The 102,095-nt window shown below is 37.7% G+C and carries 89 protein-coding genes (1 of these 89 cut by a window edge); 33 read left to right on the top strand and 56 right to left on the bottom strand.

Features of this window, described 5'->3' with window-relative positions; genetic code table 11:
* Window positions 1-438 precede the first annotated feature (438 nt).
* The 3 genes from map to D0T08_RS21820 all read left to right on the top strand — a co-directional run bounded on the left by map (window position 439) and on the right by D0T08_RS21820 (window position 2,833).
* Window positions 439-1,200, top strand: a complete 762-nt coding sequence (gene map / locus D0T08_RS21830; protein ID WP_116984837.1) for a type I methionyl aminopeptidase — start codon at window positions 439-441, stop codon at window positions 1,198-1,200.
* Window positions 1,201-1,323: 123 nt separating this feature from the next.
* A complete protein-coding gene (locus D0T08_RS21825; RefSeq protein ID WP_116984836.1) occupies window positions 1,324-2,361 on the top strand; it encodes an aldo/keto reductase in 1,038 nt (345 codons plus the stop codon).
* A gap of 79 nt (window positions 2,362-2,440) precedes the next feature.
* Window positions 2,441-2,833: a DUF1398 domain-containing protein gene (locus tag D0T08_RS21820; protein ID WP_116984834.1), complete on the top strand. Its 393-nt coding sequence runs from the start codon at window positions 2,441-2,443 to the stop codon at window positions 2,831-2,833.
* Window positions 2,834-2,903: 70 nt separating this feature from the next.
* Here D0T08_RS21820 and infB read toward each other — a convergent pair whose 3' ends face one another.
* The 3 genes from infB to rimP form a co-directional block, all read right to left on the bottom strand.
* Window positions 2,904-6,182: a translation initiation factor IF-2 gene (gene infB, locus D0T08_RS21815; protein ID WP_229239022.1), complete on the bottom strand. Its 3,279-nt coding sequence runs from the start codon at window positions 6,180-6,182 to the stop codon at window positions 2,904-2,906.
* Between the two features lie 134 nt (window positions 6,183-6,316).
* A complete protein-coding gene (gene nusA / locus D0T08_RS21810; RefSeq protein WP_116984831.1) occupies window positions 6,317-7,561 on the bottom strand; it encodes a transcription termination factor NusA in 1,245 nt (414 codons plus the stop codon).
* Between the two features lie 91 nt (window positions 7,562-7,652).
* Complete coding sequence (gene rimP / locus D0T08_RS21805; protein WP_116984830.1) at window positions 7,653-8,129, bottom strand: ribosome maturation factor RimP; 477 nt, start codon at window positions 8,127-8,129, stop codon at window positions 7,653-7,655.
* Window positions 8,130-8,463: 334 nt separating this feature from the next.
* Between rimP and D0T08_RS21800 the strand changes: the two genes are divergently transcribed.
* The gene (locus D0T08_RS21800; protein ID WP_116984828.1) at window positions 8,464-9,783 is read left to right on the top strand and encodes a hypothetical protein; all 1,320 of its coding nucleotides are present in this window, start codon (window positions 8,464-8,466) and stop codon (window positions 9,781-9,783) included.
* Window positions 9,784-9,846: 63 nt separating this feature from the next.
* Here D0T08_RS21800 and D0T08_RS21795 read toward each other — a convergent pair whose 3' ends face one another.
* The 6 genes from D0T08_RS21795 to D0T08_RS21770 form a co-directional block, all read right to left on the bottom strand.
* Entirely contained in the window at window positions 9,847-11,913 is a 2,067-nt protein-coding gene (locus D0T08_RS21795; RefSeq protein ID WP_158561328.1) for an LruC domain-containing protein, read from the bottom strand.
* A 382-nt stretch (window positions 11,914-12,295) separates the two neighbouring features.
* A complete protein-coding gene (locus D0T08_RS21790) occupies window positions 12,296-13,822 on the bottom strand; it encodes an aldehyde dehydrogenase family protein (RefSeq protein WP_116984824.1) in 1,527 nt (508 codons plus the stop codon).
* 208 nt (window positions 13,823-14,030) lie between these two features.
* Complete coding sequence (locus tag D0T08_RS21785; RefSeq protein ID WP_116984823.1) at window positions 14,031-16,703, bottom strand: MGH1-like glycoside hydrolase domain-containing protein; 2,673 nt, start codon at window positions 16,701-16,703, stop codon at window positions 14,031-14,033.
* Between the two features lie 189 nt (window positions 16,704-16,892).
* Window positions 16,893-17,489 carry a tRNA-(ms[2]io[6]A)-hydroxylase gene (locus D0T08_RS21780; RefSeq protein WP_116984821.1) on the bottom strand — a complete coding sequence of 199 codons (597 nt, stop codon included), beginning with the start codon at window positions 17,487-17,489 and terminating at the stop codon, window positions 16,893-16,895.
* A 3-nt stretch (window positions 17,490-17,492) separates the two neighbouring features.
* Complete coding sequence (locus D0T08_RS21775; protein WP_116984819.1) at window positions 17,493-18,164, bottom strand: hypothetical protein; 672 nt, start codon at window positions 18,162-18,164, stop codon at window positions 17,493-17,495.
* A 75-nt stretch (window positions 18,165-18,239) separates the two neighbouring features.
* Complete coding sequence (locus tag D0T08_RS21770) at window positions 18,240-19,430, bottom strand: THUMP-like domain-containing protein (protein WP_116984818.1); 1,191 nt, start codon at window positions 19,428-19,430, stop codon at window positions 18,240-18,242.
* A 192-nt stretch (window positions 19,431-19,622) separates the two neighbouring features.
* On the opposite strand from D0T08_RS21770, the gene D0T08_RS21765 reads away from it, so the two are divergent.
* From D0T08_RS21765 to acs, 12 genes are all read left to right on the top strand, one after another.
* Window positions 19,623-21,113 (top strand): alpha/beta hydrolase, encoded by a 1,491-nt coding sequence (locus D0T08_RS21765; protein ID WP_116984816.1) that lies wholly within the window; start codon window positions 19,623-19,625, stop codon window positions 21,111-21,113.
* A gap of 465 nt (window positions 21,114-21,578) precedes the next feature.
* Window positions 21,579-21,884, top strand: coding sequence for a hypothetical protein (locus tag D0T08_RS21760; protein ID WP_116984815.1), 306 nt, complete (start codon window positions 21,579-21,581; stop codon window positions 21,882-21,884).
* Window positions 21,885-22,072: 188 nt separating this feature from the next.
* Window positions 22,073-23,656, top strand: a complete 1,584-nt coding sequence (locus tag D0T08_RS21755) for a SulP family inorganic anion transporter (protein ID WP_116984813.1) — start codon at window positions 22,073-22,075, stop codon at window positions 23,654-23,656.
* Entirely contained in the window at window positions 23,622-24,296 is a 675-nt protein-coding gene (locus D0T08_RS21750; protein WP_116984812.1) for a carbonic anhydrase, read from the top strand. The genes D0T08_RS21755 and D0T08_RS21750 overlap by 35 nt, the downstream gene beginning before the upstream one ends.
* 246 nt (window positions 24,297-24,542) lie before the next feature.
* On the top strand, window positions 24,543-25,808 hold the full coding sequence (locus tag D0T08_RS21745; RefSeq protein WP_229239021.1) for a hypothetical protein: 1,266 nt from the start codon (window positions 24,543-24,545) through the stop codon (window positions 25,806-25,808).
* A gap of 786 nt (window positions 25,809-26,594) precedes the next feature.
* A complete protein-coding gene (locus D0T08_RS21740; protein ID WP_116984810.1) occupies window positions 26,595-27,017 on the top strand; it encodes a terminase gpP N-terminus-related DNA-binding protein in 423 nt (140 codons plus the stop codon).
* Window positions 27,018-27,073: 56 nt separating this feature from the next.
* Window positions 27,074-28,636, top strand: a complete 1,563-nt coding sequence (locus D0T08_RS21735; protein ID WP_116984809.1) for an MFS transporter — start codon at window positions 27,074-27,076, stop codon at window positions 28,634-28,636.
* 18 nt (window positions 28,637-28,654) lie between these two features.
* On the top strand, window positions 28,655-28,888 hold the full coding sequence (locus D0T08_RS21730; protein ID WP_116984807.1) for a DUF6814 family protein: 234 nt from the start codon (window positions 28,655-28,657) through the stop codon (window positions 28,886-28,888).
* Complete coding sequence (locus D0T08_RS21725; protein ID WP_116984806.1) at window positions 28,885-29,937, top strand: acyltransferase; 1,053 nt, start codon at window positions 28,885-28,887, stop codon at window positions 29,935-29,937. The genes D0T08_RS21730 and D0T08_RS21725 overlap by 4 nt, the downstream gene beginning before the upstream one ends.
* Window positions 29,938-29,987: 50 nt before the next feature.
* On the top strand, window positions 29,988-30,164 hold the full coding sequence (locus D0T08_RS28270; protein WP_409012945.1) for a DUF6814 family protein: 177 nt from the start codon (window positions 29,988-29,990) through the stop codon (window positions 30,162-30,164).
* The gene (locus D0T08_RS21720; RefSeq protein WP_116984804.1) at window positions 30,161-31,225 is read left to right on the top strand and encodes an acyltransferase; all 1,065 of its coding nucleotides are present in this window, start codon (window positions 30,161-30,163) and stop codon (window positions 31,223-31,225) included. The genes D0T08_RS28270 and D0T08_RS21720 overlap by 4 nt, the downstream gene beginning before the upstream one ends.
* A gap of 132 nt (window positions 31,226-31,357) precedes the next feature.
* Entirely contained in the window at window positions 31,358-33,259 is a 1,902-nt protein-coding gene (gene acs / locus D0T08_RS21715; protein ID WP_116984803.1) for an acetate--CoA ligase, read from the top strand.
* Window positions 33,260-33,474: 215 nt separating this feature from the next.
* On the opposite strand, the gene rplS is transcribed toward acs, so the two are convergent.
* Together rplS and D0T08_RS21705 are read right to left on the bottom strand one after the other, a co-directional pair.
* Window positions 33,475-33,828, bottom strand: a complete 354-nt coding sequence (rplS, locus tag D0T08_RS21710; RefSeq protein WP_116984801.1) for a 50S ribosomal protein L19 — start codon at window positions 33,826-33,828, stop codon at window positions 33,475-33,477.
* A 256-nt stretch (window positions 33,829-34,084) separates the two neighbouring features.
* Window positions 34,085-35,134, bottom strand: a complete 1,050-nt coding sequence (locus D0T08_RS21705; protein ID WP_116984799.1) for a VOC family protein — start codon at window positions 35,132-35,134, stop codon at window positions 34,085-34,087.
* A gap of 200 nt (window positions 35,135-35,334) precedes the next feature.
* On the opposite strand from D0T08_RS21705, the gene D0T08_RS21700 reads away from it, so the two are divergent.
* Window positions 35,335-36,852 carry an NAD(P)H-hydrate dehydratase gene (locus tag D0T08_RS21700; RefSeq protein WP_116984798.1) on the top strand — a complete coding sequence of 506 codons (1,518 nt, stop codon included), beginning with the start codon at window positions 35,335-35,337 and terminating at the stop codon, window positions 36,850-36,852.
* A gap of 116 nt (window positions 36,853-36,968) precedes the next feature.
* Here the strand turns inward: D0T08_RS21700 and D0T08_RS21695 are convergent, their stop codons facing one another.
* Window positions 36,969-38,243 carry an OmpA family protein gene (locus tag D0T08_RS21695; RefSeq protein WP_158561327.1) on the bottom strand — a complete coding sequence of 425 codons (1,275 nt, stop codon included), beginning with the start codon at window positions 38,241-38,243 and terminating at the stop codon, window positions 36,969-36,971.
* Window positions 38,244-38,453: 210 nt separating this feature from the next.
* Here D0T08_RS21695 and D0T08_RS21690 point away from each other — a divergent pair, with 210 nt between their 5' ends.
* Both D0T08_RS21690 and D0T08_RS21685 read left to right on the top strand, forming a co-directional pair.
* Complete coding sequence (locus tag D0T08_RS21690; RefSeq protein WP_116984795.1) at window positions 38,454-38,945, top strand: peptide deformylase; 492 nt, start codon at window positions 38,454-38,456, stop codon at window positions 38,943-38,945.
* An 84-nt stretch (window positions 38,946-39,029) separates the two neighbouring features.
* Entirely contained in the window at window positions 39,030-39,209 is a 180-nt protein-coding gene (locus D0T08_RS21685; protein WP_116984793.1) for a hypothetical protein, read from the top strand.
* Window positions 39,210-39,314: 105 nt separating this feature from the next.
* Here D0T08_RS21685 and D0T08_RS21680 read toward each other — a convergent pair whose 3' ends face one another.
* From D0T08_RS21680 to D0T08_RS21650, 7 genes are all read right to left on the bottom strand, one after another.
* On the bottom strand, window positions 39,315-40,217 hold the full coding sequence (locus tag D0T08_RS21680; protein WP_116984791.1) for a flavin reductase family protein: 903 nt from the start codon (window positions 40,215-40,217) through the stop codon (window positions 39,315-39,317).
* 11 nt (window positions 40,218-40,228) lie between these two features.
* On the bottom strand, window positions 40,229-41,395 hold the full coding sequence (locus D0T08_RS21675) for a cation:proton antiporter (RefSeq protein WP_116984789.1): 1,167 nt from the start codon (window positions 41,393-41,395) through the stop codon (window positions 40,229-40,231).
* 60 nt (window positions 41,396-41,455) lie between these two features.
* On the bottom strand, window positions 41,456-42,682 hold the full coding sequence (fahA, locus tag D0T08_RS21670) for a fumarylacetoacetase (RefSeq protein ID WP_116984787.1): 1,227 nt from the start codon (window positions 42,680-42,682) through the stop codon (window positions 41,456-41,458).
* 35 nt (window positions 42,683-42,717) lie between these two features.
* Window positions 42,718-43,149 carry a MarR family winged helix-turn-helix transcriptional regulator gene (locus tag D0T08_RS21665; protein WP_116984786.1) on the bottom strand — a complete coding sequence of 144 codons (432 nt, stop codon included), beginning with the start codon at window positions 43,147-43,149 and terminating at the stop codon, window positions 42,718-42,720.
* 93 nt (window positions 43,150-43,242) lie between these two features.
* Window positions 43,243-43,974, bottom strand: a complete 732-nt coding sequence (gene phhA / locus D0T08_RS21660) for a phenylalanine 4-monooxygenase (protein ID WP_116984784.1) — start codon at window positions 43,972-43,974, stop codon at window positions 43,243-43,245.
* A gap of 16 nt (window positions 43,975-43,990) precedes the next feature.
* Window positions 43,991-45,121: a 4-hydroxyphenylpyruvate dioxygenase gene (gene hppD, locus D0T08_RS21655; protein ID WP_116984782.1), complete on the bottom strand. Its 1,131-nt coding sequence runs from the start codon at window positions 45,119-45,121 to the stop codon at window positions 43,991-43,993.
* Between the two features lie 27 nt (window positions 45,122-45,148).
* A complete protein-coding gene (locus D0T08_RS21650; protein WP_116984780.1) occupies window positions 45,149-46,309 on the bottom strand; it encodes a homogentisate 1,2-dioxygenase in 1,161 nt (386 codons plus the stop codon).
* A 191-nt stretch (window positions 46,310-46,500) separates the two neighbouring features.
* Here D0T08_RS21650 and dapF point away from each other — a divergent pair, with 191 nt between their 5' ends.
* The 5 genes from dapF (at window position 46,501) to D0T08_RS21625 (ending at window position 53,120) form a co-directional block, all read left to right on the top strand.
* Window positions 46,501-47,277 (top strand): diaminopimelate epimerase, encoded by a 777-nt coding sequence (dapF, locus tag D0T08_RS21645; protein ID WP_116984779.1) that lies wholly within the window; start codon window positions 46,501-46,503, stop codon window positions 47,275-47,277.
* A gap of 221 nt (window positions 47,278-47,498) precedes the next feature.
* The gene (locus tag D0T08_RS21640) at window positions 47,499-49,925 is read left to right on the top strand and encodes an ABC transporter permease (protein WP_116984778.1); all 2,427 of its coding nucleotides are present in this window, start codon (window positions 47,499-47,501) and stop codon (window positions 49,923-49,925) included.
* 232 nt (window positions 49,926-50,157) lie between these two features.
* Entirely contained in the window at window positions 50,158-51,705 is a 1,548-nt protein-coding gene (locus tag D0T08_RS21635) for a putative maltokinase (protein WP_116984776.1), read from the top strand.
* A gap of 1 nt (window position 51,706) precedes the next feature.
* Window positions 51,707-52,147 carry a DinB family protein gene (locus tag D0T08_RS21630; RefSeq protein WP_116984774.1) on the top strand — a complete coding sequence of 147 codons (441 nt, stop codon included), beginning with the start codon at window positions 51,707-51,709 and terminating at the stop codon, window positions 52,145-52,147.
* 25 nt (window positions 52,148-52,172) lie between these two features.
* Window positions 52,173-53,120, top strand: a complete 948-nt coding sequence (locus D0T08_RS21625; RefSeq protein WP_116984772.1) for a threonine/serine dehydratase — start codon at window positions 52,173-52,175, stop codon at window positions 53,118-53,120.
* Window positions 53,121-53,193: 73 nt separating this feature from the next.
* Here D0T08_RS21625 and ade read toward each other — a convergent pair whose 3' ends face one another.
* The gene (gene ade / locus D0T08_RS21620; RefSeq protein ID WP_116984771.1) at window positions 53,194-54,840 is read right to left on the bottom strand and encodes an adenine deaminase; all 1,647 of its coding nucleotides are present in this window, start codon (window positions 54,838-54,840) and stop codon (window positions 53,194-53,196) included.
* Window positions 54,841-55,071: 231 nt separating this feature from the next.
* On the opposite strand from ade, the gene D0T08_RS21615 reads away from it, so the two are divergent.
* The gene (locus D0T08_RS21615) at window positions 55,072-55,437 is read left to right on the top strand and encodes a hypothetical protein (protein WP_199538201.1); all 366 of its coding nucleotides are present in this window, start codon (window positions 55,072-55,074) and stop codon (window positions 55,435-55,437) included.
* Window positions 55,438-55,550: 113 nt separating this feature from the next.
* Here the strand turns inward: D0T08_RS21615 and D0T08_RS21610 are convergent, their stop codons facing one another.
* The 22 genes from D0T08_RS21610 to D0T08_RS21500 form a co-directional block, all read right to left on the bottom strand.
* Window positions 55,551-56,096: an NADH-quinone oxidoreductase subunit J gene (locus D0T08_RS21610; protein ID WP_116984769.1), complete on the bottom strand. Its 546-nt coding sequence runs from the start codon at window positions 56,094-56,096 to the stop codon at window positions 55,551-55,553.
* A 32-nt stretch (window positions 56,097-56,128) separates the two neighbouring features.
* Window positions 56,129-56,680, bottom strand: a complete 552-nt coding sequence (locus D0T08_RS21605; RefSeq protein WP_116984768.1) for a 4Fe-4S binding protein — start codon at window positions 56,678-56,680, stop codon at window positions 56,129-56,131.
* Between the two features lie 58 nt (window positions 56,681-56,738).
* The gene (nuoH, locus tag D0T08_RS21600) at window positions 56,739-57,914 is read right to left on the bottom strand and encodes an NADH-quinone oxidoreductase subunit NuoH (protein WP_116984767.1); all 1,176 of its coding nucleotides are present in this window, start codon (window positions 57,912-57,914) and stop codon (window positions 56,739-56,741) included.
* Between the two features lie 10 nt (window positions 57,915-57,924).
* A complete protein-coding gene (locus D0T08_RS21595) occupies window positions 57,925-59,019 on the bottom strand; it encodes a 2Fe-2S iron-sulfur cluster-binding protein (protein WP_116984766.1) in 1,095 nt (364 codons plus the stop codon).
* Window positions 59,020-59,055: 36 nt separating this feature from the next.
* The gene (nuoF, locus tag D0T08_RS21590) at window positions 59,056-60,390 is read right to left on the bottom strand and encodes an NADH-quinone oxidoreductase subunit NuoF (RefSeq protein WP_116984765.1); all 1,335 of its coding nucleotides are present in this window, start codon (window positions 60,388-60,390) and stop codon (window positions 59,056-59,058) included.
* A gap of 63 nt (window positions 60,391-60,453) precedes the next feature.
* A complete protein-coding gene (gene nuoE / locus D0T08_RS21585) occupies window positions 60,454-60,951 on the bottom strand; it encodes an NAD(P)H-dependent oxidoreductase subunit E (protein WP_116984764.1) in 498 nt (165 codons plus the stop codon).
* A 16-nt stretch (window positions 60,952-60,967) separates the two neighbouring features.
* Window positions 60,968-62,206: an NADH dehydrogenase (quinone) subunit D gene (gene nuoD, locus D0T08_RS21580; protein ID WP_116984763.1), complete on the bottom strand. Its 1,239-nt coding sequence runs from the start codon at window positions 62,204-62,206 to the stop codon at window positions 60,968-60,970.
* A gap of 63 nt (window positions 62,207-62,269) precedes the next feature.
* On the bottom strand, window positions 62,270-62,770 hold the full coding sequence (locus D0T08_RS21575; protein ID WP_116984762.1) for an NADH-quinone oxidoreductase subunit C: 501 nt from the start codon (window positions 62,768-62,770) through the stop codon (window positions 62,270-62,272).
* A 125-nt stretch (window positions 62,771-62,895) separates the two neighbouring features.
* A complete protein-coding gene (locus tag D0T08_RS21570; protein ID WP_101726045.1) occupies window positions 62,896-63,438 on the bottom strand; it encodes an NADH-quinone oxidoreductase subunit B in 543 nt (180 codons plus the stop codon).
* A gap of 243 nt (window positions 63,439-63,681) precedes the next feature.
* Window positions 63,682-64,059: an NADH-quinone oxidoreductase subunit A gene (locus tag D0T08_RS21565; protein WP_116984761.1), complete on the bottom strand. Its 378-nt coding sequence runs from the start codon at window positions 64,057-64,059 to the stop codon at window positions 63,682-63,684.
* 155 nt (window positions 64,060-64,214) lie between these two features.
* Entirely contained in the window at window positions 64,215-67,160 is a 2,946-nt protein-coding gene (locus tag D0T08_RS21560) for a T9SS type A sorting domain-containing protein (RefSeq protein ID WP_116984760.1), read from the bottom strand.
* Window positions 67,161-67,274: 114 nt separating this feature from the next.
* On the bottom strand, window positions 67,275-69,992 hold the full coding sequence (locus D0T08_RS21555) for a sialate O-acetylesterase (protein WP_116984759.1): 2,718 nt from the start codon (window positions 69,990-69,992) through the stop codon (window positions 67,275-67,277).
* A gap of 290 nt (window positions 69,993-70,282) precedes the next feature.
* The gene (obgE, locus tag D0T08_RS21550; RefSeq protein WP_116984758.1) at window positions 70,283-71,278 is read right to left on the bottom strand and encodes a GTPase ObgE; all 996 of its coding nucleotides are present in this window, start codon (window positions 71,276-71,278) and stop codon (window positions 70,283-70,285) included.
* Window positions 71,279-71,461: 183 nt separating this feature from the next.
* Entirely contained in the window at window positions 71,462-72,040 is a 579-nt protein-coding gene (locus D0T08_RS21545) for an adenylate kinase (protein ID WP_116984757.1), read from the bottom strand.
* A 175-nt stretch (window positions 72,041-72,215) separates the two neighbouring features.
* Window positions 72,216-73,943 carry a lipopolysaccharide assembly protein LapB gene (locus D0T08_RS21540; RefSeq protein ID WP_116984756.1) on the bottom strand — a complete coding sequence of 576 codons (1,728 nt, stop codon included), beginning with the start codon at window positions 73,941-73,943 and terminating at the stop codon, window positions 72,216-72,218.
* Between the two features lie 248 nt (window positions 73,944-74,191).
* Window positions 74,192-75,091, bottom strand: coding sequence for a PstS family phosphate ABC transporter substrate-binding protein (locus tag D0T08_RS21535; RefSeq protein ID WP_116984755.1), 900 nt, complete (start codon window positions 75,089-75,091; stop codon window positions 74,192-74,194).
* 160 nt (window positions 75,092-75,251) lie between these two features.
* The gene (locus D0T08_RS21530) at window positions 75,252-75,494 is read right to left on the bottom strand and encodes a hypothetical protein (RefSeq protein WP_199538200.1); all 243 of its coding nucleotides are present in this window, start codon (window positions 75,492-75,494) and stop codon (window positions 75,252-75,254) included.
* A gap of 5 nt (window positions 75,495-75,499) precedes the next feature.
* Window positions 75,500-76,327, bottom strand: a complete 828-nt coding sequence (locus tag D0T08_RS21525) for an energy transducer TonB (RefSeq protein ID WP_116984754.1) — start codon at window positions 76,325-76,327, stop codon at window positions 75,500-75,502.
* A 27-nt stretch (window positions 76,328-76,354) separates the two neighbouring features.
* Complete coding sequence (locus tag D0T08_RS21520) at window positions 76,355-76,906, bottom strand: biopolymer transporter ExbD (RefSeq protein WP_116984753.1); 552 nt, start codon at window positions 76,904-76,906, stop codon at window positions 76,355-76,357.
* A 33-nt stretch (window positions 76,907-76,939) separates the two neighbouring features.
* A complete protein-coding gene (locus D0T08_RS21515) occupies window positions 76,940-77,542 on the bottom strand; it encodes a biopolymer transporter ExbD (RefSeq protein ID WP_116984752.1) in 603 nt (200 codons plus the stop codon).
* 55 nt (window positions 77,543-77,597) lie between these two features.
* Window positions 77,598-78,425 (bottom strand): MotA/TolQ/ExbB proton channel family protein, encoded by an 828-nt coding sequence (locus D0T08_RS21510; protein WP_116984751.1) that lies wholly within the window; start codon window positions 78,423-78,425, stop codon window positions 77,598-77,600.
* Between the two features lie 371 nt (window positions 78,426-78,796).
* Window positions 78,797-80,413, bottom strand: coding sequence for a M28 family peptidase (locus tag D0T08_RS21500; protein WP_116984749.1), 1,617 nt, complete (start codon window positions 80,411-80,413; stop codon window positions 78,797-78,799).
* A gap of 127 nt (window positions 80,414-80,540) precedes the next feature.
* Here D0T08_RS21500 and recQ point away from each other — a divergent pair, with 127 nt between their 5' ends.
* A complete protein-coding gene (gene recQ / locus D0T08_RS21495) occupies window positions 80,541-82,682 on the top strand; it encodes a DNA helicase RecQ (protein WP_116984748.1) in 2,142 nt (713 codons plus the stop codon).
* 32 nt (window positions 82,683-82,714) lie between these two features.
* Here the strand turns inward: recQ and D0T08_RS21490 are convergent, their stop codons facing one another.
* From D0T08_RS21490 to D0T08_RS21465, 6 genes are all read right to left on the bottom strand, one after another.
* A complete protein-coding gene (locus D0T08_RS21490; RefSeq protein WP_147322826.1) occupies window positions 82,715-83,401 on the bottom strand; it encodes a hypothetical protein in 687 nt (228 codons plus the stop codon).
* 176 nt (window positions 83,402-83,577) lie between these two features.
* Window positions 83,578-84,255 carry a hypothetical protein gene (locus tag D0T08_RS21485; protein ID WP_116984746.1) on the bottom strand — a complete coding sequence of 226 codons (678 nt, stop codon included), beginning with the start codon at window positions 84,253-84,255 and terminating at the stop codon, window positions 83,578-83,580.
* A 162-nt stretch (window positions 84,256-84,417) separates the two neighbouring features.
* Window positions 84,418-84,732 (bottom strand): hypothetical protein, encoded by a 315-nt coding sequence (locus D0T08_RS21480; protein WP_116984745.1) that lies wholly within the window; start codon window positions 84,730-84,732, stop codon window positions 84,418-84,420.
* Window positions 84,719-85,075, bottom strand: a complete 357-nt coding sequence (locus D0T08_RS21475; protein WP_116984744.1) for a VOC family protein — start codon at window positions 85,073-85,075, stop codon at window positions 84,719-84,721. Before D0T08_RS21475 ends, D0T08_RS21480 begins: the two co-directional genes overlap by 14 nt.
* Window positions 85,076-85,088: 13 nt before the next feature.
* Complete coding sequence (locus D0T08_RS21470; protein ID WP_158561326.1) at window positions 85,089-85,562, bottom strand: YdeI/OmpD-associated family protein; 474 nt, start codon at window positions 85,560-85,562, stop codon at window positions 85,089-85,091.
* Between the two features lie 55 nt (window positions 85,563-85,617).
* Entirely contained in the window at window positions 85,618-87,450 is a 1,833-nt protein-coding gene (locus tag D0T08_RS21465) for an ABC transporter ATP-binding protein (protein WP_116984742.1), read from the bottom strand.
* 273 nt (window positions 87,451-87,723) lie between these two features.
* On the opposite strand from D0T08_RS21465, the gene D0T08_RS21460 reads away from it, so the two are divergent.
* From D0T08_RS21460 to D0T08_RS21450, 3 genes are all read left to right on the top strand, one after another.
* On the top strand, window positions 87,724-88,215 hold the full coding sequence (locus D0T08_RS21460; RefSeq protein WP_158561325.1) for a DUF4440 domain-containing protein: 492 nt from the start codon (window positions 87,724-87,726) through the stop codon (window positions 88,213-88,215).
* A gap of 10 nt (window positions 88,216-88,225) precedes the next feature.
* Window positions 88,226-89,536: a cation:dicarboxylate symporter family transporter gene (locus D0T08_RS21455; protein WP_116984740.1), complete on the top strand. Its 1,311-nt coding sequence runs from the start codon at window positions 88,226-88,228 to the stop codon at window positions 89,534-89,536.
* Window positions 89,537-89,666: 130 nt separating this feature from the next.
* A complete protein-coding gene (locus tag D0T08_RS21450) occupies window positions 89,667-91,937 on the top strand; it encodes an NADP-dependent malic enzyme (protein WP_116984739.1) in 2,271 nt (756 codons plus the stop codon).
* Between the two features lie 84 nt (window positions 91,938-92,021).
* Here D0T08_RS21450 and D0T08_RS28265 read toward each other — a convergent pair whose 3' ends face one another.
* The 7 genes from D0T08_RS28265 to D0T08_RS21415 form a co-directional block, all read right to left on the bottom strand.
* A complete protein-coding gene (locus tag D0T08_RS28265) occupies window positions 92,022-92,324 on the bottom strand; it encodes a DUF2752 domain-containing protein (protein ID WP_409012944.1) in 303 nt (100 codons plus the stop codon).
* Window positions 92,325-92,429: 105 nt separating this feature from the next.
* Entirely contained in the window at window positions 92,430-92,900 is a 471-nt protein-coding gene (locus tag D0T08_RS21440) for an RDD family protein (RefSeq protein ID WP_116984737.1), read from the bottom strand.
* A gap of 143 nt (window positions 92,901-93,043) precedes the next feature.
* Complete coding sequence (locus tag D0T08_RS21435; protein WP_116984736.1) at window positions 93,044-93,907, bottom strand: hypothetical protein; 864 nt, start codon at window positions 93,905-93,907, stop codon at window positions 93,044-93,046.
* Window positions 93,908-93,940: 33 nt separating this feature from the next.
* A complete protein-coding gene (gene bshB1 / locus D0T08_RS21430; protein ID WP_116984735.1) occupies window positions 93,941-94,660 on the bottom strand; it encodes a bacillithiol biosynthesis deacetylase BshB1 in 720 nt (239 codons plus the stop codon).
* Between the two features lie 188 nt (window positions 94,661-94,848).
* Window positions 94,849-95,970 (bottom strand): peptidoglycan DD-metalloendopeptidase family protein, encoded by a 1,122-nt coding sequence (locus D0T08_RS21425; protein ID WP_116984734.1) that lies wholly within the window; start codon window positions 95,968-95,970, stop codon window positions 94,849-94,851.
* Between the two features lie 89 nt (window positions 95,971-96,059).
* Window positions 96,060-97,001: a thioredoxin-disulfide reductase gene (gene trxB, locus D0T08_RS21420; protein ID WP_116984733.1), complete on the bottom strand. Its 942-nt coding sequence runs from the start codon at window positions 96,999-97,001 to the stop codon at window positions 96,060-96,062.
* A 115-nt stretch (window positions 97,002-97,116) separates the two neighbouring features.
* Window positions 97,117-98,991, bottom strand: a complete 1,875-nt coding sequence (locus D0T08_RS21415) for an OmpA family protein (protein ID WP_116984732.1) — start codon at window positions 98,989-98,991, stop codon at window positions 97,117-97,119.
* 86 nt (window positions 98,992-99,077) lie between these two features.
* Between D0T08_RS21415 and hemJ the strand changes: the two genes are divergently transcribed.
* Entirely contained in the window at window positions 99,078-99,647 is a 570-nt protein-coding gene (gene hemJ, locus D0T08_RS21410) for a protoporphyrinogen oxidase HemJ (RefSeq protein WP_116984731.1), read from the top strand.
* Window positions 99,648-99,837: 190 nt separating this feature from the next.
* Here the strand turns inward: hemJ and D0T08_RS21405 are convergent, their stop codons facing one another.
* Window positions 99,838-100,437 carry a porin family protein gene (locus D0T08_RS21405; protein WP_116984730.1) on the bottom strand — a complete coding sequence of 200 codons (600 nt, stop codon included), beginning with the start codon at window positions 100,435-100,437 and terminating at the stop codon, window positions 99,838-99,840.
* Window positions 100,438-100,955: 518 nt separating this feature from the next.
* On the opposite strand from D0T08_RS21405, the gene D0T08_RS21400 reads away from it, so the two are divergent.
* The 3 genes from D0T08_RS21400 to D0T08_RS21390 form a co-directional block, all read left to right on the top strand.
* Window positions 100,956-101,309, top strand: coding sequence for a hypothetical protein (locus tag D0T08_RS21400; RefSeq protein ID WP_116984729.1), 354 nt, complete (start codon window positions 100,956-100,958; stop codon window positions 101,307-101,309).
* An 84-nt stretch (window positions 101,310-101,393) separates the two neighbouring features.
* Window positions 101,394-101,687, top strand: coding sequence for a hypothetical protein (locus D0T08_RS21395; RefSeq protein WP_116984728.1), 294 nt, complete (start codon window positions 101,394-101,396; stop codon window positions 101,685-101,687).
* Window positions 101,688-101,743: 56 nt separating this feature from the next.
* Window positions 101,744-102,095: the 5' portion of an ABC-F family ATP-binding cassette domain-containing protein gene (locus tag D0T08_RS21390; RefSeq protein WP_116984727.1), read on the top strand. Its footprint extends 1,526 nt past the window's final position; 352 of the gene's 1,878 nt are visible here — the first part of the coding sequence; it begins with the start codon at window positions 101,744-101,746; its stop codon lies beyond the right edge, outside the window.

The following is a 102,095-nucleotide window of genomic DNA, read 5'->3' as shown; positions in this document are numbered from 1 at the left end:
GTTAATTATTTTTTTCGTTAATTTGAGCATGGTTGATTCGTGTTTTGATTGTTTTGTCGTGATTACAAACTTAACACTTGTCAACCTTATTTATTTCTACCTAATTAACTTTAGACAACTTCATTATTAGGTGAGTGTTATTCAATCGGCCTTATAACATTTTGTTCAATTTGAATGTTTTACTTTATTTAAATTATTTTTAACCTTTCTGATAATTTGGATTTGGTCCAATTTATGTTGCTATTTTTTCTCTTTTGTCTTTAAATCTGTAGTTTTAAAGTAATAATACATCTAGAATCGTCAATAGGTTTATATAAAACAAATGCTATCTTTTTCACCTCCTCAGCAATATCTCATTCAAAATATTCAAACATTCAATTTTTCTGTGAATCATATAGTTCATCCATTTGTTGCCATAAAAAGCATAAACTAAAAACTATGTCGATTACTAAAGAATCAGAGTTAGAAGGTATGAAAAAAGTGAGTGAAGCTGTAGCCCTTACTTTAAAAGAAATGCGTAATTATGTTAAACCTGGCATGACCACTAAAGAACTGGACGATTATGGTGCTAAAATATTAGATAATTTAGGGGCTAAACCGGCACCCTCTCTTACTTATGGTTTTCCGGGCACCACCTGTATCAGTGTCAATAATGAAGTAGCTCATGGTATTCCTTCACATAAAACTGTCTTACAATCAGGAGATTTGATTAATATTGATGTTTCGGCTGAGTTGAATGGTTACTGGGCTGATAATGGTGGTTCGTTTGTTTTAGATGAAGATATTTATCAGCATCAGGAATTAGTTCAAGCTTCTAAACGCATATTGAAAAAAGCTATCGACCAGATAAAGGGTGGAGTTAAAATAGCAGATATTGGTAAACTCATTGAAACCGAGGCAAAGAAATCCGGCTATAAGGTCATCAGAAATCTTACGGGACATGGTGTAGGTAGAAGTCTGCATGAAGAGCCACAAGAAATTGCCAATTACTATGACAGATATAATACAACAAGATTCAGAAAGAACTCTGTAGTTGCAGTGGAAACCTTTATTTCAACCCATTCAACGATGGCGGATACTCAAAGCGATGGCTGGACACTATTAGGCAATAAAGGCGGCTATGTAGCTCAACATGAGCATACCATTGTAGTAACAGCTGATAAACCCATCATTCTCACGGAAATGAATGGAATATGGTAGTAATTTATTGAGTGAATGAGTGATTAAATTATAATACTTCATTCAAGCAATCACTTTTGCTCCTTAAGTCCTCTCTGATAAAATAATCACTCAATCACACATTCACTAAATCACTAAATAAAAATGGAATACAGACAATTAGGAGCATCTGGTTTAAATGTTTCAGTTTTAAGTTTCGGTACTGCCACTTTTGGTGGTAGCGGTGAATTCTTCAAGGCCTGGGGAAGCACACAGGTAGAAGAAGCAACCCGCCTGGTTGATTTATGCCTTGAAGCAGGTATTAATTTATTTGACACGGCAGATGTATATTCACAGGGATTATCGGAAGAAATATTGGGCAAGGCCATCGCCGGAAAAAGAGACCAGCTATTGATTTCTACCAAAGCTACTTTTACTTTTGGTAAAGGGCCAAACAATCAGGGGTCTTCTCGTTTTCATTTATTGAAACAAGTTGAAGGCAGCTTGAAGCGACTGAATACCGATTATATTGATATTTTCCATATGCACGGTTTTGATGGTGTGACACCTGTTGAGGAAACACTTCGTACACTTGATGATTTAGTACAATGTGGTAAAATCAGATACCTGGCAGCTTCTAACTTTTCAGGCTGGCATTTGATGAAATCTTTAGCTATTTCAGAAAAATATGGGTGGAATCGTTATGTAGCACATCAGGTATATTATGCCTTGACTAACCGCGATTATGAGTGGGAGTTGATGCCATTAGGAATTGACCAGAAGGTTGGTGCTATAGTATGGTCTCCTTTGGCAGCAGGTTTATTAGGCGGTAAATATAAACGTAATCATCCTAAGCCTACCGATACTCGTACAGCACAGGGAGGAAGTCCTGTTCCATCAGCGGTGGTAGATGATGAACTTCTTTATAATGTGGTTGACGTCCTAGAAGAAATTGCAGCAGAAACCGGAAAAACCATTGCACAAGTTGCGATCAACTGGTTAGTGCAAAGACCAACCGTTTCAAGTATTATTATCGGTGCCAGAAATGAAAAACAATTGAAAGAAAACTTTGAAGCTATAGGCTGGAACCTGACAACTGAACAGGTAAAAAGATTAGATAAAGCAAGTGAGGTACCCCCTATTTATCCGTATTGGCATCAACGTCAGAATCTGACTTTGAATCCTCCGCCTAAATTTTATTAAGGGGTGGAAGTAAACGTTTTTTTACAATTCCAACGGAGGGATAATATCGACCTTTGTTGAAATTTAAAACCATCAGAAAATGTTTACACTCAATCAAATCAAAGAAGCACATGCGAAAGTAAAAAGTGGAGCTGATTTCCCGAATTATATTCAGGAACTATCGCAATTAGGAATTTTAAAGTATACAACTTATGTAAATGATGGGCATTCCCAATTTATTGGTAAGGATAAATACACGCTTACTTCTGAGTCAAAATACCCTGTCAAGACAATCGCTGAAGAAAGTAAAATGTCTGAATTTCAGAATTATTTGAAACAACATCAGCAAGGCCAATCTGATTACCCTACTTTCTGCACACAAGCAGCAGAAACAGGTGTAGAAAAATGGGTATCTGACCTAATCAATATGACTTGCACTTATTATAATAAAAAAGCTAATGCGATGTTAGTTGAGACCATCCAAGGTGTTTAAGACTCTAACAAAGCAGAAACACAAAAGGCCTCCCATTTGGGGAAGCCTTTTGATTTTATGATTACTAATCTTAAAGTGTACGTTTTACTTCTTTAATTTCATAACTTTCGATAGTATCGCCTACCTCAATGTCATTGAAACCTTTGATACTCAAACCACACTCAAAATTAGTTCTTACTTCATTCACATCATCTTTGAAGCGTTTTAATGCAGAAATTTCTCCCTCATGAATAACGATACCTTCTCTGATTACACGTACTTTGTTATTACGTTTGAAGCTACCATCTGTAACATAACATCCGGCAATAGATCCTACCTTGCTGATTTTGAATACTTCTCTTACCTCGATTGTTCCAACAACTGTTTCTTCCTCTTTCGGTGCCAGTAAGCCTTCCATTGCATCTCTGATTTCGTTGATAGCATCATAGATGATAGAATACAATCTGATTTCAATTTCTTCCTGGTCAGCTATTCTTCTCGCACTGTTTGAAGGACGAACCTGGAAGCCGATAATAATGGCATCGGCAGTTGAGGCAAGGTTCACATCAGATTCAGAGATTTGTCCAACACCTTTGTGAATGATGCTCACTTGTACTTCATCAGTTGATAGTTTCAATAATGAGTCAGACAAGGCCTCTACTGAACCATCCACGTCACCTTTCACAATTACGTTTAACTGGTGGAAAGTACCGATAGCTTTACGACGGCCAATTTCTTCCAATGTGATATGTTTTCTGGCTCTTAAACTTTGCTCACGGATAATCTGCTCACGTTTGTTCGCAATTTCACGTGCCTCACGTTCAGTCTCCATAATGTTGAACTTATCACCTGCTTGAGGTGCACCAGGTAAACCTAAAATCTGAACAGGCGTTGATGGTCCAGCCTCTTTGATTCTATTACCTAAATCATCGATCATTGCTCTTACACGACCAAAGTATGGCCCTGCAAGAATAATATCTCCGACTTTGAGTGTACCGTTTTGTACCAGTATAGTAGCCACATATCCACGACCTTTATCTAAAGATGCTTCAATTACTGTACCTACCGCCGACCGGTCAGAGTTGGATTTTAATTCAAGCAATTCGGCTTCAAGTAAAACTTTGTCAAGCAACTCAGCGATACCGATACCTTGTTTAGCAGATACTTCCTGTTCCTGATATTTACCACCCCAGCTTTCAACCAGAATATTCTCTTTCGATAAATCTTCACGTATTTTAGCTGGGTTTGCACCAGGTTTATCAATTTTGTTGATAGCAAATACAATTGGTACTCCAGCATTTTGCGCGTGATTAATTGCCTCACGGGTCTGTGGCATCACACTGTCGTCAGCCGCTACTACAACAATTACTACGTCTGTGACCTTTGCACCTCTGGCACGCATGGCCGTAAAGGCTTCGTGACCCGGAGTATCAAGGAAAGTAATCTTTTTACCTTTATTCGGTCCTTCTTTCATCTCTACCGAGTAGGCACCAATGTGTTGGGTAATACCCCCTGCCTCACCGGCTGCTACACGTGCACGACGAATGTAATCGAGTAATGAGGTTTTACCGTGGTCAACGTGTCCCATGATGGTGACAATCGGTGCTCTTGGGTCTATATCTTCAACATCTGCGTCTTTATCTACAGTATCAGTCTGAACTTCGTCTTCGGCCGAGATAAACTGGACATCATATTCAAAATCAAGGGCAATCATCTGAATTACCTCAGCATCAAGGCGCTGATTAATAGATATAAACATACCCATTTTCATAGCCGCAGAGATTACCTGAGTAACTGATACATCCATCATTGACGCTAATTCAGCGGCAGAGATAAACTCTGTTACTTTCAGTATGTTGCTGTCCTCTTGCTCTTGTAAAACACGTTGTTCCTCCTGATCCGCACGCATCTTACGTTTATCCTTACGATATTTCGCTCCGAAGTCAGGCCCTTTGGTCTGCATACGAGCCATCGTTTGCTTAATCTGCTCTTTTACCTCAGTTTGAGATACCTCTTCACGACGCTCTTTCTTCTTCTTCGGATCTGGTTTTTTGTTAGCATTTGCTGTACCACCTCCTGTTGTTGCAGGATTTTTAGGTTTAACTGCACCGCCTTCATTGCTATTTACCTTTTCAGCTCTCTTCACACGTTTGCGTTTACGCTTACGTTTAGCATCTTCGGCGCTAGAGCTTGAGCTACCTTTTTTCTCAACTGGTAGTTCAATTTTACCTAATACTTTCAAGCCCTGCAGTTTTTCACCTCTTGCCTGAATTAATTCAGGTTCATCGTCTTCTTGCTCCTCTACTGGCGGTGGTGTAGGCTTCTTAAATGCCGGACTCTGAGGTCTTTGCTCATAAGTAGGTTTGGTGTTCTGATAGCCGCTCTGACCTTGTTGCCCCTGTTGAGGAGGTCTTGGTGGTCTGTTCTGGTCTCCACCCCTATTATCTCTATTGGCAAAATCTCTGTTACTCTGGCCTTGGTTCGGGTTATTCGGATTAGTATTAGGTCTATTCGGGTTATTCCAGTTACTGTTTCTGTTCTGGTCCCTATTATCTCTATTATTAAAATCTCTATTGCCTTGGCCCTGGTTATTTCTATCTCTGTTCTGAGAAAAATCTCTATTTTGTTGATTATTATCACGATTCGGACGATTATCCCGATTCTGATAATTATCTCTGTTGCCTTGATTATCCCTGTTTTGAGGATAATCCCTATTACCTTGGTTATCTCTGTTCTGTTGGAACGGAGTTTTCGGTGTTTCAGCAGGTTTTTGAGGCTCTACTGTTACTTTAGGAGCTTCTTTCTGAGTTTCCAAAACGGGGGGTTTTACCTCTTCAACTGCTTTTTCTACCTTTGGTTCTACTTTCTCTTCAACCTTAGGTGGTTCTACTACTGTTTTAACAGGTTCAGCTACAGGTTTCGGAGATTCTTCAACCTTAGCTTTTTCAGCAACTATAGGTTCGGTTTTAGGAGGCTCCGGTGTTATTGGTGTCGATGGTGTAGAGGGTTTCCTATCTAAATCTATTTTCCCTAAAACGGTCGGGCCTTGCAGCTTTTGCTCTGCACGGATTACCTCCACCGGTTGTTCAGGAGTTTTCTCTACTTTTTTCTCTTCGACTTTTGGTTGATCTCTAAAATAAAGGATATCCATATCACCTGATGAAGTAGATTTTGGTTCTTCAGCAGGTTTTGAAGCCGAACTCTCCTCCAGCAAAGAAGAACTATTAAATTCTTTTGATAAGATATTTAATTGCTCAAAATTGAGTTTGGCGTTTGGATTGTTATCAATACGATGCCCCTTACCCGCTAATTTCTCTACGATGGTAGTAATACCAACGTTTAGTTTTTTCGCCGCAAGGCTTATTCGCATTTCTTTTGATTCTATCATAAAGTAAATTAAAAATCTGTTGTTTATTTTGAGTTGCCGGATTTATCAGAAAGAATTAAAAAACCTTCACCATTATAGATAACACCAATTAAGCGTCTCCTGTTCCCTGAGTTTCTTTATTCAAATTCTTTACTCAAAATTTCTAATACTTCGGCAATGGTTTCTTCTTCAAGTTCGGTTCGACGAGCTATATCTTCAACTGATAATGCTAATACTGACTTTGCAGTGTCGAGACCAATCTTGCGGAACTCATCAAGAATCCAGTCCTCAATTTCGTCAGAGAATTCTGATAAGTCAACATCTTCCTCCTCTTCTTCTCCTTCAAGGTCACGGAATACATCAAGCTCCATGTTTACTAACTTCCCAGCTAGTTTAATATTCATGCCACCTTTACCGATAGCTAACGACACCTGATCTGGTTTCAGATAAACTGCTACACGTTTCTTATCGTTATCAACCTGAATACTACTGATTTTTGCAGGGCTTAGCGCTCTCGAAATCAATAAATTAAGGTTTTCAGTCCATTGGATAACATCAATATTCTCATTCTCTAATTCACGCACAATGGTGTGAATACGAGAACCTTTCATACCTACACAAGCGCCCACCGGATCGATGCGGTCGTCATACGACTCAACAGCCACTTTAGCTCTTTCACCCGGCTCACGTACAATTTTACGTACAGAGATAAGTCCGTCTAAGATTTCAGGAATTTCTTGTTCAAATAAACGTTCCAGGAATACTGGTGATGTACGTGATAACGTAATACGCGGTGTTCCGTTGTTCATTTCAACTTTATGAACTACCGCCTTGATGCTAGTGCCTTTTCTTGGGCGGTCTTTCGGAATCTGTTCTGATTTTGGAAGCACTAATTCATTGCTTTCGCCATCTAAACAAACTAATTCTTTACCTAAAATCTGATAAACTTCTACAATTATTAACTCTCCTACCAAATCTTTATATTTGGCATACAACATCTCTTTCTCTAAATCTTTAATCTTCTGAATTAAGGTCTGACGTGCAGTTTGCACAACACGACGACCAAAATCTTCTAATTTTACTTCATCAGCTACTTCTTCACCAATTTCAAAGTCAGGCTGAATCTTCTGAGCTTCTGACAACATAATCTTATCAGGGTCCCAAATATCCTCAGAGTTGTCATCTACGATTTCGCGTGTACGCCACATTTCCAAGTCGCCGCTATCGGCATTTATGATAACATCGAAGTTGTGGTCTGTACCAAATTTTTTACGAATCATTGTCCGGAATACGTCCTCTAATACCTTTATCATGGTTGGACGGTCAATGTTCTTTTCACGGGCAAATTCTGAAAACGATGCAATTAACTCTCCGCTGTGCATATTCTATTCATGAGTTAGCGATTTTGTTGATTTAGTGAATGATTCGCCTCATTCATCAAAACTCATTAAATCAAATTTCTTAATTATATTTTTATTTAAACGAAATAATTACTTGTGCTTCTTTAATGTTTTCAAGTGAAATGTTTATAGGTTCGATGGGATCGTTTTTTGCTTTACCTGTGCGTTTTTTGTCTTCAATCAAAGTAATTTCCTGGTTAGCAAGACCCTCCAATTTACCTTTGACCTCTTTCCCATCTTTTAATATTACTTTCAGATTCCGTCCGATATTCTTCCGATACATTCTTTCGCTTTTTAAAGGAAAATCTATACCGGGTGATGAAACTTCTAAAGTATACTTATCAGGCATGATTTCATCTAATTCTTTGCCTAATTTACGACTAATTTCGGTACATTCGTCGATAGTAATCCCTTCATCAGAGTCTAACAAGACTGTAACTTTACTGTTTACTCTTGACAAGGATACTTTAACGTCCGCTATGAAATACTTATCGTTTTCGAGTAGTGGCTGTAAAAGTTCTTCGATTTTTTGTTTTTGATCTGTATTCATATTTCCGCTGTACCGTAACTCTCCAAAAGGGTGAGTTTCCTTACTATACAAAGAAAAAAGGAGGGCTTCGCTCCTCCTTTTTCACAATTCTTAGGCAAAGATAGGACTATTTTTCCTTTTTTACAAATTTGATTAAGAAATAAACACATTTCCATACTGCAACATCCCTACTCAATCAGTTTTGTCTTTGCCTAAGGCAATCTTTACACACAATATTAAAACGCATATCTATGCTGATTTGGTATAGAAAACTGAAATATTGAATATTTTTTGATTTCTTTGCTATCCATTATATCATTTATATCATTGCTTACTATACCCTGCTTTAATAATTATGAAAAAAGTCATTTTCTCATTACTTATTCTTTGCGCAATTGCCTGCAAAGAAAGTTCCACTCAAACCGATGCTTCACAAGCCAAAATCAATCAATTAGCTGAAAAATATATCCGATTGGGGCTGACCATAGGGCAATATGATAGCGATTTTGTTGATGCCTATTATGGCCCTGATTCCCTGAAACCCAAAACTCAACCAAAAGACAAGTTTCCCAAAGATAGTATATTGGCAGCGGTAAATGGTTTGATTGGACAATTGATTGAATTCAATCAGACCGAGAATAACGATACTTTAGCCAAAAGAGCTAAGTGGATGTCGGGCCAACTAATAGCATTTGGCCGAAGAATCAATATTTATACGGGCAAGTATCAGGCATTTGATGAGGAATCGAAAGATTTATTCGGTGTTGCAGCGCCTTCATATCCTGAAAGCCATTATCAGGCTTTGGTAGCACAATTAGATAGTTTGCTCCCTGGCTCGGGAAGTATTAATAGTCGATTCGAGAAATTAGCTAATCAGTTTATTATTCCAAAATCCAAGATTGATACCGTTTTTAAAACTGCTATTGCCGAAGCCCGCAAACGCACTTTAGAACACTACCAGTTACCTGCTAACGAAAACTTCACGCTGGAATATGTCACAGGCAAGCCGTGGTCGGGTTATAACTGGTATCAGGGAAATTATCAAAGTAAGATTCAGATAAGCATTGATATGCCTATTTTCATTGAGCGCGCCATCGATTTAGCCTGCCATGAGGGTTACCCAGGGCATCATGTGTATAATATGTTGTTGGAGAAGAATTTGTACCATGATAAAGGTTGGACGGAAGTTTCTTTATATCCCCTATTCAGCCCGCAATCATTAATTGCGGAAGGAAGTGCCAATTATGGTATTGAAGTGGCGTTTCCAGGTACTGAAAAGAATAAATTCGTAAAAGAAGTACTATTACCTTTAGCTGGATTAAATGGTGCGAATACTGATTTATATTTTCAGGCCTTAGCCCTGAAAGGTAAACTGGCCTATGCCCGCAATGAAGTTGCCAGAGGCATTATTAATAATACCATGAATGAAAGCGAGGTAACAAAATGGCTGACTAATTATGGTTTACGTGAAAAGACATTGGCTAGCAAAGACATCAATTTTATCAAAAAATACCGCAGTTATGTGATTAATTATAATTACGGACAAGATATTGTAAAAAATTATATAGAATCAAACGGAGGAACGGCAAGCGATGAGGCTAAACGCTGGGAATTATTTGGTTGGTTGCTAAGCAATCAGGTGCGCCCAACTGATTTGATTAAACCAGTTAAATAGTAATAAAAATAAAATAGCTATCGTCAATGACGATAGCTATTCCCTATCACAAATTTTTATCAATTATTTTCCCTTAAATACTTTATTTTCGTCTGTATATCCTGTTTTTTGCAGATACCAGTCCGGAAAACTTGTTCCACCACTCTCTGCCCATTCACCAAATTTCAGATAAGTATCAATAATTGCCTGTGTTTCAGCCGGGTATCTGAATTCTGATGAGAAATCAAGAGCCCACGGTAAGCCTTTAGCAGTTTTATAATAAATTCCTTTAGAGGCTTGCGACTGGTCATTACCTGTACCGAATAAAGCTACATCTGCTTTACTTGTTGGCGCCATATTTGGGAGGTGAATTTCTTTACCTCTTTCATCTGACTTAAAGCTAAATGGATTGAAAGGTGCATTACCTAAAGTGCTCTTATTAACAGGACTTGTGAATACGATATTCAAGTTTAATGTATCTGTTGGAGCTACAAGTGCAGAACCTTGTGTGGTATTAACAAATCCATTATAAGGCTTCATGCGCTTAAAGGCATTATCAAAAGCAATCACTACCGCGTATTTCTGGTCAGCCTCTAATCCGTTGGCGGCTGTTTTAATTTTACCTTCTGTCAATGACGCTCCGGTTACCGATTTTACGGCCGATGGGTCAATTGGCATCTGGAAACCCCAACCACTGGCAAATGATGCTCCAATCGCTTTCACATACGCTTTCACTTTCATTTCAACCACTTGGTTTGAAGCATTCAATACTTCCTGGAACTGATAGTTTACCACAAGATCATTCAAATCATAGTCCCCTTGGAAAGGCCACAAATCTTCGTAAGCCAATGTGCTATAAGTATTTTTTGTTGGTGTATAATTATTAACTGCTCTTGTTGGGTCTCTAGGATATTCGTCGCGAGTATCACCCACACCATCAAAGTCTGAATCATAAGCAGTATCTACAACCGGAATATTATTCGTATCAAGAGCTTTAACCGGGTTGGTAGAGGCAAAGAAAATTGCATCATTAAAGTCGTTATCACAATTAATTGGTGTATTCTGACGGCTTACGTCTTCAAAAGCTAATATCATGCGGTTTGTATCAGGGTCATTTAACACAATCAGGTGACGACGAAGATTTGCTACAGTTTCAACATTCAGGGCATCCTGGCTATAGTGTGCATAGTAGCCTTTACCTACAGTATTATTGCTATAGGCATTGGCCAAAAGAACAAACCCTATAGCTGTACCGGCAGGGAATCTTCCAATTTTTACTTTATCACCAGTCACTAATCCACCACCATCATTTTTATAAGATACGTTCGGGAAAATGACATTAATTTTTGTAATATCTGTTGGCTTAGTCGGAGGAGCAGACGGGTCAAACGTATAGTAGCCAAGCGTGTTTGTCCAACCTGCACCTTCGTGTACGAATGTTACCCATACATCAGATAATTCTTTAACAGTCAGATAATTGCGGTTAGCCACGTTCAGATAGTCAGGATGGGCTGTTGGAACAGGTTGCCCCTCTGGAACACTAGAATTGATTTTTTCAAGAAAACTCCACGAAACAACATCTCTTGTAGCCTCCAGATAATTAGGAACACCTAATGAATTCCAGGTACCCATATACGAAATTGGAGGATAGTCTTGAGCTGTAGTTCTTGCTCCCGCTGAAATAGCAGGAACCTGACGCTCAACAACGTAACCCGAGGTAACTGGATTTTTACCGCCTAAAGTTAATTTCACCTGATTATTAGCAATTTTAACAATCATTTGGGCAGGCAAACCAATATAATTAGGTTTAATTGAAACTTGAGTTACATGCGTGGGTATTTTCTGACTAATGCTTAGTAAACCGGTTGATGAAGTAATTCCCTTAAATAATAATTTTTCATCCGGATAACTGTAAACGGACATTACCACTCCTTTTATTGGTTTATCTGTATTATCAAACGCTCCAATGTCAAATTTAACTTCACCACTGGTATTAAAGTTAAAATTCGCAGGGATATTCAACTTATCCATTTTGGCATTTCCGGTATTGTTGCCACCAGGTGTTGGCACTAAGTCTACGATATCCGGGGCACAGGCATTCAGTAAGAGAGCAAAAGTTACAGTTAATAATTGATAAAATCTTGTTTTCATTTTTGTATAAAAGTTATAAATATTCTGAATTAAGAGCAATTTTCGAGCCATTTTGTAGTACAAAGTTGCTTCAATCGTCGCTGAAAAACAGTAGTTTTCGATATTCAGAAGAAAAAGGGGGCTATTTGGTAGGATTTTTAGGTTAAGCCAAAAAATAAGGTATTTTCAACGATTTTTTTAAAATTATTAAGAGGTAGCATTAGAAATTTTGGCATAAAATTTATAGAAGTATAACCATATACATATAATATAGCCAAAAAGAGCCGATACTATGTTAACATCGGCTCTTTTTGGCTATAAAGTGATTAACTAAAAATTATCTATCTAGTTTACTAACAATGTCATAATCAGATAATCAATCATTCACTAAATCACTCAATTGTTATATATCAAACTTAATCCCCTGCGCCAGTGGCAAATGGGTGCTATAGTTGATTGTATTAGTCTGGCGACGCATGTAGTTTTTCCAGGCATCAGAACCGCTCTCGCGGCCACCCCCTGTTTCTTTTTCACCACCGAATGCACCGCCAATTTCTGCACCGGAAGTACCAATATTCACATTGGCAATACCACAATCAGAACCATTTGCTGATAAGAACTGCTCTGCTTCTCTGATATTAAGTGTAAAAATAGCTGATGATAAACCTTGAGGTACACCATTTTGTAAAGCAATGGCTTCCTCAAGCGTTTTATATTTGAGAAGATAGAGAATCGGGGCAAATGTTTCATGACAAACCATTGGTGTCTGATGGTTTACTTCTACAATGGTTGGTTTTACATAACAGCCTGATGCATATTCGCTACCGGTTAATACCTCATTACCAAAAAGTATATTTCCACCCTCACCTTTTACTCTTTCAATGGCTGATTGGTAACCAGCTACCGCATCTGTATCAATTAGTGGTCCAACGTGGTTGTTGGTGTCTAAAGGGTTACCTATTCGTAATTGTGAGTAAATTTTCACCAGACGATTTTTTACATCTTCGTAGATGTTTTCATGTAGTATAAGTCGGCGGGTAGTAGTACATCTTTGGCCTGCAGTACCAACGGCCCCAAAAACTACCGCAGGAATAACGATTTGCAAATCGGCGTTTTCAGTTACAATGATACCATTATTCCCTCCGAGTTCTAAAAGAATTCTTCCTAAACGACTGGCTACTGCCTGACCAACTGCTTTACCCATCCGGGTAGAACCTGTAGCAGAAACTAGAGGCACCCGAGTATCATTAGATAACCACTCTCCTACTTTTCTGTCGCCTATAATTAACCCTGAGATGCCCTCTGGTACATCATTGTTACGTAATACTTCCTGAATGATGTTCTGACAGGCAATGGCTGAAAGTGGTGTCTTTTCAGAGGGTTTCCAAACACAGACATCACCACACACCCAGGCCAACATGGAGTTCCATGACCAAACGGCTACCGGAAAATTGAAAGCAGAGATAATACCCACAATACCTAATGGATGCCATTGTTCATACATACGGTGTTGTAAGCGCTCTGAATGCATGCTTAAACCATATAACTGGCGAGATAAACCTACGGCAAAATCACAAATATCTATCATTTCCTGTACTTCTCCCCATCCCTCTTGCAGGCTCTTGCCCATCTCGTAGCTCACTAGCCTACCTAAATTATCTTTATTGCTGCGTAGCGCTTCACCCATCTGGCGAACAATTTCGCCACGCTTAGGAGCAGGTACTTCACGCCATATTTTATAAGCTTCTTCTGCTTTGTTGATTACCTTTTCGTAATCCTCCTGCGTAGCTTGATTGACTTTGCCAATAAGTTCACCATCAACAGGAGAATAAGAACTTAATAAATCTCCACCGCCAGCCCAGCTTTTTATGCCAGTGCTCACCCCGTTATTAATTGCCTGTATATGTAATGCTTCTAAAACTTCTTTCATGGATGGTTTTGTTTGTTGAATTAATAAGACAAAGATACAAAAGTGACAAGTTTAAAAGAAGAATGAGCGAAATATTATTTGGATTTTACCATACCCTAACTCTGTCTAACAGTGGGGATGGAATAAAAAACCTCTCTTCCGAGCTATAGAAAGAGAGGTTAGAGAATTAAGATCAGGTATTACCAAATAATATTTGGAAACTAGACAATTAAACCAGATTCTTATTTGATTCAGCATTGACAAGACTATGCTCACTCACCGCCTCTATTAAATCGGCTACCAGGCCTGTCCAACCACATTGGTGGGCGGCACCTAAGCCTGCGCCATTGTCGCCGTTGAAATATTCATAGAATAGGTATAAGTCTTTAAAATGAGGATCTTTATCAAACTTTTCAATGCCTGTCATTGCCGGGCGCACTTTATCTTTATTCATGACAAAGATGTTTATCAATCGTTGCGCCACTTTCATAGTAGCTTCCTTGATTGACATAATATTGCCCGAATTGGTAGGATACTCTATTTCAAAATCATCGCCATAATATTCATAAAATTTGAGCATCGCATCAAAAATTAAATAATTAATTGGAAACCAGATCGGGCCACGCCAATTGGAATTTCCTCCCATAATACTCAAATCAGATTCCGCAGGAGTATACTTTACACTCAGAATTTCCCCCTGCATATTAAATTTATAAGGGTTTTCATCATGACATTTAGATAGTGAACGTAATCCGAAGTCAGATAAAAACTCTGCTTCGTCAAACATACGTTTTACTACCATTTTCATACGATGCCCCCTCAGTAGAGAAAGCAAATGCGTTTCACCTTTACCCGGTTCATGCCAGCGAGAGATTAATGAAGCTAAATCGGGGCGGTTATTCAATACCCATTCTAATCGTCTTTTAAAATCCGGCAGTTTGGCTAAGGTTTCTTCATTTAGTACCTCTACAGCACATAAAGGAATAAGCCCCACATACGAGCGGATTTTCATGAAGATAGTCTCGCCATTCGGTGCATGCAATTTATCGTAATAGAACTGGTCGCCCTCGTCCCATAAACCTAAATCATTTCCCTTGATTGGTTTGTTAATAGCTCCTGCAATATGCAGAAAGTGCTCAAAAAACTTAGAGGCCATATCCTGATAAACAGGTTTTTCCAATGAAATCTCGCAGGCAATGCGAAGCATATTCAATGTATACATCGCCATCCATCCGGTGGCATCAGCCTGTTCGAGTTTCACACCCGGAATCTGGCTATTACGATCGAATACACCAATATTATCTAGCCCCAGGAAGCCACCACCAAAGATATTATTCCCCTCTTCATCTTTCTGATTGACCCACCAGGTAAAGTTCATCAAGAGTTTATGAAAAACTTTCTCCAGGAATAAAATGTCACCCTTACCATTATTCTTTTTGTCTATTTCATACACTTTCCAGGTTGCCCAGGCATGCACAGGTGGATTTACGTCAGAGAAATTCCATTCATAAGCAGGTAGCTGCCCGTTAGGGTGCATATAGTACTCACGAAGAATAACGGCTAATTGTCTTTTAGCAAAATCTGGGTCGATGCGTGCCAATGTGAGTGTATGAAACGCTAAGTCCCAGGCAGCAAACCACGGGTATTCCCACTTATCAGGCATGGAAAGGATATTAGCCATATAGGCATGTTTCCAGGTATGATTGCGTTGATAGGCACGACCTTTGAACTCAAATGGCATTTTAGGATCACCGTTTGTCCATTCATTCACATTATAATAGTAGAATTGCTTGTTCCACATCATACCTGCGAATGCCTGCCGTTGGATTTTTTTTAATTCTTCATCCTTAACACTTTTTTGAACTTCTGCATAGAAGTCTTCAGCATCCTGTAATCGGGCAGTAAAAACTTCATCAAAATCATCAAATGGCTTATTGTGTTTATTCTGACTGAATCTTAGGCGAACGCTAACAGAACCCCCGGCAGGCACTTTCTTTGAGAATTTAGCTGCCGCCTTTGTTCCAATCTTGTTAGGATTTACATATTTATCTTTACCTGTAATGACATAATTACTTATGCCATCTTTTACATGCATGGTACTGTTGGGTTTCCCAAAAACGCGCTCCATGTTGGTTTCATTCTCACAGAATAAGAGTTCGTCTGCGTCTTCAATATATAATTTATAGCTACCAACCAGATGATGATTCGCCACAATCTGCGAATTGGCAATTCCGGTGAGCATGGGTTTCTGCTTAAAATTCTCATACCCCCAAGACCATGTATTTCTGAACCAGATGGTAGGTAAGATAGTAAGTGGAGCCTCCTTTTTACCGCGATTATAAGCCGTCACCTTTATGAGCATATCGGTTTCATCGGCTTTGGCATACTCTATATAAATATCGAAATACTCGTTATTATCAAAAATACCTGTTTGAAGAATCTCAAATTCAGGGTCTTTGCGTGAGCGTTTTGAGTTTTCTTCGATGATTTTTTTATACGGAAATTCGTTATGAGGATATTTATACAACATTTTCATATACGAATGCGTAGGTGTACTGTCTAAATAGTAATACAACTCTTTTACATCTTCTCCATGGTTCCCTTCTGAACCCGCCATTCCGTAAAGGCGCTCTTTAACAATTTTGTCCTGATGATTCCAGAACGAGAAAGATAAACACAAAAACTGTTTGTTATCTGAAATACCACCGATACCATCTTCACCCCAACGATAAGCCCATGAACGAGACATATCGTGAGATACATAATCCCATGTACTTCCATAGACACTATAATCCTCGCGCACTGTTCCCCACTGCCTTTCAGACAGGTAAGGTCCCCATCTTTTCCAGCCTTTATTATCATTTCTTAGGTTAAGTCGTATTTTCTCCGCCAATTCTGTCATCGTAGTTTCATTTAGGTGGTCTTCGCAAAAATAGAAAAAAATGGATAGGATGAAATATTAAGCGTTTAATCAATTGTAAAAATTAAACAACTTGTTGTTATAATACAATACTTATTTAGTTGATTTATAGCCAATTAAAAAGGCAAAAATTATACCTATAAAGAAATAGCTTCTAAAAAAAAGACAGATTCAATGAAATCTGTCTTTGCGTACTTCCAAGTTTTTCATGATTTCGGCCTCCTGCTCTAAAAACTCCAACCATCGCTTTCTTACCATTTCTTTAGGCGTATATTCTTCCGCTAATTCAATAAAATTCCGATAATGTCCAGCCTCTGAAATCATGAGTTCGTGGTAAAATTTCTTAAGGCTTTCATCAGCAATATTTTCTGAGAGGAGCTTAAACCTTTCAGCACTACGTGCTTCAATCAGGGCACATAAAAGCAATTGCTCCATCAGACGGACCTTATAATCCCCGGTCTTTTGTAAACAATTCTGTAACTTTTCTACATATTCATCTTTGCGTTTATGGGTTAGTTTAATCCCCCTCTTCCGCATCTCTTTTAACACTCTCTGAAAATGCCCCCACTCTTCGGCTACTACTGGGGTTAGCGTTTCTACTAGTTTTTCTTTATCAGGGTAACGCACAATCAGGGAAATGCACGAAGAAGCTGCTTTCTGCTCACAAAAAGCATGATCAATTAAAATATCTGCCAGATTCATTTCGGCTATATTCACCCATCGTGGATCACTCGGCAACTTAAGCCCAAGAGTCGTAAGCGATTGCATCAGTTATGGCTTTCGGGTTTTTACAGTACTTAAAGATTTCTGTTTTTCTTCCAATGCAATTTTAGCATTTTCCATATCCTGCTTGTTGGCAATTTCATCCTGTAACAACTTTTCTAACTCCTGCTTATTTTCTTCTATTTTACGCAATAAAGTCTCTTTCTCTCGCTTATTTCTTTCAATATCGCGTAGAATACGCTTTCCCGTTTTCTCTACTCTTTCAAAATTTTTCTGCGATTCGTCTGCATCTCTTTCTGCCAACCGCACATCTTCATTCTGCATGGCATAGGCATAAAACTCTTTCATAAACTTTTCAACCTCATAATAATTGCTCGAACCACTGGAAACAGGAGTTCCGGCAATATCAAAGGAAGCAAACACTTTGGTTTTGGTTTTCTGGTCTGAAATGATTTTGGTCATCAGATTGACAGGCTCAGAAGTTAAATCGGGAATGCTGGCAGAAGCAATATTGTAAATGTCTCTGTTTTGTGATACACTGCCATATTTAGCCAGGAACAACGGCCAGTCTTTTTCTATAAACTTCTTTTCGGTGCTCAATGTCATGTAAAAACCATCTTTACGGTCTTTACCAAAGAGTTCAGAACCACTTAGGATGGTTTGCGCCCAAAGCGTTTGGGTGGTAAGTAAGGCTATGATCAGAATAGTGAGTTTTTTCATAAATACTATTTTTATTTTTGACTTAGAAATAGGGCTCTGGTAACTTAGTAAAGAACAAAATATTCATTAAGTATATTATACAACCGCCTTTCTGCAAATTAAAACCATTTTATGTTGATGATAGTTTTCTGTGGCAAAAAGATATACATCTCCCCCATCTTTTAAACCCAATTTCTTTTTGATTTCATCCGGTTTCATCGGGAAATTACGTGTTGATATGTTTGCCTGATTGCCATCGAGATTTGATAAAATTTCTTTCTTATCAAATTTACATACGGCTTCGCAAATAAAACTCCGTCCAGGGAAATTCGTTGATAATGTATCAGATGTATATAAATGGCTGCTAGGTGCAAGCTTTTCTAAACTATTTGCTTGCGCTACGCTTTTAAAAGCCCCCGCTTTCAGAATGGCAGCATTGGGCTCATAGATGTATTTTTTAGGTAAAGCATAATGCACTGATAGAGCTTGTTCCTGCTGATAATTAAACGCAAAAGTTTGTTGAGATTCATCTGGCAAGAAATTTACACAAACGATTTTAGGCTCATAACTTGTACCTTGTTTAAGAAAAAGCAACTCTTTTACCTCATTTTCAACCGCTACTACATGTACTTCTGTAATAGATTGTAATTGTTCCAGAGCTAATTTTATATCTAGTATAGGTGAATATTTTATTAAAAAATCACCCATTAAATGTTTAATATTCAAAATATCCGGCTCACAATCTTCTATTCTGAAGACCTTATTTTTAGCTGAGTCCCGTCGAGCGGGGTCCACATAGCAATGAATATCAGAACCGATAGGGTTGTTCCGTAAAAAACTAATGGCATCTTCGTTTTTTACTTCAATAGAATGGTAGCCTAATACCTTTAAATTATATTCAGTAACAGGTGTTAAAGTTTCGTTTCTTTCTATATAAATGACTTGTTTATGAGATTCTGCAAAGGCACTTGTATCAACTCCCATTCCTCCTGTCAGGTCGATCAACTTATTATGAATTGAATCAGAAAAAAGTCTTGCCTTATACCGAGAAGTTATTTCTGATGATGATTGTTCTACGGATAATGGGGCAGGATAAATAATGTCGGGATTGGCGTACCAACTTGGCAACTTATATCTGGCTTTTTGTCGGGCTATCCACTGATCGGCTATTAATCGCAGGAATTGAGCATCCATCTTTTTCTGATTTTTCAGAATATATGTCTGAATATCAGATTCTTGAATCTGATGTGCCGTATCTCTGGCTTTTTTTAGTATTTCTAAATCCATAAATCCCGGTATTATAGTCAATCGTCTCAAACCCGGGCAAAAATACGAGAATTAAACCTTTACACAAATTCACCCTATATTTCAATTATACTTTTAAACAGCGAATATATAATGCTCGTTTTCCACCGAAGAATCAAAATAAAAAATTAAATTGCTACATTGAACTTCACTACCTGTCATCTAACCAAAATTATGACTAAACAGTTAGCTTTTATTGTCTTTTTATTTATATACCAACTTAAAGCACAAGAATCGCAAAAGCCTGTAAATTCTAATCAGGAAAATTATGAGGCAGAATTAAAGGCTTTGGGCAAGAAATTCTCTGACAGTTTTTATCCTAACTATAGTCGCATCTATGCTTTGCCAGAAAGAGCTTTTATCTCCAAAATTGATTCAGCCAGAACAGATTTTGATGCTACACTTCTCAAATATCAAAGCACCCTTGACCCCACTTATGTTGATGGCCAAAAGTTAGAAATTAAGTACTACTTCGATAAACTATTGATTGATTATCCATTGACTAATGAGATTTATGGAGGTAAATCAATGGCGATAGCTTCAAAAATCCCTGAAAGACTGAAAGGGAATCTGAAAGATTTTAATAGGCCTGAGTTATTAAGTAATTCTGATTTTGTTAACTATGTCAAAGCTTTTTTGTCTTTACAAACTTATCTCGAGCTCAAAAAAGGAACTTATAAAAATCAGGATAATCAACATCTTCAGGCTCAATGGAAGCTGATTCCTAAATATGTCTTTAATCCCAAATGCCGACAATATTGGCAATATGAGTATCTATTTAATCATATTGATAACAACGGCATAAAGTATATTGATAATATCTATAAAAATTTTACCACCACTTGCAAAGACACTGCTTTCTTGAATAAAGTAAATAAAATTTATTCAGAAGACGTAGCTGGTAAGCAAGGACATCTTATTAAGACTTACAAAACTGTTGGTGCTTTTCAATTAGACATGCACTTGTTTGTACCTAAAATCAAAACAAATAAAAGACCAGCCATTGTATTTTTTCATGGCGGAAGTTGGTCAGAGGGAAAACCTGATTGGTTTTTCTCTACCTGTCGGGACTATGCTCAAAAGGGTTGGGTTGCTTGTGCAGTTGAGTACAGGACTTTTGGCAGGCATGGCACATTACCTTTCGAAGCGGTAATGGATGCTAAATCGGCCATACGATGGTTGAGACAAAATGCTGATGCTTATGGCATAGATACTATCAAAATTGTGGCAACAGGTAATTCTGCCGGGGGACATCTGGCTCTAACAACTGCCTTGGTAGATAACTGGAATGAAAAGTCAGATAATTTAAAATTCAATGCAAAACCCAATGCTTTAATAATTAATGCAGGTGTTTATGATTTGACTGACGACATTACCGCCTGGATACGAAAAGATTTAAAAGATAAAAATCTGGCAAAAGAAATTTCGCCCAATTACCTCATCAGAAAAGATTTTCCTCCTGCGCTTATTTTCCATGGTAATCTGGATAAAAATGTTCCTTACCTGACTGCCCGAAAATTTGGGGAAGATATGGTAACTATCGGTAATACAAATCTTACCTTTTTACCTCTATCGGGTGCCGGGCATTTTATCTGGTTTGACGAAAGACAAGCTGATAAGATGGCAAAGGCCAGAATAAAGTTTTTGGAGAGGTTGGGGTATTAATCATATAATAGAGTTAAAAATGAGATATTTAGGTCGAATTGAAGAAATAATAGAGAAGCAAGACCCCACTATTGACGAATTGGTAGTTTGTTTTAATTAGGTCAAAGAAAATGGGGATGTTGGAATCATAAAATTTGATGGTCCGAGAAATGAAAATCGTTTAACTATCTTTATTACTATTAGTGAATCTTATAAAATGTTTAGATTTGATGGAGACAATTTAAAGACAGGGTTAATAAAAGTATTGAGACAATATGTAGATTCGTTTTGATTTTAATTCTTTTTACAATTACTGGGTATTCAATCAGCATGTATTTTAATTCTAGTATTAAACCCCTCCTCAAAATTAAATTCTAATAAATTCTACACTTGTATCATTTTTTAAAAGTATTCCTTTGTATCTTTGAACAAAAGTTTGGGATTTTGCGTTACGCACCTAAATGAGAAGTCTCGTATTGCTATTATATGATTAAAAGAATCGCAGTCTTATTTCTGTTTCTGATTATCGAATGTTCGACTTTCAGCGAATACGTCAAAGATTTTTTTGGCGAGGTAGTCTCATGCAGTTTAGATGCCTGCGGAACTGATGAAAGCGAGTGCGAAAACGAAAATCAGGATAAAAAAAGCGAACCGAATAAGTACTTAATGTCTTTTCTGGGGCTTAATTTTTCATTTAACTACTTCTCTCCTAAGAAAAGTATTTACTTCTTTACACAATCTTCAGCGCGATTTCCGATACGCTTGATACAATCGCCCCCTCCCAAGGCATAATTATTGCCTGCTATTGGCGTACCCAATAGAATTATCATCTTAATAAAACACTTGTTTCGAGAATAGTCTTTGCTATTCTTCATGTACTTATCGGCAGTTCTGTATGCTATTGTAACTTGTATTTTAAGGCTTTAAAATACCAAGCTAAATAAATTGTGGAATTTCTGACCTATTTATCATATATATCAATGAAATCATCATTAAATTTTTCAAATCTGAAACATGATTTTCCCGCTGGAGTTGTAGTCTTTCTGGTTGCATTACCTCTTTGCTTAGGTATCGCTTTAGCTTCAGGAGCACCGCTTCTGTCAGGCGTTATTGCCGGCATTATAGGAGGTATTGTAGTTGGGGCAATTAGTGGATCACAAGTAGGTGTTGCCGGGCCGGCAGCTGGTCTTACCGTTATTGTTCTTAATTCCATTACAGAATTAGGGGCTTTTGAGTCTTTCACTCTGGCTGTTGTTTTAGCCGGATTTATTCAAATTATTTTAGGCGCCGTTAAGGCAGGGGTGATTGGCTATTACTTTCCCTCTTCTGTCATTAAGGGAATGCTGACAGCCATTGGTATAATCATTATTCTGAAACAAATACCTCATGTATTTGGCATTGACCAGGATTATGAAGGAGATGAAAACTTTGTTCAGAAAGATGGAGAGAACACCTTTTCAGAGTTATTAAATATTACTCATCTTTTTAATGAAGGTGCATTAATTATTGGTGTAGTCTCTTTACTTGTATTGATAATCTGGGATATGGACTTTATAAAAAGAAATAAAGTTCTTAGCATTATTCCTGGCCCTTTACTTGCCGTATTCGTAGGAGTATTTTTAAATAGTGGTTTAAGCGTTTTGCCCTCTAATTTTCATTTAGAAAACAATCATCTGGTAAACTTACCGATTGCCAAGTCATTCTCAGAGTTTACGAGTTTCTTAGCCTTTCCCAATTTCTCAGCTATTACAAATCCGCTCATATGGAAAACTGCTTTTGTAATTGCTGTTGTTGCCAGCCTTGAGACCCTTCTTTCGGTTGAGGCTACTGACAAATTAGACCCACAGAGTAGAATCACACCAACCAATCGTGAATTAATTGCTCAAGGTTCAGGTAATATTGTTTCCGGCTTAGTTGGAGGTCTGCCAATTACTCAGGTAATTGTACGTAGCTCGGCCAATATTCAGTCGGGTAGTAAATCAAAATTATCCGCTATCATTCATGGTATTATTTTAATGGTTTGTACGTTAAGCATCCCTTCTTTGCTTAACCTTATCCCATTGGCGTCGTTGGCGGCGGTTCTGATTATGGTAGGTTATAAGCTGGCAAAGCCAAGTATGTTCAAATCCATGTTTAAAGAGGGTCCAGATCAGTTTGTGCCTTTTATTATAACTGTACTGGCGGTGGTATTTACCGATTTACTTACGGGTATAGGTATTGGTGTAGGTGTAGCTATGGTATATATTCTTTATACCAACTACAAAGGCTCAATGTCGGTAATAAGAGAAGATAAAAACGTATTGATTCAGTTTAACAAGGATATTTTTTACTTTAATAAATCTGAATTGATGCAGAATCTGGCCTCTTTGAGATCGGGTGATCAGGTAGTAATAGATGGTTCTAAAACAACTTTTATCGACCATGACATATTCCTGACTTTAGAAGAGTTTCAGGCAGAGGCTAAAGCCCGACATATCAATATTGAATTCAAAAATATCAAAAGAAGAAAATTAAACTACAGAAAAAGCGATGGAATCGTATCAAAAACTCTTATTAGCGAATAAAGCATGGGCTGCAGATAAACTTCAGCTCGACCCTTCATATTTCACTAACCTGGCGGCAGATCAGAAGCCAGAATTTCTCTGGATTGGCTGCTCTGATAGTCGCGTACCATCAGACCAGGTAACTGGTACTCAACCGGGTGAAATCTTTGTGCACCGCAACGTTGCCAATCTGGTCATTCATACTGATATGAGCATGTTGAGCGTATTGCAATATGCAGTTGAGGTACTAAAAGTGAAACATATTCTGGTTGTAGGGCATTATCAGTGCGGTGGTGTAAAAGCCTCAATGACTAATAATGACTACGGCCTGATTAATAACTGGTTGCGAAATATCAAAGATGTATATGCTAAGTATCAGGACGAACTCCAAGGTATAGAAGATGATAAAGATCGTTTTGACCGATTAGTAGAGGTAAACGTGATAGAGCAGGTTAAAAACTTAGCCAAAACTACAATTGTACAAAGTGCCTGGGCCAGTGGAGAATATCCTATGCTCCATGGATGGGTATTGGATTTACATACAGGCCATATCAAGCCAATCATCGAGATTGAGTCAAAAGATAATGATGCCTTAGAAGACGTTTATAACTTCAATTTCAATAAGAAAAAAGCAAAGAAATTAGAAGAAACCGAGCATTAACATAAGAGCATGTTTAGATATAATATTTGACCTGATAACTTTTTTGAAGTCAGACAAATACTTCTTAAACAAGCTCTTACAGTTTGCGTTTGTTAGAATAGGGCGCTTATCGATAGGTTCTCATACGCTTGTCGAATAGGCGTCTTTATTTTTGCTTTTGGCCTATTTATGAATCTCACAAAATATACTTTTATGAAAATATGTAAAATGGCTTTGTCAGGGTTATTTATATGTATAATATCCTTTATGGCAAAGGCACAAGTCTTAAAAGACGGAAAACTTACATTGAATGAAGACGGGTCGCATTACGTAAAGTTTACAATGGTAAATCAGGTATGGTTACGAAATACAACTTTGAATGAGGGTTCCACCATTTTTGGCTATGCTAAGAAAAACACTTGGGATATAGGTATACGACGTTTCAGAATACAGTTTTATGGACAGTTGACGGACAGAGTATTTATTTATACCCAGATTGGTGCTAATAATTTCAATGGTATTTCAGACCGTAAACTGGGATTCTTTATCCATGATGCTTTAGGAGAATATGCCGTTGTGAAAAATAAGCTATCACTTGGTGGAGGGTTGGCAGCTTGGAGTGGGCTGGCTCGCTTTGCTTCTCCATCAGTAGGAAGTATTATGGGAGTTGATGCACCATTGTATCAGCAATCTACCAATGATGTGACCGACCAGTTTTTAAGAAAACTATCAGTTTATGCCAAAGGTAAATTAGGCAAGTTTGATTACCGTCTTGTACTTTCAGACCCTATGGCATTTCAAAAGGCTGCATCTTATAATAGCGTTTTGAATGCCGATTTTGCCAATTTTTCTTCAAAGCCACCTAAATTCCAATGGAATGGTTATTTTCAATGGCAATTTCTTGACCAAGAAAGCAATCTGACTCCGTATATGACAGGTACTTATTTAGGCAAGAAAAAAGTTTTTAATATAGGAGCCGGATTTGTTTACCAACCAAAAGCTATGTGGAATCTGGCTGCCAATAAGGTTGATACAGTTGAAACCAATATGGTGCAGTTAGCATTAGATACTTATTATGATGCACCAGTAGGTAATGATGGACAAGCGATTAGTGCCTATGCATCAGTAGGATATTTCAATTTTGGTAAAAATTACCTTCGCAATCTGGCTGTAATGAATCCTGCTAATGGAAGCACCAGAAGTAATATACTCAATGGTTCTGGCAACGGCTTTCCGGCTTTTGGAACGGGCAATGTGGTATATACACAGGTTGGCTACAAATTCAAGGATAATCTGATTGGAAAAACTACATTGATGCCTTATGTATCCTTACAACACGCCGATTATGACCGATTGAATCAGGGAATGAATTTCTGGGATTTAGGTTTAGTCTGGCTATTAAACGGACATAATTCAAAGCTCACACTCGCTTATCAGGATAGACCGATCTTTTTAACTGATGCCAATAGTAAAGGAGAGTTTAGCAACAGAAAAGGTTCAGCCATTATTCAATATCAGGTGTTTTTTAATTAACCATTCACTAATTCGCCATTAAAAGAAACAAGCCCCGAGAAAAACTCTACGGGGCTTTTTTTACTTTGCGGATTACGTAAGTGGTATACTGCACTTTGAAAGTATTTATTTTATCTCATCAATCATAACAGGTTAATACTTCGGCAGCTTTGGGATAACTAGCAAAAGTTGTTACTCACTTCTTTTGCTCAGTCACTTCCGATTATGCTACTTTAATCTTACAAACTATTTCGTACCATTCGAAAAGTGAACAAGAGCTTGTATCATAGCAAATTGATTATAATGGCGTTATGCTCAAATTGTCTTCAATAGTAAGTATTTACTATTGAAGACTTAATCTGGGCGTTAGTTTTAATGGCTATTGAGTTTCTATCTATAAAGTTGATTACCTAATCAAGCATACATACGGAGCTTTTAAAAGTTTGGATTGAAAGATTTTAAAAAAATATCTTTTTTTTTCTAAAAAATCTCAAAATATTTCACAACTACTTAATTATCAATTTATTAACCCATACACCCTACTTGAATAATTTTTATATCAAAAACTTCCTTCTAATGCTGAATATAAAAATTGGTCTTTATAAAATTCAGTACTTTCTATATTTTAGCAATAGGAAACCTATCCTGGTTTGCAGTCCATCTTATATTGTCAGTAATTTATACGGGATACTCTTTAATCTTTAAAATAATCTACGGCATTAGCAATTTCAATAAAATATAATCTTAGTTTGAAATTGTTGTATCCTGCCAAAAAAATCTATATTTGCTAAAAAACCATAGAACACAATGGAACTCCCTCACTGCCCTCAATGTGATTCTGGTAATATTTCCCGGAACGGGATAGTCAAGGAAAAACAGCGTTATAAATGCAAAGATTGTGGGTATAATTTTACCGTTGATAAACTGGGTAAGAGTATCGAAAGCTTCTTTGTAACGAAAGCACTACAGTTATATCTGGAGGGGCTTAGTTTTAGAGAAATTGAGCGTCTTTTGGGTATCAGCCATGTTTCAGTAATGAATTGGGTAAAAAAGTATCATATTATTATACCAGGCCGAAAAAATAATTATAGGCCCACCACTTTGATTCTGACCTATGCTGAACTAATTGAGTTTTATGCCAACAGAGAAAATCTCCGTGGTATAGGCGTAACGGTTACCGAAGTAGATGATAAGTTTATGCTCATCAAATGGGAACGCAACAAGAAATGAAAAGTAATTAACCAACCATTAAAAATATCTATCTATTCCCTAAAAACTATTAGTAAATGTCTGAAAAAAAACAAAGTTTAGGCTACATCATTGGCGCTTCGTCGGTGGGTACGCTTATTGAGTGGTACGATTTTTATATCTTCGGCAGTCTCGCCACCGTTTTAGCTTCTAAATTTTTCCCGACCGATAATCCTACTGCAGGCTTTTTAAATACCCTCGCCACATTTGCCGCAGGTTTTGTAGTCAGGCCATTCGGTGCATTAGTTTTTGGCCGTTTAGGAGATTTAATCGGGCGGAAATATACTTTCATGGTGACGCTCATGTTAATGGGCGGCGCTACATTTGCTATAGGCCTGGTACCAAGTTATCAAACGATAGGTGCCTTCGCTCCTATTCTGGTGCTTATATTGAGATTATTACAAGGCTTGGCCTTAGGAGGCGAATATGGCGGTGCAGCCACTTATGTAGCTGAACACTCTCCAGTACATAAAAGAGGCTATTGGACATCGTGGATACAAACTACTGCCACTGTGGGGTTATTTGTTTCATTAGGGGTAATTATGATTACCCGTACATCAATGTCGAAAGAATCATTTGATGACTGGGGTTGGCGCTTACCGTTTCTGGTTTCTATTATAATGGTCTTTGTTTCGTTTCTGATCAGAAGAAACATGTCGGAGTCTCCCCTATTCGAAAAAGCAAAAAAAGAAGGGAAAATTTCGACTAATCCTTTGAAAGAATCTTTTGGTAATCGTCTTAACTTCAAATTTGTATTACTGGCGCTCTTTGGTGCTACAATGGGGCAAGGGGTTGTATGGTACACAGGTCAGTTTTATGCCCAGAGTTTCTTGTTAAAAACCTGTAATATTGACGATGTACAAGCCAATAGCATCATGATGTGGGCATTAATAATGGGTACACCATTCTTTATTGTTTTTGGGGCATTATCTGATAAAATAGGCCGGAAAGGAATTATGTTGGCAGGGATGTTACTGGCGGTATTACTTTATAGACCAATCTTCGATAAAATTTATCAAACCGTAAATCTTGCTAATAAGATAGAAATTAATACTACAGATAAAACCATCGTACAGGTAGAATTAATTGCAAAAACCATTGCTGACTCAGTGGTTACTACCACTACTATGCACGATTATGAAGATGGCACAATTATGAAAGAGGTAGTAAAAACGACCAATCTGGCAGATAAATCGCTAACTGTCCCTAAACCGGAGGTAAAAAAGACTATTACAATTAATACTACAGATAAATGGACTTTGGTATGGTTGGTTTTCTGTCTGATCATATTCGTAACAATGGCCTATGGCCCAATTGCCGCATTCTTGGTTGAAATGTTTCCGACTAAAATCAGGTATTCTTCCATGTCTTTGCCTTACCATATTGGAAACGGCGTTTTTGGAGGTTTAATGCCTGCCATTGCTACTTTTTTGGCTACGCAGGCAAATGATATAAATACAAAGGCTAAAGTTGCCGGACAGGCCGTTGTTTTCGATAAACCTTATTTACAAGGTTTGTATTATCCAATTATTATAGCAAGTATCTGCTTTGTAATCGGGCTGATTTATATTAATGGCAAAGACAGAAATATTCACGACTAATCCTTTAACCTTACAACTATGAACGCAATCAGAAAAGCATTAGGTGTTTTGTGGATACTGATCGGTGTGAGTGCCGGAATATATCTTATTTACTTCCAGGCACTACCACTTTGGAAAAGCGGCGGCAATGACCTTGTACCTGCTATTATTTATACATTCATATTAGCGCCAATTATTTCTTTAGGTATGTCGATATTTGGCTATTATGCCATGCAGGGTGAATACAGCACCAGGAATGGTGAAAAACTATGAAAAAATACTGGGTAACTAACCTGCGGGTATTTGCAACGCTTACAGTTATTTTGCTGCATGCAGCGGGCTTTGGCTCATTGCACGTCAAGAAAATAGCGTATTCAGATTGGTGGATTTGCCATATAATTAATGTATTTGGCCGATTTGCCGTTCCGGTATTTGTGATGCTTTCAGGTTATTTACTCATTGGAAAGTATGAAGAATTAAGTAGTTTTCTAAAAAAACGTTTCAGTCGCATTTTTGTTCCGTTTCTCATCTGGAGCTTAATCTATATCATATGGTCTAATTTTAAAGGATTTGCTAATGAACGAACTCCCTGGACGATTGGTGATTTTATCAGGAAAATATTAACAGGGGGTGGAGGTGGCGCCGGACATTTATGGTTTGTGTATATGCTTCTGGGTATTTATGCCTTTACACCTGTTATCAGCCGATGGATTAAAGGAACAGAGAACAGTTCTCTCCCTGATGCCAAGCGCAACGAAATTATCTATTTCATATCTCTATGGGTTGTTGGTAATGTAGTTTATACTTTAGTAAACAAGTGGTTTGGTTTTGAGATTAAGTTTGATATCCGATATTTTACGGGTTTTGCGGGTTATTTTGTGCTGGGTTATTGGCTTGGCAACATAGGTACAAGACTCTCAAAAAGCATACTTATTCTTTTATTCCTGACCTCATTGGCTTTGACAGCCTATATTTGTTATGTTGTTTCGTGGCAGGCAGGTAAGTATGTATATGATTATACTGATTATCTGAGTTTACCTGTAATGGCTATGTCAATAACCATATTTCTATTATTTCAGAAAGCTTGTAATATAGAATTTATACCTAAACTCATGAATGAGTTGGATATTACCAGCTATGGCATTTATCTGGTACATGCTTTGATTTTACGAATATTATCCAGAGAATACCAGATTAATTTTACCTGGATTCATCCATTAATAGGAATTACCGTTCATTTTTTAATAACATTGGCTATCAGCTATCTGATTGTAAAAATTATCAGCAAAATTCCTAAAGTTGGTAGTTGGATTGTAGGATAATTATCTGCGATATTTGAGCTTAACATTGTTTAGAATACCTATTTGGAGTAATATTATTATATTTCAAATTATCCTGTTATTTAATCATGTTTAGTCAAACCAGTGGTTTAGTGACTAGCATTATTTTCGCATTTTTTCTGGCATCTATCATTTCGTTAGGCATGTCATTATTCGGTCATTATTCCTTGCAGGGTGTTTATAACACCAAGAGTGGAAAAAAATTATGAAAAAATACTGGGTGACTAACTTGCGGGTATTAGCGACTCTTACTGTTATTTTGCTCCATGTTGCAGCCTTTGGTTCATTAAACGTGAAGACAATACCCTATACAGACTGGTGGATTTGCCATATTATTAATATATTTGGCAGGTTTGCTGTCCCTGTATTTGTCATGCTTTCAGGCTATCTACTCATTGGTAAGTACGACGAACTAGGTAGTTTTCTAAAAAAACGCTTCATAAAAGTTTTTGTTCCGTTTCTTATCTGGGGCCTGATTTACATTATTACCTGGAACATCTGGTTAAATTTTAAGGGGTTAGATGATGAAAGAACATCCTGGACAGTTAGCGAATTTGTTAAAAAAATTCTAACAGGTACCGGAGGGGGTGCGGCGCATTTGTGGTTTGTGTATATGCTTCTGAGTATCTATGCTTTCACACCTATTATCAGTCGATGGATAAAAGGAGGAGAAAATAGCCCTCCACTGGAAACCCGAAGGAATGAAATTTTCTATTTTTTAACCTTGTGGTTTGTAGGGAATGTAGTTTATACTTTAGTAAATAAGTGGTTTGGCTTCGAAATCAAGTTTGACCTCAGATATTTTACGGGTTTTATTGGTTATTTCGTATTAGGTTATTGGCTAGGAAATACAGGAACAAAACTCTCAAAAGGCATACTTATTCTCTTATTTTTAGCTTCTTGGGCGCTTACAGCCTATATTTGTTATATAGTCTCATGGCAAGAAGGATCATATCTATTTGATTATACAGATTATTTGAGTATACCTGTTATACTGATGTCTATATTCATGTTTCTTTTATTTCAGAAAGCTTGCAATGTAGATTTTCTACCTAAAATCATGGCCGAACTTGATAAAACAAGCTTTGGAATTTATTTAGTTCATGCCTTGATTTTGCGAATATTATCACGAGGATATCAGATTAACTATACATGGATTCATCCATTGGTCGGAATTACTAGTCATTTTTTGCTAACTGTTGCTATTAGTTATCTGATAGTAAAGATTATCAGTAAAATTCCTAAAGTTGGTAGTTGGATTGTAGGATAATTATCTGCGATATTTGCAAGAAAAACGCCCCTAGCCCCTTAAGGAGAGTTTATGACCAATTTCATTAGACTTTGGGCATAATTTTAAAGTACGGAGTAACCATTATAATTCTAATTACCCTCTTATTCAATCATGCTTATTCAAAACTACGAAGAATATCAAAAAGCCTATGAGGCGAGTGTGCAAGACCCTGAAGGCTTTTGGGCTGAAATTGCTGCCAATAATTTTGAATGGAAAAAACCCTGGACAAAAGTTTTAGACTGGAATTTCAAGGAACCAAAAATACATTGGTTTGTAGGTGGTAAACTCAATATTACAGAAAACTGCCTTGACCGCCACGTAAGAGATAAACCTCAGCAACCTGCCATTATCTGGGAACCTAACGATCCGGACGAAGATAGTGTTACACTGACCTACCGTCAATTATTTGACCGTGTATGTAGTTTTGCAAACGTATTGAAACGCAATGGTGTCAAAAAAGGAGATAGAGTATGTATCTATATGCCCATGATACCTGAATTAGCCATTGCAACACTGGCTTGTGCGCGTATTGGTGCCATTCACTCGGTGGTATTTGGTGGTTTTTCTGCCTCTTCTATTGCCGACCGTATCAATGACTCTCAATGTGTGGCTGTCATTACAACTGATGGCGCCGTGCGTGGTAATAAAACCATTCCGATGAAAGATACTGTGGACGATGCTTTGATTGGTTGTCCATCGATAAAGAAAGTAATTGTAGCCACTCGTACCCGCACCCCTGTGAGTATGATTAAAGGCCGTGATGTTTGGTGGGAAGAAGAAGTAAAGTTTGTAAACTCTGACTGTCCGGCTGAAGAAATGGATTCAGAAGACCCGTTGTTTATTCTATATACTTCTGGCTCAACAGGAAAACCAAAAGGCGTAGTGCATACCTGTGGAGGTTATATGGTCTATACTGCTTATACATTCCTGAATGTATTTCAATATAAACCGGGTATGATACATTTCTGTACGGCTGATATTGGATGGATAACAGGGCATTCATATATTGTTTACGGGCCATTAGCTTGTGGGGCTATTTCTTTAATGTTTGAGGGTATTCCTACTTATCCTGATGCCGGACGTTTCTGGGAAATTGTAGAGAAACATCGCGTGAATATTCTTTATACAGCACCAACAGCCATCCGTTCATTAATGGGCTTCGGAACGGAATATGTAGAAGGAAAAGATTTAAGTTCATTGAAAATATTAGGTTCTGTCGGTGAGCCGATTAACGAAGAAGCATGGCATTGGTATTCTAAAAATATCGGTAAAGATAATTGTCCGGTAGTTGATACGTGGTGGCAGACTGAGACTGCGGGTATATTAATTTCGGCTTTAGCCGGAATTACCCCTCTGAAACCAGCCTGGGCCTCTCTCCCACTTCCGGGTGTACAAATGATGTTGGTCGACGAAAGTGGCAACGAAATTTTAGGCGGAAATGTAAGTGGCAATTTATGCATTAAATTCCCGTGGCCATCAATTATCCGAACGACCTGGGGAGACCATGAGCGTTGTCGCACTACTTATTTTGCTACCTATCCGAACCTATATTTTACCGGCGATGGTGCTATGCGCGATGAGAACGGTTTTTATAGGATTACAGGCCGCGTAGATGATGTACTCAACGTTTCAGGCCATAGAATTGGCACTGCCGAGGTTGAAAATGCTATCAATATGCACACAGGTGTAGTAGAGTCGGCAGTTGTAGGTTATCCGCACGATATTAAAGGACAGGGTATTTACGCTTATGTGATTTGTGAAAGTCATATGAATGACCTTGATTTAACACGTAAAGATATTTTAGCTACCGTTTCAAGAGTAATTGGGCCAATCGCGAAACCTGATAAAATTCAGTTTGTGAGCGGCCTGCCTAAAACCCGTTCGGGCAAAATTATGCGCCGTATTTTAAGAAAAATTGCCGAAGGTGAAACTTCAAATCTGGGTGACACCACTACCCTACTTGACCCTGGAGTTGTGGAAGAAATAAAGAATGGTGCGCAGCAAATGAGATAGTTTGAAAGATTTTTCAACTTTACAAATCCCGTCCTTAAACCAGGATGGGATTTTATTTTTAGTGCTGTATCAATCAATTTCATTAACCTATATAAACAAAAAAAGCCGCTTCAAAGAAGCGACCTTTTCCCATACAAAATTATGAAAAAGCTATTACTTTTATCTTTAGACATCTGAAACCTCAAATAGTTTAACTATTGTTGGTTTGATGTACATTATTTCTTTAATTCTTTAATACGAGCCGCTTTACCTTGTTTTCCACGTAAGTAGAACAATCTCGCACGACGTACTTTACCATGGCGCACTACTTCAATTTTATCGATACTTGGTGATAAAATAGGGAAAATTCTCTCAACACCTACGCCATTTGAAATTTTACGAACGGTAAAACTCTCACCATTTGTACCAGCGTTACGACGCTGAATAACTGTACCAGTGTAAACCTGAATACGTTCTTTGTTACCTTCTTTAATTTTAACGTGAACGTTTACAGTATCACCTGCTTTAAAATCCGGTTGACTTTCTCTTTTGCCAGTAAATTCTGACTCAACCAATTTAATCAAATCCATTGTCTTTATTATTTACTTGATTATTAATTTAATCGTTTAGTGAAGCGGCTGAATCGTACAAATCCAGCATTCTCCTAATCGGAGTGCAAAATTAATAATTTTTCCTGTAAAATCCAAAAAACGTCTGGATTTTTCATTTGTTGTATTTCTAGGTGCTAATATATAAAAAAAAATGACTTGGGTAAAATTTGATTGAAAAAAAATTTAGTTTTTTTTCAATTTCGTATAAAAATATTCGTTATCCTGCTAAACCCGTTTAATCCTCTGCTTTTACCTTACCCCAACCCATAGTTGCTACCATCCAGTTTGGCAATGGTTTCTGCGTTTTTCTCTTTTTTAGGTCCAGATACCAGCCTATCTTTTTCAATATTGGCACTTTATGTGTTTCAACGAACTCTATCAGCGTACCATCGGGGTCTTCTATATAAGTGAATCTACCACCTGCTTCGCCCATATCAAAGGTATCGCTACTATCTACTGTAAAAGGAAAACCATTTTTTTGGCAAAGTTGTTTCAAATTATCCATATTTAATGTGTCGAAACACAAATGAATAAAACCTAAATCACCCCAACTACGGTTTTCGAATAGTTTTCTTGGCTTTGCATCTGATTCTAAATTCTGAACTAATTCTACTTCTACATTTCCTAATAAACGACTGAATGCCCCATTTCCGTTCATAGCTTTGCGTAATAATACTCTTCTGAATTTCACATTGCCTTTACCCAAAGTAGCAAAATCTTCAAATTTTCCGCTTTTATCGTAAGCTATCTGGTTAATTCCTAAGGTATCTTTATAAAGCTTTAAGGCCTTGTCAATATCGCTCACACCGATAATAACACCCACTACCCCACCTGTCAGGCTTCCGTTTGGCTTGAACCATGAATTATCTGGCACAATCTGCAATTGATTGCCATAAGGATCCCGCAACCAGCTATGGCTTTTATTCTCAGGTGATGTTTCAAGTTTTAACTTTTGTCTTTCAGCAAACTGCTTAACATCTAGTGACTTAATTTTCAGGGCAAAAATGCCATAATCACCTAATTCTGGAGTAAAAGCAGGAGCCAATGGTTCAGGGCGATTAGATTGCCAGATTTCGGCACCACCGCCACCGGCCATATTCAGAGCAAGAATGGCTCTGCGTTGCCGGATGACACCATTGGTGTGTGGAGTCATGAGTTTGGCTTCTGCCACATCATCAAAAAGCGGGACGTTCAGTCCTAATATTTTATTATACCAATTGAAAGCCTTCGCTGCATCTCTTACGCCAATCCCCACTTGTTGAATGCCGCTGATAAATTCTGACATGTTTAAAAAAAATTTAGTGATTGAGTGAATATAAACTCAATTAAAATCTTTACACTTTATATAAATGATAATAATTTTACTTAATCTCTGAACAATCTCTTGATATTAAGAGATATTCATTGAAAGATAGTTTTATTTATAGAATAATTAATTACAAATCACCCAATCACTCATTCACTAAATTATTCAGCGCAAATTTGATGAAAATTTTATTAACAAGAAAGCAGACACAGGAAGGTAATTATATTTCGGAGATAAAAGAAGCAGATGAATATACCATCGCCCATGAACCAATTGCTTCTATTGATTTGATGGAACGAGCATCAAGAGCATTTGTAAGTAGTTTTATTCAGCATTTTCCGGTTTCTTATAAAAAGCTACTAATCATTTGTGGATTAGGAGATAATGGTGGCGATGGATTAGCCATAGCCCGTATGTTATATGCTTTAGGATATGAATTAGAAGTGTTTGCTATTAACTATGCGTCTAAACAATCAACCAACTTTCAGATAAATCTTGCAAGATTAAAAAATAAAATTCAGCCAAAGTGGATTAATCATATTAATGAAATCCCAGATTTTCAGCCAAACAATTTAGTAATTGATGCGATATTAGGAGCCGGGCTCTCCCGACCTTTAGAGGATTTGATAAAATCAGTAGTTGAAAAACTGAATGATTCCAAAGCCGAAATTGTAACAGTTGATATTCCGACTGGCCTATTTGCAGATTCGTTAAATAACAAAGATGATACTATACTCAAGGCTACTCACACCATTTCGTTTCAATCACCTAAATTAGCTTTTGTCTTACCCCAAAATGCTGATTTTGTAGGCGATTGGACAATTGTAAATATAGGACTTAATGAAGGCTTTATTCAAAGCTTAAAAAGCCAATACGTGTACACGGATGGTGAAACTGCAAAAGCTTTAATAAAGCCACGCAACAAATTTGCTAACAAAGGAAACTTTGGTCATGCCTTAATGATCGCAGGTAGTTATGGTATGATAGGCGCTGCAGTACTTTCTACAAAAGCCTGTTTACGCTCAGGAGTTGGAAAAGTAACTGTTTATGCTCCTGGGTGCGGCTATGAGATTCTGCAAACCTCTGTTCCTGAAGCTATGTGCTTACCAAATAAAAGCACTGACGTTTTAGAAGAACTACCAAAATTAGAAAGTTATCAGGCTATAGGTATTGGTTGTGGAATAGGTACAAAACCTGAAACTGTTGGGTTAGTTGAACAGCTCTTGAAAAAAATAGAAGTACCTATTGTAATAGATGCGGATGCACTAAATATCATAGCTTCGGATAAAAAGCTTTTAAAGCTAATACCCAAAGGTGTGATATTAACACCTCATCCTAAAGAATTTCAGCGTTTGATTGGTAAGAAATGGGAAAATGATTATGAAAAATTAGACATCTTAAGCCAATTTGCAACAGAATATAAATGTATAGTTTGCCTGAAAGGTGCATTTACTGCAGTTGCACTGCCCGATGGCACAATCCACTTTAACTCTACCGGAAATGCAGGTATGGCTAAAGGTGGTAGTGGGGATGTTCTGACAGGTATGATATTAGCACTTTTAGCGCAAGGCTATACTTCGGAAGAAGCAGCAATCTTGGGCGTATATGAGCATGGGCTAGCCGGAGACAGAGCCGCCCAATTAAAAGGCACTACATCGATGGTTGCAAGTGATATAATCGAGAGTATCAGGTTTTAATTTTTTTTATCACGGAGTAACGCAGAGTTTTGCACGGGGTTACACAGAGTATTCTTCCATATAAATTCTATGTAACTTTACGCAAAACTCAGCGTCACTCCACGGTTGAATGAAAATCATGGATTCAAAATCACAAACTCTACTCTCCTGTTCAATTTCTTACCTTCTTCTGAATTATTATCTGCAATAGGCTTAGTATCTCCATAGCCTTTAAATTGAATACGTTTGCCTGCAATGCCCTTTTTAATGAGGTATTCTCGTACATTAAAAGCTCGCTCTAAAGATAAACGCTTATTTTGCTCGGGGTCACCAATATTGTCTGTATGTCCTTCTATGATAATATTCATGGTTGGGCTGTCCTTCATCATTTTCAGTAAGCCATTCAATTGCTCAAATGACTCAGATAATAAGCCTGATTCACCAATATTGAAATAGACCTTATCTAGTCTGAATTTATTCTCTTCTATTTTCACAGGAGCTGCTTCCTCCTTTGGAGCTACAATAGAGGTTGAGTCAATTGCAGGAGTTTCAACTTTCGGTACTTCAATTTTTGGCAAGTCTTTCTTAGGCGTTTCTTTTGGGGCAGGCCTTGGAGTAGTTTTTTGAACTACCGGATTCAGATAAATATTCTGTGTAAACTGCTGGTTTCGTTTAATTTTTGATAAGTCCAGGCTAGCTTGTTCCGAATCATAACCATTAGCAGAGGCTGTAAAAGTATAAGCATCCGGACTTAAGGCAAATGAGAAATCTCCGGTAGCAGAAACCAAAGCAGAGCCTGTTTTAGCGGCATTCTTATCAAACTGATAAATTATTTTACCTTTAACAGGCTTCTGTGTTTTTGCATCCAGAATTTTCCCTTTAATAGTCAATGTCACAGGCCCCGTAGGAGTAGTTGGTATTTTTCTTAATGGATTTTTTATATGAACGCCATAGAAATTCCAGAACTGCAGGGTTTGTTCTGGTGAATTTTTCCCCTCAATCAGATTAAAAAGTTCGATACCTGGGTCAAGTCTTTCGTAATAGACTGTAAAGCGATAGGCCTGTCCCGGTGAAACTGGTTTCGAATCCGGTAACTCAGGAATACCTGTCGACCTGATATACTTAAACCGTTTCCCATTTCCATTCAGATAGCTTTTAGGATTGATAGAAATGGTGGCAGTAGAGGTCTGTTGCCTTGGATTAGGCAAAGGAATTGGAAGATTATAATTCTGACTTCTGCGGTTACTGTATTGATAGCTGAAATAAATTATGGTAAATTCGTCGCGTAACTCTACTTTTTCAATATCTGTATCATAAGTTACCTGGTCATCAATCTCGGGTGTATGAGTAATGGTCTGACCAAAACTCTGTATATTACATAAGATGAAAATTAGCAGAAATATTCTTTTCATGGGCATACAATTTATTGCACAGAACTTAACGAAACAGCTCATTCAATTAGTTTAACACAATTGCTTAATATTTGTTAAAATCGGTTTCGCATATATTACGAAACATGAATGAAAATTATTATAAATCTTTCAAACAAGAAGGGTTGCCTATGTTTTTTTATTGAAATAATTATCCTACAATTTAAGAAATAGTCATCGTCGAGCATAAGTATGAAACATCTAGAAGATTTGATTTTATTAGGAGACCCCAGATTGTATGAAGTTTGTGAGCCCATTACGAAAGAAGAGTTACCACAAGTAACAGAGTGGGTAAAAAATCTACATAATGTAATGGAGGGAATACGAGCAAAATACAAATTTGGCAGGGGCATTGCCGCCCCACAACTGGGTATTATGAAACGTCTGATTTATGTAAATATAGACCACCCTGTAATAATAATAAATCCCGCCTTTGAAAATTTGAGTGACGAAATGTTTGAACTATGGGATGATTGCATGAGTTTCCCTAATTTGCTGGTTAAGGTGAAAAGGCATAAATCTTTGGTAATGAAATATTTAGATGAAAACTGGCAAGAGCAAAACTGGTATATGGAAGATGCACTCTCTGAATTATTACAGCATGAATATGATCATCTGAATGGTATACTTTGTACTATGCGAGCGATAGACGCGCAATCATTCAAGTGGAGACCTACTCCATAAATGTGCAAAAGTGCCTTATACGTTGGCTGGCACAGATTTTTAGTTATTCCAGTTACTTAAATTCACTAAAACTTTATAACAGCCATGAAACTTATAAATTATCTCTTAGTCATCTGCTTTGTGTTGATTATTTCATCTTGTGATGCCATTGCTGGTATTTTTAAAGCAGGTTTTAATACAGGTATTGTAGTTGTATTAATTGTAATTGTGTTGGTTATTGTGGGTCTTTTTAAAATGTTCGGTGGCGGAGGAAATAAAGGCTAACATATATCTATCTACTAATTTAAATAAACCATGAAAGTTTTAACCCCATTTTCTGAATAATCAGACTTGCTGATTTGGAAAGTGGGGTTTCTTTATTTATCAATTTTAATCATCTTTCAAAAAATCGTTCTGACTTTGCAAAAGCACCAACCATGCTTCTTTCACTTTGTTCTGCGCCAAAAGCCTTTGTGCTTCGTCATGCAATAGATTCTCCAGATAAGCACAGCCGTTCATAACCTGATCAAAAATATCTTTCAGCAAAGGAGTTTGCCTGAATGCCAGTACTTCTTCCTTAGTAGGTAAAGCCTCAATATTTCCCAATTGTCCCAGATGATTACCTGTTAATATTTTAGATAATCGGATACTTTCCGGAATAGCATCATAACCAATACCAATTTTTGTATTTGGCTTTTCTACCTCAAACATGGCTCCTTCGCTGATATGTGCATACCAATCTGCTCCCAGCCGTGCAACCCAATCAGTTTTTCGTTGGTCTATTTTACCATTTTCCCCAATAATATGTTCAGAGAAATGCGCCATTATTATCTGGCATATATAAAGGTTCATCGTCCCAATTTCTCGCACCTCCAGTACTTTACACTCAAATTGTGCTGGTGATTCTTTTACCCTTGGCGGAGTAACCAGTAGAGACGGTTCAGGAGTAAATCCTGCTTTAACAAACTCATTGGTACCTCGGGGATACTCGACACTTGCCAGTGACATTTGTTGTACCATGGCAAAATCAACCATATTGATCACTACTTCATGTACTTCACTAATATTGAGAGTAGTGTCCTTTTTTGATCCATCTCGCCCACGATTATTGGGCGCAAATACCAATAAAGGTGGATTAATACCCATGATATTAAAAAAACTGAAAGGACTTAGATTGACATTACCTGCCTTGTCAATACTACTGACAAAAGCAATAGGACGTGGAGCCACAGTTCCGGTAAGGTAACTATAAAAGACTCTGGCATCTAAATCTTTAGGGTTGAGTGTAAGCATAGTGATTAAAATTAAGCTGGCTTTTTATGGCGAATCAAACCAAACATCATGGCAAATGCAGTCAGGAATATTACCTGAGTCAGTAAACCTTTATTTACCTCTAAAATTTGATGTGAGATTGGTATAGCCAGAAAGAGTAAAATGGTAATCAGTCCTCTTGGAGCAATATAAAGCAAAGGTTCTGTTTTGATTTTTAATAAGGTAAAAATCAAATATCGGCCTGCAAAGATGAATACCAATATCAGAATAGCATTGACAAAATCAGACAAGCTTAATAAAGCTTTAAGGTTGGTATAATAACCAAACATAATGAAAAAGAAAGACCTGATAACAAAAGTTACCTCGGCAATCAAATGCTCAAATGAGTTAACTTCTGCTTTGATACTTTCTGGATTTATCCATTTTTTTACAAAATCGAATTTTATCAGATGGACATTGTTTAAAAATAAGCCAAAAATCAGTACAAGCATTAAAGAGGGTAAATGATATATCTTCGTAATTACATACAACAAAATCAGAATCGTAACAATTGGAATATATTTGATATGATGATTAAGTTTACTAATCATACTTCCTAACCCAATACTTGCCACAACAGATAAGGCTATGATAATGATAATATCAAATAAAAATGAAGTAAAAGTACCTAAACCAAATGAATTATGCAGGACAAGGAAATTAAAGAAAATAATACCAAGAATATCAGACATCGAACTTTCGTAAATTACAAATTCCCGGTTATATGAAGAGAGATTTTTTACACTAGGGATAGCAATGGCACTACTGATGATTCCTAAAGGAATAGCATTAATAAGACAGGTAAGAATAGGCTTATTTGTCAGATAATATAATCCTACAGTTAAAATTATACTAAAAAGAGCCAGTCCTAGAAAAGCGCTTTTTACGGTAGATGAAAATAGCTTCTGTTTCTGGGCATTAATTTCTAATTCAAGCGAACCTTCTAATACTATAAGTATCAAACCGATTGTGCCAACTACAGGAAGATAAGGTTCTAAATTAGGAACCCGAAAATTCAGATTATTAGTGATAATTTTGGCCAGTATACCTACAGTAAGCAATAAAACAACGCCAGGAATTCTGGTATTTTTAGAGGAAATATCAAATAAGTAAGCGATAAGTATCAGCGAACAAATGATAATAATAATCGTATTGGTCATAAGGTCGTGAGGTTTGTTGATGAATACAACAGTTCTTTGGAAGCGTAAATTACAAATAAATCAACGACTTGCAACTATTTTACCGCTGACCTCACCAAACCCTATCCTTATCCCATCTTTCTCACAGTATCCCTTAATAGCTAAGGTATCACCATCTTCTAAAAATCCTCTTTGTTGGCCATTATCTAACATTACGGGTTGTTTTCCTCCTAAAGTTAGTTCCAGTAAACAACCATTACTATTGGGCATTGGCCCACTAATAGTACCCGAAGCCAGAATATCGCCTATTTTAAGGTTACAACCATTCATAGTATGATGGGCTATCTGTTGAGCCAGATTCCAGTACATATATTTAAAATTGGTACGGGATATAATATAGCTTTGATTATTAGGTAAAGAAAGGTGGACATCTAAAGCTATATCAAAATTTTTCTTCCCTTCAAATGCCAGGTAAGGCAAAGGCTTAGGCTCTTGCAAAGGAGTTTCAGTTCTGAAATGCTCCAAAGCTTCTAAGGTAACTACCCATGGTGAAATAGAAGAAGCAAAGTTTTTACCTAGAAATGGCCCCAAAGGTTGATACTCCCATCGTTGTATATCACGAGCCGACCAGTCATTAAACAATACCAAACCAAAGACATAGCTTTCGGCATCTTCTGTACTTATACTTTCACCTAAGATTGAATTTTTTCCTACAATTGCACCGATTTCCACTTCAAAATCCATTTCTTTAGTTGGAGAGAAAAAAGGTATTGGACTATCAGCAGATTTTATCTGCCCTTTTGGACGGATAATGGGTGTGCCTGAAACTACAATCGAACTGGCACGTCCGTGATAAGCAATGGGTATATGCTTCCAGTTAGCCACTAAAGGGTTGTCAGGTCGGAACATCTTGCCTACATTGGTAGCATGTTCCAGACTGGAATAAAAATCAGTATAATCGCCTACCTTTACAGGTAGATGCATGGTAACAGATTCGATAGGATAAAACGCCTGATTGAAATATCTTTTAAGAGGGGATTTTTCTTGTATAAGCCATTCCTGTAACTCAAGCCTGATGGCTGTAGTTTTCTTTTTGCCTAAGTTGATAAAGGCATTCAGATGCGTTTGGTTAAATATGTTGCGAGGAACTTCTAATAAACCGAACTTTCGTAATTGTTCTAAATCTATTACAAAATCACCTATGCGAACGCCTACTCTAGGTGAGTTTTTGCCAATACTAAATATACCAAACGGAAGATTATGAATAGAGAAATCAGAGTCTGCAGGAATATTTAGCCAGGAATTCATTATGATTTGAAACAAATTAATTGAGTTGAGAGGAATTAGCTGACGTTTTTATGAATCGTGTTCATGATTCTAACCAATTCATCATAATCATTATCTGCTAGCCCATCCCACGATTTTCTTCTTACTTCACCAATTACCTCCAATGCTTTAGTATGTAAATGTTCTCCTTCTTCGGTCAGAAATATATTAAACTTTCTTCTGTCGTCGTCGGCCATCTGGCGTCTTACCAGTTTTTTATCTACTAATAAATCCAGAATACGGGTTACAGTAGGGGCATCTTTCGCAGTATCAACTGCTAAATCATTCTGACTGATTCCAGGTTTGGGCTTAATATGGTCAAGCACCACCCATTGGTCAACAGTCAGGTCAATACCATTATCAGTTAGCCCCTTTTGCATAAAACTACGAATACGCTTGATAGTCGTGTCTATTTTAAAAAAGTAGGAGCGTTGGTCAGAGTGCGTCATTGTTTGTTGCTGGTCAATCCTTTTGTAAGCAAATATTTTGTTGTAATGCTTTTAAACGGTAAAATATTTTACAAAAGTAGGAAAAACCTTCAATTATTGACATACTAATAATTGTTGCTCCAAAACTTTTTCAAATTCGGGCAAAGAATGAAACAACTGTTCGTAAGAATCTATAATGAAATACTTTTTCTGGTATTCATCAATTTTTACTTCTGTAGCAATTATTTCTTCAATATTGTAAGGTACTCTTTCTGGTATATCGCTATGCAGGCTATATTCACTTTCGCCGCTCGACGATAAAATACCACCTCCATAAATCTTTACCTGATTATCTTCTCTTACCAGACCAAATTCAACCGTATACCAATACAATCGTTGCATCATCCTGATTGCAGCTTCATCTCTAATATATTTCAAAGAGATCTTACTGAATTTCGCCAGAAAATCACAAAAAGCTTTGTTCGTCAATAAAGGCACATGACCGAAAGTATCATGAAACATATCTGGTTCTTCCAGGTACTCCAATTGGTCGCGACGTCTCAACCAGGTTGAGGCTGGAAACTTTTTATCTGCCATCAATTCAAAAAACTCTTTGATTGGTACTAAGCCCGGCACACCTATGACCGACCAGCCTGTTAAGGCCTGTAATCGTGGGTTCAATTCCTTTTCAAAAGCAGGAATATGCTCAGCTACAAAGCCTGCCTTATCAATCCCCTCTAAATAATCTTTACTTGCCAGTTCTGGCAATTTATTTAATTGTCTTTCAAACAACAGACGCCATACTTCATGGTCGTCGGCTGTGTATGACGAATATGCCTGATTCATGATTTTATCTTGTTTATCACAAAGTGCCTCTCAGCACCTGTTCTCTTTCAATGGCCTCAAAAAGCGCTTTAAAGTTTCCTTTACCAAATGACTTTGCTCCTTTTCTTTGAATAATCTCAAAGAACATGGTCGGACGAGGTTCAATCGGTTTGCTAAAAATCTGTAAGAGGTACCCCTCATCATCACGGTCGACCAGTATACCTAAGGACTGCAATTGTTCCATTTCTTCATCAATATCTCCGATACGGCCGCGTAATTCTTCATAATAACTGTCCGGTACACGCAAAAACTCAACTCCTCTTTCTCTTAAATGCGTAACCGTTGTAATAATATCATCAGTGGCTACGGCTAAGTGCTGTACCCCCGCACCTTCATAAAAATCAAGGTATTCCTCTACCTGCGATTTCTTCTTACCCTCAGCGGGTTCATTAATAGGGAATTTGATTCTCCCATTTCCGTTCGACATTACCTTACTCATCAAAGCTGTATAATCTGTCGAAATATCCTTATCATCAAAACTTACTAATTGGCTAAAACCCATCACTTTAGCATAAAAATTCACCCATTGATTCATCTCATGCCATCCTACATTACCCACCATATGGTCAACAAATTTAAGCCCAACCGGAGCAGGATGATAAGTTGGCGTCCAGGCACGAAAATCAGGCAGAAATACCCCATTGTACTGGCTTCTTTCTACGAAAATATGCACTGTATCACCATAGGTATGGATACCCGAACGAACCACGATACCATGCTCATCTTTCTCTTCAATTGGTTCCATATAAGGTTTTGCGCCCCGAGAGATGGTTTCATAGTAGGCATCACGGGCATCGTCTACCCAAAGTGCTACAACTTTTACTCCATCGCCATGCTTGTCTATATGCTTGCCGATTTCGGTGCCACCATGCAAAGGGGAAGTAAGTACTAAACGGATTTTGCCTTGTTGCAGCACATAACTCTCCCGGTCTTTCAAACCTGTTTCTAATCCTGCATAAGCAAGGGGTTGAAAGCCAAAAGCAGATTGGTAATAATGAGCTGCCTGCTTGCAGTTACCTACGTATAATTCGAGATAATCTGTACCATTAATAGGCAGAAAATCTACATTTTCTGTTTTATCTAAAATATCTGATTGTTGATGAAGCATAATTGCGTACGTTTTGAGTGGAATTACTTATTCTATCCAGCTATGAAAATATTTACCGTCATCAAGTTGAAGGGCCTCTTCTGTGAGCTGTAATGGTCTGAAAGTATCAACCATTACGGCTAATTCATGCGCCTCTTTTTTACCAATACTACGTTCCATGGCACCTGGCGCCGGCCCATGTGGGATACCACCGGGATGCAATGTAATATGCCCCTGAGCAATATCATTACGGCTCATAAAATCACCATCGACATAATAAATCACCTCGTCAGAGTCAATATTAGAGTGATTATATGGCGCAGGGACGGCTTTCGGGTGGTAGTCAAACAATCTTGGGCAGAAGGAGCAAACCACAAAAGCATCGGTCTGAAATGTCTGATGAACTGGCGGTGGTTGATGAATACGACCGGTAATAGGCTCAAAGTTATGTATTGAAAATCCCCAGGGATAATTGTAACCATCAAAACCAACTACATCAAAAGGATGATATTGATAAACTAAACTATGGAGTTGATTCTGCTTTTTAATTTTGATAATAAATTCCCCTTTTTCATCATGGGTTTCAAGAGTTGAAGGCAGTTTATAATCTCGTTCACAATACGGAGAATGCTCTAGTAATTGCCCGAAATAATTCCGGTATCTCTTCGGTGTATAAATTGGAGAATGCGATTCTACATAAAAAATCCTATTGTCAGTTGTATCAAAATCTATCTGATAAATCATTCCTCTGGGAATAATCAGATAATCTCCATATTCAAAAACAATATTTCCTAACTGCGTGCGTAAAGTGCCAGAACCTTTATGAATGAACAGTAGTTCGTCCGAGTCGGCATTTTTATAGAAATACTCCCGTAGTGATTTTTGTGGAGCAGCTAAGCCTATAATACAATCCTTATTAACCAGTAATGGAACACGGCTATCAAGAAAATCTTCTTTTGGTTCTACATTAAATCCAATCAGCTTGCGCATCATTAACTGTTGTGCATTGGCTATTTTGGGAGTTATATCTTTACTATCCAATATTTGCATTACCTGCGTAGGCCGGTGTATATGATACATCAGCGAAGCCATGCCATCGAAACCGATTGTACCAAAGAGCTGCTCATAATACAGCCCACTTCCATCCGGCTTCTCAAACTGCGTGTGGCGTTTAGCAGGTATTTTTCCTAGTTTATGATAGACAGGCATATATATTTGCTATAACAATTATTGTCTAGCAAAATAAAATAAAAATAATTGTTATGACAAATAATTTATCAATATTTTTTTATTGGATAGGACAAAAAAGAGTTTTTACTGTTAAATTGGATCATTGAAAATACTTAAGCAGAAATTCTTTCAGAAAAGAATTAAGTTTGAATCGAATTTGTTGAACCACTATGAATAATCAAAAATATACCGGAAACTTTTATAAATACCAGGGCACAGGCAACGACTTTGTGATGATTGATAACCGTGACGGCCAGTTTCCTGTCAGCCAGACTTATATAGAACATCTTTGTCACCGCCGTTTTGGCATTGGTGCAGATGGGTTAATTTTACTACAAAATGATCCTGATTACGATTTCAGAATGGTGTATTTCAATGCCGATGGTCGTGAAGGAAGTATGTGTGGGAATGGTGGCCGTTGCACTGTGCGCTTTGCAGAAGATCTGGGTATTTTTAATGGCAGTACTACTTTTATTGCTGTTGATGGTGAACATGAAGCCTCAGCTAGTACAGAAGTTATCTCATTAAAAATGGGCGAAGTTCATAGTCTCGAACAAAATACTGATTATGATTTCATGAATACAGGCTCACCACATTATGTACAATATGTGTCTGATATTAAAAATTTTGATGTATTTAATGAAGGCAAAAAAGTAAGGTACTCGGATGAATGGGTGAAACGTGGTGGTACGAATGTAAATTTTGTGGAAGTACTTGATAATGAAACTATCTATGTAAGAACTTACGAAAGAGGCGTAGAAGATGAAACCTATTCATGCGGCACGGGAGTGACCGCATCTGCTCTATCCGCTTATTTGAAACATGGCCTGCAAAGCCCTGTTAAAATCATTACCAATGGCGGTAACCTGCAAGTGTCTTTCGATAAAGACTTCCAGAATGTCTATCTGATTGGCCCGGCAGTCAAGGTTTTTGACGGAAAATTATAAATCTTTAGTCCTGATGTATAATCAGGATTTTTTTTTGCTTGCTTTATTGTTACATCCTATATTATCAACTGAGAAACTTCAGATTCACAACATTTTTAGCCAGATTCACCCCATTTTTCCATTCTATTTGTAGTAACCTCATAATTTTGAAGCTGGTCATTAGTATATTCTAATATTAGATATCTAAGGCTGAAATCTTCAACACTTTTATTAGCAAAATTATGATTGGAAGCTACATCAAAACATCGAAACGCAACTTATTGCGCAATAAAATGTTCTCTTTCATTAATATTGTTGGTCTCGCCATCAGTATGTCTGTTGGGTTACTGCTGATTGCGTTTGTACTCGACATGCGGTCTTATGACAGATTCAACAAAAATGGAGACCGGGTTTATCGTATTACCAATGTACTAACAGAAAATCGTAAACAAAGCGGCAAGTTTGCAACTACCTCAATTAAAACAGGTAAGCTTATCCGACAAAAAGTGACAGGCGTACAAGAAGTAGCTATTTTGCGCAATGACTTTTCGCAGGATGCGAAAGTTGGTGATCATACACTCCCTGTTAAGGGTATGTGGGCAGATCCATCCGTTCTCAAAGTCTTTACTTATCCAATGCTGCAAGGGGACCCGGAAACTGCTCTAAAAGATCCCTATTCAATCGTTCTGACGCAGACAACCGCCAAAAAACTCTTTGGCAGTGAAAATGTTTTGGGCAAGGTAATCAGGTTCGATACTCAGGATTATCAGGTAACAGGTGTAATGAAAGACGTCCCTTTCTTCTCTCATATTAATTTCGAGGCCCTGGTATCACTATCTACAGCAGAGCAACTCAACAAAAACGATAACAATTTCGGGAAGTGGACAAATATGTCCTCAAACTTTGTATACCTGCTACTGCCTGAAAACGCTAATATAGCATCCATCCAGTCTCAACTCAAGGCTATTTCAAACGAAGAAAACCTTGCCGAAGAAAATACCAAAATCCAACTCGAGCTTCTCCCTCTATACAATATCGTAGTTGGCGAAAACTTCCGCGCCTCCGAGGGGGGACCGGGATCTGTAGGTCCTCACATGTCCCCTACTGTCCTTTGGATACTTGGTGGGCTGGCTTTAGTTGTTATATTGTCTGCCTGTTTCAATTACACCAATCTTTCGATAGCACGCGCCATGCGCCGTTTTAAAGAAGTAGGTATCCGCAAGGCTATTGGTGCTCAGAAGAGTCAGGTTTGGCAACAGTTCCTTGTAGAGTCAATCATGATTTCATTGGCGGCCCTTTCTCTTTCATTTTTTATCTTCCTTATACTACGCCCGCAATTGATTAATCTTGCACCGGAGATGCAGCGGACTGTGAAGTTAGGACTCACCCTACCTATGGTCTTATTATTCATAGTCTTTTCAATTATAGTAGGGATTATTGCCGGTTTCATGCCTGCCCTTTTCTTTTCGAAAGTCAACGCCATCAATGCGCTTAGGAATGAATCTTCAATAAAAGGATTTAAACACTTAACATTCAGACGTGCCCTGGTAGTTGTTCAATATACACTTACACTAATTTTTATAACAACAACTGCTATAGGCTATGTTCAATACAAAAACATACTGTCGTTCGACCTCGGCTTTAACACAGAAAACATCTTGAACATAGATATGCAAGGTAATAAACCTGACGCGTTCGCTAAGGAATTAGGCGAGATGCCGGAGGTAATATCGGTATCTAAGTCGCTGATTATTACCAGTGTCGGTAATGCTTGGGGTGGATTTATGAAATATAAAGATTCTCGCGATTCTGCACTGGTAATGACAAACAATGTTGACGAAAATTATCTGGCACTGCATGAATATAAGCTCATTGCCGGAAATGGTTTTATAACACGCCCAACCACTGCCGACGCTGTAAGAGAAATAATAGTTAACGAGCAATTGTTAAAACGGTTCAACATCAGTAAAAGAGACCCGGAGAAAGCGATTGGGGAAGAAATCACATTTAGTAGTTTCAATATGCCAAATCGAAAGATGAAAATTGTGGGCGTAATGAAAGACTTTCATTATGGAAAAGTCGATAATCTAATCGAACCTGTAGCTTTTATGTCTTGGGTACCTGGAAACAGGGCGGTTATTAACGCCAAAATTCAAAGCAATGATATTCAGGCTACTATGGCAAAAATTGAGTCAGCTTGGAAGAAGATTGACAGGGTTCATCCATTTGATGCCAAATTCTATAGTGAAGAAATACAGGATGCATACAGCGAATTTTCTATCATGATTAAGGTTATTGGATTTCTTTCAATTCTGGCCATTTCTATTGCTTCAATGGGATTGCTAGGAATGGTAGCTTTCACAACTGAAACCAGACTGAAAGAAATTGGAATCCGTAAAGTGATGGGTGCAAACTCTGGTAGTCTTATCTATTTATTGAGCCGGGGCTTTCTAGTAATGTTATCAATATCTGCACTCATCGCTCTACCTTTAACCTACATTTTTTTTGAGAAATTTGTACTTACAAATTTCCCGTATCATACACCTGTACAAATTATTGAGTTGTTTATCGGCTTGCTAGTAGTACTACTAATCGCATTTATTATGATTGGATCGCAAACGATGAAAGCTGCGAGAACTAATCCTGTGAAAGTTTTGAAGAGCGAATAGAGTTCAATTTAATAATTAAGCTTTACAACAAAAATAAAATTAGAAACCATCTATTTTCAGCAATCTGAGAATAGATGGTTTATTTGTTTTTAAGAGCTTATTAATAAATTTTACTCGTATCACATTGGTCATCCAGATAATCTATTAATAAAAAATGAAATATAATAAATAATTAAAAAAATGTAAGGCTAAATGCTATCTTCGCAAATATTACTTTAACCATCTTGCTAAAATGACCGAATTCGTATTAACCATTGAGTGGAAAGGATTTGAGAAGGATAAGTATGTACACACAGTTTTAGAAGATAACATTCTACCACCTTATATCAAGCAATGCCGTTGGTTTGCCGGAAAATCACGGAAGATTAAACAATTGAAAGTAAGACATGTCGTGCACTTTGAAGAGTTCATCTTCATGGTTTTTGAAGCCCGATATGAAGAAGGTGATAATGAATTATATCTGCTCCCTCTTTCTTTTGTTGAAGAAAATACGCAGGATATTCCTACAAAAGGAATTCTCAGTAAGGCATCATTGGACGATAAGACTGGGCATCTAGTTGATGCCATCTATGATGCCAATTTCCGCAATGCACTTTACAAAAGTATTTTCAATCAATCTCAACTCACACAATATAATAAGGATTTATTAACCTTTTCAAAAGGGAAAGCTTTTGTAGAAAAATCAGACGAAATAGATTCTAATTTACCTGATATTGACTCTTCTAATTCGGCCATGATTTTTGGCGGAAAATACTTTCTAAAATTGTATCGAAAAATCTTTTCAGAGACCAATCCGGAAGTTGAGATGGTTGAATTCATTACACAGTATTCAGAATTCAGAAATATCCCATTGTTTGCCGGAAGTATTACATGGAATCGTCAAAATGATGCTGCGGTAACTTTCGGAGTAATGGTGCAGGTGGTAGAAAATATCAAAGACGACTGGAGCATGACAGGCGATTACCTGAATGACTTTCTAGAAGCCTTTGTAGAGGGAAATTTCCAGATTAAAGAATCCGTATTCGATAAAGTTACGCAACTGGCACACCGCACCGCACAAATGCACCTGGCTTTATTTGCCTTACGTGGCGCAGATAGTTTCAATGCTGAACCATTCGACCGCCCATATAGAAGATATTTACACGAAAAATTTGAAACGCTACTAGAGCGTCGCTACACACTTCTGACGGATAATTATTTAAAGTTAGATGAGCAGGCTCAGAATCTCGCCTGGACATTTATGGAAGCTAAAGACCTGATTCTGGACTTTGTTGATCAGGTGCTGACTCGTCCGCTGTCATCCTTCCGAACACGTATACATGGTGATTTTCATCTAGGGCAGATTCTGGCAACTAATGATGATCTTGTCATTATAGATTTTGAGGGAGAGCCTGAAAGTAGCATTACCGAGCGCAAAATCAAACATTCTCCGTTAAAAGATGTGGCAGGTATGATTCGTTCGTATCATTATGCTGTTTCTGCCAAACTCTTTAACTCAGCTGAAACCAGTACAAAGGAAACGGTTGTCTTGCAGCGCGCGGCTGACCGTTGGTATAAACTAATTAAAGATACTTATTTAGAAGAGTATTTGTCGATGTTTGGGTCGCCACATCCTTTATTTAAAGACCCAAATGAAGTAAACTACCTTCTATTGTTCCACTTGTTGGAAAAAGCCATTTATGAATTAGGCTATGAAGTTAATTATAGACCAACATGGGTGAAAATTCCATTAAAAGGAATTGTAGAGGTAATTAATGAAATTGAAAAACTAAGACGTTGATATGAAAGCATATTTTCAGAAACTCTTCGAGCACGAACACTGGGCTAATGTCAAGGTTTTAGAGACATTTCTGGAGGCGAGACAAGCCTCTGACAGAACACATGAAATCATCTCTCATATGGCAGCAGCCCAAACTATCTGGATTGAGAGGATGAATGGCACACGGTCAGATACTAAGGTTTGGTCAATCTATGAGAAAGAAGCTGTAAAAGGATTGTTTGATGCAAATTATCAATCATTACAGCAAATCATAGACAGAGAAGATTTCGATCGTGTTGTTAGATATACCAATTCAAGAGGTGAGCAACATAGTAGTATATTGAGTGATATACTCACACACATGGCACTACACGCTTCCTATCATAGAGGTCAAATCGTTTTATTAATCAAAGGCCAGGTAGAGAAACTTCCGGCCACTGACTATATTTTTTATTACCGTTAAATCGGCGCTTTTCATCAACATTCTAATGAATCATATTCCAACATTTGACGACATCAGAGATACTCACGAGAGAATCAGAATTTATATTAATAAAACACCTGTATTGACTTCGGATGCCATTAATGAGCTAGCAGGTTGCCACGTATTCTTTAAATGCGAAAACCTTCAAAAAATCGGCGCGTTTAAGGCGCGTGGAGGCATGAATGCCGTATTGTCTTTAAGCAAAGAAGACCAGCAAAAGGGTATTACTACACATTCATCAGGAAATCATGCGCAGGCCATTGCTTTGGCTGCCAAAGCTGTCGGCTCAAGGGCTTATATCGTAATGCCTAACAATGCCCCTGAAATCAAAAAAAATGGGGTAAAATATTTGGGTGGTGAAATCATTGAATGTGAGCCTACTTTGGAGGCGAGAGAAACCACAGTTCAAAAGATAATCGAAAAAAAAGGAGCAACTTTCATACATCCGTTCAATAACTATGATGTAATAGCCGGACAAGCAACTGCAGCTGTAGAATTAATTGAACAAGCAGGTGACCTGCATGTAATAATGGCACCTGTAGGAGGTGGTGGCCTATTAAGCGGCACTGCCTTAGCAACACATTATCTATTACCAAATGCTGAAGTAATAGCCGGAGAACCCGAAGGTGCAGCCGATGCCATATTATCATTCAAAAGTGGTAAAATAGAAAAAGCACCTTATATTAAGACTATTGCTGATGGTTTATTAACTACTTTGGGAGACAAGACTATTGAAATTATTCGCACTTATGTAAAAGATATTATCACTGTTAGCGAAGAAGAAATTATTGCGGCTATGCGTTTGGTTTGGGAGCAATTGAAGATTGTGATTGAACCATCATCTGCAGTCCCTTTTGCGGCATTACTTAAAGAAAAAAATCGATTTGTAGGGAAACGGGTTGGTATTATTCTTACTGGGGGAAATGTCGATTTAGGGAAATTGCCATTTTGAAAAGATTGATTTTTTAGCTCGTTGAGACACGATGCATTGTGTTTCAACGAGCTAAAAAATCATAAATGAATTACTATTCTTGTGCCTGAAACAAATCCACAAAACTAAACGTATTTCCATCAAATAAACCTAAATCACTTAATTTCAATGAAGGAATTACCAATAACGCCATAAATGAGAGGCTCATGAATGGAGAGATAAGTGTACTACCCAATTGTTCTTTGGCAAATTTATCAATCATGGTATAGCTTTCAGCTACTTTGTAACCATCTTCATTACTCATTAATCCCGCTACTGGTAAGGCCAAAACACCTTTTTTCATGTTGCTTACAGCAGACACTCCGCCTTTCTCTCTTACTATCAGATTAACTGCCTCACAGATAGATTCATCATCAACGCCTACTGCTATAATATTATGAGAATCATGCGCTACCGACGAAGCGATTGCACCTTCTTTTAAACCAAAATTATTAATGAAAGCTATCACTGGTTTAGCATCATTATATCTATTATGAACTACAACTTTTAATATATCATTCTCTATATCTGAAACTACTTTAGCTTCTGCTATTTTTGGCTCTACTAGTAATTCTTTAGTAATTAACTGCCCGTCTATGGTTTGGATTACACGCAATAGATTGCCTTTATGAGGCGCTACTACTACTATATCCTGAGGGTCAAGTGGTCGACAGTTGAAATTATTAATTACTTCACTTGTAAGGTTTTTCATTAATGAAGTTCCATTTTCTGCTACTTTTTCTCCATCAATATAGGTTTCAAGCACTTCAAAATTTTCCAGATTATCAACTATGATGAAATCTGCCCAATCTCCTTCTCTTAATAAACCCACATTCATCCGGTAGTGCAATACAGGATTAATGGTAGCCATACGTAGCACTTTAAACTTATCTATGCCCTTGGCTATTGCTCTTTTAATCAATTGATTGATATGTCCTTCCACTAAATTATCCGGATGTTTATCATCTGAGCAGAACATCATTTCTGAATAATAGGTATCAGCCAAGGGAATCAGTTCTTCAAAATTCTTAGCGGCACTTCCTTCCCGAATCAGGATTTTCATACCTAATTTCAGTTTTTCGAGGGCTTCACCCTTGGTAAAACACTCGTGGTCAGTTTCAATACCTGCTTCTATATATTTCTTGGCAGCTGCTCCTCTTAACCCTGGAGCATGGCCGTCTATAGGTTTATTAAAAGCTTTAGCTAAAGCCAGTTTCTGCATCACAACAGGATCTTCGTTCAATACACCCGGGAAGTTCATCATTTCAGCCAGATAGCCGACTTCTTTGTAGGAAAATAAATTTGCAATGTCTTCTACCGTTACAGTGGCTCCTGCAGTTTCAAAAGCCGTAGCAGGCACACACGAAGGTGCACCAAAGCAGAATTTAAAAGGTACTTTACGCCCATCTTCTATCATATACCTTACTCCTTCAGCTCCCAGAACGTTAGCAATTTCATGAGGATCCGAAACGGTTCCAACTGTACCATGTACTACAGCGAGCCTTGCAAACTGAGCTGGAGTAAGCATAGAACTTTCCACATGAATATGGGCATCTATTAATCCCGGCAGTATATACTTCTCCCCTGCTCTTTCGGCTCCTAGATACTTTATCTGCTGAATTCTTTTGTTTTCTACCGTTAATTCTCCAAATTCAATTGTTCCGTCAAACACATTTACCAGATTGGCTGTATAGGTCGTCATCTTCTCTAAAACTTGATTTTATAGGGTAAAATAGATTTGTTGCTTATCTGATTATATCTGGTTGCAAATTGAAGATATAATGCTTTTTCATAAAAGGCTAACTCAGACTACTAGTACTACGAAAATAGTCAAATTTTCATCAAACGTGCACTTTTCAAAAAACATTTATTTTTTTGATACTTTTTGAGTGATTTTACGTTTAAATGTATAAATTAATCAATCGTATTTGAAATGAACAAAAATAACGTAGAATTGAATGAAAAGTTTGCTGAAAGACGTCGCTTTGATTTATTAGCAAGTTTAGCTATAGATGCGTTGGGTATGTCAACTTTTTTATTACCTGCCTTAGGCGAAACTTTTGATTTGGTTTTAGCACCTGTTATTGCAGCTTTAATATTTGCTGTACATCGTACAAGTTTCGGGGCTGCATTTGGATTTTTGGAAGAAATTATACCATTTACTGATATTATTCCTACAGCCACAATCTTATGGGCATATCGTTATGTTTTTAAGAAAAAAGAGACATGGCAACAATTTGTAGAAAAGTATAATAAGAAAAACAATATTGTTATTTCCGTAAAAGAATCGACTATCTGATGATTGAACCCTGATAAATGCGATGTGTAGTTCATTACACATGGCTCCAAACAAAAATCCCTTTCCTGGTTTAGAAAGGGATTTTTTATATAGAAAATTTCTGATTCAAAATCTTAGAAATGTCTCTCTCCGGCTTCTCTCTTCCCTAACATTACAGCTCCGGCCATGGCAACCAAAAGCAAAATCGAAATCAACTCAAAAGGTAAAAGATACTCGCCGTATAATGATCTACCCAAAACCTCAATCATTCCACTTTGTGAGTTATAAGTCAAAGGATTCACAGGTTCGCGCTCGGCTCTACGTAAGAAAATAATCAATATCCCACCTAAAATAACAGCTGTTATTACAGCAGTATAAATGATTTTTTCCTTTTTCATTTCTTCGGCTTCCTGTTTCATGTTCAAAAACATGATAACAAACAAGAACAAGACCATGATTGCCCCTGCATATACGATAATGTTAACCGCAGCTAAAAACTGTGCATTTAATAAAATATAGTGCGCTGATAGTGAAAAGAATGTAACTATCATATAAATTACACTATGCACAGGGTTGCGTGACATCACAGTACCTAAGGCTCCGAAAAGAGTCAGTACTGATAGTATCGCAAAGGTGTAATAAATGGGTGGGAGGCTTAGTATGTTTTTAAGATATTCCATATTATAAGTATCTCAAATGATTTCTATTTGAGTTAATCGTTTTTCCAAAGTTTCATTGCATCCTCTTTCGTCCATGCATCACGGCGATAGCGGTTATTTGGGTCTTCTACCAATTTATCTTTACCAAAAATCACATCTTCACGCTCTGTGAATACCGGTACAAATTTATCATGACGAAGATAAACTGCTTGTTTAGGGCAAGCCTCTTCGCAAAGACCACAGAAAATACAGCGTAGCATATTAATTTCATATACTGCCGCATATTTTTCTTCACGGTATAGATGCTCTTCACCTTTTTTTCTTTCCTGTGCCACCATTGAGATAGCTTCAGCAGGGCAAGCAACTGCGCATAAACCACAGGCAGTACAACGCTCGCGTCCCTCTTCATCCCTCTTTAGGATATGGTGCCCACGAAAAACGGGTCCTAAATATCTTTTTTGTTCAGGATACTGAATCGTTGGCTTCTTCATGAAAAAGTGACGAATCGTAATTCCTAAACCTGTTGCTAAAGAAGGTAAGTAGCTGCGCTCGAATAAACTCAGCTCACTCTTATCAGTTTTTTTAGCTCTATTAGTTAATTGCATATTTTTAATATTTCAATACAAGCCATCAATTTGAATCCAAATTAATGGCTTATTATATTTAAGCACCTAAAACCGCTGCCTCTTTCCTTGGACGTAAAGCCCAGAAAATTGATATTATCAGAATCAAAACTGCTAAGCCAATCCAGATTCCTGCTAATTTATAGCCCGAAAGCATGGCAACCGCTGTAATTATCATATTTCCGACAGCTAAAGGAATCAACCCTTTCCAACCTAAATTCATCAATTGGTCATAACGGAAACGTGGAACTGTCCAACGAACCCACATAAAGAAGAAGATTCCGAAAAGGATTTTGGTAAACATTGAACCGATACCGATGAAAGTAGCGATGTTTTGTCCTACTGTTTGTCCAAATGCACCAACCAACTGTGCCTGTACCCAATCCATACCCGGATAGTTGTATCCGCCAAAGAACAAACAAGCTGTTACAGCAGATGAAGCAAACATATTGATATATTCGGCAAACAGGTAAAACCCTAATTTCATCGAACTATATTCTGTGTGATAACCACCTACCAACTCAGTTTCACACTCAGGTAAATCGAACGGTGTACGGTTACATTCTGCAAAAGCACATACAATGAATATCAAACAACCTAATGGCTGATAGAAGATATTCCAGTTAAAACCGTGTTGCTGTTCAACTATCGTACGAAGTGACAAAGAGCCTGTCATCATCAAGATAGCGATAATTGACATACCCATCGCTAACTCGTAGCTGATATTTTGAGAAGCAGCACGAATAGCTCCTAGCAAAGAGAATTTGTTATTAGAGGCCCAACCACCAATCATTACTCCATAAACACCTAAAGAAACCACACCGAATACGTATAAAATACCAATATTGATTTCAATAGCTTGTACTGTTACTGCTTTGCCACCGATAATAAATGCATCACCAAAAGGCACTACTGCACTTGACATCAAGGCTGTAAGCATCGATAAGCAAGGGCCTAAAATAAATAACCATTTATCTGCCTGTGCCGGAATAAAGTCTTCTTTGAAGAACATTTTACCTGCATCAGCTAATGGCTGCAATAAACCACCCCAACCCGCACGGTTTGGGCCTGGTCTATCCTGAATATATCCGGCTACTTTACGCTCTGCCCATGTTGAATAGGCCGCAATGCCGAGCGTAATTGCAAAAATCACTATAATAATAAGGGCTTTCCAAAGAAACATGGTTTCGTTTGCCCACTGAATAAAACCGTTCATAGTTTGTTAATTACTTATGACCAAAATATTTTTCGTCTTTTGCCATCAAAGCTTTATAATCTTCTGATTGCTGAATCTCACTCATCTCATGCAGATACGGACGATCATCATCAATTTTCTTGTATTGTGATTCAGCCAGTTTCAGAGCGAAATCAGGTTTTGTAACTAAGTTTTTACCGTATTTATTTGCCGAAATAACTGAAGCACGAGAAACCTTAGTCGGCCCTTCGATTGTCCATTCGCTAGTTTGTTTTCTTTCGAAACGGCAAGTATTGCAGATAAACTCTTTTACTTCACCCCATTCGTTTTTACGGGCTGTTACACGAATCACCTCATCACCACGATACCACAATTGTACTTTACCGCTACACTTTTCACAATCACAATGGGCATCAACTGGTTTTGAGAACCAAACACGGTTTTTGAAACGATAAGTTTTATCAGTCAACGCTCCCACCGGACATACATCAATTACATTTCCTGAGAAATCGTTATCAATCGCCTGCCCAATATAAGTTGAGATTTCTGCATGGTCTCCACGATTCATTACCCCATGCACACGTTTTTCTGTAATCTGGTCGGCTGTGTAAACACAACGGTAGCAAAGAATACAACGCGTCATGTGCAGCTGAATATACGGACCAATATCTTCTTTCTCGAAAGTACGGCGATCTTCTTCGTATCTGGTTGTCCCAACGCCGTGCTCATAAGAGAAATCCTGTAAATGACATTCTCCAGCCTGGTCGCAGATAGGGCAATCTAATGGGTGATTGATTAATAAAAATTCAACAACAGATTTTCTTGCATCTACCACCTGTGGGTTTGTGTAGTTTTCAACTACCATACCATCCTGAATTGGCGTAATACAAGAAGCTACCAATTTTGGCATAGGACGAGGGTCTTTAGCCGAACCAGCAGAAACTTTCACCAAACAAGCACGGCATTTCCCACCCGAACCTTTCAATGGTTCATAATAACACATAGCCGGAGGAGCAACCTCTGGGCCAATTTTACGTGCCGCTTGCAAAATAGTTGTTCCTGGTGGTACTTCAACCTCTACACCATCAATGGTTACTTTAAATAATTGAGGGGCTGTATTTTCCATAAAATCTAATTTCTTAATTCAGTTTAAACAGGTAGCTTACACTAACACACTTTCTTTCATATAAACAGCACCTGGTCTTGTGGCAGCAATTGGTTCTTTGATATGCCACTCAAATTCATCGCGGAAATGACGGATAGCCGAAGCAACAGGCCAAGCCGCAGCATCACCCAAAGGACAAATAGTATTACCCTCGATTTTCTTTGAAATATCTACTAATAAATCAATATCATGCATTGAGCCCTTTCCATGTTCAATACGGTTTAGTACTTTTTGCATCCAGCCTGTTCCTTCACGACAAGGTGAACATTGCCCACAAGACTCATGCTCATAGAAACGAGCAAAGTTCCATGTATTACGCACGATACAAGCTGTTTCATCAAATACGATGAAACCACCAGAACCTAACATTGTTCCGGTAGCAAAACCACCATCTGACAATGACTCGTAACTCATTAATCTATCTTCTCCGTTAGCAGTTTTCAGAAATAAATGACCAGGTACAATTGGTACTGACGAACCACCTGCAACTACCGCTTTTAAATAATGTCCTTTACGGACTCCACCACAATATTCATCAGAATTCAGGAATTCGTCGCAAGAAACACCCAGATCGATTTCATAAACACCCGGCTTATTGATATGACCTGAAGCTGAAATCAATTTTGTACCTGTACTTTTACCAATCCCAATAGCTGCATAAGCCTCACCACCATTATTGATAATCCATGATGTTGTAGCAATTGATTCAACGTTATTTACTACAGTAGGGCATTGGTATAAGCCTTTTACAGCAGGGAAAGGGGGCTTATTTCTTGGGTTGCCTCTTTTACCTTCCAACGACTCTAACAAGGCTGTTTCCTCTCCACATATATACGCACCACCGCCAGGCTGAACTATTAATTCTAAATCATAACCGCTTCCTAAGATATTCTTTCCTAAAAAGCCGGCCGCTTTTGCTTCTTCAATGGCTTTTTCAAGGATATGAATCACGTACATTAACTCCCCTCTTACATAGATAAACGATTTATTAGCCCCTAAAGCATAACTCGAAATAATCATCCCCTCTATCAATAAGTGAGGAATATTTTTCATTAGGTAATGGTCTTTGAAAGTACCCGGCTCCGATTCATCTGCATTACAAACCAGATAACGAGGAACACCCTCTGGTTTCGCCAAGAAAGACCACTTCATACCCATCGGGAAACCTGCACCTCCACGGCCACGCACACCTGATTTCTTAACTTCTTCTACCACTGCATCAGGACCCATCGTCTTGATTGCTTTCTCAACAGCCGTATAACCACCTTTTTTGCGATATACATCAAAGGTTTCAATACCAGGGGTGTTAATATGTTCGGTTAATATCTTCATGAATCTATATTAGAAAATCAAAAACTTTTATTGATTGCTGTTCCCGATTGCGAAACGGCTGTATTATCTTGATAATTCTGCAATTATCTTGTCAACTTTATCATTGGTCAGGTTCATATAGTACTTTTCACGAATCTGGAAGCAGGGCCCCCAGCCGCAAGCAGCCAGACACTCCACCTCTTTTAATGTAAAAAGACCATCAGATGTAGTCTGACCTTTTTTAACACCTAATTTCTGGGTCAGGTGAGCATATACTTCTTCACCACCCATTAATACACAAGGACCTGTACGGCAGTACTCAATTACGTGCTTGCCAACGGGTTCCAGATGAAACATAGTATAAAAAGTAGCTACTTCGTATACTTCTACCGGAGTGATATTTAATAATGAAGCAACATAATCCATTACATCCTGGCTCATCCATGCAAATTGCTCCTGGGCTAAATGCATAATTGGCATTAAAGCTGATTTTTGTCTTCCTTCCGGATAACGGGCAATCATTTCCTGGGCTTTAGCCAGACGTTCAGGAGTAAAAGCTATCGTATTTGTAAGTTCAATCATTTTGTGTAATCAAATTTTAGGCATCTAATTCTCCTGCAATTACATTGAGACTACTCATAATTGCAATGGCATCTGAAATGGCAACACCTTTACACATCTCAGGATAAGCCTGGTAATAAATAAAGCAAGGACGACGGAAGTGTAAACGGTATGGAGCACGGCCACCATCGCTTATCAGATAGAAACCTAATTCGCCATTACCGCCCTCAACTGCATGGTATACTTCTCCTACAGGTGCATCAATTTCACCCATCACAATCTTAAAGTGATAGATTAAAGCCTCCATATTACTATACACCGCTTGTTTAGGTGGTAAATAGTAATGGTTTTCGTTGGCATAATACGGGCCTTCTGGTAGGTTTTCAATCGCTTGTTTAATGATTTTGATACTCTCCCACATTTCCTGGTTACGCACCATGAAACGGTCGTAGGTATCACCATTGTGGCCTACCGGAATATCAAACTCAAAGTCTTCATATGATGAGTATGGCTCCATTACACGCACGTCATAGTCAACACCTGCGGCGCGTAGATTAGGACCTGTAAAACCGTATTCCAAGGCACGTTCTGCCGTGATAGGCCCTACGTTTACTACTCTATCAATAAATATTCTGTTTCTGTTAAAGAGTTTCTCAAATTCAGCCAAAGCTTTTGGCAAGTCATGATAAACCGCCTGCTTGATCTTCTTCAACGCTGTTGGTGATAAATCACGCTCCATGCCCCCGATGCGACCCATATTCGTTGTCAGACGAGCACCACACATCTCTTCGTAGATTTCATATATTTTTTCTCTCTCCTGAAACAAGTATAAGAAGCCTGAATAAGCTCCTGTATCTACGCCTAAAATTGAGTTACAGATCAAGTGGTCGGTAATACGAGCCAACTCCATCATAATTACCCTGATGTACTGCGCACGTTTAGGTACGGTTACACCCAACAGTTTCTCTACAGTCATGTGCCAGCCCATATTGTTGATAGGCGAAGAACAGTAGTTCATACGGTCAGTAAGCGTAGTAATCTGATAGAAAGGCCGACGTTCTGCAATTTTCTCAAATGCGCGGTGAATGTATCCGACAGTTTGTTCGCCTGATACGATTTTTTCGCCGTCCATTTTCAACACGTTCTGGAAGATACCATGTGTTGCAGGGTGAGTAGGCCCCAAATTGAGAGTAGTATATTCTGTATCCTCAACAATTGGTCTGTTCAAGGCCAATGCATCGGTAGTGTTTTTAGGGATAATCAGTTCTTCTGCCATTGTATACTATTTTCAATTAACCTCGATAATTTTATATTACAATGCTAATTGTTCGAATTTTTATTAACGTCCGAAAAGTGCATCAATCTTATCCTGACGGGTAGCATCTTCTAACGGATATTCCTTTCTCATCGGGAAGTAATCCATCTCATCAATATTCAGAATACGTTTCAGATTCGGGTGCCCGTCGAAGATAATTCCGAAGAAATCATAGGTTTCTCTTTCCAGCCAGTTTGCGGTAGCATATAATGTAGTAGCAGTTGGAATGTGAATATCATCAGCCGGGATGAACACTTTTATGCGAATGCGTTTGTTGTTCTCTAAGCTATGCAAATGATACACTACGCCAAATTCTTCACCTGCATTATCTGGTAAATGAAGACCACAAATATCTGTAAGAAAACGGAAACGGAATGTTTCGTGCTTGTTGAGATATACCAGCAGATTGATTATATTCTGACGATTGGTTGTAAAAGTAAGCAGCTCATAAGGTTCTTCGAAGTTCTTCACATTTTCACCAAAATGAGCTAATAAATCTTCTGCTATTTGTTGACTACTTAACATGCAATTCTATTGAGTGATTGAGTGAATGAGTGATTTAGTGATTTTACATTAAGTGATTAATTCAAACTTTTAGTTAATCACTCATTCACCGCGCGGCGGCCGCTAAATCGCTCAATCACTAAATTTTATTGAATATTATATGACTCTAATAAGGCTGAGTACTCAGGGGTATTTCTGCGACGAAGCGACTCGTTTCTGGCCAGCTCCTGAATCTGCATTAAGCCATCAAGAATCTGCTCGGGGCGAGGCGGACAACCCGGTACATATACATCAACCGGAATAATACGGTCAATTCCCTGTAATACTGAATACGTATCAAAAATACCACCACTGGAGGCACATGCACCTACGGCAATTACCCAACGCGGTTCGGCCATCTGTAAATACACCTGTTTAACCACCGGACCCATTTTTTTGGCAATAGTACCCATTACCATCAAAAGGTCAGCCTGACGAGGTGAGAAACTTGGTCTTTCTGAACCGAAACGTGAGATATCGTAGTGTGAACCCATGGTAGCCATAAACTCAATACCACAACAAGAAGTGGCAAACGGCAAAGGCCATAACGAGTAGCTACGTGCCATACCAATAACTTTATCTAATGAAGTAGCGAAGAAGCCTGCTCCCTCGAATCCTTCCGGTGCTTCCACCATTTTTACTGAACTCATATCTTTTATCTGTTCTTGTTTAGCGACTTATTAACGAATAAAGTCTAAAACAATTTTTAGAAATCTGTGAAAATTATTGAGCGAATTGTCTTAAACTTTGCCATGATGGCGGACCGTTTTACCAGATTTCATGATTATACTAATTAAATTCTGAATATACTCTTTCATCTTAATCAGTTAAATCAAAGTTCAAGACTAATACACCTAAAACAAAATTGTCGGATTTGATAACCCGACGTGTACTTATTCTTTGTCCCAGGTTAGTACACCTTTCTTAATGATGTAGTAGAACCCAGCCATCAATAAAGCAACAAAAAGTATCATTTCCACGAAACCAAACCAGCCTAACTTCATAAAGTTTACGGCCCAAGGATACATAAAAATAATCTCTACGTCGAAAAGCACAAACAGGATAGCTATCAGAAAGTATTTGATTGAAATAGGAGTTCTGGCATCACCTTGTGCCTCAATACCACACTCAAAAGGGTCGTCTTTTTTAGCACTATGTCTTTTAGGACCTATTGAGTGTGTAACGATCATTGTAAAGACTATAAAACCAATAGCAGCGATTAACTGCACCAAAATAGGGAGAAAATCTGACGGCAAGTATTCTTTCATAATAACTGTAATAGTAATTAGTAATATAGGGCTTTTATTAGTTTTTCGCCTACATTAATAACAATTAAATGCTTCGTTTGGTTGCAAAACAATTGCGTTTCAAAATTACTAAGGAAAGTTTAGAAACAAAATAAAAAAGGGGTGAATATTCACCCCTTCTAGTATTTTATGAAAAGTTTCTGTGTCGCTTTAAAATCTCCGCTAGTCAACCGGATAATATAGACACCGGGCTCAAGCGTCTTGAGATTCAGTTCTCGTTTCTGCTTTAATTCAGCTATTGCACCTGTGTAAACATTTAGTCCGCTTAAAGAATAGACATCAATTCTCGCATTCGGATTATCTCCAAAAGTCTCAATAGTAAATTCTCCTGTAGGGTTCGGATTTGGATAGACCCGAAGACCATTATCACCTGCTGGAATCAGGAAGTTGAGTACTTGAGAAAACGGTGAATAACAAACCAAAGAACCATTATTAGTATTATTGTATCTCAAGGCTGTACGAACAGCAAAATTTCCCTGACGTGATACTTTCAGAACTTCTGATGTATCAGGGAGTGGCCCATCGTCCAATTTCCAGTTAAAATACTGCCCCGGAATATTTGTAGCCGGAATAGCTATTACCTGATAAGCACCATCTTTTTCTAAAGTTGGCGCCGGTGGCGTATCTTTTACGAATACCTGAAAGGAAACAGGATTTGATTCACAGTTTTTTTCATCCCTGATTTTAAGCGTATATGTACCTGCCTCGCCCACTACAATGTCCTTTGTTGTTGCTCCGGTATTCCAGGCATAACTTACGGCATTGCTGCCATTGAGGGTTACATTAAGACCATCACAAATAGTATTAATATTATCTATAGTTGAAATCGAAACAGATGGCGGAGGAATGTAGCTCAGAGTTACAGAATCGGCTAAAGATTCGCATCCATTGGTATCTCTTACCTGAAGAGTATAAAGACCTGGATTGGCTATAGTAATAGCTTTAGATCCTGCTCCGGTATTCCACATATATACTAAATTCTGGTCAGAGGCTGCTTCAAGATTTACCACATTGCCCGGGCAAAATTGTTCAAGACCTGTGGCTGCAATTTTAATAGTCGGCAATGCATTTACTGTAACATTTTGTGAAACCGGCAACGAGAAGCATCCAAAATTATCCGTAACTCTTAAAGAGTACTCTCCACTGGCTCTGATATTAACATTTTTATTGGTACTTCCGTTGCTCCAGAAATATCCATTAAAATCGGCATTCGGACTTAGATTCACACTTTTACCCAAACAAAAAACGGTAGGCCCATCAGGGAGTATATTTGTAACCGGGCGCTCTCTAAGCCCTACATTAATAAAACTCGTAGATTCACAACCATTCTGGTCTCTAAGTTTTAAACTATATGTCCCGGCATCTCTCACTATGATATTCTGCGAGTTGGCATTCGTGTTCCATTGATAAGATACATTCTCAAAATTGTCGGTTACCAACATGACACTATCATCAGGACAAATAGGTAAATCTTTATTGACCAAAATATTATTACGTGGCAAAGGATTAACATTGACATTTACAGAGCCAGACACCGATGGGCAACCATTCAATGTATAATTTGTAAATGAATAAGTGCCAGACGTACGTGCCACAATAGCTTGCCCTCGTTCTCCATTGCTCCATACATTTCCGCCAGCTTCACTTGATATTAATGCTACGCTTCCTCCATCACAAAAAGTAGTCGGACCAGTAATATTAACAGAAGGTTGAACTACCGGATTATTTGGCGAAATAGGAACTGGTTGTGAAAAGAGTGAGTTCCCATACCAATCAGTGGTTTTGACAACATAACTTCCATTATTGACTGTAATTGAACGACCATTCACCCCATTACTCCAATTAAAGCTACTGTAATCGCCATTTACCTGAATAGTAAATTTATTGTTAGGATTGGCAGGGTTACAAGATAAGCTGACGTTTACTAACCCCCTAGATTCCAACGGCTGAGAGCTTGCAAAGAAATTATCGTTCAACGCATCATTCCAATACTCGGCGGCACGGTTTAGTCCTTCGTTATGAAAGTGTACCCCATCAGCCCTGAAATTCGCACCAGTTATTTCATCAGTATTAGGGCCTCTGAATACATTATGAACCTGATCAATAGTTATATTTTGTCCATCAATTACATTTTGATGTGGAGTCGGGTTGCGAGACGAGCGGGCAACTACCCAAGCCAAATCTCCTTTACCTGAATTATTCCGACTTGCTTCAATTACTATTTTAAGTCTGTTAAAATAAGCATTAGCTGAAGTCTGATCATCGCTTTCGCCTTGTTGCCAAAGTACTGCCCGTACGCCTGTGCGCGGAACATATTGTTGCAACGCAGCTTGCAATGCTCTGAAAGGCATTCCAGCAACAGCAATAAATGAAGGTAATTCTTTACGCAAATCTTCTCCTCTCGAAGACCTCTCCCAGGCACTTACATTAATTCCACCTAGGGCTGCTCCATAAAATAAGACAGGAACATTATATTTTTGTGCCAGTTTATCACCTAATCGCCCCCAGAACCAGGGCACATAATTATAAGGTGCCATTCGGGAGAAATTATTCATGTGCGAAAACTGGAATGGCAATTGGTTTTCGTTCAGTGCGGCATTATAATAATCTATAGTAGAAACGCGATCATCACTAGCACCAATTGCTCCGCCTGAATAACTGGGATCACCTTGGGCATTTGACTGGCCTGCAACAATAAATACTTCGCCCACCCCTACTCTTTCAAGTATGGATGAGGTAACTACTTGCCCGTTTAAAACCCCTCTTACTTCGATATTGTACCACCCTCCACTCAATTGTAGAAATCCGTTGAAAATACCAGTAGTTAAGTAGTCCTGTATGGTTGTCCAGCCAACTTCATTACCCTGGCCCGGATAAACAGGAAAAGCGCGTGCATCGATGCGGTCTAATTGCTGAAAATAACTACCTGTAATATTTACATTGGCCAGATTAGCATTATTCCTCTGAAAAACGATTCGCGAAACCGGGAAGGTAATTTGTATTTGTGAGTAGGTATTGAAAGCAATAAAACTCCACACTATTACCAACCATTTCTTTTTAAGCATATACACCTGGGTTAAAATTTATTGCATGGAGAAACAAATTTACAAATGCCCTCAAAGAATAACAACACTGTCCGGTTGATAATAGTATTAAAATTTTATTTAATGGCGAAAAAATTATTTTTGTTCAACAAAAACACGTTTTAGTACATGATAGTCTTTATTCCTGATGTCGACAATATATTTACCCATCGGTAGATTTGCCAACTCCAGCGTTTTTCGAGAGTCAAATTTATAAATCTTGTACTCTCGTACAATAGTACCTCTCATATCATAAAAAGTTATTTGCACATCCTCCAGATCTTCAAGTGTTTCAACATTCACCATATCATCAGCAGTTGGATTGGGGAAAACGCGTGCCCCGTCATCTGCAGGGTCTATTTTGAAAAGATAAGGTTCAGAAGATTTGGAATAGCAACGAAGTGAAGTACCGTCATCTAACAAATATAAAATAGAACCTTTAATGGTATAAGAACCTGATTCTTTAGCCTTTATTACCCGTTCTTCTTTAGGTATCAGCACAGTATCTTTATACCATTCAAATTTCGAATCTATTTGCCCGTTAGTAAGGGCCTCAAGCGTATATGGCCCTGATTGAAATATATCTATATCTAATGGATTGTCTTTTACTGATACTCTTACTTCGTCAGATACAGGAGAAATGCATCCATTTTCGTCACGGGTTTTCACCGAGAATACACCAGAAAGTCCTACCTTGAAACTCTGTGTTGTTCTATTATTGTTCCAGATATAGCCAACACTTTTGGTGGCTGATAGATTTACACTATCGCCATAACAAAAGATAACAGGTCCATCGGTTGTAACCGATGGTTTAGCCGGAATCGGATTTACTTTGATTGAAATAGTATTTGAAATCTGCTGGCAACCATATTGGTTAGTAGCCGTCACAAAAAAATCGCCGCTGTTGATAATTCTGAGTTGAGCCGCTGTTTGGCCTGTATTCCAGGCAATTTCATTTGTAACATCTGATGCAATGTTTACACTGGTATCAGCGCAAAAAACTGTTGGCCCATCAGCAGTAACAGTAGGCTTCTCCGGTTTAGGGTTAACAGTTATTACTACTTTTTCAGAAATACTTTCACAACCAAATTGATTCTTTACCTTTAAAAAATATTCCCCGCTTCTATCTACAGTTATTCTTTGATTACTCAGTCCGGTATTCCATAAATTGCCAGCCTCAGTAGTTGAACGAAGACTTACATTATTATCCTGACAAAAGGTTGTTGGACCTTCGGCTACTATCTTAGCTTCCGGATTCGGGTAAACCGTTACATTAACTCCATTAGAAGTGTTAAAACAACCTAAATAGTTATGTCTGTTAACCACATAATAACCAGGTTGCGACGCTACAATTGACTTACCAAATTCACCTGTATTCCAGGAAATTTCCTGATCAGTAGATGAGGTAAGCCTTACACTTCCTCCCTGACAAAAATCTGTCGCACCTTCTACCGTCAGAGACGGTCTATCAGGAATAACTTCCCCTGCATAGTTAACTCCTGCTGTATAGTATACATTCCCAAGGTAGTCTATAGCTTTACCTCTCAAAAACCCATTTTTAATCTGAATATTCGAACTACTATTCAAATTCCCGAAGCCGTTCGTCCAAAAGTAGTCTCTAAAGCCATCAGGCATAAATATGTTTAAAGGAGCATTAACGTTATCGGGATTGCAGTTCATCTGAAAAGACAAAGGAGATGAAGCCGGAATAGGATTAGATCTGATGAAAAAATCCTGATTAAGTTTATCATTCCAGGCTTCGGCTAATTGTAAAAGACTGAAACTTTCGAAGTGTACCCCATCTGAACGATGAACAATATCATCGGTGTCAGGACCATTAAAAACATTAGGGTACTCTCTAATTACTGCTTTTTGCGCCTCAATAATTGTTTGTGAAGTTCCTCTTCTTGTTCGTGAAACTTTGCTTACCATCCAGCTCATATCTCTTCCGGTATCATTTCTACTCCGCTGAATCACGTACTGCAAGGCGTTGCGATAAATATCAAAACTAGTGCCTTTATCATTATCAGTTTCTCCCTGATGCCACAAAATGGCTCTTACGCCAAACATATTGGCATAGTTATGCATCGATTTACGGATATTTTCGAATGGGTATCCAGGCTTTGCATAATTGCCGGAATAGAAATCTCTACCCGCTTCTCCATTTGCACTTTTACTCCATTCTTCAATACCAAGGGCTTCGAATGCTGCATTAAAAAACATGATAGGCACATCTAACTTGTTAGCTAGTAAATCGCCTAATTTACCCCAACACCACGAACCATTGCCTAAAGGTGCTATTTTTATATTTTCATCAAGATGGCCAACAACGGGAAAAGGAACTTCGGAAATCTGTCCAAAAGAGTAGAAATTAGTAATGACATTTACTCTATCATCAAGTGCTGGTGGATTGCCACGGCCTTCGTAGCCTTGCGCATTTGACTGCCCCGCAATTAAAAAGACCTCGCCTAAGCCCACTTTTTCGATAGAAACAGTGCTGATAATATTATTGTTGTAGATAGCCCTCACTTCCAATCGGTACCATCCACCTATTGCGTAGATTCCTCCGGAGAAACCTCCAAAGTTTGGATTAACCGATATAGGAATCCAGTCAACTGTTGAGCCTCCTTTTATAGCCACGAGTCGGGCATCAATTCTGTCAACTCTTGTCTGAAAAGTTCCGGCAATAGGAATTACCCCCCCTCCCGAGTTATTACGCTGAAAAACAGCCCGATTCATCGGAAAAGTAATCATCAGTTGTGCAAAAACACTTGAATTTGCGAACAGGAGTAAGCCCACAAGTATTTTCTTCATGGTCTTAGTTAAATAGTAAAGGTTCACTCAATCAATTATTAGTCTTGTGGAATAAATATACTTTTTCATACTTGATTATTCTTCAGTCACATAGAACTACAAATAAATCAATAACACAGAAACCCACAACACCTAGGTATCATGGCAAGGCATACGACATCTTCTGTACTCCGAAGTTAAGAATTATTCCACAAGCCGCAGATTAAACTTCTTTAATCTACCTCAAATACAGCATTTTAAATCATCAGCTAAAATGAATAAAATACTTTTGAGCGTTGATAAATTATTTATCAATTAGCAGCATGAATATTATTCCAGATTAAATCTTTCAATTCGTCTATTCCCTGATTTGCAAAGGAAGAGAAGAATACATAAGGCAAGTCTACTGGAATCTTCTTCTTAATTTTTGCGATTTGCTTCTCGTCGACCAAATCACATTTCGAAATACCTAAAATTCTCTTTTTATCGAGTAGTTCCGGGTTGTACTGTTTTAATTCTTTGAGCAGGGTTTTGTATTCCTTTAAAGGATTTTCGCTATCGGCAGAAACCAGAAATAGCAGGATTGAGTTTCGCTCAATATGCCTAAGAAAACGTAGTCCAAGGCCTTTTCCTTCAGATGCACCTTCAATAATACCCGGTATATCGGCCATTACAAAAGATTTATAATCACGATAGGCCACCACGCCTAAGTTAGGCGTAAGAGTAGTGAAAGGGTAATCGGCGATTTCTGGCTTTGCAGCTGAAACAACCGACAAAAGTGTTGATTTTCCGGCATTCGGGAAGCCTACAAGGCCAACATCTGCCAATACTTTAAGTTCTAATATTATCCAGGCTTCTTCTCCGGGTTCGCCAGGCTGGGCGTACTCAGGTGCCTGATTAGTTGAGTTTTTGAAATGGTAATTACCTAATCCCCCTCTTCCGGCTGATAATAAAACTATTTTTTCGCCATCCTGGGTAACTTCACCAATGATTTCGCCTGTTTCGGCATCTCTTGCTACCGTTCCAAGTGGTACTTCTATAATCTCGTCTTTTCCTTGTGCTCCGGCTCTTCTTCCTCCCTCGCCTGCTACACCATTTTCAGCTTTAATATGCTTACGGTATTTCAAATGCAGAAGTGTCCAATGCTGAGAGTTGCCTTTAAGTATGACATGGCCTCCCCGGCCACCATCACCACCATCAGGCCCACCATTAGGTACGTGTTTTTCCCTGCGAAAATGCTTTGACCCAGCCCCCCCATTGCCTGAACGGCAATTTATTTTTACGTAATCTATAAAATTGCTTGTCATAAGCTATTTAATTGAGTGAATGAGCGATTTAGTGATTGAGTGATTAGATTTAAATCGTCACCAACAAAATTTTCTGCATAACATTCTTTGCCTTTTAGATAGATTCATTGCCTTAATTAGCAAAAGAGTTTTTAATGAATATAATCACTCAATCACACATTCACTAAATCATTCAATTAAAAATCAATCTACCTTTGCATTATCTATTGCTTCACAAATCGTGCCGAATATTGTTTCAATTTCACCAATACCTTGTACTTTTACTACTTTACCTTGTTCCTGGTAAAATGGCAACACATGAATAGTCTTACTGAAATACTCGTCGATACGTTTTATTAATTTATCTTCATCATCATCGGCTCTACCGCTTACTTTCTTTCTTTCCGCAATGCGGTTTTTAATTTCCGTCTCAGTCACGTCTAGTTGTAATACAAGATCTATTTTCTCTCCTTTGCCAGCTAAAAATGTATCTAGTGCTTCTGCCTGATTTACTGTGCGAGGAAAACCGTCAAAAATAAAGCCGCTTACATCCGGGTTTCTTTGTACTTCCTCTTCCAACATATCTATCGTAATAGAATCAGGTACTAATAAACCGTCGGCAAGAATTTGCTTTACTCGTTTACCTAATTCCGTATCCTGACTGATATGCATTCTGAACATATCACCGGTAGAAATGTGAGCCAGTTTGTATTTGTCAATAATTTTAGCTGATTGAGTGCCCTTTCCGGCACCTGGAGGTCCAAATATTACAAGATTAAACATAAGTAAAATGATAGGTCAAACCTGCCTTTTAGGTGTTTTGAAATGAGCAGGATGGCAAAAATAAAATCAAAATTTCTAATTTGTACGATTTCGGAATAAATAATTTATCTAAAGGTAAAAAAAACAGCCTGATTCAGGTTGAATCAGGCTGTTTTTATATTAATTAAATAGTTTATCAACCTTTAGGTCCACCGCTGCTACCAGACGGATTGTTATTAGCAGGAGGCGTTGCCGTACCATTTGTTGGAGTGGCAGTATTTGTACCATTAATGCTATCCAACACTTTTAATGCTTGTTGGTTAGCCGGATCATAAGTCAATACCAGGTTCATATATTCTTTTGCCTTAGCCGTATCTTTGTCCAACAACAAAGCTTTTACACCTAAATACCCATAAGCTTCAGCTAAATATTTTTTGGTATTGTCTTTAACTTTGTCTGCTTCAGGTACTAAAGAAATATATTTCTCATAAACTGGTGCAGCTGCAAATGTTGAGTCATTCGGGTTTGCATATTGTTTAGCCCGAGCCTTAATGATGTATGGTACTAACCAGGTATCTTTATACAATATAATCGTTTTCGATAAAGCTGAATCAGCTTTTACATAGTCTTTAGTACGCATATAAGAATCAGCCAGGTTGTAGTAGTCAGCGCCATTAGCCTTAGGGCCTGCTTTAGCAATAGACTTCTCATAAAGCGGGGCTAGTTTATCCCATCTTTTAGCCGCTTTATATACAGCCACAATATCATTTGTGTAATTGGTTGTAGTATCCCCCAATTCCATAGCTTTTTCCATATAGGTAATCCCTATTGAGTCGTTAGCTGCTTTATTTGCATCATCTTTGATACAGATATAACCACGACCAATAGTACCATAGTCAGATGCTAAATGACGGTCTTGAGGGGCTTGTTTCAAGAATTCCTGAACATTTTTTACACCTTCAGCACATTCGCCTTTTTCAACCTGAGTATAACCTCTCAAACGATATTTAACAGGATCCTGAATTTTATCAAAGATTGAATTCAACACCTGAGTTGCGCCGTCGTAGTCTTTTGAAGTAAATGCAAGTTTCACATATTGAAGTTTAGCATTATCTGAAGCCTCACTTTTCTCCAGATACAATTTTGCATTTTTCGCTGCAAGGTCATACTTTCCAAAAACCGTGAACAGACCGCTCAGATAATAATATGCAGGGGCATGCTCAGGATCAGCTTTAATAGATTCGTTTAACTCTTGTTGCGCTTTAGGATAGTTTTTACCCTGGAACCATACTCTACCCATAAGCGTACGAATTACAGCTGCTTTCTGACCCATATTTAAGGCATTTTCAAGGGCTGTCATGGCAGAACCACCGTCGTTCTTCAATAAGAAAGCCTTAGCTAAGGCAATATAGTAATCAGGATTGTTCTTAACTTTTAAAACATCCAGACCAGCCTGAATAGACAATACAGCCTCTGCAGGGTCATTCAATTTCGGGTCTTCTGAGATAGCATAAGCCTCTCCAATTCTGAATAATACTTCAGGATTTTTATTTTTAGTGTCCTTTTTAATCAAATCAAAATCTGCTTTGGCACCTGCTTTATCACCTGAAAGTAATTTTACAGTTGCTAAACCAACACGATTAAGAGGATCAGGTTTTTTTTCTGTTGCTGCACCTTTAGTGAAAGCATCTTTTGCTTTGGCTAAATCCGGCTCAGGTAAATTCAGAAAATAATATCCCTGATAGAAAAAATTCTCTGCTGTTGGTGCAGAAGTTGTTAATTGATTGAAAACTGTACCAGCAGCGTTGTATCGCTCGGCATCCAAATTTCTCAGTCCATCCTGCACTGTCTGTGCCATAGTGTGGAACGTCAACGCCAGCACCGCCACCGCTGATACTGACAAAGATCTCAAAATCTTGTTCATTTTCACTCTGAAAGTTAGGTTTACAATTCTTTGTATTAAAAAAAAATTAAGCAAAGTTAAAAAATGTATTTCAAACAGAAAAAAATTTGTTATTGCTTGTATAAACTTTTTAAATCTTTTGCTTTTGTTGATTAAGACAAAATCTTATATCTGAGGTTTATTAATAAGTTGTTAATGCAAGTTTTTATGATTCAAATCAATACAACAAATATTTTGCCTGTATTGTTCTGTTTTACTACTGTATTATCCTATAATGGTTGTTCTCTATTGATAACAACCCCTTTTGGATAGACATAATAGGGAATTAGTCCGGATTTCTCTACAACCAGCTGACCTATCTGAGCACAACAAAAACGGGTGAATGCTTTTGTTAAGCCATAATGATCGAATGTATGTAAATAGACCCTTCTTTCTAAAGGATATCTTCTTGCTCTGAGTGATTCGGTATCAGGTTTGTAATAATCATTTTCGCCCGGATTATCAGAAGCAGAAACTCCTAATACTTTTACCTTAGTAATAAAAGTACGACTGTTTCTATCGTCTAAATCACTAATCCAGTTACCTCCTATCAAGCCGATAGCTTTGGGGTTTTTCTCGATATAATCTATTACATCCTTATTGCCATCAGCTGCAAAAATATTTGCTCTTTTAATATCCTTAATATTTAGTTTCTGAATCATATAATTCAGGTTGCTTGAATTACTGTTATCAAAAACCAACTTATAATCTGTATACGCATTGCCATCGAATATTTCTTTTAGTTCTTTTAAAGAAATATGTTCCATCGGATTCGCAAGATTGGTAATCAATGCTACACCATCAAGTGCCATTTTTGCAGGTAGATAGGCTATTTTACGAGACGCAAAAATAGCTTTTTCATTGTCGGTTGCCTCACGTGTTCCTATTGCTATGTCTACTGAGTCTTTCATTAGTAATGCCATTGCTTTTTGCTCAGGCATATACTTTACATGCAATATGGCTTTAGGATAATGTGCGTTATAAGCCATTATCTGAGCTTCAACAATAGGTTTTAGTGATTCGTCGGCTGCAATCGTTATCTCGCCATCATTGGGTAAATCTGGCTTTTCCGGCTTAGAACATCTTGTAAATAGCAAAGCACACGTTATCAAGAGAAGGAATTTTCTCATGGTAGTTATTATATAGTTTAAGTATGAACAATGTAAATTTAAGTATTAGTAAACGATAAAGTCAAGCGATTCGGTATAATATTAAAAAAAAATTAAAATGAAATTAAAAAACATGCCACTCTGTAGTACAAAGTGGCATGCCTGTATTAAAAAGATTTAATCAGTTATTCATCGTATCCCTGATTGCAAGGTAGGCTCTGTAAGCTCTGAAAATCCCGTATACAATAAGTAATGCCCCCATTGCATAAGCCAGATTATCAGACAAAGGTACCATCAACCATTTCAATTTGATAACAAAGTATCCTAAAGCAATGTAAACCAAGGCGAATAAACCCATAGATAATTGCAGGACTCTCTGAAATACCTGACGCTGCTTATCTGATGAATTACGTCGTGTTGCCATTATTATTACTCAAGTTGGAAGTTGATCGGCATCGTAAAGAATACACGTACGCTACGACCATTTTGTTTACCTGGATTCCATTTTGGCATCGACTTAATCACACGTTGCGCCTCTTCGTCGCAACCAAAACCAATTCCTTTCAGAATCTGAACATCACCAATTCTTCCGTCTCTTTCAACAACGAATTTGGCAAATACTTTTCCTGAAACGTTTGCACGTTGTGCTGCCGATGGATATTTAAGGTTTTTACCAATAAAGGCATACATTTCCTTAATACCACCCGGAAACTCAGGGTTTTGCTCAACCGTTGTAAAGATTTCGTCTTCTTTTGGTTGCTCGATTTCGGCTGGTTTTGGTGCTTCTACCGGAGGGGGAGCCGCGGCTACCTCTTCTGTTTCAGCACCCTCTTTGGTTACGTTTGAAATAACCGCTTTTTCAACCTCTTCCACTTTTGGTGGTGGTTCTTCGTTCTTTACTTCCTCATCAGCTTTTGGCTCTGGCGGAATGAACTTAATTTGTGCTACTTCCGGTTTTGGTGGTTCCGGTTCTGGCGGAGGAGGAGGAATATCGGGTTTCTTTTCTTCCGGTTGTTCTTCCTTCAACTTAGATAAGTCAATTTCAACGCTTTGAAGATCTTCTTCTTTATTACCGCCGAATTTATTGAAACTCCAAGCTGCCAATAATGCTCCACCAAATAACCCGATACCTATAACAGCTGCTCTGGTAAGGTATCGTGAGTAGTTTTTCCTTAGTGAATATGCACCGTAGTCCTTGTTACGTCCTTCGAATACGATTTCATCTAAGGTGATGTTTTTAGCATTTTTTGCTTCCATTTGTTTGTTTGTTTTTCCTTAGATTACTTATTGTTTGGGTTGAGCCAACTTTTGGTCAAGTATCTCTTTTTCTTTTGGAGCCAAATCAACAATTGCATAGCGGTCAGACTTTGTAATTGACATTTCATCCAAAATATCTACTGTATTCTTCCAGTTTGCTTCATCGCTTGGTTTAATAATTACTGTAAATTTATTTACATCAAGCGCATTTGCTTTTCTTACTAAAACAGCTTTTCTGATACCTTCTACAGAATAATCTGTTTCGTTTAAATCAGCTACTGTTAATTCAGGAAGTGGTTTCTGATACCAGAATATTCTATCATCTTTCGCCATCAATACAGTAATGGTATTGGTTACCTTTACTTCTGGTGGAGGCGGATCATTCGGATCTGGTTTATCAGGCATATTCAACTTCATCATATTAGGCTTGCCAAATGTAGTGGTATACATAAAGAAAGTGATAAGCAAAAAGCCCAAGTCCACCATCGGAGTCATATCAGGTTTACCACCTGCTTTCTTCGACCGGACCTTACCACCGCCTTTCTTACCACCCCCACCTGAGTCTGCTATTTCTGCCATTTTCTATCTGGTAATTAAAGGGTTCAATTAATGTTACTTTTCTGCGTTTTCTGAATCTGTGATTAATTGAAATTTGTTAATTTCATTTTTCCCCAATTCATTAAACAGATTTCTGATAGCAGGGTATTGTGTTTTCACATCACCACGAACAGCCAACTTAGCTTTTTTGTTGATATCAGTCAAATAAGTTTTTACCCAATCAACTAATTCACTTTTGGTACTGTCATTTGGAATTCCTGCCAATTTTACTTGACCTTTCTGAGCTTCACTGAGACCAAGATATTGTTTTAATGAAGTTATAGAAACTCCTGTTTCTGCTAGCTTCGTAAAGTTTTTCTGATCTGTATCTGAAAGCCCAGCACCATACTTCTCATTCATTTTCTGAATAAGTGTATATCTGTCTTGCGGGTTCGTAACGCCAAAATAATATTTGCCGTCCTTGTCAATCGTAATTGTAGCCATATCCTTATCCTCAACTTTAATTTCTGAGACTGATGAAGGCGTATCTACTGTTACAGACTCCTGACTCTTGAATTGGGTAGTCATGATGAAGAATGTAAGAAGTAGGAACGCAACGTCACACATCGCAGTCATATCCATTGATGGACTTTTTCTGGCTGGTTTCGGTGCTGCCATAGCTTTAATCGAAAGTTTAAATGTTTAAACTAAACTGTTAACTTAACTGCTTCTCTTAGTGATGAGCAGCGAAGTTTTGCTGAAGGCTCATTCCGATTTCGTCAATCTTGTAAGTAAGCGTATCTATTTTTGAGGTAAATAAGTTATACATAATGATGGCAATTGCAGAAGTACCGATACCTAAGGCTGTGTTGATCAAGGCCTCAGCGATACCAGTTGCAAGAGCAGATGCATCAGGAGCACCACCACCAGAACCAAGAGCAAAGAATGAACGAATCATACCGATTACAGTTCCTAACAGGGCTACAAGGGTTGATACTGATGCAAGTGTTGAAAGAATTGTAAGGTTTTTCTCTAACATTGGAAGCTCTAATGTAGTAGCTTCTTCAACTTCTTTTTGTAATGCAACCAATTTCTGGTCTTTAGCCATTGAATCATCAGCAGCTAATTGGCTGTACTTTAAAAGTGCAGTTTTAGTAACATTACCAACTGAACCTTTTTGTTTGTCGCATTCTTTAATTGCATCAGCAATGTTGTTTGAATCTACTAATGAACGAACTTTACGAACGAAAGCGTCTAAGTCGCCAGAACCAGAAGCTTTATTGATCGTAATGAAACGCTCAATTGAGAAAACCAACACCGACAGCATGAATGTCAACAAGATTGGTACAATGATACCACCTGAGTAAACGATACCCATAGCAGTAGTTGGTTTGTGTTTTGTTTCAGGATCAGAGAAGTTTGAAGGATCTCCTAAGATGAAATACCATAAACAAAAACCGATAACGAGTAAAATTGGGATAACGAACGCTGGATTCAATCCACCACTTGAAGACTTAGGGGCTGCTGGTTTTGCTGCTGGGGCTGTAGTCTTTTTTTCCATTAGCTTTGAAAATTTTAGGGTTTTAAAAAATGAAACAATGAATTTTTTGGTAAATAAAAGTGAAAATTTTAAAAGAAAGAATATTAGTAAAAGAAAATTTTGTAAAAACCTGCCATATATTCTTTTCAATCATGGGACAAGTTTAAGCAAAATCAGTGAAACAAAAAATATCCATCATGATAATTTTTTATTACTAAATGATTCTTTTGCACTTTTTAAAGATTATTTATTTCTTTTTAATGTGAACTCTAAAAACATAACTTTGTCATTATCAGACAGTTAATTAATTGTGATTGTTTACTATAACTAAAAATTTCGTTCACAAATGATTCTTCAAAAAATGACGTTATTTTTATGTAAATACATACTATTTAAGGCTTATTGCTATCAACCTTAATTCTTTCCTCACGATTCGCTACCTCCCACGCTGTATGAAATACTAATTCAGTTATCTGCCTGTATTTTGGAAAAAGTATTTTCTCAACATCGTCGCCCGGACGATGATAATCGGCATGTACTCCTGTAAAGTAGAAGATAACAGGTATCTTATGTTTTGCGAAGTTGTAATGATCTGAACGATAATAAAAACGGTTAGGGTCTTTAGGATCGTTGTATGTATAATCTAACTGAAATTTGACTGAATTATTGTTTGCATCCTCACTAATTTTATGTAATTCAGAAGATAATTTATCAGAGCCAATCAGATACACATAATCTTCTTTTGGTGCATGCTCTTTGTCTATGCGACCAATCATATCAATATTCAAATCGCAAACAGTATTTGCAATAGGAATAATTGGTGCCTTATCAGCATAATATTGTGAACCTAATAAGCCTTTTTCCTCACCTGTTACGGTCATGAACAAAATGCTTCTTCTTGGGCCATTGCCCTCTTTCTTAGCTTGTGAAAAAGCTCTTGCCAATTCCAGTACGGCACAAGTGCCTGAACCATCATCATCTGCTCCATTATGTATTTGTCCATTCTGGATACCTACGTGGTCATAGTGAGCGGTAATCAATATTACTTCATCTTTTTTATCTGTACCTTCTAAAAAGCCCAACACATTTTGCGTTTGAACCGGAACCTCTCCCCTCTCAGCTTTTACTGAAACGGTAGACTCTTTTGCATTACCTGCAGTACTAATTCCGGTGCTAGTGATTTTGCTTACTAATTTATCAAACTTTTTCGGTTTGGTTGCTAACATTTCGGCAGCCATTGCTTTTGAAATATAAAAAGTAGGATTGGAAGAAGCCTGCTCAGGGCCAGTTGATTCGTTAAACGACATACGATTGAAGCGTGAAAGAACAGCTTTTCGTTCAGCCGCAAGTGTTTTAAATTGAGATTCGTCTGAATCTGTCACCACAAAAAACATTTTGGCGCCTTTATTCAAACCAATATTCATCTTCTTCTGAAATCCGGTTTTATCTTCCCATTCAGATTTTTCTCCTGCTTTGGTAATATAATATTTGCCGGAAGCATCTTTCGGCTCACCATCCAGAATAACCACAGCTTTGCCCTTTACATCAATATCTTTATAATCATTATACGTATCAGATTCAATGCCATAACCTGCAAAAACTACTTTTATTGATTCTTCTTGAGGAATACTTGTAAGCCCGTTAGGGTAATAGTCTTTAAAAAACTCTTTTTTCTGATTACCTATCTTGATGTAAGCATCTTTCCAACCTTTTTTATAAAGGTTGAAAAACTGAAAATAGCCTTTGCCATCTTTACCATCAGAAGCTAATGGTTGCAAGCCTAAATCGGCAAAACGTTTGGCAATATAATCGGCGGCTTTTCTTTGTCCCTCAGAGCCGGTATCACGGCCTTCAAGCTCGTCAGAAGCAATATAAGTAAGGTCTTTTTTAAGGTTATCAGCTGAAATAGTGGCTGCATATTGCTTCACTTTTTCAGCAGAAGTGCCACTTTGAGCGTAAATAAAAGAACAGGAACTAAAAAAAATAAGAGCTATGAAGCTTTTTTTCATACGATAATTTAGGTTTGTTGAGTTATAATTCCGTAAAACTAAGAGTTATACTTTTGTAAAATTAAGAGGATTTTATGGAGATAGCAGAATTATTTATTATTTTGTTAAAAATTGTATTAATCTACGAATGACTAAAGAACAGGTTCTTAAAAAATATTTTGGTTACGACACATTCCGCCCACTTCAATCTGATATTATTGAGACGATTCTGGCTAAAGAGGATTGCCTGGTACTGATGCCTACCGGTGGTGGTAAGTCTATCTGCTTTCAGGTACCAGCTATGGTTTTAAATGGGTTAACACTGGTTATATCTCCCTTAATAGCCTTAATGAAAGACCAGGTGCAGGCGCTACAAGCTAATGGTATTCCAGCCGCTTTCATAAATAGTACTTTATCAGCAAGTGAGCAAAGGGACATAGAAATGCAGTGCCGCACCGGCGCTTTGAAATTACTTTATGTTTCTCCTGAGAAATTATTAACGCCTAACTATCTGGACTTTATAAAAACACTACAAGTATCGTTAATTGCCATCGATGAATCACACTGTGTATCAACGTGGGGGCACGATTTCAGGCCAGAATACACGCAATTATATGTATTAAAAGAGGCGTTTCCCCATATACCTATGGTTGCACTTACGGCAACAGCTGACAGGGTCACAAGAAAAGATATTCTTAAGCAATTGGGTATACCCGATGCCAAAGTATTCATTTCTTCATTTGACAGACCTAATCTTAAACTTTCAGTATCTCCTGGTCGTAATCGATTAAAGGTGATTCATCAATTTATTGCTCAACGCCCGAGAGACTCAGGAATTATCTATTGTCTGAGCCGAAAAAACACTGAGGAGGTCGCAGAGGGGTTACGAAAACTAGGCATTGCCGCTATGCACTACCATGCTGGTATCGATGCACAAACACGATCGGAAGTTCAGGATTCTTTTATAAAAGACGAAATTCAGGTAATTGTAGCCACCATTGCCTTTGGTATGGGCATTGATAAATCAAATGTACGTTTCGTAGTGCATTATAGCCTGCCCTCGAATGTAGAAAGCTTTTATCAGGAGATAGGACGTGCAGGTAGAGATGGCATGCCTTCGGAAACCTTGTTGTTTTATAGTTTTGCTGATATTGTAACCCGTAAGGATATGATTGCTAAGTCTGAACTACCTCCGGAGATGAAAGAAGTTCAGTTAGCTAAACTCGACCGGATGAAACAATATGCAGAGACTGAAATTTGCCGTAGACGCGTATTGCTAAGTTATTTTAATGAAGAGGCCCAGAATGATTGTGGGAACTGCGATGTCTGTCAGAATCCACCTGTGAAGTTTGATGCGACTATTTTTGCACAAAAGGCTTTATCAGCTATTGCTCGTGCCAATGAGAAAGTTGCTATGGGTTTATTAATAGATATTCTAAGAGGTGCTCAGAACCGGAATGTTTTTGAGCATAATTACCAAACCCTTAAAACTTTTGGTGCAGGTAAAGAACTAAGGTACGAAGAATGGGCGGATTATATTACGCAAATGCTTAACTCTGGCATTATTGATATTGCGTATGATGAGCGACATTCTCTGAAACTAAATACTTTATCATGGCAGGTTCTGAAAAATGAGAAAAAAGTAGACTTGGTGAAGTTTGAGCCATACGAAGTGAAGAAAGCTCGTCAGGAGGAAGAAGCGCCAAAGGAGAAATCGAAGAAAGAGGTTATTAAAGATGCTTTGTTTGAGAAACTGAGGACATTGCGTAAGAAAATTGCAGATGAGCTCAACCTCCCTCCTTTTGTGGTATTCTCTGATGCTACCCTATCAGATATGGCACAGAAAAAGCCTATCAATAAGATTCAGATGTTGGCAGTATCTGGTGTGGGTGAGCAGAAGTTTAAACAATTCGGTGACCAGTTCATCAATGAAATTCTTGACTTTGCCAGAGAAAATACCGAACCGGGTAAAACCAGAGTCGTGAAAGGCTTTACTTATGTTGAAACCTTAGACTTATATAAAAAAGGCTTATCTGTCGAGGATATTGCCCAAAGAAGAAACCTTAGCACGGTAACCATAATAAGCCATCTAGTAAAACTAAAGGAAGAAGGGAATGATATTAATCTGAAAGATTTAATACCTAGCTATGAATATAACCAGATTATCGCCTCGGCAGTGCGGTTAAATATGCAGAAAGGAGATGCTTTGAAACCCTTGTTTGACGATTTAGAAGGATTGTATGATTATGGGAAACTGAGAATTGCTCTGGCTCTTTGGGAAGGAGAGTAACAAAAATAATTTTGAAATAAACGATGATTGATTTAATACCACGAAACCAAGTGCCCGGAAAAATAGATTTCATCTATTCTTAAAGTACCAAAAGTTGGAGCATTATCAATTATCATAAAAAAATGGATTCTATTTCCTGCGCCTAATCTAAACATTTTTGATATATGGATATAATCATTATCTGATTTATCATTAATCGGTAATTGATAATAGGTCATACTGCCACTAAGTCCTGTATTTTTGGCAATTCCTATTCTGATTTTTGTTGAAGCTCCCGGTGAAAAACTAGATAAGTCAAGTTTTGCGTTAAGATCGATTTGATAAACACCATTATCTGGTGCTACAAAGGCATTTGGGTAAACTGTTGCATTATCGAGATTGAAATTATTATTCAAATCAAACTCTTTCGAAGTAAATTTAATGGTTTCATAATCTGATGTGAAGGCTTGTCCGCTATAATTATAAACGCTAAAAGCAGGTGTAATTCTTAGAACAGTTCCGTTTTCCGGGTCTATCCATGCCGAACCATTGCAATACAAGATCTTATTCTGATTGGTATTGAAAACTACCTTGCCCTTATCGGCGACTGTGCAGGCAGGGTTGGTAGCTACCTTTGGCAATTGGAAAGAGTTGGGCTGCAAACTGATTGATTGCCCAAACGCATTTATGTGGAAAATTATATAGAAAATTATACAAAGTACTCGTCTGAGGATTTTCATAGCTTATTTCTTTCCTCAAAACAACCAAATAATGTGATTATAGTCAATCACGGTTTGCCGTGATTTTTACAAATACTTTGAAGTTATTAAATTTAATTTATTGGAGTTCTCACAAAATACACAAAAGTCTCTTGCGCATTACTGTAAACAAGAGACTCTGCTTGTTAAATTTAAGGTTATTGCTTCGCTATCAAATGTCCCTCAAAATAGATTTTATTCAGTTTTATTGTTCCTGTTACTGGTGGGTCGTACATATATATCTTTACAACTATCCTTTCTCCGGCTAAAAAGTTAAAATCTTTAGATACTAATAAGTGTTTCCAATTATCATTTGCATACACAGGGAAACCCGATGAGTAATTATACGATGAGTAAGCTGTTTCTCTCGAAAGTATGATATATACTTTTGTAGTAGCTTTAGGTGTAAAATTTGTCAACTCCAGATCTCCATAAACTTTCAGATTATATACACCTTTTACAGGGACAATAAACCTATTCGGAAAATCAATTATATTTTTAAGATTCGCACTATTGGTTAAATCATAGCTTTTAGAAAGCATATCAATCTCTGATTCAGAAGCTGTGAAAATTTTACCTGTAGTATTATATACCTGAAAAGCAGGAATTACACTTGCCTCAACTGCAGGCTCGCCACTTATCCAGGCTGTGCCATTGCAATAAAGTACTTTATTCTGAACTGTATTAAATATCTGTTTGCCTTTGTCTTCTACTGTACAAGCAGGGTTTTCTGAAATACGCGGTAGCTGAAAGCTATTTGCCTCTAAGCTGATTGATTGGGCAAAGCCAGATAAGATAAAACCCAGTAAAAAGAAAGTGAGGAGAATTCGTTTCATAAAAATTGTTTAGATTATGAAACGAAATTATGACTCGATAGAAATACCTGCAAAAATTGCTTTGTCAGAGGATAAAAGTTCAGGTTAAAAGGTGGAATTTTCAAATCGATTGGATTGGGATGCGATATTAAGATGGTTTAATAAATCTCAATTTGCCTAAAATCAATCTTCAACTAATTTCTCTTCTAATAAATCAAATCTTGTTAGTTCTTCAATAGTATATATTCCCCAAGGCTTCTCGGTATCAATAGTAAGTATTGTACGTCCATTTGCATCTTCCCATTTCTTTAGAATTTCACATGCAACTACTCCTTCTTTTGGATAATCACTATTCTCATCCAAGTCTTCTAATGTGAGGACTGGTACCTTATCTATTACCACATGCTCTATATCCCAAGCATCTTTGAACCTCGCTTCTATAAATCCGGGTTGACTATTATCTGCGAATCTTATAATTTCTACTTTAAATGCTTTCATTGGATTTATACAATTCAATTTTTCTGCCATCGGGGTCTGTTATAATAGCAATTATGCCAAAATCTGTTTGCTTAGGTTCAGATATCAAAAACCCTTGATTGCTTAAGGCTGCCAGAGATTCTTCAAAACTATCTAATTCAAAACCTAACCTTAAATTTTTATCAGCCTCCGTTTGATTTTTTGTAAATGGATAAATCTCAAAAATTAATCCATCAATAACTGCCGAGTAATGATATGGTGAATTACCGTATTTATGATAATCAAATGTCAACCCAAGCAGGCTGTAAAAATCTGCTAATTTTTCAGGGTATTGTGTACGAACTACTATCAGCTTAATTCTCATTAACAATTCTTACTTAAGGTATTCTTGCATTCTTCGGTTTATCTTTTAACTGAACAATTAATTTGTCTATATTCCTCAACAAAGTTTCTTCTGTTTTAATATAGAATAAATACTTCAAAATATCTTTTTTGCGGGAAGCTGTAAGACTATCAAATGCTTCTTGTAAATTGTTTTCCTGAAGAGCCTTTAACAACACATCAGGCATTGGATAACGTTTATCCTCCTCAACATCATCCTGTTCAATCGCAAACTCAGCCACTTCTCCTAAAGCTGTTTTCCCTCCTTTCATCATAATTAAATTCACAAAAAGACGATAAGGAGCATTTTTGACAGGCATTAATGTTTGAGTAAAATCAAAGCCATTAATCTGCCCTTTAATTTTGATATAGCCTTTTTGCTTCTGCAATTGGCTTGTAATTTCTTCAGAAACATCAACAGCCCAATTGATTCCGGTTGGGTAGATTTTTGCCTGGAAAGAATGTATCATGCGAATCAAGTAAGTAAGATTACAAATCACCTGCAAAATAATAAACTTATCAATATTACCTATACCCCTCAGCCTGCAAATAAAACAATTCAGCATATCGCCCATTCTTAGCTAATAATTCTTCATGGCTACCAATCTCTAATAATTCGCCTTTGTCTAATACCAGAATCCGGTCAGCCATTCTTACAGTTGAGAATCTGTGAGAGATGAGCACTGCTGTTTTACCCTTAGTTAATTCTGCAAAGCGACGAAATACTTCATACTCCGCACGGGCATCAAGTGCGGCTGTTGGTTCGTCCAGGATTATTACATTGGCTTCTCTCAGATAAGCTCTGGCCAAGGCTACTTTCTGCCATTCCCCTCCTGATAGTTCTACGCCTTTAGCAAATCGTCTGCCTAAGGGCTGACTGTATTTCATAGGTAGTTTTTCGATCACAGTATCTGCCAGGCTTTGTTCGGCGGCCCTTTCCAGATGGTTTTGTTTGTCTATTGACTCAATTCCTCCAACTGCAATATTATCTCCTGCTGTAAACTGAAAACGCTGAAAATCCTGAAAGATAACTCCAATTTGTTGCCGTAGCTCAGTTAAATCATATTCTTTCAAATCATAACCATCCAATAAGATTCTACCCTCATCTGGGTCATATAATCTTGCCAATAGTTTAACCAAGGTGGTTTTGCCAGAGCCATTCTCTCCAACTAATGCAAGTTTCTCTCCTACTTTCAAAGTAAAACTTAAATGTCTGTTGGCCCATCGCTCTGAGTTAGGATATTTGAACCCAACATTTTCAAAGGTAAATCCTTGCTGTATTGGATTGGGAATAGCTCTAGGTTTTGCTGGTGAAACAATTGTTGGTGTGATTTTGTAGAAATCGAATAAATCGTTTAAATATAATGCCCCTTGCGAAATACTATTAAAGCGTCCTAATATGCTTTCAAGTAAAGATTGTAATTGTCTGAATGAGCCTGTCAGGAATGTAAGGCTACCAATACTTACAACGCCTTTTACAGTTTCGAAAACAATAATACTATAGGCCGAGAAATAACCAATTGTACCAATAGCTACTAAAAGACTACCCCAGGATGCTCTCTCAATGGATAATTTTTTATTTTCGTTGAAATAACGGCTTGATAAATTTCTAAAACGCTCAATCAGGAAACCTGATAAGCCAAATAACTTTACTTCCTTAGCCGTCTCATCGCTTGCGCCAATGTATCGGTAATAATCTAATTCACGTCTCTGGGGTGTCCAACCACGTTGCAATGAGTAACTTCTGGCATTAAAATGTAGTTCACCAATAAATGAGGGAATTACAGCTACTAACAATAGTAAAATCAACCATGGGTTAAATGTAACCAATCCCACCAACAAACTCCCCATTGTAATAGCATCCTGGCCTTGTGCCAAGGTCTGTGAGAGCAAAGCTGTTCTTCCAGTCACCTGCTGTCTGGCTCTTTCGAGTTTATCATAAAAAGTAGCATCCTCAAATTGAGCTAAGTCTAATGAAGCAGCATGTTCCATTAGTTTAATTGAGGTTTTATTAGCAAACATATCACCTAAAAGACTATCGGTCAGGCTAATACCTCTAGCCAATAAATCACTGATGATTACTAATCCGAATTCAAGGCCTATTAAAAGCCACAAATGGCTGTACTCCATTGATTTTTTGTCAATTAGTAGCACCACCTCATCAATCAGCAATTTACCAATGTATAAAACCAACAAAGGGATTGAAGAGCGAATAAGCCTTAACACTATATTACCAGATGCTAAAGCTGGTGAAGTCTGGTAGACTTCTTTGAGGAATGTGGGCAGGTTATTAAGTGCTTTCAGCCTTTGACGTATATCTATTTTCTCTTCTTTTTCTTCCGTGGGGATTCTAGCCATTTTCTGTCGTTTCATTTGAATGGTAAACAGCTAATTATCTGGTTTAGGTTCAATTGTTTTCTTGCCGTTTTGTTCACTAATTACTCTTGACATTCAGAAATAATATAATCATTGATTGACATAAACTTATTCATAGACTAATATGGAGTTTATATCTGGCTAATGAGTTAAACCAGCAAATAGAAAGAAAACAACTGCATTCATTTACCCAACGGAATTAAATGCTTACATTTGTTTCTAAACCTAATTATGCAGCATTTTGTCATCAAACACATGAAAACACTACTCTGCGCTTTCCTGATATGTAGTTTTTCTACCGCTTTTGCCCAATCAGATAATATCGAAATAGAAATTAATAATCAAGTTTGGTTACCATTTATAAAAACTTATAGCAGTATGGACGCTATCGGTTTTATGAATCTTCATTCGAGAGATTTATTACGGGTGCCTGTTGATTCTAAAAAGATTTATAATTACGAAGAATATAGTCTGAATAATCAGCAGAGTAATGAATATAATTTCAGGCATAAAAGAAGACAGGCTATTGAGTTTAGTTTTGAAGAACGCGTACACAATGAAACATCCGCTTTTGAAGTGGGCTACTATAAAGTTACTACAACCGATGCCAATGGAAAAACAGGCACTTTTTATGGAAAATTTACAGTAGTACTTCGCAAGTTTGATGACCGTTGGAAAATAGTTCTCGACAGCGATACCAGCAAAAAGATTACAGAATCTATGTTCCTTAGCGGGAAAAAACTATAGTCTGAACAGCATGAAAAAACTTTTTACCAATCTTACTTTCTGGGTATTAACTGCCATTGTCTGTGGTATTTTATTAGGCCATTATAATCCTGAATTTGCCTTAAAACCTATCCTTGAAAAAGGCATTAAATTTAACCTTTTCATTTCTGAGTTCGAAATTAAAACCACTTTCAGCGAATTCCTGAGTAGCATATTTATTAGTACTGTTAAACTCTTTATCAATCCGATCATCTTTCTTACTATCACATTAGGCATCATTTCGATGGGTGATTTGAAAAAGGTAGGCAAAGTCGGTGCGAAAGCTTTGATTTACTTTGAAATAGTAACAACGGTCGCGCTCATCATTGGTATTTTTGTAGCGAATGTTTTACGTCCTGGTGATGGAGTGGTTACTAATGAGATTAAAGGGGGTGATATATCGAAATATACCCAAAGTGCCGAGCATTTTAGCTGGGTAAAATTCTTTTGGGATAATGTTACGTTGCAAGTACTGGTTGTAGCTATTGCTTTAGGTATTGCTCTGAGCAACTATTCAGGTCGCCAGGCAGTAGTTAATTTCCTCTCCCCTATTTCCAAGAAAGTTTTCTGGGCTTTGCATAAGGTTATGTTATTTGCTCCTATCGGAGCGTTCGGAGGTATGGCCTTTACGATTGCTAAATATGGTATTAAAACTTTACTCCCATTAGCTAAATTAATGGCAACAGTTTATACCACCATGGCTCTTTTCATTTTTGTGGTACTCTATTTCATTCTCCGCTATTATAAAATCAGCCTTTGGGGCTTTTTGAAATACATCAGAGAAGAATTGTTAATTGTACTAGGCACCTCATCTTCAGAAGCAGCTTTGCCATCTTTGATGGAAAAACTGGAGAAAATGGGTTGTTCCAAATCAGTAGTTGGGCTGGTTGTTCCGGCAGGATACTCTTTTAATCTGGATGGAACCACTATTTATCTTTCAATGGCCGTTATATTTTTAGCCCAGGTATTTAATGTCCATTTAGATATTCAGCAAATACTGACCATTATCGGTATTCTGATGGTAACTTCTAAAGGAGCGGCTGGTGTAACGGGGAGTGGGTTTATTGTTTTGGCTTCTACCCTGACAGCCATTAAAGTAATTCCGGTTGAGGGGCTTGCTTTACTTTTAGGAGTTGACAGATTTATGTCAGAAGCTCGTGCGATTACCAATTTTATTGGCAATGGAGTAGCAACCGTATGGATTTCAAACAATGAGAATGAATTTGACCGCAAAAAAATGGATGCAGCTTTTAAAAAAGTAAATAAGTTTGAAGACATCGTTACCGACAACATCAAGAACTAAGAATTTCAAAGGATATTTCAACAATTACACCATCATCATAGCCTGAATACAGGCTAAAAACAACATTTTCTTTCTATCTAACAATTTTCTATGCGTACCTTTGCGCCTGGAAAACAAAACTATTCGAAAAATGAGTACGAAGAAAACACTGAAAGAAGAAGCCTTATATTACCATGCCAAAGGTCGACCAGGCAAGATAGAGGTGATTCCATCGAAAGAAACAGCCACTCAAAGAGATTTAACTTTAGCCTACTCTCCGGGCGTTGCCGACCCATGTATGGCGATCTACGAAAACCCCGAAGATGTTTATAAATACACAGCCAAAGGCAATCTGGTAGCTGTAATTTCTAATGGCACGGCCGTATTAGGCTTGGGAGATATTGGGCCCGAAGCAGGTAAACCTGTCATGGAGGGAAAAGGGCTTTTGTTTAAAATATATGCCGATATTGATGTATTTGATATAGAACTCAATACCAAAGATGTGGATGAGTTTGTAAGAACTGTAAAGATTCTTGAACCTACTTTTGGCGGTGTAAACCTCGAAGATATTTCTGCACCCGAATGTTTTGAGATTGAAGAACGTTTGAAAGCCGAAATGAATATTCCGGTAATGCACGACGATCAACATGGCACAGCTATTATCTCTGCTGCGGCCTTGTTGAATGCACTGGAATTGGTAAACAAAAAATTCGAAGATGTAAAAATCGTCATTAATGGCGCTGGAGCTTCTGCTATTTCTTGTACTCGCTTATACAATTGTTTAGGAGCACAGAAGAAAAACATTTTTATGTTCGATAGCAAAGGCCTTATTCATCCAAGCCGTACGAACTTAGATGGAAAAAAAATAGAATTTGCCAATGATGCTATGCCTGCCGAAACGACTCTGGCAGATGCTTTGGTGGGTGCCGATGTATTTATTGGGCTTTCGAAAGGAAATACCTTAAAGCAGGAAATGGTGCAATCGATGGCGAAAGATTGTATTGTGTTTGCCATGGCCAACCCTACCCCGGAGATTGCCTACGATGAAGCAATGGCGGCACGTGAAGATATTATTTTTGCCACAGGTCGCTCAGATTATCCGAATCAGGTAAATAACGTTTTAGGGTTTCCCTATATCTTCAGAGGTGCGTTAGATGTTCGCTCGAAAGTGATTAATGAAGAAATGAAACTGGCAGCTGTAAGAGCGCTGGCCGATTTAGCCAAAAAACCTGTACCCGACATCGTAAACCTGGCTTATGGTGAAAATAATATGATTTTTGGCAAGAAATACATTATTCCAAAACCGGTTGACCCCCGTCTGTTGACAACAGTTGCACCTGCTGTTGCTAAGGCCGCTATGGATACAGGTGTTGCCAAATTCCCGATTATTGATTGGGAAGCCTATGATACACAACTATCTAAACGTTTAGGGCAGGATAATACCCTTAGCAAAGTAATTATTACAAAAGCTAAACAAAACCTGAAACGTGTGGTATTTGCTGATGCAGAGAACCTAACCGTATTGAAAGCCGCGCAACAGGTTATTGACGATGGCATTGCAATTCCGATTTTGTTAGGTAATGAAAATAGAATTACCCAATTGGTATTAGAAAACCATATTGATGTGGCAGGCGTTGAAATTATCGATCCCCGTTCACCTAAAGAAGAACCTCGTTTGCAAAAATTTGGCGATATATTTTATGAAAAACGCAAGCGCAAAGGCTTGAATAAATTTGAGGCCAAAATCTCCATGCTTAACCGTAACTATTTCGGCGCGATGATGGTTGAAACCGGAGAGGCTGATGCGATGATTGGTGGGATGACCCGTAACTATCCTGAGACTATCCGTCCGGCTTTACAAATTATCGGTCGTCAGGAAGGTGTAAAGAAAGTATCGGGTATGTATATCCTGATGAGTCGTTTCGGCCCATTATTCCTGGCTGACACTACAGTTAACTTTAATCCAACTACAGAAGAGATTGTGGAGATTACGGAACTGGCAGCTAAAGAAGTAGAGAAATTCAATATTAAACCACGGATTGCCTTATTAACTTACTCTAACTTTGGAAGTGCTGATGGCGACGATGCCGTAAAAATGCAAAAGGCTGTGGCGATTTTGAAGGAAAAACACCCTACTATGATAGTTGATGGTGAAATGCAAGCGCACTTACCTTTTGATCTGGATTTACTGCGTGAAAATCACCCGTTCTGTGATTTGGTTGATGGCGGTGCCAATACCCTTATTTTCCCGAATTTATCAGCTTCAAACATTGCTTATAACCTGGTAAAAGAAATAGCCAATATCGAAAAAATCGGGCCTATTTTATTAGGGATGAAGAAACCTGTTCACGTATTGCAGCTAGGTAGTTCTGTTAGGGAGATTGTGAATATGGTAGCAATTGCGGTAGTTGATGCGAGATAAAAGGCTTTTATAAATATTGAAAGGTGTTATCTATTTTGATGGATAACACCTTTTTTTTATAACCTATACCAAATTACTCTGAATCTATTTTAAAAAAGGCACAAAATAGCGGAATGGTTCAACAGGAATGTTTCTTAAAATTGTAAAGAGAATTATAAATAGTAGTATTGGCAGAATAATTTTACGTGAATAAAATTCAGGAGGGAGTATCTTTTTACTGCTGAATTCCTCAAATAGCTTTATGCCTATTAATGGCAATACTAAGAAAACAAGAAGGTTATTTTGGGCGGCAGTGGCTATATGCCCATGCAACAACGCATGAAAAGCTCTCTGACCTCCACAACCCAGACAATATAAACCCGTAGTTTTATTGAATAGACACTGCATATTAGGTAGCAACTCTGCAGATGGATAATAAAAATAATAAGCGGTAATAGAGAGTACTATTACCGCCAAAAATATCTTATACTCCAGGCTACGATTCATAAACTCTTAATCCTCCACTACCAAAGTTTTGGCAGCTAAATCATGTAAATTCTGTTCTTCTTTGTTAAATAAACATACCAACAATAATAATATACAGAATTGGCCTGCTACAAATTTTACCAAAGCTCTTATAAAAGCTTCATTTGTGTTTAATGGTTCGCCGTTTTCTTTGATAACTTTAATTTTCATAATGCTTTTGCCAAGTGTGCCTTGCCTAGGTGAGGCCGTCATTAAGGCGTCATAAACAACTGGTGCAATGATAGCTATTAAAATGATGCCAAGGATACTTACTCCTCCGGTCACTGCCATAGCTGCAGCTTCACCATCCGAAAGCCCCCTTCCAGAACCTAAGCCCAGAAAAGCAAAAAGCCCACCAAAAGGAAGGAATATTAACATGAACGCAATACCTAGAAGAATACCATCGATAATGTACGCCAGAAAACGTTTGCCAAAACCGGCCAAGCGAAAATTGTTCATAATAAAATTTGTTTAGAGGTTTAGATAAGAGATTGGTTTGAAACTTTACCAAATCTAAAAAATAATTCCAGATAATTACAAATTTTATCTTCAAAAAATCCTAATAATCAAGTAGTTGCATTATATATTTTATCAAATGGTAATCAGACCTTTTTTTTCAAATCTTTTACCTTCACTTTTTCAAAAACGTCAACATAGCTTTTGGCGCTGGCATTATAAACTTTTACCCCTATACTCCGTGCATATTTAGCAAGTACCTCGTAACCATAAAAAGCCTTATGCAATGAAAAGAGTTGTTGGCTCATGTAAGAAGTTTCGCGAACAGCTATGTCATAATCTTTCTGTCCATAAAAATGTGTATCGCTTACTACCAGATTATTGTCTTCATCAAGCTTTATCATTTCATGCCATGAATGATCAGCACCGAAAAGATAAATTTCTTTAAAACCCATATTTAGGCTGTAGAATAATGCCGCGACTAATACATTCTGGCATTGAGGCATACCTAAACCTTTTTTGAAAAGCCAATGAGTTAGCTTGGTATATCCTGAAACGATTGTATAGTTAAAAGGAATAGGTTTTATATGAGGATTCTGTGCCAGTTCACTCCGAAAATAAGCTGACTTTAACATTTTTGTGGGAACAAATAAATTAAGATCCCAGGTAGTATTTTCAACGATTCCTCTTAGACCGGTTCTGCCATGCCAGTGGTCAGGATTCATAAAAGACCAATCAAGCAGTAGATAATTTTTAGGCCTAAGCTGTGTATATTCTTTAGTGGTAGAAAAAAGATTAACCGCAATGAGTTCGAGTTTATTCAGAAATTCGATATCTTGTTCAAGTGTTACTTTTAAAGATGGGCCATTACCCAGAATTCCACACCGCGAATTGGTAGCTTTAGTAGTTTTAAGAGAGAAATCAGATAAAAATAGCACCTTTATCAACGATAAGATGCTATTGATAAAACGATTGATTGCTTGCTGTAGCGATAAAAGGAAATTAATCATACATACGAATTTTCGATCAAAATAAGATTATTCCTATACTAAGTCAAATAAGTCTTTTACTCCCAGCATTCTGGTTTTCGTAAAGCCCTCGCCAAATTTAGCACCAATAGGATGTCCCATTTCCTGAGACCGTGCCTTTAGAAAATCTAAAAATTCAGGGCTCGTCAGATAAGATTCAGGTTCATTGCTATTCGGGTCATAAAACTGACTTTTATAAGCACGGATAGAAGCCTCTTTTAAATCCCAGTATTTAGATATATCAACTACAAAATCAGGTTTAATATAACGGTCTTGAATATAATGATAGAGATGTTTAGGGCGCCAGGCCGACTGTTCTGTTCCATCATCTTCAAAGGTTCTTATCATACGCAAGCCAGATAAAAAACAGGCATCAACCGCAAGAGCTGCCCCTTTTCCATGATCAGGGTGACGGTCTTCAATCGCATTGGCCAAGACAATATCAGGTTGATAACTACGAATACTTCTTATTAATTTCATCTGATGCTCTTCGTCATTTTTAAAGAAGCCATCTCTGAATTCAAGGTTTTCGCGTACAGATATGCCTAAAATTTTCGAAGCTGCTGTAGCCTCTGCTTTCCGTATTTCAGGTGTACCCCGTGTTCCTAATTCGCCTCTGGTAAAATCAACAATACCAACTTTTCTGCCTTTTTCTATAGCTATGGCCATTGTTCCAGCACACGACATTTCAGCGTCGTCGGGGTGTGCTGCCATTACAAGTATATCTAATTTCATAAAAATTTAGTGAGTGATTGAGTTATTGATTAATTGTGAATGGTGAATTAAGAATTAGCGAATATCAAAAAACATTTATTCTCTAATTCAGCATTCGCTAATTCGCAATTAAAAGAATCACTAAATAGATTAAAAAAAAAGCGACGTAAATAGTTTCACGTCGCTGATAAAATATCTTTTTTATACCTCTATTTCACTCTCAAACGGTAACCCGGACGAAGTCTTGTACTCGATTTAATACGGTTCATTCTTGTCAGATTTCCCACAGTTGTATGGAAACGGTCTGCAATTTCAGAGAGTGTGTCTCCTGAACGCACTTTTGTCCATACCTTACGGCTAACTACCTGAGGTTCGTCAAATTCAAAATCTCCTTTGCTTGCTCCACCTCTCAGATAATCATACACACGAGACGACATCGTAAATTCGGCAGAATTAATATCTATTTTTTCAGGATTGAAAGTAAAGATATTTTTCGGATCGAAAGGATTGCCTTCATAACGTGTTTCAAAATGTAAGTGTGGGCCAGAACTTCTTCCGGTGTTTCCACCTTTTCCGATTTCATCACCTGCTTTTACTACTGTGTTGGCTTCAAAGTTAATTTTTGACAAGTGCCCATACAAGGTTTCTAAGCCATTGTAGTGTCTTACCACAACACAACGTCCATAACCACCATGTACGCCTGCCACACGAATAATACCGTCAAAGGCAGCGTAGATAGGTTCACCTGTATCAAGGTCCAAATCAATACCTGTATGCCAACGGCGCCATCTCCATCCAAATTGTGAGTTTGTTACACCCTTAGCCATTGGGCCTGACCAATATCTTCCCTGATTAATATCATACAACTGAATCGGTACTACTTCCTCATAATCTTTCGCATCAATACCATAAGGATCAATTACATCAGTATTCCAAACGGAATAATAGCTGGCAATTTTCACCATATCTTCACTGCCTGCAAATTGCGCCTCTTCTTCAATCTCTACCACTTCTACCTGCCCCTCATCAATAGAAGAAGTATCTTCATGCACAGCAGCATTCAATTCTTTGATTGGCTCAATTTTCAGATTAGAACTTTTATCAGATTTCGGCGCGTCGAACTCATTAATAAAGCGTAGCTTTGGCTCTTCCTCAAAGCTAAACTCATCATCTTGCTTCTGCGGCTTGTTCAGGTTCTTATTTTTCGCTTCTTTCTGCGTTGAAGGAATGGTTGGTTTATTCAATCTTGCCCCTCTTTCTTTTGTTGTCTGCGCATAGCCGACACTCAAAAGAACAAACAAAGCAATAATGGTAAATAAAGCCTTTTTCATTTTGTATTTTGTTTTTAGGTTGCCCCATAAAAATGTATCAGACTTTCGGTCTGATACATCTCCATAACAATATTAGGCATTTTTGTTGTCTAATGCAAACTTTTCTCTGCTAAATATCTCTCTGCATCTAAAGCCGCCATACAACCTGAACCGGCTGCTGTAACGGCCTGACGATAGATTTTATCTTGTGCATCACCACAGGCAAATACTCCTTCAATGTTTGTTCTTGAACTTCCTTTGATAGTTTCGAGGTAACCTGCCTCATCCATATCCAGAAATCCGTTAAAGATTTGTGTGTTAGGCTGGTGACCGATCGCTACGAAAAATCCGGTTACATCTAAAAAGGATTCTTCCTGTGTGATATTATTTTTAATTCTTACACCCGTTACTCCCTCTTGACCCAGTACCTCCATTGTTTCAGTATGGTATAGAATCTCAATATTCGGGGTATTTTCTACGCGCTTCTGCATAATCTGTGATGCTCTGAACTCTCCTTTACGCACCAGCATATACACTTTTTTGCAAAGCTTCGATAGATAATGAGCTTCTTCACAAGCAGTATCACCTGCACCAACTATTGCCACATTCTGGCCTCTGAAAAAGAATCCATCACAAACGGCGCAGGCTGAAACACCGTAACCGTTTAAACGTTGTTCTGACTCTAAACCCAACCACTTGGCCGAAGCACCCGTAGCAATAATAACGGTATTAGCTATAATTTCGTGTGCATCGTCGATAATAACTTTATGTGCCATTGGCGTTGAGAAATCTACCTTTGTAGCCATCCCCCATCTATTGTCTGTTCCAAAACGCTCGGCTTGTTTTTTAAAATCTTCCATCATTTCAGGGCCCATAATACCATCAGGATAACCCGGAAAATTTTCAACGTCGGTGGTAATAGTCAATTGTCCTCCCGGTTGGCCGCCTTGATACATTACTGGTTTTAAACCTGCTCTTGCTGCATAAATAGCTGCTGTATAACCAGCCGGGCCCGAACCTAAAATTAACACTTCTACTTTTTCTTGTGCCATTATATTGATAATCGTGAATGTAAAGATTGTAAAATTTATCAGCTACAGTTATAACTAATAATTGAACATAGTTTCCAAGTCACAAAGTTCATCAAATTTGGCGGGATAGACAAGTTTACAAGATTTTCATTTCAATCCTACGATTAAACTGGCGGTTTTCTTCAGTATCATTACCGGCAATCGGGCGGGTTTCTCCATAGCCTACTGCTTTCACATTAGTAGCACTTACCCCTTTACCAATCAAGTAATTAACTACAGCTTCTGCTCGTTTCTGCGATAAGGAAAGGTTATCAGTGTCTTTACCCACATTATCTGTATGCCCAGAAATTTCAACTTTAATTTTTGGATTTATTTCCAGAAGTAATTTCAATTTATCTAGTTCGAAGAATGATTCAGGCTTTAAATCTGCTTTGCCTGAGTCAAAGAAAATATTGTGTAATACAATATCTATGTCCATTTTAATTGGCTCTAATATTATATTCACTACCTTGCCATTAACGTCGTTTTTTTCAGAAAAATCAAACGAAAGACTTCTATTGAAATAGTCTTTCTTACTAATGAATAGCCCAAAATGACTACCATTTGGCAATACTGCTGTGTATTCGCCCGTCATTGCATCTGATTTCAGCCTTTCAATAGTTACTCCTGTTTTTAAATCTATGAGTTCAATATCAGCAGAAAGGTTTTTCTTACTTTTTGCCTCTTGCACAATACCTTTCACATAATTAACACGACTGAATCGATTACTTAATTCTTGCGGAATATCAAATTGATATAACCTGATTGCTTGCTTGGTATCAAATGAATAATAGCCCTTTTTGCCATCAGAGGTAATGAATAATGCCACCTGGTCTTCGTGCGTATTAATCGGATAGCCGAGGTTTTCGGGCTTTGAGAAAGTATAAAGTTTTTGCTCAGTCATATACAAATCAAAACCACCTAAGCCTGTGTGTCCATCAGAAGCGAAGAAAAGCGTATGTCCATTGGCATGAATAAAGGGTGAAATATCATCTTTTGGGGTATTAATAGTATTGCCCAGATTGATTGCTGGCGACCATACATTATTTTTCAATTCACTTATCCATAAATCTTTTTCTCCAAAGCCTCCCTGGCGCTTTGAGGAAAAATATAATACATGCCCATCGTTTGACAGACTTGGTTGAGACTCCCATTCGCGGGTATTGATACTAGCGCCTAAGTTTTCAGGTGCACTCCACTCATTACCTACCTTACGGGAAATATATAAATCACAACTCCCGAAGCTATCTTTGGCATCACAACTGGTAAAAACAAGTGTTCTACCATCAGCTGAAATACTGCAGGTACCTTCATTAGCAGGGGTATTGATATTCGATGAAATGCTCTTAGGCTTAGTCCATTTCCCATCTACCAATTGAGCGGAGAAGAGGTTTTCATCACCTTCTTCTGAGCGAGCTGTAAAAATCAATGTTTCGTTATCGGCAGTCAATACCGGAAAATATTGATTGTTTTTGAAATTTATCACTTCACCCATGTCGCTGGCATCGAAATTCAGTTTTTTCTTCTGAGCTTCTATGGCAAAATTACAATTCTCCAATTGTTTGGTGAGTTGCTTTACTATCATGCTATTGGGAGGAGAGTTTTTTAAGGCAAAACCTAACAATGGCTTGGCAGTCTGGTAGTCTCCATTACGTAAAGCACGTGTACCAATATAGGTATACGCCTGTCGGTATGTTGGTTCTTCAGGTTTAAACTTAATGGCTTTCGAATAATACTTAATAGCGCTCGCTTCGTTACGTGCAGTCTCACTCATTTGCCCCAATTTAAAATAAGCATCAGCATAGGTTGAATCTTTTTCAATGGCTTTTAATAAATTTTCAGTAGCGTCGTCTGATTTTCTGGCTACAAAACTCTTCACACCCTTATCGTAAAACTCTTTTGCCTTAGTATCTTGCGCCTGTAGAGCACCCGATACGCACATAATTAAAAGTAACGAAAACAGCTTATTCATTTTAAAAATCAGTTTTATAGTTTAACGTACGGTTTTGTTGCTTATTTTTGAGCGCTTAAAATTACGTCAGTTTAAATTACATCTGAATGCTTCATCTTTATCTTAAATCATTACATATCATCGGTTTTGTATCATGGTTTGCCGGATTATTTTATCTGGTTAGAATATTTGTTTATTACGCCGAAGCCGAGCAAAAACCTGAACATTTGCGGGAAGCCTTTAAGAAAGACTATATTCTGATGCAGAAAAGAGCCTATAAAATCATATGTAATCCTGCTATGATGATTACCTGGACTTTCGGGATTCTGATGCTCATTAACTCGCCTTATTTTTTGCAACAAGGTTGGTTGCATGTCAAGCTCGTATTATTGGTTTTATTGACAGGCTATCATATTTTCTGCAAAAAAACCATTGAACGATTGGAAAAAGGTGAAAAATATATGGTATTTAACTCTTTTCAATACAGATTGTTAAACGAATTACCTACATTATTTTTAGTAGCTATTGTACTATTGGCAGTTGTGAAAAATCTTATCAATTTTGCCTTTCTGTTTTTAGGAGTTATTGCCTTCGGGTTTCTACTTTTCTTAGCTGCGAGAGCTTACAAAAAGCATAGAGAAAAAAACGTCCCTAACCGCGCGGTGGACCGTCCCTGAAGGGGAACTACAGATTCGCGGCCATTTAATTTTACTACAGCGTTCATTAAGTATACTATGCATTCAATTGTTTTTTAGTTCCCCCTTTAGGCTTAGGGGTGTTATTAACCAATAAACCCCTCTTCAGTAAAAACCAAAGCGGGGTTTAGGACGGGAGGTGAATCCCGTAAGATTTTCTGTGGTTTGATTATTATCTGATAGGGAAACTTAATCCTACGTTAATGTTTACCCCTGCATTCTGATAACTTGTACTTGGCTCTTTAGTAATATCTCCGAATCCGCGAATGTATCGTACGTCTGTATTCAACCATGTTTCTCGTTTGATACGGAAATTAAATCCGGCGCCAATCTGTCCACCTACATCAGCCGTATTAAATACCTGTTGTCCGTTTGAAAGTTCGTTTCCTCCTTTATCTGTCGAACCTGCCAAGATTCCTAGATATGGCCCGGCAAATAATTTCGGACGAAAAGCCTCTCCTTGTTGCCCAAAATAATACACGGCTAATACAGGAATTTGAATGTAATGAATTCGCTCGATATTCCCTCCGTTTTGTACTCTTGTTCCAAACTGCGAGTAATTCGCTTCAACAGTTACTCCAAAGTTAGTGTTAATACTATGGTTTAAGAACAAACCCGCATTCAGACCTGTCAATACGTCGAAACTTTCGGCTCTTGGTGCATACGATGTAAAATTAATCCCCAATTTCGGCCCCCATGAAGTTGTTGGTTGAGCATAACTAGCAAATGTCATGGTAAGCAAAGCACCTAATAAAAACAATTTGGTTTTCATGATAATGGAATTTAGTAGTAATAATGTGTAAAAAACTGTTTACGCTTTTACAGCTAAAAATACTATTCCACTAAGACAAACTCTTTAAGAAAATATTATGTGTGGCAACGCATATACAAAATATTGAGGAAAATTTTCCCCGTAAATCATCACTTTAAAAACTCTATGCTTTGTTTTTGTAATCCGTCTTATAAGAACAGGCCATTTAAGCATATCTGTGTTAGTCAACCAATTTGTCAATAGTATTCTTTATCAAATAAGAAAATCTAATTATTTGAGCCAGACAATTCAATGAAGTTTACTCCTTTACTTTAAAATCTGGTGTTTGGGCTCTCGCAAAATACTGTATTCTAAATAGTGATGAAAATCCTAACCACTATTGGTCACCATCCAACAGTTCGATTTTACCAAAAACTACCCCAAATATTTTGAAAATATAAGCTTAAGCCGGAAATTTAGGATGACGCCCAGTATTGAATAACAATCCACAATTAGTCGTCTGCATAAATGCTATTAAAATGAAGAAAATGAAGTATTCGGTTTTTCAGGAATTTCTCAGAAGAGGAAAAGAACTGGCCGACATACAGGTATCCGGAAGGTCGTTTAAAAGAGCGATTGTCCATTTTCACCAGTATGTATTTTCGGAGTTAGTTAAAGTATTAACCACTAAAGTGGAACCAGAAAAGGTTACCCATATGGTGGGAACCTTTTTGAGCTGGGAGAACAATAGTTTGCAAGTAACAACCACTAAAGTGCAACCAGAAATGGTTACCCATATGATGGGAACCTTTTTGAACGACGACATAGTTACGGAGTCATTTCGAAAAAGTTGGATTAAAAATGTTGAACAAGTTCAATGTAAAAATACATAGTGGTTTTGTAAATTTGAGCAAATTTATTGGTTTTGACGAAGCTCAGAATCCAATTTGGTTGTAATCCATATAAAAATTAATTAGATGAACATCCAGACATTTAAAAGCACACTTTCGGCTGCAAAAGTACCGCAAGATATATCCCCTTTACTTCAAGCCCTTTGGTACGATTATAACGGAGACTGGGAAGCTTCACATAACATTGCTCAAAGCAAAGAAGGCACACAACCATATGATCGTTTGCATGCCTACCTACATCGCAAAGAAGGCGACCAATGGAATGCGAATTATTGGTACAGGAGAGCCGGAGAAACTATGCCCAAAATCTCGATAGAAGAAGAATGGGAAGAATTAGCCAACAGATTAACCAAAAATTAAATGTATTTTTGCCAAACATATAGAGCAATAGAGGAAACGGGATTATCTGAAAAACTATGAATTATTTATCAGCTGAAAATATAGGAAGGAATTTAGGAGAACGCTGGCTTTTTAAAAATCTTACGTTTGGTATTTTACAAGGAGAAAAAGTAGCTTTGATTGGCTCAAACGGATCGGGGAAATCTTCACTGCTCGATATGCTGGTTGGCAAAATAGACGTTGATGCGGGTGAAATAAGTATAAGAAAAGATATAAGAACGGGCTATCTTGATCAGAACCCTGATTTGCCAGCAGGGAAAACAGTACTAGAGACTATTTTTGCTTCAGAAAATGCACTCACACTTGCTATTAAAGAATACGAAATTGCACTGAATCTGCACGATGATAAAAGGCTGGCTGATGCTATTG

The organism is Emticicia sp. C21 (genome assembly GCF_003418935.1).
Lineage (GTDB): Bacteria > Bacteroidota > Bacteroidia > Cytophagales > Spirosomataceae > Emticicia.
Note: the sequence above shows the minus strand (reverse complement) of the source record. Positions and strands in the feature narration are given on the sequence as shown.

Coding starts and splice junctions, on each gene's coding strand:
- D0T08_RS21740 (WP_116984810.1), top strand. CDS start 26,595: ATGGAACTCCCTCACTGCCCTCAATGTGATTCTGGTAATATTTCCCGG.
- D0T08_RS21510 (WP_116984751.1), bottom strand. CDS start 78,425: ATGGAAAAAAAGACTACAGCCCCAGCAGCAAAACCAGCAGCCCCTAAG.
- D0T08_RS28265 (WP_409012944.1), bottom strand. CDS start 92,324: ATGCAGTGTCTATTCAATAAAACTACGGGTTTATATTGTCTGGGTTGT.
- rplS (WP_116984801.1), bottom strand. CDS start 33,828: ATGGATTTGATTAAATTGGTTGAGTCAGAATTTACTGGCAAAAGAGAA.
- D0T08_RS21440 (WP_116984737.1), bottom strand. CDS start 92,900: ATGAACAATTTTCGCTTGGCCGGTTTTGGCAAACGTTTTCTGGCGTAC.
- nuoD (WP_116984763.1), bottom strand. CDS start 62,206: ATGGCAGAAGAACTGATTATCCCTAAAAACACTACCGATGCATTGGCC.
- D0T08_RS21765 (WP_116984816.1), top strand. CDS start 19,623: ATGACTAAACAGTTAGCTTTTATTGTCTTTTTATTTATATACCAACTT.
- nuoH (WP_116984767.1), bottom strand. CDS start 57,914: ATGAACGGTTTTATTCAGTGGGCAAACGAAACCATGTTTCTTTGGAAA.
- D0T08_RS21425 (WP_116984734.1), bottom strand. CDS start 95,970: ATGAAAAAGGCTTTATTTACCATTATTGCTTTGTTTGTTCTTTTGAGT.
- D0T08_RS21450 (WP_116984739.1), top strand. CDS start 89,667: ATGAGTACGAAGAAAACACTGAAAGAAGAAGCCTTATATTACCATGCC.
- D0T08_RS21615 (WP_199538201.1), top strand. CDS start 55,072: ATGAACAAAAATAACGTAGAATTGAATGAAAAGTTTGCTGAAAGACGT.
- nuoE (WP_116984764.1), bottom strand. CDS start 60,951: ATGATTGAACTTACAAATACGATAGCTTTTACTCCTGAACGTCTGGCT.
- infB (WP_229239022.1), bottom strand. CDS start 6,182: ATGCGAATAAGCCTTGCGGCGAAAAAACTAAACGTTGGTATTACTACC.
- D0T08_RS21595 (WP_116984766.1), bottom strand. CDS start 59,019: ATGGAAAATACAGCCCCTCAATTATTTAAAGTAACCATTGATGGTGTA.
- D0T08_RS21545 (WP_116984757.1), bottom strand. CDS start 72,040: ATGTTTAATCTTGTAATATTTGGACCTCCAGGTGCCGGAAAGGGCACT.
- hemJ (WP_116984731.1), top strand. CDS start 99,078: ATGCTTCATCTTTATCTTAAATCATTACATATCATCGGTTTTGTATCA.
- D0T08_RS21760 (WP_116984815.1), top strand. CDS start 21,579: ATGATTAAAAGAATCGCAGTCTTATTTCTGTTTCTGATTATCGAATGT.
- D0T08_RS21525 (WP_116984754.1), bottom strand. CDS start 76,327: ATGGAAGCAAAAAATGCTAAAAACATCACCTTAGATGAAATCGTATTC.
- D0T08_RS21770 (WP_116984818.1), bottom strand. CDS start 19,430: ATGGATTTAGAAATACTAAAAAAAGCCAGAGATACGGCACATCAGATT.
- D0T08_RS21730 (WP_116984807.1), top strand. CDS start 28,655: ATGAACGCAATCAGAAAAGCATTAGGTGTTTTGTGGATACTGATCGGT.
- D0T08_RS21695 (WP_158561327.1), bottom strand. CDS start 38,243: ATGAAAAGAATATTTCTGCTAATTTTCATCTTATGTAATATACAGAGT.
- D0T08_RS21575 (WP_116984762.1), bottom strand. CDS start 62,770: ATGTTAAGTAGTCAACAAATAGCAGAAGATTTATTAGCTCATTTTGGT.
- D0T08_RS21400 (WP_116984729.1), top strand. CDS start 100,956: ATGAAGAAAATGAAGTATTCGGTTTTTCAGGAATTTCTCAGAAGAGGA.
- D0T08_RS21570 (WP_101726045.1), bottom strand. CDS start 63,438: ATGAGTTCAGTAAAAATGGTGGAAGCACCGGAAGGATTCGAGGGAGCA.
- D0T08_RS21555 (WP_116984759.1), bottom strand. CDS start 69,992: ATGAAGAAAATACTTGTGGGCTTACTCCTGTTCGCAAATTCAAGTGTT.
- D0T08_RS21820 (WP_116984834.1), top strand. CDS start 2,441: ATGTTTACACTCAATCAAATCAAAGAAGCACATGCGAAAGTAAAAAGT.
- D0T08_RS21755 (WP_116984813.1), top strand. CDS start 22,073: ATGAAATCATCATTAAATTTTTCAAATCTGAAACATGATTTTCCCGCT.
- D0T08_RS21465 (WP_116984742.1), bottom strand. CDS start 87,450: ATGGCTAGAATCCCCACGGAAGAAAAAGAAGAGAAAATAGATATACGT.
- D0T08_RS21540 (WP_116984756.1), bottom strand. CDS start 73,943: ATGAACAAGATTTTGAGATCTTTGTCAGTATCAGCGGTGGCGGTGCTG.
- D0T08_RS21680 (WP_116984791.1), bottom strand. CDS start 40,217: ATGCTTACACTCAACCCTAAAGATTTAGATGCCAGAGTCTTTTATAGT.
- D0T08_RS21735 (WP_116984809.1), top strand. CDS start 27,074: ATGTCTGAAAAAAAACAAAGTTTAGGCTACATCATTGGCGCTTCGTCG.
- D0T08_RS21470 (WP_158561326.1), bottom strand. CDS start 85,562: ATGATACATTCTTTCCAGGCAAAAATCTACCCAACCGGAATCAATTGG.
- phhA (WP_116984784.1), bottom strand. CDS start 43,974: ATGAATCAGGCATATTCGTCATACACAGCCGACGACCATGAAGTATGG.
- D0T08_RS21790 (WP_116984824.1), bottom strand. CDS start 13,822: ATGAAAGAAGTTTTAGAAGCATTACATATACAGGCAATTAATAACGGG.
- D0T08_RS21690 (WP_116984795.1), top strand. CDS start 38,454: ATGAAACATCTAGAAGATTTGATTTTATTAGGAGACCCCAGATTGTAT.
- D0T08_RS21480 (WP_116984745.1), bottom strand. CDS start 84,732: ATGAAAGCATTTAAAGTAGAAATTATAAGATTCGCAGATAATAGTCAA.
- D0T08_RS21665 (WP_116984786.1), bottom strand. CDS start 43,149: ATGACGCACTCTGACCAACGCTCCTACTTTTTTAAAATAGACACGACT.
- map (WP_116984837.1), top strand. CDS start 439: ATGTCGATTACTAAAGAATCAGAGTTAGAAGGTATGAAAAAAGTGAGT.
- D0T08_RS21500 (WP_116984749.1), bottom strand. CDS start 80,413: ATGAAAAAAAGCTTCATAGCTCTTATTTTTTTTAGTTCCTGTTCTTTT.
- D0T08_RS21485 (WP_116984746.1), bottom strand. CDS start 84,255: ATGAAACGAATTCTCCTCACTTTCTTTTTACTGGGTTTTATCTTATCT.
- D0T08_RS21700 (WP_116984798.1), top strand. CDS start 35,335: ATGAAAATTTTATTAACAAGAAAGCAGACACAGGAAGGTAATTATATT.
- D0T08_RS21560 (WP_116984760.1), bottom strand. CDS start 67,160: ATGCTTAAAAAGAAATGGTTGGTAATAGTGTGGAGTTTTATTGCTTTC.
- D0T08_RS21460 (WP_158561325.1), top strand. CDS start 87,724: ATGAAAACACTACTCTGCGCTTTCCTGATATGTAGTTTTTCTACCGCT.
- D0T08_RS21705 (WP_116984799.1), bottom strand. CDS start 35,134: ATGTCAGAATTTATCAGCGGCATTCAACAAGTGGGGATTGGCGTAAGA.
- D0T08_RS21780 (WP_116984821.1), bottom strand. CDS start 17,489: ATGCAATCGCTTACGACTCTTGGGCTTAAGTTGCCGAGTGATCCACGA.
- D0T08_RS21640 (WP_116984778.1), top strand. CDS start 47,499: ATGATTGGAAGCTACATCAAAACATCGAAACGCAACTTATTGCGCAAT.
- D0T08_RS21745 (WP_229239021.1), top strand. CDS start 24,543: ATGGCAAAGGCACAAGTCTTAAAAGACGGAAAACTTACATTGAATGAA.
- D0T08_RS21720 (WP_116984804.1), top strand. CDS start 30,161: ATGAAAAAATACTGGGTGACTAACTTGCGGGTATTAGCGACTCTTACT.
- trxB (WP_116984733.1), bottom strand. CDS start 97,001: ATGGCACAAGAAAAAGTAGAAGTGTTAATTTTAGGTTCGGGCCCGGCT.
- recQ (WP_116984748.1), top strand. CDS start 80,541: ATGACTAAAGAACAGGTTCTTAAAAAATATTTTGGTTACGACACATTC.
- D0T08_RS21395 (WP_116984728.1), top strand. CDS start 101,394: ATGAACATCCAGACATTTAAAAGCACACTTTCGGCTGCAAAAGTACCG.
- D0T08_RS21650 (WP_116984780.1), bottom strand. CDS start 46,309: ATGCCTGTCTATCATAAACTAGGAAAAATACCTGCTAAACGCCACACG.
- D0T08_RS21415 (WP_116984732.1), bottom strand. CDS start 98,991: ATGAATAAGCTGTTTTCGTTACTTTTAATTATGTGCGTATCGGGTGCT.
- D0T08_RS21785 (WP_116984823.1), bottom strand. CDS start 16,703: ATGACAGAATTGGCGGAGAAAATACGACTTAACCTAAGAAATGATAAT.
- D0T08_RS21405 (WP_116984730.1), bottom strand. CDS start 100,437: ATGAAAACCAAATTGTTTTTATTAGGTGCTTTGCTTACCATGACATTT.
- rimP (WP_116984830.1), bottom strand. CDS start 8,129: ATGAATACAGATCAAAAACAAAAAATCGAAGAACTTTTACAGCCACTA.
- D0T08_RS21520 (WP_116984753.1), bottom strand. CDS start 76,906: ATGGCAGAAATAGCAGACTCAGGTGGGGGTGGTAAGAAAGGCGGTGGT.
- D0T08_RS21435 (WP_116984736.1), bottom strand. CDS start 93,907: ATGATTAATTTCCTTTTATCGCTACAGCAAGCAATCAATCGTTTTATC.
- D0T08_RS21610 (WP_116984769.1), bottom strand. CDS start 56,096: ATGGAATATCTTAAAAACATACTAAGCCTCCCACCCATTTATTACACC.
- bshB1 (WP_116984735.1), bottom strand. CDS start 94,660: ATGAAATTAGATATACTTGTAATGGCAGCACACCCCGACGACGCTGAA.
- D0T08_RS21605 (WP_116984768.1), bottom strand. CDS start 56,680: ATGCAATTAACTAATAGAGCTAAAAAAACTGATAAGAGTGAGCTGAGT.
- obgE (WP_116984758.1), bottom strand. CDS start 71,278: ATGACAAGCAATTTTATAGATTACGTAAAAATAAATTGCCGTTCAGGC.
- D0T08_RS21630 (WP_116984774.1), top strand. CDS start 51,707: ATGAAAGCATATTTTCAGAAACTCTTCGAGCACGAACACTGGGCTAAT.
- acs (WP_116984803.1), top strand. CDS start 31,358: ATGCTTATTCAAAACTACGAAGAATATCAAAAAGCCTATGAGGCGAGT.
- D0T08_RS21530 (WP_199538200.1), bottom strand. CDS start 75,494: ATGGCAACACGACGTAATTCATCAGATAAGCAGCGTCAGGTATTTCAG.
- D0T08_RS21800 (WP_116984828.1), top strand. CDS start 8,464: ATGAAAAAAGTCATTTTCTCATTACTTATTCTTTGCGCAATTGCCTGC.
- fahA (WP_116984787.1), bottom strand. CDS start 42,682: ATGAATTCCTGGCTAAATATTCCTGCAGACTCTGATTTCTCTATTCAT.
- D0T08_RS21515 (WP_116984752.1), bottom strand. CDS start 77,542: ATGGCAGCACCGAAACCAGCCAGAAAAAGTCCATCAATGGATATGACT.
- D0T08_RS21795 (WP_158561328.1), bottom strand. CDS start 11,913: ATGAAAACAAGATTTTATCAATTATTAACTGTAACTTTTGCTCTCTTA.
- D0T08_RS21490 (WP_147322826.1), bottom strand. CDS start 83,401: ATGAAAATCCTCAGACGAGTACTTTGTATAATTTTCTATATAATTTTC.
- D0T08_RS21685 (WP_116984793.1), top strand. CDS start 39,030: ATGAAACTTATAAATTATCTCTTAGTCATCTGCTTTGTGTTGATTATT.
- D0T08_RS21675 (WP_116984789.1), bottom strand. CDS start 41,395: ATGACCAATACGATTATTATTATCATTTGTTCGCTGATACTTATCGCT.
- D0T08_RS21825 (WP_116984836.1), top strand. CDS start 1,324: ATGGAATACAGACAATTAGGAGCATCTGGTTTAAATGTTTCAGTTTTA.
- nusA (WP_116984831.1), bottom strand. CDS start 7,561: ATGCACAGCGGAGAGTTAATTGCATCGTTTTCAGAATTTGCCCGTGAA.
- D0T08_RS21635 (WP_116984776.1), top strand. CDS start 50,158: ATGACCGAATTCGTATTAACCATTGAGTGGAAAGGATTTGAGAAGGAT.
- D0T08_RS21535 (WP_116984755.1), bottom strand. CDS start 75,091: ATGAGAAAATTCCTTCTCTTGATAACGTGTGCTTTGCTATTTACAAGA.
- D0T08_RS21775 (WP_116984819.1), bottom strand. CDS start 18,164: ATGAAAAAACTCACTATTCTGATCATAGCCTTACTTACCACCCAAACG.
- hppD (WP_116984782.1), bottom strand. CDS start 45,121: ATGCTTCATCAACAATCAGATATTTTAGATAAAACAGAAAATGTAGAT.
- D0T08_RS21455 (WP_116984740.1), top strand. CDS start 88,226: ATGAAAAAACTTTTTACCAATCTTACTTTCTGGGTATTAACTGCCATT.
- D0T08_RS21625 (WP_116984772.1), top strand. CDS start 52,173: ATGAATCATATTCCAACATTTGACGACATCAGAGATACTCACGAGAGA.
- nuoF (WP_116984765.1), bottom strand. CDS start 60,390: ATGAAGATATTAACCGAACATATTAACACCCCTGGTATTGAAACCTTT.
- D0T08_RS21750 (WP_116984812.1), top strand. CDS start 23,622: ATGGAATCGTATCAAAAACTCTTATTAGCGAATAAAGCATGGGCTGCA.
- D0T08_RS21475 (WP_116984744.1), bottom strand. CDS start 85,075: ATGAGAATTAAGCTGATAGTAGTTCGTACACAATACCCTGAAAAATTA.
- D0T08_RS21725 (WP_116984806.1), top strand. CDS start 28,885: ATGAAAAAATACTGGGTAACTAACCTGCGGGTATTTGCAACGCTTACA.
- dapF (WP_116984779.1), top strand. CDS start 46,501: ATGAATAATCAAAAATATACCGGAAACTTTTATAAATACCAGGGCACA.
- ade (WP_116984771.1), bottom strand. CDS start 54,840: ATGACGACCTATACAGCCAATCTGGTAAATGTGTTTGACGGAACAATT.